This is a genomic window from Ochrobactrum sp. PL_is483 (genome assembly GCF_055816855.1).
The window spans coordinates 57,672-169,686 of the sequence record NZ_JBVPGS010000037.1; the positions used below are offsets into that span (position 1 = coordinate 57,672).

Below are 112,015 nucleotides of genomic sequence, written 5' to 3' on the forward strand. Positions count from 1 at the left end.
CTTGCCAACCAGCGTGATTTTTGGATCGCCTGCCTTGCCCCAGCCAAGATCAATCAGGCGTGGCGCGATAGCGCCAGCACGACCGACCGCGTGGATCATGGGAAAATTCTTCTCCAGAAGCGCATCGCCTTCGATGACGGCAATGTCGGCCTTGTATTTCTTCGCCAGTTCGCGGGCGGCATTTTCGAGCGCATCCGGCCCCATGTCGTTGGTTGGCGTGTTGATGAGGTCGCGCACCAGTGTGACTGCACTGGCGATGCGACGGATTTCGGCTTCGTCCAGACCGTCAGGCAAGGCCAGGCGGATCGCCTTGCCATTGGCCTTGCGATAGCGCGTGAAATTATAGCCGCCCATCAGAAAGCCAAGAACGGCGAGCGCTGCGTCATCGACAGCGCCTTCAAAGTGCCAGTCCCCTTCTGGCAGACTGCGGGCGAGCTTTCCGGCGAGAAGCTTCGACTGGCTGCCCTTTTCCGCGTCTCCGGTTCCAAACAGCGCACCCGATAACGATCCGTCTGCACCGGGAAGGACGAGCACGCGTCCGGCCTCGCCATCAAAACCGTTGGTTCTGGCCCACGCAACGGCCCCGGCGGGAAGCCCGGAAGTGTCCAGGCCGCCTTTCGGCGTAAACCAGATTGGACGGCTTTGTTCTGATTTTCGGGAGAGAAGTTCGACAGACATGATGCTCTTTCTGGCCAGTAAGCGATGTCCGGCAAAAGCGCTTGGATTTTGTCGGAAGTTCACAAAAACAAACAAATAGCGCATCCCGAAAAGTGTGAAACTGCTTTCGGACAAGATGCGCGCTAAAACAAACAGATAGCGCGATTATTGCCGCGCGGAAACCAAAACCGCAATCGCTTTATTAACCAATCATTAGGGTTAACAGATTATTGATTTAACAGGAATTGGGCTTGATGGGGTGCGGGCGTATCGTCCGGCCTTCCAGCTTGCCTCCCGAAAGCGGAAACCGGCTTCGGGAGACATGCCGGGAAATAACAAACTGAAGCGCGACACGCTTTAGCGGGAGAGGCGGGATGCTGAATATCGCTCGAAAAGACGCCATCGCAACACGTCTTGGCTTCGCCTGTATTCTTTCGGCGTTTCTGCTTTCTGGCTGCACATCGGTTGACCGGACCACGACCGGGTCGGTGCGCCGCGCCGCAACCGTTGCCACTTTCGATCATATGAACGACGCGCAGCTTGCAGCCATGGCCGGGCGGCTCGGCGCGCAATATGAACGCAATCCGAAGGATCGCCAGACGGCGCTCAATTACGCCAATGTGCTGGCGCGCCTTGGCCGCAACGATCAGGCGCTTGCCGTCATGCGGGCGCTTGCCATCGTCTATCCGAAGGATCAGGCTGTTCTTGCCGCCTATGGCAAGGCGCTTGCCGGTGCTGGGCAGTTCGACGGCGCGCTCGACGCCATTCGCCGTGCACAAAATCCGGCCTATCCCGACTGGAAACTGGTTTCCGCAGAAGGTGCCATTCTCGACCAGATGGGCCGGAAGGAAGAAGCTCGCGCGACTTATCAAAAGGCGCTGCAGCTTCAGCCGAATGAACCGTCAGTCATCTCCAATATGGGCATGTCCTATCTGCTGGCGGGTGATGCGCGGACGGCGGAAACCTATTTCAAGCAGGCCGCAGCCGCTCCCGGTGCCGACAGTCGCGTGCGTCAGAATCTGGCCCTGTCGGTCGGCCTGCAAGGCCGCTTTCAGGAAGCGGAGGCGATTGCCGCGCAGGAGATTTCTCCGCAGCAGGCCAAGGCCAATACGGATTATCTCCGCTCCATGCTGACCCAGCAGAACTCCTGGAACATGCTCAAGGACAAGCCGAAGGGGTGAAGCTTCTTTTATCAGTTGCCGCCGAACAATCCGCCTTGCGCCGAAATCTGGATGAAGGCAGGGCCGAGGATGACGATAAAGAGCACCGGCAGGAAGAAAACGATCATCGGCACGGTGAGTTTTGGCGGCAGGGCCGCAGCCTTCTTTTCGGCTTCCAGCAGACGCAGGTCGCGGCTTTCCTGAGAAAGCGTGCGCAACGCCTGCGCCACCGGCGTGCCGTAACGCTCGGCCTGGATCAGGGCCTGCGTTACGGATTTAACCGGTTCCAGACCCGTGCGATTGGCGAGATTTTCATAGGCCTGACGGCGCTCCGGCAGGAAGGAAAGCTCGGCATTGGTCAGCATAAGTTCTTCGGCAAGCTCGACGGACTGGATGCCGATTTCGTCGGCCACCCGGCGGAAGGCCGCCTCCGTGGACATGCCCGATTCAACGCAGATCAGCATCAGGTCGAGCGCATCCGGCCATGCCCGCCGGATGGATTGCTTGCGCTTGGTTGCGCGGTTCGAGACATAGAGGTTGGGCGCATAAAAACCTGCATAGCCAGCAAAAATGCAGACGAGTAGGCGAACGAAGAATGTTTGATCGGCAAGCACGCCGAGCATGAAAATATAGATGGCGGCAATGGCCATTGCCCCGAAAGGCAGCACGAAACGCAGGAACAGGAAGATGTTGAGCGGATTTTGCCCCCGGAAGCCCGCCTGCCTGAGCGAAGCGATCGTCTTTTCATCGGCCAGTGCGCGTTTGAGATCGAGTTTTTCAACGAATTCCCGGATGCCCTGCTTCTGTTGATGACGCAGGCTGCTGCGACGGTCGCTTTCGGCGGCGAGACGGGCCCGCTCGCGTGAGCGAATGGCTTCTCGTTCGATGGCGACCGACTTCATGCGTGATTTGAGCGCGCTGCCGCTGAGGACCGGCATAAGGATCGTCACCACGGTTGCAAAAACCGCGACCGTAATCAGGACACCGATTAGAAATTGCGGATCGGACAATTTCTGTGTGAGGAGAGAAATCATTTCCGGTGCCTCACATATCGAAGTTGATCATGTTCTTCATGATGAAGATGCCGGTCAGCATCAGGACAGCCGCAATGCCGAGCAGCATATGGCCGGTCGAAGACGTGAAAAGCAGCGTCATATATTGCGGGCTCGTCAGATAGACGAGAACCATGACAATGAAGGGCAAGGCGCCGATAATCGCAGCTGAAGCCTTGGCTTCCATGGAGAGCGCATTGACCTTGGCCTTCATCTTCTTGCGGTCACGCAGAACCTTTGACAGGTTATTGAGCGCCTCGGAAAGATTACCGCCCGCCTGTGCCTGTATCTGGATGACGATGGCGAAGAAGTTTGTTTCGGGGCAGGGCATTGAATCGGGCATCTTGCCGACCGCTTCGGGGATGGAAAGCCCGATCTGTTGCGCCTCGACCACCTTCTTGAACTCGCTCTTGACCGGTTCCACAGCCTCGCTCGCAATGAGCCGCAAGCCGTCATTGAGCGGAAGCCCGGCGCGGGTTGCGCGCACGATAACGTCGAGCGCATTGGGAAATTCCTCAAGGAACTTCTTCAGCCGCTGCTTGCGCCGGTGCAGCACGAACCAGCGCGGCAGGCCGAAGAAACCGGCAACGGCGATACCCGGCAGGAAAAGCAGCGGCGCGCCGAAAAGCAGCGCGATGAAGGTGACAAGAAAGGCCGCAGCGCCGGAATAGAGATAGAATTTCTGCAAGGTGAGATTGAGCCCTGCCTGCGTCAGCAGGATGCGCAGGGGCGGGTATTTCTGGTTCTTCTCACGCTGCTTTTGCCGGGCTTCCAGATCCTTGATATTGTCCTGCAGCTGTTTGCGACGCTTCTGGATGTCGGCGTTTCTGTCGCGCTCGCTGCGCGTAATCGCCCGTTCCGAGCCGCTGTTGCGTACGGTCTCAAAGCGCCGCGCCGCTTGATCCTTCTTGCCGAGCTTGTCGTAAAAGAGCGCATAGAACAAAGCGGCACAGGCAATGACGGCGAGCACCACGAACATCGCAACGCTGGTCGGCCCCGTCATGCATTGGCCCTTTCCATGCTGTCGAGCACGGAGGCAAGGCGGCTGTCCTCATTATAGTAGCGGGCGCGCTCCCAGAAGGCGGGACGCCCGATGCCGGTCGAGCTATGGCTGCCCAGAATGCGGCCGGAAGCGTCTTCGCCCTTGATATCGTAGAGAACGAGATCCTGGGTGGTGATGACGTCGCCTTCCAGTCCAACCACTTCCGTAATATGGGTGATGCGGCGTGAGCCGTCGCGCAGGCGTGCCGCCTGGATGATGATGTCGACCGAACCGACGATGATCTCGCGCACGGTCTTTTGCGGCAGAACATAGCCGCCCATGGCGATCATGGCTTCCATGCGGTTGAGGCATTCGCGCGGGCTGTTTGCGTGGATCGTGCCCATCGAACCGTCATGGCCCGTATTCATCGCTTGCAGGAGATCGAACACTTCAGGACCGCGCACTTCGCCGACAATGATGCGTTCGGGACGCATGCGCAGGCAGTTCTTGACCAGATCGCGCATGGTGACCTCGCCTTCGCCTTCCAGATTGGGCGGGCGGGTTTCCAGACGCACCACATGCGGCTGCTGCAATTGCAGTTCTGCCGAGTCCTCGCAGGTGATGATGCGTTCATGCGTGTCGATATAGCGTGTCAGGCAGTTCAAAAGCGTGGTCTTGCCCGAGCCGGTGCCGCCGGAAATGATGACATTGCAGCGCACCCGGCTGATGATCTGCAAGAGTTCGGCCCCGGCATTCGATATGGCGCCGAACCGCACCAGCTGGTCCAGCGTCAGCTTGTCCTTGCGGAACTTGCGGATGGTGAGGGTTGGACCGTCGAGCGACAGTGGTGGCGCGATGACGTTGACGCGCGAACCGTCCGGCAGGCGGGCATCGCAGATCGGGCTCGATTCGTCGACGCGGCGTCCCACCTGGCTCACGATGCGCTGACAGATGTTGAGAAGCTGCTGGTTGTCGCGGAAACGAATGCCGGTTTCCTGCAGCAGGCCATCCACTTCGATATAGGTGCGGCGCGAACCGTTCACCATGATATCGGCAATGTCGTCGCGGGAAAGAAGCGGTTCCAGCGGACCATAGCCCAGCACGTCATTGCAGATGTCGTCGAGCAGTTCTTCCTGCTCGGCAATCGACATGACGAAGTTCTTGATGGCGATAATGTCATTGACGATATCGCGGATTTCCTCGCGCGCGGCATCCGGCGCCATGCGGGACAATTGCGACAGGTCAATCGTGTCGATCAGCGCGGAGAAGACCTGCGATTTGGTGTCGTAATAGCTCTCGGTCTTTTCACGTCCTTGCGTGCCAGCCTGGACGGGGGATTTCGCTGGCGTCGAAGGAATGGCTGCCTGTATGCGGGACGATTGCGCTGTTGGCAGGGCCGATGCGGGCATTGCAGCAGGCGTGGCAGGTTTGGGCGCGGGCGGTCGCTTTCCGCTTTCCGGTCCGTTTCCCGTATCGTTACCTCTTCTGCCGAACATGATTCCCTGCCGTTACCTGGTTTTGCGTGCAAACTTGCCGAGAAGGCCCGAAATGCCGCTCTTCTTGCGCGGTTGCACATCAGCCCTGCCGGTCACCACATGCGCGATATGACTGACGGCTTCGGCAACCGGGCTTTCGGGATTGGTCTCTGCGATCATCCGGCCATTATTGGCGGCATTGCCGAAAAGTTGCGGATCGAAGTCGATGGTGGCGATGGGATCGATGCCAAGCGGTTCGGCAAAATCGGCGAGTGCGATTTCCGGTCGCTTCGGAATGCCCATCTGGTTCAGCACCAGATGCGGCTTCACATCGTTGGGGCGCAGCTGCGCCAGCGTGTCGAGGAGGTTCTTCGTATTGCGAAGATTGGCAAGATCTGGCGTTGCGACGATCACGACTTCATCGACCCGCATCAAGGTGGTCCGTGTCCATCCGCTCCAGCCATGCGCCACGTCCAGCACGACCAGCGGAGAATTGCGCTGGGCAACGTCGATCAATTCGGCAAAGGCGTCTTCGGCGAAGTCAAATGTCCGCTCCAGGCTCGACGGTGCCGCGAGGATCGACAGATGGTCGCCATATTGGACGAGCAGCCGGTCGAGATAGACCTCGTCAATGCGTTCCGGCGAAAAGACGGCATCGGCAATACCGAGCGTCGGGTCCTGATCGAAATTGATGTTCGCCGTGCCGAATGGCAGGTCCATGTCCGCCAGCACCACATCGTGCCGGAACATGTTGGAGATCGACCAGGCGACGTTATGGGCGATGGTCGATGCGCCGACGCCGCCTTTCGCGCCGATAAATGCGATGGAGCGGCCGAGCGGTTCCGCGCCGGGATCGAGAAAGATCGAGGACACGATGGCCAGAATGTCAGCGAGTGAAACAGGCGCTACGATATATTCCGAAACGCCGCGCCGCAGCAATTCGCGATAAAGCCAGACCTCGTTGGAGTGGCCGATCACCATGACCTTCGAGCCGGGATCGCAGACCTCCGACAATTGCTGCAATTCTTCAAGCAGCACATTGGGTTCGGACGCCGATTCGACGATGATCAGATTGGGCGTGGAAGCGGTCTGATAGAATTCGATTGCAGCTGCAATGCCGCCCATCATCACTTTCAGATGGGTTTTTGCCATGCGCCGGTCGCCGCCTGCGCGCTCAATCGGAATGGCGACGCTTTCGTTCACGCAGAAAGCCTGGATGGAAATGCGCGGAATAGGACGCACATTTTCAAGCATGATCGGCGCACGACCTGTTTCCGGCGCTTCTTCCTCCGGTTCGAACGCGAAGTTGCTCATGGCGCCCTCTTAATACTCGGCCTGCTGGCTGCGGGGTTCGCGCCAGTTTTGCGTCTGGGCAGGCGACATTTTCACATAGCCTTGATTGCCGTTGAGTCGTGCCGTCGCGCGATCCGAATCGATAGGCGTCATGGTGCGCGGCCCCAGAAGATCGGCCGGATTGGCGACCTGCGCGGCCAGATTGTTCTGCGAGGCGCAGCCAAAATTCGCGTAATGGCGGTTTTCGGGCGTGCTGGCGAGGTCGTCCGGCCAGCGTCCGCACGGCGTGGTGCCTGCCGTGATCGCATAATAGCTGATGCGGATTGGCGCTGCCGCATCGGGGCTTTCGACCGGATAGTTTTCGATGGCGATATTGTTCGCCTTGATGCCGCTGCGACGCAGTGTTGCCGACACTTCGGTGCTGAGCCGATAGGCCGCGGCCTGATTGGACGCGCCTGAAGGCACCAGAACATAAAGCATGCCGGAGCCGTTGCGTCGATAATTGGCGATGGCGCCCTGAACGATGCCGCGTTGCATCGGGCTCAGTTTCCGGTCGGCCTGCGCGACCGGAATATCGGTAACCTGCTCCCGCTCGGCAATCGTGATCGGGTGATTGGTGCGGTAATCGTCCGGCAGGGCACCCACGGTAACATGCTGGCGGTTCGCGCAGCCTGCGAGAAGGGCAAGCGACAGGGCGACGAGCGCTGGCCGGGCCGAAATCCTGAAAAAGCCTTTGGCTGAATAGGTCATGATCTGTCCCCGCTCACTTGTAGATATAACCGACGACGCCGTTGTAGCGACCGGGCGGCAATTTGGTTTCCATCGTGCCGTAAACGCGATTGACCTTGCCGAGTATGTATCCCGCGCCATCGCTGGCCGGGTTGAGGTTGTCGTCAGGCCGCGCAAGCTGCTGACGGGCGACAGGTCGCGCCAGATAGGGCGTTACGATCACCACCAGTTCGGATTCGTTGCGGATGAAATCCTTGCTGCGGAACAGCGCGCCCAGGACCGGAATCTTGGTAAGGCCCGGAAAGCCCGAAACCGACTGGCGCACTTCATCGCGGATCAGGCCGCCGATCATCATGGAGCCGCCGGACGGCAGCTCGACCGTCGTGTCGGCGACGCGTTTGCGCAGCGACAGGACGCTCGCGCCAACGCCTTCCATCTTGTTGGTCGTGCCCGCACCTTCCGTTGTCGGCTCCGACACGGAGGTTCTGATTTTCAGGCTGATGCGTCCCGGCCCCAGCACGGTCGGCATAAATTCCAGACCGATGCCGTAGTTGATCTTGGCCAGCTGATTGGTGCGCTTTCCGTCGTCATCATAGGTCACGCTGTTGATGACATTATATTCGCCGCCGACATTGAAAGCTGCCTTTTCGCCGGAGATCGCGGTCAGCGTCGGCTCGGCCAGGGTCTTCATCACGCCAGCCGATTCCATTGCCCGCAGATAGGCGGAAAAGTTGCTCGTCGCGAGGCCGAAGCCGGTATCGGACAGGTTGTTGCCAATGGCGCCCGCAATGCTCTCGGAAATCCCGCCATAGGAAATGCCGTTCGAAACGCCGCTGCCGCTCATATTGACGCCAAGCTGTTTCATGACCGAGCGGCTCACCTCGGCAACGGTGACTTTCAATGTCACCTGATCTTCGCCTACGATGGTGAGCATATTGACGATGGCGCTCTGGCGCCGTCCCCAGTCAGGGTTATTGATGGCGACGCCGCCGCCATCCGTTGGCGCGGATGCAGTCGTGGTGAACTGGCCGGTTGTAGCCTCGCCGCCAGAAACGAAAAGACCGGCGAGCTTGGCCGCCTGCGCCGAATCCTGCGGGGTCTGAACGGTTCCGGTCAGCACCACATTGTCGTTGATCAATTCGACGCGAATGTCGGAACCGGGAATGAGACGCTTCAGCTGGGACGAGAGCCCGCTCACGTCCCGCTCGATCTCGACATCGATGGATGCAACCTGTTCGCCGTTCGGACCGAAGACGAAGATATTGGTCTGGCCGACCTGCTTGCCGAAAAGATAGATGCGCCGCGAGGTCCGCGTCACCGCATCGGCGATTGAAGGATTGGAGACGAGAACGTCATAGGCATCCTGCGGAAGATCGAGAACGACCGACTTGTTGAGACCAAGCTTGATCGTCTGCGAACGCTGCTGGCCGCCTACCTTGACGATGCCGGCCGCCGCCATTGCGGTCATGTCGGCAAGCGGCATGGAAACGGCGGCAAGCGCGCCGGCTAACAGCGCGATCTTTGCGGAATACGGGCGCACGCGGTTTGTTTTTCTCATGAGCGCGGTCCTATTTCTGTAACGCTGCCGGATTTGATGACCTTGATCGTCCCGCTGCGAGTGGGCGAAGACACCAGATAATCGGCCTGCTTGATATCCTTGTCCTCAACATCCTGCGTCGAGCGAAGCGCCAGGGTCAGGCGGTCGGCCATCTGCTGGGCGACGGTGATGATTTCGGCCTGCTCTGGCGTGACTTCCAGCGTCGCGGTCTGGCCAACCATGACCTTGCGGCCCTGCTCGTCTTCCTGAATGGCCTGATCGATGGCCAGAACCCGCACATTCTGCAGCACGGTTTCCGTGGTGAAAGGCGCTAGCGATTTATCGCCGCTGTCCGGCTTGCGGCGAGTCATGATGACATCGACAAAATCGTTGGGGAGGATGAAGCCGCCAGCCGAGCTTTCGGCATTGATCTGCGTCGCGACGGCGCGCATGCCGGGCGGCAGGATCGACGACATGAAGCTCTGGCCGGGGCCGATAAGTTTGGCCTTGCGGATCGGTTCGCCGGTGAAGAACTGGAGCCGCACCGTGGCGCCGCTCAATTGGTTGATGGCGTCGGGTTCGCTCGCGCGGGTGATATAGCCTTCGCTGATGGCCTCTGCTGGCCAGGGCTGCCAACGCATCTGCGACGTAAGTTCTGCCCCGACACCAAGATTTTCGGTGGCGACGAGCACGTCCTCCAGTTTGATCTGCGGGGCTTCAGGCGCGGCGACGACAGGTGCAGGCGGCGGCGTGGCGAGGTTCATGGCAATATAGCCCGCTCCACCAGCCGCAAGAACGGCTACTCCTAAAATGAGCAGTCGAGCTGATTTCATGATGTGCCCCGCGCAAATCCCCACGCCTCGATGACGTGTTCCAAAATTGCACTGGCAATCGTGTAATTATGGTTAATATAATCTTATTCGCATAAAGAAAGATTGAAATTACACGTGGGCGTTGCGCATTGATGCGCTCAAAATATCCCCGCCATGGAAGCTCTCATCGTTTCTCCGACCGGCGATAGCGGGAACGTCCACAGACCGGCAGCGCCGAGCGCAATGCCATAGGGAATGCCTACGTCCTTGCGGGCCAGCGTTCCCATGAAGGCAAAGCGGTCAGCCAGAAGCGGACGCGGGGCCATCCGGTAGACAATGATCGTGAGCGTGAGCACGCCGCCGAGGATCGAAACCATCACGATATAGTCCATGAGGCCGGGATTGGGGCCGTACCACAAGGCCGTCGCCGCGATGAGCTTGGCGTCTCCGCCACCCATGGCGCGAAGGCAGAAGAGCAAAAAGGTGATGATGAGCGCAATGCCGCCCACCGCCAGATGCCAGCCAAAATCGGAAAGCGAAATGCCGCAAAGTGGCGCGAGCAATAGAAAACCGAGTGTCAGTCCGATGGAAACACGGTTGCGGATCGTCATAGACGTCAGGTCGGTGATCATGGCGGTCACCATGGCCAGAGCGAAGATTGCCGTCATGGCTGTTGCTGTCATTGCCGCCCCCGCGTCGCCTGTGACCGCACCGTTTGCACGGAATTGCTCGCTTATGCTTAGCGGTTTGTCGCCTGCTCGAACTGTCTTGCCGTGTCGTTGAATTTTTCGCCGACACTGCCGGCCATGAGCGCGACGCCGCTGATGATCGCGATGGAAACGAGCGTGCCGATCAGTGCATATTCGATCGCTGTCGAACCGGCCCTGTTCTTCATGAAACGCGTCATCAATGTCGGCATCGCATGCTCCTCGCTGTTCCGATTGCGCTGGTTTTTGGAAGTGCGCTTTAATTTCGGATGTGCTGAAGCATAGGAGAGAGGAATTGTGGCCTTCTTAACGGGTATGGTTAACGAAATGCTGCAGGGCTTGTGAGGCGACGACAATCGCGCGATTGGTTAATCTTTGGCGAATTGCGGGCGCGGTCTGCACTGATGGGGGGGGGCGACTTAATCCTTCCTTCACCAATCCCGTTCATTCTTTGCTCATTATATTGATGGGGCTTCATGAGCTTGGCCCATTATATCAGCGGGGAGAATGTCGCGTGACGCGTCGTTTGTTTTCTTTGGGTGGCTTGGGCATGCTGTCGGCCATGGGCGCTGCATTCATGGCCGTCTCTGCTGGCGCACCGGCATCTGCGGAAGACTATATTGCCCTTGAAACCAGCCAGGCGCGCATCTTGCGGCTGGCCCGTCCCGCCGACAGCGTCGTGATCGGCAATCCGTCGATTGCCGATGCGGTCGTTCAGGACGCGCAGACCATCGTCCTGACCGGCAGGGATTTCGGCGTCACCAATATTGTTGTGATGGACAAGCAGGGCGAACCGATCCTTGATCGCGAACTGGTGGTTTCCCGCAATACACGCGGGACGACGCGAATTTACCGTCAGGCCGAAGTGCAAACGCTTTCCTGCACGCCCTATTGCGAAAAAGCCTCCACGAAAAACGGTTTTGATGACAAATAGCCGTCTTCCGGTGTGAGGTCTGGTTTCCGTTAATACTCTTTCAGGTTGTCCTGTTGTAACGATACGCCCAATCGAATTCAGGCGGAGTTGGGTGGGGTTATGACTATGGGGATTTTGGCACGTCATCTCGCGCGGGCGAGTGAGGGCGTGCGCCGGTTCGCGCGCGCGCAAGACGGCGTGACTGTGGTGGAGTTCTCGCTGCTCATCGTTCCATTCCTGCTCATCGTTTTTGCGACGATCGAAGTCGGCGTGAGTTTTGCGGCGCGTCAGGTCATATCCAATGCGACGGAGAGCGTGGCGCGCAAGTTGCAGACGGCGGGAAAGATCGGCGAGATCCAGATCAAGGACGCCCCGATCAGCGAGGAAGCCCTGCGAACCGAACTCTGCCAGCAAATGCAGTTTATGGTCGCTGCGGGCTGTCCCAATCTTTCGTTCAATCTGGGAACCTATGACGGGTTCGACAAGGTTCCGACGGACGATATTCTCGATGATGAGGGCCGGCTCACACGGACAGGCATTTCCGGTACGAGCGGAACCTCGACAATCAACCAGCTCAACGTGGTTTACGCCTGGCCCTTGCTGACGAACATCCTTTATCTGGTCAAAAGTCCTCATGCGGCTGGCGGCACCATGCCGCTCTTTGCAACCGTCACCTGGCAGAACGAACCCTTTCCGAACTGAAACAACAGCGATCACCAGAGCGGCCAATTGTAATGCGTAATTATATTCGGAAATTTCTGAGTGACCGGCGCGGCTTGGGAGCGGTTGAGTTCGCGCTCATCGCGCCCCTTCTGCTTCTTATTTATCTGGGCTCCGTCGACCTTGCCGACGGGGTGGATACCAACAAGAAAGTGTCGCGCTCGGCGAGCGTGCTTGCCGATCTGGTTGCGCGCCAATTGTCGGTCACGACAAAAGATCTGAACAATATGTTCAATATCGGTCGCGCCTCGCTTCTGCCCTATGGCCGGAGCAGCCCGAAGATAAGGATCACCGCGATCAGGATCGACGGCACGTCAACTGCCAAGAACCTTACGCCGAAGGTCGACTGGTCCTATGCCAATGTCGCGGATTTCGCGGCAAAAAAGGGTGCCGTCGGCGATCTTCCGTCAAACCTCTTGAGTGAGGGATCGTATTTCATCAAGGTCGATGTCGAGCTCGACTACAAGCCGCTCAATGCATGGATTTCCACGAGCATTCCGATGCGCGAAACCTATTATCTGGCGCCACGCTACACGAACACGATCCCCTGCACCAATTGCTGAGCCCTTGGCATTGCGAATAAAACTGAACATATAAAGGCAAAGCCGATGCATGGCTCTTGTTCAGGATCAGTTTTCAATGCCCGAATTACCAGAGGTCGAGACGGTTCGCCGTGGCCTGCAGCCCGTTATGGAGGGCGCGACCGTCGCTAAGGTCGAACAGCGCCGACCGGACCTGCGTTTTCCCCTTCCCGATCGCTTTGTCGAACGTCTTTCCGGGCGGCGTGTCACAGCGCTCGGCCGCCGTGCGAAATATCTGACCATCCATCTCGATGACGGCCTTTCGGTCATCAGCCATCTGGGCATGTCGGGGTCGTTTCGCATCGAGACCGATGATGGCAGCGGCACGCCCGGCGAATTCCATCATGAGCGTTCCAAGCTGAGTGCGCATGATCATGTGGTGTTTCACCTCCGGTGCGCCGATGGCGCTTCTGCCCGCATCGTCTACAACGATCCGCGCCGGTTCGGCTTCATGCTCTTTGCCGAAGAAGGCACGCTCGACAGTCATCCGCTGCTCGCAGGCCTTGGCATAGAGCCGACAGGCAATCTGCTTTCCGGCGCTGTCCTGGCGGAACTCTTCGCGGGCCGCAAGGCACCTCTCAAGGCCGCGCTGCTCGATCAGCGCCTCATTGCCGGCCTCGGTAATATCTATGTCTGCGAGGCGCTCTGGCGCAGCCACCTGTCGCCGATGCGCGCCGCCGGGTCCGTGGCGCAGGACCCCGAAACCATGGACCGGCTTGCTTCCGACATCCGCACGGTGATTGCGGAAGCCATTGCCGCAGGCGGCTCCACGCTCAAGGATTACATTCAGGTGGATGGCGCGCTCGGCTATTTCCAGCATGCCTTCTCCGTCTATGGGCGCGAGGGTGAGCCGTGCCGAAATCCCGCCTGCAACGGCTTTGTGGAACGGGCGGTTCAATCTGGACGTTCGACTTTTTTCTGTGCCTCCTGCCAGCAATGAGTGCTTGAAAAAGTGGTTCTGCCGGTCCACCTTGCCCGCCAACGAGGGCGGTTCCTATTTTAACGGAATCGCCGAACCGCTCTAACTATTTGTCTTGTCGCATTTTCCAACGCAAAACCGTTTCACACTTTTGCTGGAAGTGCTCTAGCTAGCCGTTGAAGGAGGAGTTCAAATCCATGGCCTATGAAACGATCATCGTTGAGACACGCGGCGGCGTTGGCCTTATCCGCCTCAATCGCCCGCAGGCGCTCAATGCGCTGAACCGCAAGGTGCTCGACGAACTGACGGAGGCGCTTGGTGCTTTCGATGCGGACGGCAAGATCGGCGCAATCGTGCTGACCGGCTCCGAAAAGGCCTTTGCGGCGGGTGCCGACATCAAGGAAATGCAGCCGATCGATTTCGTGGATGCCTATCTTCAGGACATGTTCGCCGACTGGCAGAAGGTGGACCGCGTCCGCAAGCCGATCATCGCGGCGGTTTCGGGCTATGCGCTCGGTGGCGGCTGCGAGCTGGCCATGATGTGCGATTTCATCATCGCGGGCAGCAATGCGAAATTCGGACAGCCGGAAATCACGCTCGGCGTCATGCCCGGCATGGGCGGCTCGCAGCGTCTCACGCGCTATGTCGGCAAGTCCAAGGCCATGGATATGTGCCTGACCGGGCGCATGATGGACGCGGCCGAAGCTGAACGCAGCGGCCTCGTTTCCCGGGTCGTCGCACCGGAAGAACTACTGGAAGAGGCGCTGAAGGCAGCCGAACGCATCGCCTCCTTCTCGCGTCCGTCGGTGCTGATGACCAAGGAAGCGGTCAACCGTACCTATGAAATGACATTGAGCGAGGGGCTTCGCTTCGAACGGCGCCAGTTCCATTCGCTGTTCGCGACCGAAGACCAGAAGGAAGGCATGGCGGCCTTCATCGACAAGCGGACGCCGTCGTTCAAGAATCGCTGATTGACCGGCTGGCGGTTCAATGGCCGCCCCTGACAGGACTTTCCGGAAGCCTCCCAGCCGCGCTGGAGGGACTTCCGGGCCGGGTTTGCGGCTTTTTGATCGCGCTTCGGGGCAGAATCCACGTTGACGCCGCGCCAAAGCTGATCTATAAGCCCGCCCACGGATCGGCGGCCCAAAGGATTTTTCTCGGCTGCCCTAGAGGTTTTGTGCCCGGCGGTTTTTGCCCCTGGCTAGCTGACAGAAAAAAGAGAGGCATTTATGGCCAATACTCCTTCGGCCAAGAAGGCAGTGCGCAAGATCGCTGCCCGCACCGAAATCAACAAGTCCCGCCGTTCGCGCGTTCGCACTTTCGTGCGCAAGCTGGAAGACGCTCTGCTGAGCGGCGACAAGCAGGCTGCTGAAGTCGCATTCAAGGCTGCTGAGCCTGAACTGATGCGCGCTGCTACCAAGGGCGTGATGCACAAGAACACCGCTTCGCGCAAGGTTTCCCGCCTTGCTCAGCGCGTTAAGGCTCTGAGCGCCTAAGTACGCCTAAATATTCATCCATTCTAATGGATTGGTTTCGAAACCCGGCTCATTGTTAGCCGGGTTTTCTTTTTTGAGCATTTTTCGGGCAAACGGCATTCTTTCTCTCCACCTGGAATTGAAGAGATATTTCAATGGCTAGCTGGATTTTTTTTAAAGGATGTCAATCGTCTGCGGCGATATTTAATTAGTATTTTCAAATAGTTGCAGATTCTTATCCACTGTTATCCACAGGCTGGTTTAGGGACTCGGAAGGGTGTTTGAGTCAAGAAATATTTTTAAATTTATTTTTCGGACGGAACATATCAGGACCACCTAAAAATTGTCCTATGAAAACGCATTGAATCCAAAGGTGTTATTTCGCTGGCGTCCGATTCCCCCCTGTTATGGGGAGGGCCTGCAAGAGCTTTTGGCAAAAAAATGTGGTTTTCTGAGGCTTGCCCTTTGCAGTCGGGCTTCGCTAAAGTCAGGGCATAAGAGGGGTGGGCCATCGGCCCGGAGTTAGCATCAAATAACGAGTTTGTCGGCGTGGGCGTCACAGCCCGCGGGTGTTATATTCTGGTCTCAAGGTCCCGATCCTCATGGTTGATTGCTTACCATTCATTAACCGGAATGCCGTTTTAGGCATGTCCCCGACAATTGAATGGTTGTGGCGGATTTCTTTCCGGGCAATCAGCCTCCGGTAAAAGTGTTGTGAGTCGTAAAAAGGTCGCCGGGAAGGAGTATCCGGGTGTTGGTCCTGATGGGACCGTTTGAGTTTGTGTTGGGCCCAGAGCTTCAGAGCCGGGCTTGGTGAGTGAGTACCTGCTGGCCAGACGGATGATAAATCTGCGGTTCGGACAGGAAAAAATGACAAGCGTCAGAAAACGGCGCGTACGGATGTGAAGGCAGGCGAGACGATGGCAATGATGACCGGCAAATCGACGGCAACGATGGGTGATGATGCACATGCGAACCGTATCCACGGATCTTCTGCTAGCGGAAATGACAAGAGCCTGGTCGAGTTGAGCGGCAATGCAGGTGACGAGGTTTTCGAGCGCCTTTCGGCAAAGCTGAAAGCCCGCGTCGGTACCGAGATTTATTCCAGCTGGTTCGGTCGTCTGAAGCTTGATGACATTTCCAAGAGCATTGTCCGCCTGTCGGTTCCGACGGCATTTCTGCGCTCCTGGATCAACAATCATTATTCCGAACTGCTGACCGAGCTGTGGCAGGAAGAAAACCCGCAGATTCTGAAAGTCGAAGTGGTGGTTCGCGGCGTCAGCCGCGTGGTACGCAGCGCCGCTCCCGTGGAAGCCTGTGACGCAGCGGACGCCAAGCCTGTCGTCGCTCCGCGCGAAAAGGTGGTCTTCCCGATCGGCCAGTCTTTTGGCGGCCAAGCGGCTGGTGAAAAACGAGGCTCCGCGGTGGTCGCGGAATCGGCAACGGCCTCCGGCGCGGTTCTGGGTTCGCCGCTCGACCCGCGCTATACGTTCGACAGCTTTGTCGACGGCGCGTCGAACCGCGTGGCGCTTGCCGCCGCCCGTACCATCGCCGAAGCCGGTTCCAGCGCCGTGCGCTTCAATCCGCTCTTCATCCATGCTTCTGTCGGCCTCGGCAAGACTCACCTTCTGCAGGCCATCGCCGCCGCCGCACTCCAGCGCCAGGAAAAGGCCCGCGTTGTCTATCTGACGGCTGAATATTTCATGTGGCGCTTTGCAACCGCCATTCGCGACAACAACGCGCTTTCCTTCAAGGAGCAGCTTCGCGATATCGATCTTCTCGTGATCGACGACATGCAGTTCCTGCAGGGCAAGTCGATCCAGCACGAATTCTGCCATCTCCTGAACACGCTGCTCGACAGCGCCAAGCAGGTCGTGGTTGCCGCAGACCGCGCGCCGTCCGAACTGGAATCGCTTGACGTGCGCGTCCGTTCGCGCCTTCAGGGTGGCGTTGCGCTCGAAGTGGCGGCGCCCGACTATGAAATGCGGGTCGAAATGCTGCGCCGCCGTCTGGCCGCTGCACAGGCGGAAGATCCGAGCCTCACCATCGGCGAAGAGATTCTCTCGCACGTTGCCCGCACCGTCACCGGATCGGGCCGCGAACTGGAAGGCGCTTTCAACCAGCTCCTGTTCCGCCAGTCTTTCGAGCCGAATATTTCCATCGACCGCGTCGATGAGTTGCTCGGCCATCTGACCCGCGTTGGCGAGCCGAAGCGCATCCGCATCGAGGAAATCCAGCGCATCGTGGCGCGCCATTACAATGTCTCGAAGCAGGACCTGCTGTCGAACCGCCGCACGCGCACCATCGTCAAGCCGCGTCAGGTGGCGATGTATCTCGCCAAGATGATGACGCCCCGCTCGCTGCCGGAAATCGGTCGCCGCTTCGGCGGTCGCGATCACACCACGGTTCTTCATGCTGTGCGCAAGATCGAGGATCTGGTCGGTGCCGATACCAAGCTGGCGCAGGAACTCGAACTTCTGAAGCGTCTTATCAACGATCAGGCAGCCTAATCGGTAACCTTCCCCGCTATCAACGGCGGTTATCAACAAAAAGCCCGGGCCCTGTCGCTTTCCGACACGGCGCGGGCTTGCTTTTCTCCTTAAAAATCTGCCACTTTAACGGACCTTCTGGCGCCCCGGGCGCCTTATCGACAGGGGCCGCCTGCCTGCCCGTCAGATGCAGTTGGCCTGTCCCAGCGAGCGAGTGCGTTTGAACATGCGTGTTACCCTAGAGCGATCGAACCTTCTCAAATCTCTCAACCACGTCCACCGCGTCGTGGAACGCCGCAACACGATACCGATTCTGTCGAACGTGCTTTTGCAGGCCGAGGGCGCAAGCCTCGCGCTGAAAGCCACCGATCTTGATCTTGAGGTCAATGAAGCGACTGCCGCCATGGTGGAGCAGGCTGGTGCCACCACGGTTCCCGCGCATCTCCTCTATGACATCGTCCGCAAGCTGCCGGACGGTGCCGAAGTCATGCTCTCGACCAACCCGGATGGCGGTTCCATGTCGGTCATCTCCGGCAAATCATCCTTCCGCCTGCAGTGCCTGCCGCAGTCTGACTTCCCGGAACTGACCGCAGGCGCGTTCACTCACTCGTTCCGCATCGAGGCACAGGCGCTGAAGCGTCTTATCGATCGCACGCAGTTCGCGATCTCGACGGAAGAAACCCGCTATTATCTGAACGGTATTTTCTTCCACGCCATCGAAAGCGATGGGGCGCTGAAGCTGCGCGCTGTCGCGACCGACGGTCACCGTCTGGCGCGCGCCGAACTGGAAGCGCCGTCCGGCACGGAAGGCATGCCGGGCATCATCATCCCGCGCAAGACGGTCGCCGAACTGCAGAAGCTGGTCGACGTGCCGGATGTGGTCGTTACGGTTGAGCTGTCGGATGCCAAGATTCGCTTCACGGTTGGATCGGTCGTCCTCACCTCGAAGCTGATCGACGGCACTTTCCCGGATTACCAGCGTGTGATTCCGTCCGGCAACGACAAGAAGCTTACCATCGGCCGCCAGGAATTTGCGGCCTCCGTGGATCGCGTCTCGACCATTTCGAGCGAACGTGGCCGCGCGGTCAAGCTTTCGATTGCCGATGGCCAGCTGACGCTCACCGTCAACAACCCGGATTCCGGCAGCGCAACCGACGAGTTGGCTGCGGACTATGATGCCGATCCGCTCGATATCGGGTTCAACTCGAAATACTTGCTCGACATTACCAGCCAGCTTTCGGGTTCGGATGCGGTCTTCATGCTGGCCGATGCCGGTTCGCCGACACTGGTGCGCGACACGGGTGATGACGATGTGCTGTACGTGCTCATGCCTATGCGTGTTTAAAGACCAGAAAAGTGAATAGGCCCGAGCCTGATCAAAGCCGCCCGGATCGCGTTTCGATCCGGCGGCTTAAACTTTCCAATTTTCGCAATTATGCGGAATTGTCGTTGCCGCTTGGCCCCGGTCACGTGGTGCTGACCGGCGAAAACGGTTCCGGCAAGACCAATCTGATCGAAGCGGTTTCCTTTCTGTCGCCGGGGCGCGGTCTGCGGCGCGCCGCTTATGACGATGTGGCGCGCACCAATTCGCTGGACGGTTTTGCAATCCACGCCGCGCTCGACTGCATGATCTATGGCGAGGCGGAAATCGGGACCGGAACCGCGGGCGGCGGCGAGGGTGGCCGCAGGGTCCGTATCAATGGTATTGCCGCTTCCGGCGACGATCTGCTTGATTATGCGCGCATTCTCTGGGTGGTGCCGTCCATGGACGGGCTTTTCACCGGCGGCGCTTCTGATCGGCGGCGTTTTCTCGACCGCATGGTGCTCGCCATCGACACTGCCCATGGCAAGCGTGTGCTTGATTATGAGAAGGCGATGCGTAGCCGCAATCGTCTGCTGAGCGACGGCAACAATGACGACCAATGGCTGGATGCGATTGAAAGCCAGATGGCGGAACTTGGCATAGCCATCGCAGCCGCCCGCGCCGAGGCCATGCGTCTGATCGCGGCGATGATCGAACGACTTCCCGCTGAAGGACCGTTTCCGAAGGCCGATTGCTTTCTGGAAGGCGCGCTGGAGCAGAGAATCAATGTCGAGGCGGCGCTTGACCTCGAAGAAGATTTCCGCCGCATTCTGCGTGATGGCCGTGCGCGCGACCGGGCCGCGGGCCGCACGCTTGATGGTCCGCATCGCACCGACCTGATCGTCCAGCATAGGCCTAAATCCATGCCCGCCGCGCTCTGTTCCACCGGCGAGCAAAAGGCATTGCTGATCGGTCTGGTGCTTGCCCATGCGCGGCTGACGGCAGAACTTTCCGGTATGGCGCCGATCCTCCTGCTCGATGAAATCGCCGCGCATCTCGATACGGGACGCCGTGCTGCCCTGTTCGGCATTCTCGATGAACTTGGCGGACAGGCTTTCATGACCGGCACTGATCGCGCGCTTTTCGAAGCGCTTGAAGGCGAGGCGCAGTTTTTCAATGTCGCGGCCGGTCAACTGACACGGATATGAGGCAAAATTTCCGCTGACAGCGCGTCGGTAGAGGCATATGTTCGGCCATCATGAACGCACCATCGAAGCCCTTTTCATCCGAAGAACTTGAACGCTATGCGCGCCATATCGTGCTGCCGGAAATCGGCGGTCCGGGCCAGCAGAAGCTGAAGGCCGCCCGCGTGCTGATTGTCGGTGCTGGCGGGCTTGGCGCGCCGGTGCTGCAATATCTGGCGGCTGCCGGTGTCGGCACGCTCGGCATCATCGATGACGACACGGTGTCGCTGTCGAACCTGCAACGTCAGGTCATTCACGACACACAAAGCGTCGGCCAGCCCAAGGTGGAAAGCGCGCTTGCCACCATTGCCCGCATCAACCCGCATGTGAAGGTTGAAGGCCACCAGCTTCGCCTCGATGCGGACAATGTCGAAGCCTTGATCGGCAATTATGACGTTGTGGTGGACGGTTCCGACAATTTCACCACGCGCTATATTCTGGCCGATGCCGCCGCGAAAGTCGGGCGCCCACTGGTCACCGGCGCGATGGGCCGTTTCGATGGCACTGTCACGGTGCTGATGCCCTATGCAACCGGCGCAGACGGCAGGCCCAACCCGTCCTACCGCGATCTCTTCCCGGAAGCGCCGCCGCCGGGAACGGTGCCGACCTGTGCGGAAGCGGGCGTCCTCGGTGTGCTGCCCGGTGTCATCGGCAGTCTGCAGGCGATGGAGGTGATCAAGCTCATTACCGGCATCGGCGAGCCGCTGGTCGGTCGCTTGCTGCTCTATAATGCGCTCAATGTCCGTTTTGAGACCATTCGTTACAAGGCGCGCAAGAAGGGCTGAGCATGGCGCTGACATTAACCGATGAAGAGCGTTCCATCGCTGCCGGAGAACAGGGCGAAGGCGCTGCGATGGCCATGCGCATCGTGGCCGACACGGCACGGTTAATGGGCGCTCCGCATCTCATTCCGGTCGCATCCGCCCATATCGATGGCGCGCTTTATCATGGCGACAGCGGAACGCTTTTTGCAGAGAAGCTGGTAGAGGGCGGCGCGAAGGTGAAGGTGCGCTCCACGCTCAATGTCGGTTCCATCGATTTGACCGGCTGTTCGCGAAATAATTTGCCGGCTCACGAGGCGGATATGGCCAGGCGCATGATGCGCGCCTATATCAAGCTCGGCTGTGAACCGACATGGACCTGCGCTCCCTATCAGGCGGGACATCGCCCGGAGAAGGGCACGGATGTGGCTTGGGGCGAATCCAATGCAGTCGTCTTCTGCAATTCGGTTCTGGGCGCGCGCACCAATCGCTATGGCGATTTTCTCGATATCGCCTGCGCCATTGCAGGCCGCGCGCCGGATTATGGCCTGCACCGCCCGGAAAACCGCCGCGCTACGGTGGTGCTCGATATTTCCGCCATTGATCCCGCCTTCCTACGCTCTGAAGTGGCCTGGCCCATTCTCGGCAATCTGTTCGGGCGCAGCGTGGGCACGAATATCGGTGTCGTCGCTGGCAGTCCTGTCCATCCCGATGAGGACGATCTCAAGGCTTTCGGTGCGGCGTCGGCGTCGGTTGGTGCCGTCGGCCTGTTCCATATCGCGGGCGTGACGCCGGAAGCGCCCGATCTTGAAACGGCCTTGCAGCATCAGAAGCCGGAAGGTGTCATTCGGGTCACGCGAGACATGATCGAGATGACGCGCAAGCGGCTTTCGACGGTCGAACGGGTGGATCATATCGATGCGGTCGCCATCGGCAGCCCGCATCTTTCGATAGCGGAATTTGACCGCCTGGAGCGCGCCATCGCGGAACGCAAGCTCGCCGTGCCGCTTTATGCCTGCACTGGGCGCCATGCGCTGGCTGAACTGGAAAAGGGCGGGCGCAGGCAGGCGCTGGAGAAGGCGGGCGTCGTCATCGTCGCCGATACATGCGTGGTGGTAACGCCTATTTTGCCAGCTAAGAATGATGCCGTCCTGATGACCAATTCCGGCAAGTTCGCCCATTATGCACCCGGCAATACCGGCTATGGGGTGCTTTATGGCTCGCTGGAGGAATGCGTGGAAAGTGCGGTCACAGGGCGTCCCATTTTTGAAGGGCAAGCGGCATGAGCAGGCTCGAAACCACGATCCTTGTTGCCGGAAAAGGCGCGGAGGCTGAGGCGCTGGTCTTGTCCGCACCGATCAGTTTCTGGGGCGGTGTCGATCCCAAGAGTGGTCGCATTGCCGATGTGCGCCATCCCGAGCATGGACAGAGCATCGCCGGGCGCGTGCTGTGCCTGCCGGGAACCATCGGGTCGTCATCGGCGGCGGCGGTGCTTCTGGAGCTTGTCCATAGCGGCCATGCGCCTGCGGCCATTGTCCTGCATGAGCCGGATGCGATCCTGCTGCTTGGCCTGATCGTCGCCCGTGAAATGGGGCATTGTGTGCCGATTGCCATTGAACTTGATCGTGAGGCGCAAAAGCAACTCGCCGGCCATCGGGTGACGGTCGGCGAGGATGGAATTATCTGGATCGCTCCTTAAACCCGTGTATTTTCGCTGTCGCCGCGCTTCCCCTCGCCCTTCGAGACGCCTCCTTTCGACAAACTCAGAAGGCTCCTCAGGATGAGGGAAAAGAGACCGCATAGGCGGCTCTAATATTGCGTGTTGCGATCCACAACGTGTTCCAGCGTCCCGTCGCGCTCAAAAGCTTCGATCTGGCGGATGATCTGCGGCACAAGAGCGGTCGCCGATGAGCTTGCCGCCGCATGCGGGGTGATCGTCACGCGCGGATGGTCCCAAAGCGGGCTGCTGGTTGGCAGCGGTTCCTGCGTGAACACATCGAGCGACGCTGCCGACAGAAGACCGCGATCGAGCGCGGCCAGAATATCCGCCTCATTCTGCAATCCGCCGCGCCCGGCATTGATCAGCACCGGCGCGCCGAGCGGCCCGTCACTCTTCAATTGCGCGAACATCGACATGGAGAGGATGCCCTTCGTGTCCGGCGTCAGCGGCAGCAGGCAGACGAAGATATCCGGCGTCTTGAGGAATTTCCCAAAGCCGTCCTTGCCGTGATAGGTCTGTACGCCATCGATCTCCTGCGGACGGCGGCTCCAGCCGGTCACGTTGAAGCCAAGCGTTTTCAGCTTTTCCGCCGCATCGCGACCCAATACGCCGAGGCCCATGATGCCGACTGTCACTTCATGCGCGGCGGGCTGGCGGCGATCTTCGTGCCAGACATGGTTCTGCTGCTGCTTGCGATAGCGCTGTCCGAGACGGTGGTGGTCCAGCACCTGCCAGACGACATATTCCGTCATGCGCATGGTGAGATCGTCAGAGATGATGCGCACCAATGGCACATCGGGAATCTGGTCATCGCGGAAGACGTGATCGACGCCCGCACCCAGCGAAAAGATGACTTTCAGATTGGGCAGCTTCTCAAGCGAGCCCGGCTTCTGCTTCCACACCAACGCATATTTGATGGAGGGGTCGTTTTCTGTGCGATCCGTCACTACCGGACGGTCAGGCGCGTGATCCCGAAACGTCTTCAGCCAGATTTCCGGGTCCCAGTCGGTGATCGCGAGAAGAATATTGCCCTTGGTTTCGCTCATTGTTTTACCCCTCCCTGTGTTGCTTCCATGTGGAAAGCGGCAGCCATCAACGCCTTGGTATAATCGGTCTGCGGATTGGCAAAAACATCCTTTGCCGCGCCATATTCGACTGCCTTGCCGTTGCGCATCACCAGCACATCATTGGCCAGTGCCCGCACCACTTTCAGATCGTGGCTAATGAAAAGATAGGCAAGATCGTGCTTCTTCTGCAATGCGCGCAACAGATCGACAACCTGCGCCTGCACACTCATGTCAAGCGCCGAGGTCGGCTCGTCCAGCATGACGAATTTCGGGTTCAGCGCAAGAGCGCGTGCAATGGCGATGCGCTGGCGCTGGCCGCCGGAAAACTCATGCGGATAGCGGAAGCGGGTTTCAGGATCGAGGTTCACTTCCTTCAAAGCCGCAACGACACGCGCATCGCGGTCGTCTGCGGAAAGTTTCGGCTCGTGCACCAGAAGCCCTTCGGCAATGATGTCGGCGATGGTCATGCGCGGCGACAGCGAGCCGAACGGGTCCTGAAACACGATCTGCATTTCCCGGCGCAGCGGGCGCATGTCCTTGAAGCTGTATTTGGCGATGTCGCGACCGTCGAAATTGATCTCGCCCTTGGATGAGATCATGCGCGAAAGCGCCAGACCAAGCGTCGTCTTGCCGGAACCCGATTCGCCCACCACGCCGAGCGTCTGTCCGGCGCGCAAGGTCACGTCGATGCCGTCTACCGCCTTCACATGGTCGACGGTCTTGCGCAGGAAACCTTTCTTGATCGGGAACCAGACGCGGATGTCCTTGCCTTCCATCACCGTTTTCGCGGCGGGATCGGCAGCAGGCGGTTCGCCTTTCGGTTCGGCGGCAAGCAGGTGCTTGGTGTAGGCGTGCTGCGGGTTCTCAAAAATGTCCTGCGTCGAACCGGCCTCGACGATCTTGCCCTTGCTCATCACGCAGACCTTGTCGGCGATCTTGCGCACGATGCCGAGATCGTGGGTGATGAACAGCATCGACATGCCCTGCACGGCTTTCAGTTCGGCAAGCAGCTTCAATATCTGCGCCTGCACGGTAACGTCGAGCGCGGTGGTCGGCTCGTCGGCAATCAGCAGTTTCGGCTTGTTGGCCAAGGCCATCGCGATCATGACGCGCTGGCGCTGTCCGCCGGAAAGCTGGTGCGGGAAAGCGGACAGGCGCTTTTCCGGTTCGCGAATGCCGACTTCGTGCAGAAGTTCAAGTGTGCGTGCCCGTGCCTGGGCGTCGCCCATGCCTTGGTGCATTTTCAGGATTTCGCCGATCTGCCGCTCCACGCTGTGCAGTGGATTGAGCGAGGTCATCGGCTCCTGAAAGATCATCGTGATGTCGTTGCCGCGCACGCGGCGCAGTTCCGGCTCCGAAGCCTTCATCAGATCCTTGCCGTTGAAAAGAATTTCCCCGGAAGGATGGCTGGCGGAAGGGTAGGGCAGCAGTTTCAGGATCGACAGGGCCGAGACGGATTTGCCCGAACCCGATTCGCCGACGAGTGCTACCGTTTCGCCTTCGGCGATATCGAAGGATATGCGGTCTACGGAAATGCGTTCCTCGCCATTCTGGCGGAAGGCAACCGACAGATCGCGGACGGACAGGAGAGGATTGTTCATTGATCCGCCACTCATTGGCCCACTCATTGAAATGCCTTTCGCGGATCGAAGGCGTCGCGTGTTGCCTCCCCGATGAAGATCAGAAGCGACAGCATCAGCGAGATGACGACGAAGCCGGTAATGCCGAGCCACGGCGCCTGAAGGTTGTTCTTGCCCTGCGCAAGAAGTTCGCCCAGCGAAGCCGAACCGGGCGGCAGGCCGAAGCCGAGGAAGTCGAGCGAGGTGAGCGTGGTGATCGAGCCGTTGAGGATGAAAGGCAGGAAGGTCAGTGTGGCGACCATGGCGTTGGGCAACAGATGCCGCCACATGATGGTGCCGTTCTTCACGCCGAGCGCGCGCGCCGCATTCACATATTCAAAATTTCGCGCCCGCAAAAACTCAGCGCGCACGACGCCGACGAAGGCCACCCATGAGAACAGGAGCATGATGCCGAGCAGCACCCAGAAGCCGGGCGGCAATATCGCCGCGATAATCAGCAACAGGTAGAGAACCGGGATCGAGGACCAGATTTCGATAAAACGCTGGAACAGAAGATCAACCCAGCCGCCGAAATAGCCCTGAACCGCGCCCGCCGTCACGCCGATTATTGCCGAGAAGAAGGTGAGGATCAGGCCGAAAAGCACAGAAATGCGGAAACCGTAGAGCGCGCGCGCAAAGACGTCGCGCGCCTGATCGTCAGTGCCGAGCAGGTTGAAATTGCCGAAACGGCAGTTGGGATCGCTCACGCCTTGGCTGTAGCGCTGACAGCGTTCTTCCGGCGAATAAAGCCAGAATGGCTTCGACGGGGCCGCTTCTGGTATCTCGCTGTTCACGGTGTTGTAGGAATAGCGGATCGGCGGCCAGATAGCCCAGCCATTATTGTTGATCTCGTCCTGTATCACCGGATCGCGATAGTCGGTGACGGCATAAAAGCCGCCGAATTTTTCTTCCGGGTAATCGACAAAGACTGGGGCCAGCAACTCCCCCTTGTAGGAAACGAGGATAGGCCGGTCATTGGCGATGAATTCGGAACAAAGGGCTGCGACAAGCAGGAACAGGAAAATCCACAGCGACCAGTAACCGCGCTTGTTTGCCTTGAAATTCTGCCAGCGGCGCTTGTTGAGCGGCGACAGAAACGGACGTTTTACCGGCTTTGCGGTGGCGAGGGTGGTGTCGGTCATCACACGTCCCTCCGGTCAAAATCGATGCGCGGATCGATCCACGTATAGGTGAGGTCGGACAGGAGGCCGACCAGCAGGCCGATCAGCGAGAAGATGAAGAGATTGGCGAAGACCACCGGATAATCGCGGTTGATGACCGACTGGTAGCCAAGGAGGCCAAGCCCGTCGAGCGAGAAGATGGTTTCGATCAGAAGCGAGCCGGTGAAGAAAGCCGAAATGAAGGCACCCGGAAAACCGGCGATCACGATCAGCATCGCGTTGCGGAAGACGTGACCATAGAGAACCTGATTCTCGGTCAGCCCCTTGGCGCGGGCTGTCGTCACATATTGTTTGCGGATTTCCTCCAGAAACGAATTCTTGGTCAGAAGCGTGGTCGTCGCGAAGGCGGAAAGCACGAGTGCTGTCACCGGCAGAACCATGTGCCACAGATAGTCGCCGATCTTGCCCCAGAACGACATCTGCGCGAAATCGGGCGAAGTGAGGCCGCGCAGCGGGAACCAGTCGAAGAACGAGCCGCCCGCGAAAAGCACAATCAGCAGGATGGCGAACAGAAAGCTTGGGATAGCATAGCCGACGATGATGACGGCGCTGGTCCAGGTGTCGAAGCGCGAGCCGTCCTTGATCGCCTTGCGAATGCCGAGCGGTATGGAGATCATGTAGGACAGAAAAGTCAGCCACAGGCCGAGCGAGATCGAAACCGGCATTTTTTCCTTGATGAGATCGATCACGCTGATATCGCGGAAATAGCTGCGCCCGAAATCGAAACGCAGATAGTTCCACAGCATCTGGCCGAAACGTTCCAGCGGGGGCTTGTCGAAACCGAACTGTTTTTCCAGATCGGCGATGAATTGCGGGTCCAGCCCCTGCGCGCCGCGATATTTGGAATTGACCGAGCCGCTATCGACGGCACTTTGTCCAAAATCGCCGCCACCGCCGGACAGGCGGTCGAGAGCATCGCCGCCCTGACCGGACAATTGCGCGATTACCCGCTCGACCGGACCGCCGGGGGCGAACTGAACGACGGCGAAGGAAATGGCCATGATGCCGAAAATAGTCGGAATCATCAGAAGCAGACGGCGGAGAATATAAGCGCCCATCAGCCGGTTTTTCTCCGCAGGTTCAGATCAGTCTTATGGCTTGCCAACAGCTTCTGCCTTTTCTTTATCAATCCACCACAGGGTCTCGACAGGGAAGCCGTAGTCGGGCTTCGGCTCCTTGAAACCGAACCGGTCCCAATAGGCCACGAGATGATTCGCTCCTAGCCAATTTGGAATCCAGTCGCGCCGGATACGCAAGTACCGATCGAGCACACGCATCGTGGCGACGAGTTCTTCACGCGTCGAAGCTGCGCCGATATCCGCAATCAGCGCGTCGATCAACGGATCTTCCGTGCCGGGAAGGTTGTAGCTGCCCGGCATTCTGGCCGATTCGGAACCAAATGTGCCGGCAAGCGATTCCTGGGTCGGTGTCGGGCTGAACTGCAACGCCATGCCCACCATGTCGAACTGGAAATCCTGCACCAGTGCCTGGTACTGGCTTGCATCGACAAGCCGGTGGCTCGCATCAATGCCTATGGCGCGAAGTTTCTGCACATAGGGGTTGTATATGCGGGAGAACCCCTCCGAATTGCTCAGGATTTCGAGCGCGAATTTCGATCCATTCTTGTCGTGGAACTGGCCGTTCTTGCGCTCGAAACCGGCTTCCTCCAACAGCTTGATGGCCTCTGCGAACTGTTTCCGGTCGCGTCCCGATCCATCCGATACCGGCATCAGCAGGGCTTCGCCGAAAATGGCGTCGGGCAGCTTGCCGCGATAGCGTTCCAGCACTTTCATCTCATCGGGCGTCGGCAGGCCGCTTGCCTGAAAATCCGATCCCTGAAAGCAGGACTGCGCACGGCTATAGATATTGTAGAACAGATGCTCGTTGGTCCATTCGAAGTCGAAGCAGAGCGTAATTGCCTCACGCACGCGCGGATCGCGGAACCGTTCGCGGCGCTGGTTCAGCGCCCAGGCCTGCATCAGCGGGCGCTTTTCCGGCGGAAAGGTGCGCTTGATGACCTTTCCCTGCTGGATGGCCGGGAAATCATAGGCCGTCGCCCAGTTCTTGGAAGCAAGCTCCTCGCGATAATCGATGCTGCCTTTCTTGAAGGCTTCGAACTGCGGCTGGCGATCGCGGAAAAATTCGATGCGAATGCGGTCGAAATGGCTGGAGCCCTTCTGCACCGGCAGGTCCTTCGCCCAATAATCTTCGACGCGATCATATTCGATGAACTGACCGGCGGCGAAATTTCCGACCTTATAGGCGCCGGAACCGAGCACCGGCTCCATGGTCGTGGCTTCAAAGTCGCGATCCTTGAACCAGCTTTCCGGCAGGATCGGCACCAGCACGGCATCGAGAAGGGCGTTCGCGCCGCGCCCCTCGCCGATACGCATGCGCACTTCGCGTTTGCCGGTAGCCTCAACCTTTTCCACGCCTGCCAGATATTGGCGCAGGTTCGGATGGCCTTTCTGTTTGATGGTCGTATAGGTGAACGCCACGTCCTTCGCCTCGATCGGCGAGCCATCGTGAAAGCGTGCTTCCTTGCGAAGCTTGAAGGTGCAACTGCGCCGGTCTTTGGAAAGTGTCGCACTTTCCGCGATCAGGCCATAGACTGAATCGGGTTCGTCCAGCGCTGGAGCCATCAGCGTATCGAAGGTCAGCTCCATGCGCGGCGGCGCGTCGCCCTGGAAGGTGAAAGTGTTGAGCGTGTTGAACGTGTCGGTATTCTGGTTCCAGACCCAGTATGACGGTGCGAAGTTGAATGTGCCGCCTTTCGGCGCTTCGGGGCTGGCATAGTCGAAATGCTGAAAATCGGGACCGTATTTCAGGTCACCGAAAGCCGAAAGTCCGTGCAGCGCCTTGCCCGTCGGTATGTCGGCAAAGGCCCTCGGTGGCAGGAAGGCCGCAAAAGCAGCACTTCCAGAAAGCCCCAGAAAATGGCGGCGGTTCATGCGAAGGATTGTCATTCTCGTCGGCCCTCATTCACTGCCGGTTTTGAGTTTGGCTTCCTTCGCAGGGTCTATCCACCAGGAGAACGGGTCAATCCCAACATAGTCGGGCTGCTTTTCAGGCATTCCGAATTTATTCCAGTAAGCCACATTGATCTTGTCGGAATACCATTGCGGAATGACGTAATAGTTCCACAGAAGCGCGCGGTCGAGCGCATGGGAGGAGGCGACCAGCTCATCGCGGTCCTTGGCATAGATGACGCGGTCGATCAGCTTGTCGATGGCGGGGTTCTGGATACCCGCATAGTTGCGGCTGCCCTTGAAGTCGGCGGCCTTGGAGCCCCACATGTCGCGCTGCTCATTGCCCGGTGAAGCCGTCTGCGGGATGACGGAAGTAATCACGTCATAGTCGAAATCATTGACGCGTGCCTGAAATTGCGCCGTATCGACGATACGCACGGTGGCGTTGATGCCGATCTTGCGCAGGCTTGCCGCGAATGGATTGTAGATGCGCTCGTCTGTCGGGTCTTTGCCGAGAAACTCGATGGTGAATGGATTGCCCTTGGCGTCGACGAGCTTGTTGCCCTGCAATGTCCAGCCCGCTTCCGAAAAGAGTTTCAGCGCGGTGCGCAGGTTTTCCCGCGTCGCCTGCGGCGTGTCATAGACTGGCAGCTTGAATTCCTTGGTCAGCGCATCGGCAGGAAGCGAATCCTTCACCGTTTCCAGAATGGCCTGTTCTGCGGGCGTCGGCGGGCCGCTCAGTTCCAGTTCATTGCCTGCAAAATAGCTGTTGATGCGCTTGTACTGGTTGAAGAACAGCAGGCGGTTCATCGATTCGAAGTCGAAGGCGTAGGTCAGCGCCTGACGCACCTTCGGGTCCTTGAACTTGTCGCGGCGCATATTGAGGAAATAACCCTGCATGCGCCCGACCGCATGGTAGGGGAACGACGTCTTTATGACATCGCCGCGTTGCACGGCGGGGAAATTATACTGCTCGGCCCAGCGTTGCGCGCGGTTTTCCAGACGATAATCATATTGTCCGCCCTTCTTGAAGGCTTCCCAGGTCGCATCCTCGTTGAAATAATATTCATAACGCAGGCGGTCGAAATTGTTGCGCCCGACATTGACGGCCAAATCCTTGCCCCAGTAATCATCGACGCGCGCCCAGGTGATGGAGCGTCCGGGCGTCACGCTCTCGATCTTATAGGCGGAAGAGCCGAGCGGGATTTCGAGCGTCGGGCGGGTGATGTCGCGCTGCCTGCCCTGCGCATCCTTGCCCTCCCACCAGTGCTTGGGCAGAACGGCAAGCTGCCCCATGATCTGCGGCAATTCGCGGTTGCCCTTTTGGCTGAAGGTGAATTTCACCTCATGTTTGCCGGTCTTTTCCGCCTTCTCCACGTCGCCATAATATTTGTTGTATAGCGGCGACTGCTTCTTCAGCACATCAAACGACCAGATCACGTCATCGACGGTGATTGGCTGTCCGTCATGCCATTTGGCGTTCGGATTGAGCTTGAACTTCACCCAGGAAAAATCGTCGGGATATTGCAGGGCCTCGGCGATCACAGGATATTGGGTCGAGGCCTGATCGACCGAATCCGTCATCAGCGTATCGTAAAGCATCCCGCCGCCGAAGTCCGACAGTCCTGCGGCAGGAACCCCTTGCACCACGAATGGATTGAGGCTGTCGAAGGTGCCGACGGCAACCATGTTCAGCGTGCCGCCCTTCGGGGCATCGGGGTTCACATAGTCGTAATGCTTGAAATCGGCTGGATATTTGGGCTCGCCAAGCAGGCTGGAAGAATATCGCCATTGGGGTTCCGCGTCATTTGCGCGAACCATTGAAACCGTGCTCGCAAGCATGGCCACCGCGAACGCACCCGCCCAAAAAGCTCTCATCCAGCCTCTCCGTTCCTGTTTCGGATATATTAGGAGAAGTCTTATGGGATTTTGCGGAGGAAGAAAGGCATGCGGGCAATAAATTTGATGGGAGCAAGAAAAAAGCCCGGCGAGCCGGGCTTTGATCGTCATTGTGTGTCGTCGGCTTAATTCGCCGGTGCCGGTTCCGCAGGCTTCTGTTCGCCGCCTGCCGGTGCGCCTTCGGCCGGCTTTGCATCGCCACCTTCAGCAGGCGCCGCATCAGCGGCCGGCAGCGGAGCCGGATTGTCGGACAGCGTGCGCAGATAAGCGATCAGATCGGCGCGCTCATTGTCTTTCTTGTCGCCGGCAAAGCCCATGGCCGTGCCCTTGATGAAGCCCTTCGGCGAGGTCAGGAACTTGTTGAGATGCTCAAAGTCCCACTTGTTGCCAGCAGCGCCGAATTCCTTCATCGCAGCCGAATAGCCAAAACCTTCAACGGAGGCAGCCGGGCGGTTCACGACATCCCACAGATGCGGACCGACCTTGTTGGCGCCACCCTTTTCACTGGTATGGCATGCAGCGCAACGCTTGAACACGGTTTCACCGCGCGCCGGATCGGCAGACTGCAGCAGCGTCGCAATGGAAACTTCTTCCTTGGCCGGTGCAGCGCCCCCTTCGCCAGTCGAAGCTTCCGCCGCTTCGATGGCAAAGCCCGGCTTTTCAGGCACAGGCGAATGAAACAGCGAATCGGACAGGATGCCCGTCGTCATGACAACGAACACCGTTGCCAGAAAAGCCATGATAAACTTGTTAGTCCGGGTTGAATTCATCGCCGGTCAGCGCTCCCTCTACCAAAACGCTCTCCCCGAGAACGCTCTCCTAGCCGGCATGCAAGCCTTTAATAAAGGTCGCAATTCTCTCCCCGGCATCGGGCGGAAACTAGGTCTTTTGCCAGGGCGATGCAACACCTATAAGGGTGACCGGACCCGTGACTTTTTGACACTTTTGATGCATTTCCAGCTCCGGCAAAGCGCGTTACAAGGCGTTCGCGACCTTATTCTTCTCAAGAGGCCATCATGTTGCAGACCTTAAAGACCCTCACGCTGATTCCCGCACGGATGGCTTCCACGCGCCTGCCGAACAAGCCGCTTGCCGATATTTGCGGCAAGCCGATGATCGTCCATGTGGCTGATCGTGCCGCGGCTGCAAAACTGGGCCGGACGGTGGTTGCAACCGACAGCGAGGAGATTTTTTCGGTCGTGACCGCGCATGGCCATGAAGCCATCATGACGCGCGAGGATCACGAATCCGGTTCCGATCGCATCTACGAAGCGCTTTTGAAAGTCGATCCGGCGGGTGAGGTCGATGCGGTCGTGAACGTTCAGGGCGATCTGCCGACCATCGATCCCGACATCATCCGGCGCGCGCTTCTGCCGCTGGAAGACGGACCTGCCGACATTGCGACGCTCGGCGTCGAAATCGAGGAAGAATCGGAAAAGACCAATCCGAGCGTGGTGAAGATCGTCGGCTCGCCGCTGGCAGGCAACAGCCGCCTGCGCGCGCTCTATTTCACTCGCGCAACCGCCCCCTATGGTGAAGGTCCGCTCTATCACCATATCGGCCTTTACGCCTATCGCCGCTCGGCGCTGGAGCGCTTTGTGAAGCTCGGGCCATCGCCGCTGGAAAAGCGCGAGAAACTGGAGCAATTGCGGGCGCTCGAAGCTGGAATGCGCATCGATGTGGAACTGGTGAAGACGGTGCCGCTCGGCGTCGACACGCAGGCCGATCTTGACCGCGCGCGCCTTCTTGTCGCAAAGGGTATCTGACGACCGTCGTTTGGCGGCAATTGAGAAAGCATGGACACGATGAAAACCAACAGGATTTCCTTCCAGGGTGAAGCGGGCGCAAATTCCGATACGGCGTGCCGCAACATGTTTCCCGACATGGAGCCTTTGCCGTGCCCAACTTTCGAGGATGCCTTCAACGCGGTTGAAACCGGCGCCGCCGACCTCGCCATGATCCCGATCGAAAACACGCTGGCCGGTCGCGTCGCCGATATTCATTATCTGTTGCCGCTGGCCGATATGCATATCGTCGGCGAATATTTCCTGCCGATCCACTTCCAGTTGATGGTGCTTCCGGGCGTCAAACGGGAGGAAATCAAGACCGTTCACAGCCATGTCCACGCGCTTGGCCAATGCCGCAACGTCATCCGCCAGAATGGCTGGAAGGGTGTTATCGCGGGCGATACGGCAGGGGCCGCGCGCCTCGTCGCCGATATGAAGGACCGCTCCATGGCGGCGCTCGCGCCGCGCCTTGCCGCCGATCTCTACGGTCTCGAAATTCTGGAAGAAAATGTCGAGGATTCGGAAGACAATGTGACCCGCTTCGTGGTCCTGTCCAAGAACAGCCAATGGGCGCCGCGTCCCGAAAACGGCGAGCGCATCGTGACGACTTTTGTCTTTCGCGTGCGCAACGTCCCGGCAGCGCTCTACAAGGCGCTGGGCGGTTTCGCCACCAATGGCATCAACATGACCAAGCTCGAAAGCTATCAGATCGGCGGGCGTTTCATCGCTACGCAGTTCTATGCCGATGTCGAAGGGCATCCGGAAGATGCCAATCTGAAGCTTGCGCTGGAAGAACTGCGCTTCTTCACCAAGGAAGTCCGCATCCTCGGCGTTTATAAGGGCAGCGACATTCGCGGCACTCAGCTGCTTGCCGCCGAATAATCAGCTTGGGTCGTAGACCCAGGCCTTGATCAAATGGGTTGCGATGGCGCCGGATGGCGGCACCCGCAGCCCGTTTTCATGCGTGCCTTCCAGCATGGTGCGCACTTCCGCCTTCGAGAACCAGCGGCCGTCTTCCAGCTCCGAGCGGTCGATGGTGAAATCGTCGCTCAAAACCTCGGCATGGCAGCCGATCATCAGCGAATAGGGGAAGGGCCAGGGCTGGCTCGCGTGATAGGCGACGCGGCCGATTGCCAGTCCCATTTCCTCCACACTTTCGCGGCGCACGGCAGCCTCGATCGTTTCGCCATGCTCGATAAAGCCCGCAAGACAGGAATAGGAGCCGGGCGCGAAATGCGGCCCGCGGGCCAGAATGCATTTTTCACCGCGCACCGGCAGCATGATCGCCACCGGATCGGTACGCGGAAAATGCTCCGCGCCGCAATTCGGGCATTGCCGCTTGGCGCCACCGGCGCGCATTTCCGTTTTCGCGCCGCAGCGTCCGCAGTAGCGGTGATTGGCGTGCCATGCGGTGAGTGCTGCGGCTTGCGCCAGCGCGCCGAGCAGGTCGGCTGACACCAGCCCCTCGGTATAGACGCTGCGATAATCCTGCAGCCGGAAAGGCGCTTCCACCGCTTCCGGGTCGAGCGGCGTCGTCAGCGCGACAAGCGGCACGCCGTCCTGAAGGCCGAGCAGGATCGGCTCTTGCAGATCGGGCGCAAATTCCTTTGCTTCGCCGAGACGGAACAAGGCGCGGGGCGCTTTCTCATCGGCATAGTCGAGCAGCAGCCTGTTGCCGCCCAGCAGCATGATTCGCGTCTCTGGAAGTTCAAGCGCTGTGAAGGCAGAATTATCCTGCCGCTTTTCGGACAGGCGGTCGATACGGTTACCGGCAAAGCCGACATATCGGCTTGGCTCGATTTCCGGCAGGTCATAAAGACGGAAAGCCATGATTGTCTCGGACTCGTGGGGGAGTTAAAGCGCATCCCGAAAAGTGTGAAACGGTTTTCTGGATGCGCGTGAAAACAAACTAAAGCGCCGCGCGAATGTCGGCGATGAATTTTTCGGCGTCTTTTTCGTCATAGGTTTCGCGTGTGCCAAAACCCCAGACGGGGCCGGGCCAGCCTGCGTCGCCTTCATTGCGGGCGATGACGTGCAGGTGCAACTGCCGCACAATATTGCCGAGCGCGCCGGTATTGATCTTCTGGCAACCCGTCACGGTCTTGAGCGCCTGCGCCACGATGCCCGTCTCGAAGGTCAGCATGGTCTGGTCGAGTGGCGTCATGTCATGAATTTCGGCGAGATCAGCACGGCGCGGCACCAGGATCAGCCATGGCCAGCGCCGGTCATTCATCAGCCGAAGCTCGCACAGGCCGAGCTTGGCGACAGAGAAAGTGTCGGCATTGAGCCGTTTGTCGAGTTCAAATTGTCCCATAGGCCGATTCCTATCAGTTTTTTTCGTTCAGTGCTTGCTTTTTGCGCAACGATTGACGATATGCAGACCGGGAGGTTGGTGGTGGACGAGCCACTCGCCAACCGGGTCAGGTCCGGAAGGAAGCAGCCCTAACGAGCAAGGCACGGGTCGCCGTGCCAGCCTCCCACCCTTTTCTCAATTGTTGACGGTTCTTGTCCCGTGTTGACGGGGCTCATACGCCCGGTTCAAACTGGCGTGAGAAAAGTAGGACAGGAAGAACGGAAGGGCAGCTCATGGACACGAAATCCGCCGATGGCGCCTATCGCGTTCTCGCCCGCAAATACCGTCCGCAGAATTTCAATGATCTGATCGGCCAGGAGCCGATGGTCCGCACGCTGAAAAACGCGTTCGAGACGGGCCGCATTGCTCAAGGATGGATGCTCACCGGCGTTCGCGGGGTTGGCAAGACCACCACGGCGCGCATTCTGGCGCGCGCGCTCAATTACAAGACCGATACGATCGACCAGCCAACCATCGAGCTTACCGTGCCGGGCGAACATTGCCAGGCGATCATGGAAGGCCGACACGTCGACGTGATCGAGATGGACGCCGCCTCGCATACCGGCATCGACGATATTCGCGAGATCATCGAGCAGGTCCGTTACCGCCCGGTTTCGGCGCGCTATAAGGTCTACATCATCGACGAAGTGCACATGCTCTCCAATCAGGCCTTCAACGGTCTGCTGAAGACGCTGGAAGAGCCGCCGCCGCACGTCAAGTTCATCTTCGCCACCACCGAAATCCGAAAAGTGCCGATCACGGTCCTGTCGCGCTGCCAGCGTTTTGACCTGCGCCGCATCGAATCGGGCACGCTTGCCGCACATCTGCGCCGCATTGCGGAAGCGGAGCAGATCGAGGTGGATGACGCATCGCTCGCCATGATCGCACGCGCTGGCGAAGGCTCGGCACGCGATTCGCTGTCGATCTTCGATCAGGCCATCGCGCATGGCGCGGGCAGCGTCACGGCGGAAGCCGTGCGCTCCATGCTAGGCCTTGCCGACCGCGCCCGCATCATTGATCTCTTCGAAATGCTGATGCGCGGCGATGTGGCTGGCGCGCTGACGGAATTTCGCGCCCAATATGATGTCGGCGCCGATCCCTCGGTCGTGCTGACCGATCTTGCCGATTTCAACCATCTGGTCACGCGCCTGCGTTTCACGCCTGATGTGGCGGAAGACGTGTCGCTATCGGAAGACGAGCGCGTGCGCGGTCGCGACTTCGCGCAGAAACTTTCGGTGCGGGTTCTGTCGCGGACATGGCAGATGCTGCTCAAGGGCATTGCGGAAGTCGATACGGCGACGAGGCCGGTTCAGGCAGCGGAAATGCTGCTGATTCGCCTTGCCCATGCCGCCGATCTGCCAACGCTGGATGAAGCAATCCGCGGTCTCGACAATGGTTCGGTTTCGGCGCCGCGCCCGCAGCCGGGCAATCCGCGCCCAAATGGCGGCGGTCAGCCCGAAGCGCGTTTTGCTACTGACGCGGTTGGCGCATCTTCGATGGCTCCCGCTTCCGGCGGGCCAGCCACGGCCATGCGCATCGTGGAAACCACGGCACAACTGGCGCAGCCGGTGCAAGCCGCGCAGCCGGTTGTCGAGTCCACGCCGCAGCCCTCGGTGCCGATCAACAGCCTGCATGATGTTGTCGCCCTTGCCGACAAGCACCGCGACATGCAGTTCAAGATTCTGGTCAAGAGCTGTGTGCGTCTGGCTTCCATTGCGCCGGGGCGTCTTGAAATCGGCTTGACCGACGATGCGCCGAAATCGCTGCCGAGCGATATTTCGCAGCGCCTCCTCAACTGGACCGGCATTCGCTGGATCGTCACCGTCGCGCGCGACGTGGCGGGGCAGACCATTTCCGAGGCTGAAACCGAGCGTCGCGACAATCTGGTGACCGACGCCCGCGCCGATCCTGATGTGGCTGCGATTCTCGCGGCCTTTCCGGGCGCGAAAATCACCGACGTGCGCATTGCCGTGCCGGAACAGAATGACGACGAGGATATCGACCTCGATGCAATACCGGAAACGCCGGACGCACCGTCTGAAGACGACTGAACTACGGAATGATGGAGTGAACCCATGCGTGACATGATGGGCATGATGAAGCAGGCGAAGGAATTGCAGGCCAAGATGAAGGCCATGCAGGATGAGATCGCCAATATGGAAGCCTCCGCCTCTTCGGGCGGCGGGCTGGTGACGATCACGCTTTCCGGCAAGGGCACCCTGTCGGCGCTGAAGATCGACCCGTCGCTGATGAAGGAAGACGAGGTGGAAATCCTCGAAGACCTGATTATCGCGGCACATAACGACGCCAAGGCCAAGCTCGAAGCGGCCATGGCCGAGAAGACCCAGTCGCTGACTGCGGGCCTGCCGATCCCTCCGGGGTTTAAGCTGCCGTTTTAGGGGAATAGGGCAGTAAGGCATTAGGGCAGTATGTTTTATCTGCCTGAAACGCCGCTGCTGTTGTTTTCCCTATTGCCTTACTGCCCTACTGCCTTATTGCCTTAAAATATGTCCAAACGAATAGCCGGTCCTGAAATCGAACGTCTGATCCAGCTTCTGGCCCGCGTGCCGGGGCTTGGACCGCGTTCGGCCCGTCGCGCGGCGCTGCATCTGATCAAGAAGAAGGAAGCGCTTCTGGTGCCGCTTGGCGGCGCCATGCAGGAGGCTGCCGAAAAGGTGCGCATCTGTTCGTGCTGCGGCAATGTCGATACGTCCGATCCATGCACGATCTGCACCGATGAGCGCCGCGATCCGGCGACATTGATCGTCGTGGAGGACGTGTCCGATCTCTGGGCGCTGGAGCGCGCCGGCACGATGAATGTGCGCTATCACGTTCTCGGTGGTCGCCTGTCGCCGCTGGATGGCATCGGTCCGGACGATCTCAACATCAAGGGATTGGTGGAGCGTGTCGCCGCCGGTGAAATCAGGGAAGTGATTCTGGCGGTCAACGCCACTGTCGAAGGCCAGACGACCGCGCATTACATCACCGACCAGCTGTCGAGCTTCGATGTGCGCGTGACACGGCTTGCCCACGGCGTTCCGGTCGGCGGCGAACTCGATTATCTGGATGAAGGCACGCTTGCCGCCGCCTTGCGGGCAAGAACGACACTCTAGAGCATTTCCAGCAAAAGTGTGAACCGGTTTTGCGTGGGATATTGCGACAAAACAAATCTAGGTTTGGAGACATGCATGGCAGCGGGAAATTGGAAGCGTAGCCTGAAGATTGCTCTCGGACTGGTTGCCAGTCTTGCCATTTCTCCCGCCATCGCCGCGCCCTCGAAGGCACAGATCGAAAGCCAGTATCGCAACTGGCTCGAAAAGGATCTCTGGCCGGAAGCGAAGGCGGCAGGTGTGTCCCGCGCCGTGTTCGATCAGGCTTTCGCCGGGGTCTCGCTCAACTGGAAACTGCCCGATCTCGTCATTCCCGGCGAAAAGCCCTCGACGCCGAAAGAGCAGAAACAGGCGGAATTCGGTGCACCCGGCAAGTATTTCAATGCAAAGACCATGGCGTCGGTCACGAACGGCGGGCAGGCGCGCTACGGCCAATATGCCAGCCTCCTGAAGCGCATCGAACAGAAATATGGCGTTCCGGGGCCGATCCTGCTTGCCGTATGGGGCCGGGAGTCCGGCTTCGGCACGGTGAAGATTCCCTACAATGCCTATGAAGTTCTCGGCACCAAGGCCTTTATGGCAACCCGCAAGGACATGTTTCGCAAGGAACTGATCGCCGCGCTCGAAATCGCCTCCAAGGGCTATATCGACGAAAGCGCCATGAAAAGCTCGTGGGCGGGCGCGCTCGGCCAGCCGCAGTTCATGCCGACCTCCTATCTGAAACACGCCGTCGATTTCGATGGCGACGGCAAGCGCGACATCTGGAATTCGGTGCCCGACACGCTCGCCTCCATCGCAAATTATTTGAAATTGCATGGCTGGCAGAAAGGGCGCGACTGGGGCTTTGAGGTCAACGTTCCGCAAAACCTGTCTTGCTCGCTGGAAGGGCCGGATCAGGGCAAGACGATTGGCGAATGGGCGAAGCTCGGCGTCACCAGGGTGAATGGCAAGCCATTTCCGGCCAATGAAATGAAGGGCGAGGGGTTTCTGCTCATGCCTGCCGGTCGCTACGGCCCGGCCTTCGTGGTGAGCCCGAATTTCTATGTGCTCAAGGACTATAATATGAGCGATCTCTATGCGCTCTTTATCGGCCATGTCGGTGATCGCATCGCCTATGGCGCGGACGATTTCAGCCGTGCATGGGGCGATGTCGGCTCCATGTATCGCTCCGATATTGGCGCAATGCAGAAGCGCATGCAGGCGTTGGGCTATGATGTCGGCAAGCCGGACGGGTTGCCCGGCTTCAAGACGCGCCGCTCCATCGGCCTGTGGCAGGCCAGGAACGGCATGGCTTCCACCTGCTTTCCGCAACCGGAATTGCTGCGTCAGATTCGCTGAATGAGATCGGCAAAAGCCTGCAAGGCTTTTGTCCTGTAGCGGTCATTGTGCTGAAGCATGAGAAACTGGCGTTGCGGGAGAGCAAAGTCGGCCTTTACCAGTGTTCCCGCCGTCAGATGCGGCGCGGCGACAAGCTCCGATATGGCGGTCACATAATCGCCGGAGCGCACCGCCGAACAGATGGCTTCGTTGGAGGGTAGTTCCAGCGCCACATGCAGCCGCGCCGGATTGTAGCCGGAAGCGCGCATGGCGTCCTCGAAAACGCTGCGCGTTCCAGAACCCTGCTCGCGCAAAATCCATCTTCCTTCAAAAAGCCGGTCCCAGTTCAGCTTCCCACCGCCTGCCCAGTCATGGTCGGGACGCACCACCAGAATAAGCTGATCGCTCGCAACCTTGGTGATCGATAGCGACGGTGCCTGCACCGCTCCTTCCACGAGGCCGATATCGGCAACGCCTTCCTCTGTCGCCTGGGTCACGCTTTCCGTGTTTCCGAGCGTCAGCCGCACATCGATCAGCGGATAGGCAGCGTGAAATCGCGCCAGAAAGGGCGGCAGCCAGTAGCTCGCAATGGTCTGGCTGGCATGGATGGCGAGAATGCCGCGCTTGCCGCCGCCAAGTTCCGACAGCATACGCTCGGCGGAACGCGCGCGGGCAAGCGTGGCGCGCGCCTCATCCAGAAACATGCGTCCATCGCCGGTAAGCTCGATCCGCCGGCCGATGCGGTTGAAGAGCGTCGCGCCGTAGCGGTCTTCCATCGTGCGGATGGCCGAACTGACCGCCGAAGGGGTCAGATGCAGGGCTTCCGAGGCTCGTGTCAGGTGCTCCCGCTCGGCAACTTCTATGAAAATTCGCAGTTGTTCCAGTGTCATAGCTGCAATCATTCGATTTTATCGAATGAAATATGCCATATAATGAAATGGAATGAACAGCAAAAATCCGGCATCTGATCGGAAAATATTTCTCATAGGAGCATTTCCAGCAAAAGTGCGAAGCGGTTTTGCGTAGGACAATGCGAATGAAAACCATCAGAATTGAAATGCCAAAATGACATACTCCAAAATCCAGAACATCCTCCCCGGACTCGGCTTGAGCATTGCCGTCACCGCCGCGGCGCTGGCGCTGGAAAAAATCGAGGAGCATTATGCGGGGCGGGCGTGGCTGGAAGCTCTTGTGATCGCCATTCTTTTGGGAACGGCGGTGCGAAGCCTGGCGCGCCCCGGCCCACGCTTCAGCAAGGGCATCAATTTCTCGGCCAAGCTGCTTCTGGAAATCGCCGTCGTGCTGCTCGGAGCCTCGATCAGCGCCAGCGCGGTCATCGAGGCTGGCTCGGGCCTCATTTTCGGCATTGCGGCGGTGGTCGCCGTGGCAATCACCTTGAGCTACGGCATCGGGCGTCTGCTGAAGCTGCCCCATCGCATGGCGGCGCTGGTTGCGTGCGGCAATTCCATCTGCGGTAACTCGGCTATCGCCGCCACAGCTCCGGTCATTGGCGCGGGCAGCGAGGATGTGGCGGCTTCCATCGCCTTCACCGCGATTCTTGGTGTTGTCGTTGTGCTGCTCCTGCCGCTGCTGGTGCCGCTTTTGGGCCTGTCACACACGCAATATGGCGTTCTGGCGGGGCTGACCGTCTATGCCGTCCCGCAGGTTCTGGCGGCTACCGCGCCGGTCGCAACGGTCAGCGTGCAATTGGGTACGCTGGTGAAGCTCGTGCGCGTGCTCATGCTGGGGCCTGTCATTCTTGTTCTCGCGCTTCTTGCCGGAAACAAGGATGCGAACGCCAAGCCCGGCTTCTTCCAGCTTGTGCCATGGTTCATCATCGGCTTTCTGGGCATGATGGCGCTGCATTCGCTGCATCTGATACCCGAAGCGCTGTTGCCCGGCATTCAATATGCCTCGACCATCCTCACCATCATTTCGATGGCGGCTCTCGGCCTTGGCGTCGATGTGCGCTCGGTGGCCGCAGCCGGTGGCCGCGTGACATTGACCGCCATTCTCTCCCTGCTTGCGCTTGGCTTCATCAGCCTCGGGCTTATCCATATGCTGGGCATCGCCTGATGGCATAAATCGACACCGCAATAATTGCGATTGTTGCGGGCGTGAGAACATGGTGCGATGCGGCAACCAACAAGTGAGAGGTTGCCATGGCCCTGTTGCCGCTTACCATGATCCCCGATCCGCTTCTGCGAAAGACGTCCCTGCCTGTCGAAGCCATTGATGACGGCATCCGTCAGCTTGCACGGGACATGCTCGAAACGATGTATGAGGTATCCGGCGCGGGCCTCGCCGCCGTGCAGGTTGGAAGGCTCCTGCGCCTGACTACGGTCGATGTGGAATATCGCAATGGCGAGCGTAACCCCATCATAGCCATCAACCCTGAAATCATCGCCGCGTCCGAAGAGAAAAGCAGCTACGATGAGGGCTGCCTGTCTGTCGGAGCTTCCTACCGCGGCTCGGTTTCACGTCCCGCGCGGATCACTGTTTCCTATACGGACTTGGAGGGCGAAAGGCGCATACTTGATGCCGAGGGGCTTCTGGCCACCTGTTTTCAGCATGAAATCGACCATATGGATGGCGTGCTCTTTCTCGATCATCTGACGGCGGAAAAGCGCGAGGAAATACTGGAGAAAGTGGGGACGCAGGCCATGCCAGATGCCTGAATACTCACGGAGGATGAAACCCCGTTTCGGGCATCCGTGACCAATGGCAAAAGAAAAAGCCCGCCGAAAAGCGGGCTTTTCCATGTTCGGTCGAAACCGGAAAAGATTAGTTCTTTTCCTGCTTCTTCAGAGCGGCGCCGAGGATGTCGCCGAGCGAAGCGCCGGAGTCGGACGAACCGTACTGAGCGACAGCTTCCTTTTCTTCAGCGATTTCAAGCGCCTTGATCGAGACCTGCAGCTTGCGGGTCTTCTTGTCGAAGGCGATGACGCGGGCGTCGACCTTCTGACCGACCGTGAAGCGTTCCGGACGCTGTTCGTCGCGGTCGCGCGACAGATCCGAACGCTTGATGAAGCTTTCCAGATCGTGGTCGACGAGACGGACTTCGAGGCCACCGTCGGTAACGGCAGTCACTTCGCAGGTCACAACGGCGTTCTTGCGCAGTTCGCCGGAAGCTGCTGCTTCGCCGACCTTGTCGCCGGAAAGCTGCTTGATGCCGAGCGAGATGCGTTCCTTCTCGACGTCCACGTCGAGAACGACAGCCTTGACGACTTCACCCTTGTTGTACTCTTCGATGACCTGTTCGCCCGGACGGTTCCAGTCGAGGTCGGAGAGGTGAACCATGCCGTCAACGTCGCCGTCGAGGCCGATGAACAGGCCGAATTCGGTCTTGTTCTTGACTTCGCCTTCAACAACGGTGCCGACAGGGTACTTCTGGGCAAAGGTCGTCCACGGATTGTCGAGGGTCTGCTTGAGGCCGAGCGAGATACGGCGCTTGACCGGATCAACTTCGAGCACAACGACTTCGACTTCCTGCGTGGTGGAAAGAATCTTGCCCGGATGGACATTCTTCTTGGTCCACGACATTTCGGAAACGTGGATGAGGCCTTCGATGCCCGGCTCGATTTCGACGAACGCACCGTAGTCGGTGATGTTCGTGACTGTGCCGGTGATCTTTTTGCCGATCGGGTACTTCGCGCCGATGCCATCCCAAGGATCGTTCTCGAGCTGCTTCATGCCGAGCGAGATACGATGGGTTTCCTGGTTGATGCGGATGATCTGCACCTTGACCGTCTGGCCGATGGTGAGGATTTCCGACGGATGGTTGACGCGGCGCCATGCCATGTCGGTCACGTGCAGCAGACCGTCGATGCCGCCGAGGTCGACGAACGCGCCGTAATCGGTGATGTTCTTGACGACGCCTTCAACGACCTGACCTTCTTCAAGGTTCTGGACGATTTCCGAACGCTGTTCCGCACGGCTTTCTTCAAGAACGGTACGGCGCGAGACAACGATGTTGCCGCGGCGCTTGTCCATCTTGAGGATTTCGAACGGCTGCGGGACGTGCATGAGCGGGGTGACGTCGCGGATCGGACGGATGTCGACCTGCGAACGCGGCAGGAAGGCAACAGCGCCGTCGAGGTCGACGGTGAAACCACCCTTGACCTGATTGAAGATGACGCCGTCAACGCGCTCGCCATTGGCGAACTTCTGCTCGAGCTTGACCCAGCTTTCTTCACGGCGTGCTTTTTCGCGCGACAGGACAGCTTCGCCCAGAGCGTTTTCGATGCGCTCGACGTAAACTTCCACTTCGTCGCCCGGCTTCAGCGTGCCGTCCTTGCCCTTGGCGCCGAATTCCTTCAGCGGCACGCGGCCCTCGACCTTCAGACCGGCGTCGATGATCGCCATGTCCTTTTCAATGGCTACGATGCGGCCCTTGACGACATAACCTTCAGCAAGGTCGTTCGTGGCAAAGGATTCCGCCAGCAGCGATTCGAAATCTGCGAGGGATGGATTGAAATCTGACATGAATACTCCTGGTGCATCCGGAAAATTCATCGGATGCAGCGCCGGGGGTTAGTGTTGCGTTATGCCAGACCTCGGCCCCGTCTTTGCAGACAACCGGCGCGTGGAACGCGAAGTCAGGCTTTTCAGTATGAGTGCAGCCTATATAGGTCCGAACTCAGGATAATCCAGCTTTTCAGGGCACAAAGATATCCGAAAGGCTTGAAAACCTGCCGGATTTATCCCCTATGCTGCGCCAAAGCATGATCGATCAGCTTTTTTGCGGCCAGAAATGCCGCTTCTATACTCATTTCGCTCGTATCAAGCAAGTGCGCGTCTTCTGCGGGCTTCAAGGGAGAATCGATGCGGTTCGTGTCGCGCTCGTCGCGCTTCCTGAGGTCAGCGAGGATTTCCGCAAGATCGGCCTTGTCGCCACGCGCCACGATTTCCTCATAGCGACGTTCGGCGCGCACTTCCGGCGATGCCGTGACGAAGAGCTTTATGGCTGCATCGGGACAGACGACGGTGCCGATATCGCGCCCGTCAAGCACGCTTGAGGGGAGCGCATTGGCGAAATTGCGCTGCGCTTCGACAAGCGCCCGCCGGACCTTCGGCATGACGGCCACTTTCGAGGCAGCTTCGCCGATTGCATGCGCGGAAAGGACGGCCTTGTCCATCTCGAGCAGATCGAGATTGAGCGCGGCTTCTGCCGCTACCGCTTCGTCATCGAGCGGCAGACCCTTGTCGAGAAGCGCCTTGGCGACGGCGCGATAGGTCAGCCCCGTATCCAGATGCGGCATGCCGTAGTGAATGGCGATACGCCGGGCAAGGGTTCCCTTGCCCGAGGCGGCCGGTCCGTCGATCGCGACGATAAACGGCATCATTGCGCGCCGCTCAGTTCGATCTTCGCGCCCAGTCCCGGCATCATGTCCATGAATTCGGGGAAGGACGTGGCGATCATGGTGCTGTCATCGACCGTCACCGGCTTTTCCGATGCAAGGCCCATGACGAGGAAGCTCATTGCGATGCGATGATCAAGATGGGTTGCGACGGTGCCGCCGCCCAGTCCCTTGCCGTCGGGACGGCCACGGACTGTCAGCGACATTTCGCCTTCGGTGCAATCGACGCCATTGGCTTCAAGGCCGCGCGCAACGGCTGCGAGACGATCCGATTCCTTGACGCGCAGTTCGTCGAGACCGTCCATGACCGTTTCGCCTTCCGCGAAGGAGGCGGCAATGGCCAGAACCGGATATTCGTCGATCATCGACGGTGCGCGTTCCGGAGGAACGACGACGCCCTTGAGCTTCGAGGCCTTTACGCGCAGATCGGCGACGTCCTCGCCGCCAGCGAGACGGGCATTGAGCACTTCGATATCGGCGCCCATTTCCTGTAGTGTCAGGATCAGGCCGGTGCGGGTCGGGTTCATCAGCACGTTGCGGATGGTGACGTCCGAACCTTCCACCAAAAGGGCGGCCACGAGCGGGAAGGCGGTCGAGGAAGGGTCGCCCGGCACGTCGATGGTCTGGCCGGTCAGCTTGCCCTGTCCAACGATGCGGATATGGCGCACGCCATCCTTGTCGGTTTCGACCGTCAGGTCCGCGCCGAAGCCCTGCAGCATCTTTTCGGTATGATCGCGCGTCATGACCGGCTCGATGACGGTGGTGACGCCGGGCGTGTTGAGGCCGGCGAGCAGCACAGCGGATTTCACCTGTGCGGATGCCATCGGCACGCGATAGGTGATCGGATTGGCCGTCTTCGGGCCGATCAGCGTCAGCGGCATGCGGTCGCCTTGGGCTGCTTCCACCTGAACGCCCATTTCGCGCAGCGGATTGAGCACGCGGCCCATGGGGCGAGAGGTCAGCGAGGCGTCGCCGATAAAGGAGGTCTTCATGTCATAGGTGCCGACAAGGCCCATGGTGAGGCGCGCGCCGGTTCCGGCATTGCCGAAATCGAGCGCGGCTTCAGGCTGCAGCAGGCAGCCATTGCCGACGCCATTGATGATCCAGACATCGCCCTCTTTACGGATTTTCGCGCCCATGGCCTGCATGGCGCGGCCGGTATTGATGACGTCTTCGCCTTCCAGGAGGCCGGTGATGCGGGTCTCACCCGAAGCCAGACCGCCGAACATGAAGGAGCGGTGCGAGATGGACTTGTCGCCCGGAATGCGGATTTCGCCCGTAAGTGCCTCCGAGCGGCGGGCGGTTGCTGGTTTCGGGGATGCAGAATGGGACATGGATTTTTCACAGTCACATTTTTGGCGCGGACACGCGCCGGGATTGAGAGATAAGCGGGGCTTCCCTAGCATAGTAATATTGTGCGGTCATCCGCGAATACGCGGCGCGGGCGACACGGAGGCGGAAGAGTCTGCGTATGCGCGTGCGTTTGGCTTTGACAAACGCGCCAAATTGCGTTTATGCACCGGACAACACTATAAACGCGCTTAAGACTTGCCCCTTGCCATATGGTTCAGTGAGCAGCATGGTGATGGGCTGTATGCTTCGAGGCAGGCATCCCGGCGCGATATTATGAATTTGTGTCCCCGTGCAAATTAACGAGGCTAGACGTGGCAAAAGCTGAACTTGGTACCAAGCGTATCGACCCGGAAACGGGCAAGAAATTTTACGATCTCAATCGTGATCCGATCGTTTCGCCTTACACCGGCATTTCCTATCCGCGTTCCTATTTCGATTCCACGCTTGAAAGCCGTGTCGTTGAAGAGGAAACCGAAGAGGAAGAACTGGATACGGCACTGGAAAAGCCGGATTTCGTCTCGCTCGAGGATGCTGACGACGAAACCAAGGGCGGCGGCGACGATCTGCCGGATATCGACGACGACGATGTCGATCTGGGCGATGACGATGACGACACCTTCCTCGAAGAAGAGGAAGACGAGGACGACGATATGTCGGGCATCCTCGGCGGTGGCGTCGGCGGCGACGACGAAGAAGGCTGATCCATTCAGCCGCTCCGGATATGATGCTTTTGCGAGGCGGCCTTCGGGTCGCCTCGTTTCGTTTGGGCGCGTCTCGCGTGGAAGACTGACGCGATCTGTGAATTATTTTTGGCAGATGTGAAAAGAGTTGCGATTTAGCTCTTGATCTTCTCGCGAACGCCATTTAATAAGCCGCCACACCGGGCAGCAAGTCCTGCCTGGCCCACCTCGAAAGAGGTCTGATGGGGCCATAGCTCAGCTGGGAGAGCGCCTGCATGGCATGCAGGAGGTCAGCGGTTCGATCCCGCTTGGCTCCACCAAATCCTTCCTGAAATTCCAGAAGACATACCCCTATCCATCGACGCGATATCTGTCCTCGGACAGACGTGTTCGTGCGTCAAAATGATCTCGGTGACATTTAACCGGGTTTTTCGGGCATATGCGCTCGACAAATCCCAAAAAGTTGGTAAGTGAATTTCCAAAGTATTTCAGCATGGCTATTTCGAATGAGCAGGCTTCCTGATTTCGATGGGCTGCGGTTTTTATTGTGTATCGGAATCGCCGTCTTTCATTTTTCTTTCCGCGTTCCGGTGAAGAATGAAGTGTTGACTGAATTTATATTAGCTTTTTCTTATTTTACCGATATCTTCTTTATCGTTTCCGGGCTTTTTCTGGCAAGACGGCGAAATTATCTCTGGAGCTGGCCCCGATATGTTGCCTTTGTCGGAAAGCGGCTGGCGCGGATTTATCCGCTGCATGTGGCTGCTTTCTCGTGTTTCGCGCTGCTGTCCGCCCTCACGGCAGCGGGAATCCTGCGTCCCCAGATTGAGCCCAGCATGAGCTGGCGCGATGGGCTGACCCAGCTCCTGCTGGTCCATAATTGGGGGTTGGGACATACCTTGTCCTATAATTATGTCAGCTGGTCGCTGAGTGCTCTTTTCGCCATGTATCTGGCCTTTCCGCTGTTCGACCTGCTTTGCAGGCGGTTCGGAAGCTGGGTCCTTGTCGGCGTCATCGTTGCTGCTGTCGGTGGTGAATATCTGGCGCAAAGGCTTGGCGTGTTGTCGCTGACCCGCATTCAATTGTCCGATTTGGGCGTCTTCCGGGCCTTGCCTTCCTTTCTCTTCGGAATGTGGCTCGCCCGGCGGGAACACCCCGTAATGCCCGGCGCGGTCATCAAGACCTTGCTTGCCGTCTGCCTGATCGCCTTCCTGTTCTGTCATCCCGAAAATGGGCCGGGTGAACCCAATACGCTTGAAGGTCCATGGCGGCTCGCCTTCCTTTATGCGTGTATCTATGTACTTTATGCCGCGTCCAGTCAGGGCATCTACACCCCGCTGCAATGGCGAGGATTCACGAAGCTTTCCCGTTACAGCTTTGGCATATTCATTCTGCATCCGTTAGTGGGCATGATTTTCTTCAAGTTGACTGCGGATCGGTGGGGTGGCACGACGGCGGGCGCGGTTCTGGTCATTTGTGGGGCTGCTGTTGCCAGCGTATTGATTGCGGCCGCCGCCTATCACCTGTTCGAGAATCCGCTTCACCGCTGGCTGGTGAAAAGAATCGACACCTGGCTCGGCAGATACGAGCGCGGCTCTGCCGAAACCACGCAAGGCTGCCTGCCTGTCGTTCGATAGACAGCCTTGCCGGGTCGGTCAGGCGGTGCGCGTCGTGCCGCTATCCTGCCGCATCAGATAGAGCGATGCACCGACGATGAGGGCCGCTCCCGGCCAGAAGTTGATGCCGGGCGTGGCGGCAAACACGATCCAGCCGAAAATAACATTGATCGGCAGTCGCAGATCGTCGAACGGCTGCAGATAAACCGCATCCGCGATCGAATAGGCGGCAATCTGGAAATATTGCGCCAGGGCAGTGAAAGCGCCGATGACGATCAATATGGACCAGATCTCGACGCCGGGTGCGGTGATTGCCGACATGCTGAGGCCCGATGCCAGCCAGAGCGCCGCATTGATGGGGGTGAGCAGCACCAGCATATAGGCCGAAATGCTGGCGGGCTTTTCAAAGCGGGTCAGATATTTGGTCATCACCGAATAGCCTGCCCAGAGCGCTGCGGCGAGGATCGGCAGCAGTGAGTAGACCGTATAGGAATCCGACCACGGCGCGATGATGATTAGCGCGCCGACAAATCCGGCGAAGGTGGTGAGCAGGCGCGCCGGTGTCACCTTTTCCCGCAAAAACAGCCGCGCGCACAGAATGACGAAGAAGGGCGATGTCATGGATAGCGCAACCACCTGCCAGATCGGCACGTGGGCCAGCGCGTAAATCCACACCTGCACGCCAGCGGCGGCCAGTGCGACACGCACGACGTGGAGGCCGAGGCGGCTGGTGCGCAAGGCCCTTGCGCCATCGCGAATGAGCAGGGGCAATGTCAGCACCAGGGCGATCACATATTGCCAGAAGGCAATGATGACCGATGGAATGCCGGTGCGCGTTCCAGCCCATTGGGTGGCGACATTGACTGCGGCATAGGCCGAACAGGCCGCGACCATCAGCGCTGCGCCGCGCACGGTGGGTTTCAAAGTTGGGACAGAGGCAAGTTGGCTCAACGGTTTCTTCCCTTTTTCAAGCCTGCTACCTCAGGGTACGGGAAGAAAAACTGCAGGACGAAGACGGCAAGCCGTCCAGCCAGGCATGATTCCAACCTCGTTCTCTCTCATCCGGACTATGACCGTCGGCTTCGGATTTGCACCGAATCTGCTGACCCTGATACGTTTTCGTGTCAGGCGCTCGCGGGCTTCGGGTGTTTCACCCGTTACCGCCGGTGGGGAATTTCACCCCGCCCTGAGAACTGGATATTTCTTTTGCACCGGATGGCATGAAGTTGCATCCGATGCTGGCAATAAATAGGCCCCGTTTTTTCACAAGGCAAGATACTCACTGCTCGTGCGGCAATGATGCGCCCTGATGCCTTTTGCTGCGCCCTTGAGTGCCGTGCCATGGAAAAGCATGGACGGATCGGAAACTCTCTTTTAGAAATCCGTGACGGAGTTGATCGGGTGAGGGTCAGGCTCCGCCTGGTTCTGGGAGGAATGATGAGCACCAACGCAGTCCCCACGCAGTTTTCGCATGACCGCCCCCTGTGGCAGCCGGATGCGGGGCGCATCGTCGCCAGCAATCTGGAGCAGTTCCGCATTCGCGCCGAACAGCGCTCAGGCCTGAGCCTGCCGGATTATGCCGCGCTGCATCGCTGGTCGGTGGAGGATCGTGCCGGATTCTGGACGCTCATCTGGGATTTTTGCGACGTCATCGGCGACCGCGGCGGCAAGGCGCTGATCGATGAAGGTCATATGCGCGAGGCGCGGTTCTTTCCGCAGGCGAAGCTCAATTTCGCCGAGAATCTTTTGCGTTACAAAGGCGACGGAGAGGCGATTGTCTTTCGCGGCGAGGACAAGGTCGAACGCCGCCTGACGTGGAACGATCTTCACGCGCTGGTCTCCAAACTCCAGCAATTCATGCTGACCGAAGGCGTTCAGCCCGGTGACCGTGTAGCGGGCATGATGCCCAATATGCCGGAAGCGGTGGCGCTGATGCTGGCGGCAAGCTCGATTGGCGCGGTCTGGTCATCCTGTTCGCCGGATTTTGGTGTGCAAGGCGTGCTGGATCGTTTCGGCCAGATAGAGCCGAAACTCTTCTTCGCCTGCGACGGCTACTGGTATAACGGCAAGCGCATCGACGTGGCCGACAAGGTTGCCGAAGTGACGGCAAAACTGCCGGGGCTGAAGCGGGCTGTCATCGTCACCTATCTGGGTGAAGCGGACGCTGTCGCCGACAAGGCGGAAAAGGCTATTGCGCTCGATGCGGCCCTTGAGCCGTTCCGGGCGAAAGACGTCGAGTTCACCCGACTGCCTTTCGATCACCCGCTTTATATCCTGTTTTCCTCCGGCACGACGGGCATTCCGAAATGCATCGTGCATCGGGCGGGCGGCGTGCTGTTGCAGCATTTGAAGGAACACAGCCTTCACGCGGACTTACGTGAGGGCGACCGCTTTTTCTATTTCACCACTTGCGGCTGGATGATGTGGAACTGGCTGGCTTCCGGCATTGCCTCCGGCGCAACGCTTTTGCTTTATGACGGTTCGCCCTTCTATCCCGATGGCAATGCGCTGTTCGACTATGCGGCAGCTGAGCGCATGACCTATTTCGGCACCTCGGCGAAATTCATCGATGCAGTGCTGAAAGCCGGGCTGAAACCGGGGCAGACGCATGATCTGTCGGCGCTGCGCACGATTTCGTCCACCGGCTCGCCCCTGTCGCCGGAAGGTTTTGCTTTCGTTTACGAAGCGATCAAGCCGGATGTGCATCTGGCCTCGATTTCCGGCGGAACTGATATTGTCTCCTGCTTCGTTCTGGGCGTGCCGACCGAGCCGGTCTGGCAGGGCGAGATTCAAGGGGCTGGTCTCGGCATGGCTGTCGATGTCTGGGATGATGACGGCAAGCCGGTGCGCGGGCAAAAGGGCGAACTCGTCTGCACGAAGGCTTTCCCCTGCATGCCGCTGCAATTCTGGAACGATCCGGGCGACGCAAAATATCAGGCCGCCTATTTTGAGCGTTTCGACAATATCTGGTGCCACGGCGATTTCGCCGAATGGACCGGGCATGACGGCATCGTCATTCATGGCCGCTCCGATGCCACGCTCAATCCGGGCGGCGTGCGCATCGGCACGGCGGAGATCTACAATCAGGTCGAGCAGATGCCGGAAGTGGCCGAGGCGCTGTGCATCGGGCAGGATTGGGACAATGATGTGCGTGTGGTGCTGTTCGTGCGGCTTGCCGAAGGCGTGGCGCTCGATGACGACCTGAAAGCGCGCATCAAGGCCAAAATCCGCACCGGCGCGACGCCGCGTCATGTGCCTGCAAAGATCGTTGCCGTATCGGATATTCCGCGCACCAAGTCGGGAAAGATCGTGGAACTGGCCGTGCGCGACATTGTGCATGGACGCGAGGTGAAGAACCGCGAGGCGCTGGCCAACCCGCAAGCACTGGAGCTTTATCGCGATCTGGCAGAACTTCAGGAAAACTGATGCTCAAAACACTGCGAAATAAAATTTCGTCAAGCGGCAATAAATAGCCACAGAACGCCGCGCAACCCCATTGCCTATTTGACCGCCACGGGACACTCTGCCTTCAACATAAGCCATCTTGGTAAAAGATGGTCGCCGGGCAGAACTTGTGGAGGACGAGTATGTTTGCTTTGGGCCAAAATGGGGGCATAAACTTCGGTCTTGGCGAGGAGATCGAAGCCCTTCGCGATACGGTGCGCCGTTTCGCGGACGAGCGCATTGCGCCGCTTGCCGCTGAAACCGACCGCAATAACGCATTTCCCATGCATCTTTGGCGTGAACTGGGTGAGCTTGGCGTGCTTGGCGTCACCGCGCCAGAAGACTATGGCGGTGCTGGCATGGGCTATCTGGCGCATTGCGTGGCGATGGAGGAGATCAGCCGCGCTTCCGCCTCCATTGGGCTTAGCTATGGCGCGCATTCCAATCTCTGCGTCAACCAGATCACCCGCAATGGTTCGCCCGCACAGCGCGCAAAATATCTGCCGAAGCTTATTTCCGGCGAGCATGTCGGCGCGCTGGCCATGTCCGAGCCGGGGGCCGGTTCCGACGTCGTGTCGATGAAGCTTGAGGCGCAAAAGCGGGGCGACCGCTATGTTCTCAACGGCAACAAGATGTGGATCACCAATGGCCCCGATGCCGACGTACTGGTGGTCTATGCCAAGACCGATCCGGCGGCAGGCCCACGCGGCATCAGCGCCTTCATCGTCGAAAAAGGCTTCAAAGGGTTTTCGACAGCGCAAAAACTCGACAAGCTCGGCATGCGCGGCTCCAATACGTGCGAACTGGTGTTTCGCGATTGCGAAGTGCCCGCCGAAAACCTGCTCGGAACCGAGGGCAAGGGCGTCAATGTGCTGATGTCCGGCCTTGACTACGAGCGCGTGGTGCTGGCGGGCGGTCCGCTCGGCATCATGGCGGCGTGTCTCGATGTCGTGGTGCCCTATGTGCATGAGCGCAAGCAGTTCGATCAGCCGATTGGCGAGTTCCAGTTGATGCAGGGCAAGCTTGCCGACATGTATGTGATCTTCAACGCTTCGCGCGCCTATACCTATGCCGTGGCAGCAGCCTGCGACCGGGGCGAGACGACGCGCAAGGATGCGGCGGGCTGCATTCTCTATACGGCGGAAAACGCCACCCAGATGGCCTTGCAGGCGATACAGGCGCTGGGCGGCAATGGTTACATCAACGACTACCCGACCGGACGCCTGTTGCGTGACGCCAAGCTTTATGAAATCGGCGCAGGCACATCGGAAATCCGGCGCATGCTGATCGGACGGGAACTCTTTCAGGAGACCCGTTGATGGCGGTCCTGAAATCGGAAATTTCCACCCGAAGCGCCAGCTTTGAGGCCAACCGCAAGGCAATGCTGGCGGCAATCGATGTGGTGGCGGAAGCCGCTCGCCTTGCCATTGACGGCGGCGGGGAAAAGGCGCGCGAGCGTCATGTCGCACGCGGAAAACTGCTGCCGCGTGAGCGTGTCGCGCAATTGCTTGATCCGGGTTCGCCCTTTCTGGAAGTGGGGCTAACGGCAGGCCATGGCATGTATGGCGGGGCAGCACCTTCCGGCGGCATTATCACCGGCATCGGGCGCGTGTCGGGTCGCGACTGCATGATCGTCTGCAACGATGCGACGGTGAAGGGTGGCACCTATTATCCAGTCACGGTGAAAAAGCACCTGCGTGCGCAGGAGATCGCGGGCGAAAATCGTCTGCCCTGCATCTATCTGGTCGATTCAGGTGGTGCGAACCTGCCCAATCAGGATGAGGTGTTCCCGGACCGCGACCATTTCGGGCGCATCTTTTACAATCAGGCACAGATGTCGGCGGCGGGCATTCCGCAGGTCGCCGTGGTCATGGGATCGTGCACGGCAGGCGGCGCTTATGTGCCGGCCATGAGCGACGAGACGGTGATCGTGCGCAATCAGGGCACCATCTTTCTGGCGGGTCCTCCTTTGGTGAAAGCCGCGACCGGCGAAGTGGTGAGCGCGGAGGATCTAGGCGGCGGCGATGTCCACACGCGGCTTTCGGGCGTCGCCGATCATCTGGCCAATGACGATGCTCATGCCTTGCAAATCGCGCGCGCGATTGCCTCCAATCTCAACAGCGAGAAGCGTAGCTTTATCCCAAGAGGCGATGGCGCCGCGCCGCTTTACGACCCGGAAGAAATTCTGGGCGTTGTCTCGGCCGATACGCGCATCCCCTATGACGTGCGCGAGGTGATTGCGCGCCTTGTCGATGGTTCGGATTTCGATGAGTTCAAGGCGCGGTTCGGCACCACCTTGGTCTGCGGTTTTGCCAGTGTCTATGGCATGCCGGTCGGCATCATCGCCAATAATGGCGTCTTGTTTTCGGAAGCGGCGCTGAAGGGCGCGCATTTCATCGAGCTTTGCTGCCAGCGCAACATTCCGCTGGTGTTTTTGCAGAACATCACCGGCTTCATGGTGGGGCGCAAATATGAGGCCGAAGGCATTGCCAAGCATGGCGCCAAGCTGGTGACGGCGGTCGCCACGGCCAATGTGCCGAAGATCACCATGCTGATCGGCGCATCCTATGGCGCGGGCAATTACGGCATGGCCGGGCGGGCTTACTCGCCGCGCTTCCTGTGGACATGGCCGAACAGCCGCATCGCCGTGATGGGCGGCGAGCAGGCGGCAGGCGTGCTGGCGACCGTCAAGCGCGATGGGATCGAGCGCACCGGCGGCACATGGTCGGCGGAAGAAGAGGCAGAGTTCAAGCGCCCGACGCTCGAAATGTTCGAGCGCCAGAGCCACCCGCTCTATGCATCTGCAAGGCTGTGGGATGATGGCATCGTCGATCCGCGCAAGAGCCGCGAGGTGCTGGGCCTGTCGCTTTCCGCCACGCTGAACGCGCCGGTCGAGCCGACGCGTTTCGGCCTGTTTAGAATGTGAGGGGGCGCGGGATGAGGAAAAGTGTGAAGCGGTTTTCCGCCCGCATCCCGCGAGGGCAGGAATGATGTTCAAAAAGATACTGATTGCCAATCGCGGAGAAATCGCCTGCCGGGTCATTCGGACGGCGCGCAAGCTCGGCATTGCCACGGTCGCGATCTATTCCGATGCGGATGCAAATGCGCTGCATGTGGAGATGGCCGACGAGGCGGTGCGTGTCGGCCCCGCCATTTCGGCGCAAAGCTATCTGAATGTCGATGCGATCATCAAGGCCGCGAAGGAAACTGGCGCAGAGGCCATCCATCCGGGCTATGGGTTTCTCTCCGAAAATGCAGGCTTTGTGGATGCGGTTGAAGAGGCGCGCCTCACCTTCATCGGCCCGTCGGCCAAGGCCATTCGCGCCATGGGGCTGAAAGATGCCGCCAAGGCGCTGATGGAAAAAGCAGGCGTGCCTGTCGTGCCGGGCTATCACGGCGACAATCAGGATGGCGCCTTTCTCAAAAGCGAGGCCGACCGGATCACCTATCCGGTGCTCATCAAGGCGCGGGCGGGTGGCGGCGGCAAGGGCATGCGCCGGGTCGATCAGGCTTCCGATTTCGCCGCAGCACTCGACAGCGCGCGGCGCGAGGCGGAAGCCTCGTTCGGCGACGGCGCGGTGTTGATCGAAAAATACATGGCCAAGCCGCGCCATATCGAGGTGCAGGTTTTTGGCGACAATCACGGCAATGCGGTGCACCTGTTCGAGCGCGATTGCTCGCTGCAACGCCGCCATCAGAAGGTGATCGAGGAAGCGCCTGCGCCCGGCATGACGCGGGATATGCGCGCCGCCATGGGCGAGGCGGCGGTAAAGGCGGCGCTGGCGATTGGTTACTCCGGCGCGGGTACGGTGGAGTTCATCGCCGATGTGTCGGAAGGGCTGCGGCCCGACCGCTTCTTCTTCATGGAAATGAACACGCGGTTGCAGGTGGAGCATCCGGTGACGGAAGCGATTACCGGGCTTGATCTGGTCGAATGGCAATTGCGCGTGGCGTCGGGGGAGACGCTGCCGAAGCGTCAGGACGAACTTTCCATAAACGGCTGGGCTTTCGAGGCGCGGCTTTATGCGGAAGACCCGGCGCGGGATTTCCTGCCCGCCACCGGCAAGCTTGCGCTTTTTGCCCCGCCTGAAAATGCGCGTGTCGATTCCGGCGTGCGCGCCGGTGATACGATCACGCCGTTCTACGATCCGATGATCGCCAAGATCATCAGCCATGGCGCAACCCGCGATGAGGCGCTGAACCGGCTGGATGCGGCGCTTGGCAAGACCCGTATTGCAGGGCTGCTCACCAACCGCCAGTTCCTGTCGGCGCTCTGCAATCTCGACGCTTTCCGCACAGGCGATGTCGATACCGGGTTGATCGGACGCGAGACGGCAGCGCTTTTCACCGAAAAGCAGCCTTCGGATATCGCCTTTGCGCTGGCCGCGCTTGGTGCGCTCGATCTCCTGGATGCGCCGCAAGAAGGCGACCCATGGGCAAGCCTGCGCGGTTTCCGTCTATGGGGCGAGGCATCGCGCTCGGTTCTGCTCGATCATCACGGCGAGCGCCGCACGGTCAACTTTGCGGCCAGAGGCGGCAACCGTTTCAGCTTTGCTTTCGGTACCATCGAAATTCGTGAGCACAAGAACGGCCTCGTCCGTTTCGCCCTTGATGGTCGCGTATCGGAGGCGTCGGTCTCGCGCATCGGACATGATGTGACGGTGCAATTCGAAGGTCGCGACACCATATTTCATCATGTGCAGTCGATAGGCGCGGAGGAGGATGCCTCGAGCGAAAGCCGCATCCTGTCGCCGATGCCGGGGCTGGTGCGGCTGGTTTCCGTCGTGGAAGGTGCGAGCGTCGCCAAGGGCGATCCGCTGGTGACGATGGAAGCAATGAAGATGGAACTGTCACTGACGGCGCCGCGCGACGGCAAGGTCGCATCCGTAACCGTTACGGCGGGCGATCAGGTCAGTGAAGGCGCATTGCTGGTCGAGCTGGAGGAGCAACATGGCTGAACACGTTGAAATCGTCGAAATGGCAGCGCGTGACGGCCTGCAAAACGAAAAGCGTTTTGTGCCAACCGCCGACAAGATTGCGCTGATCGACCGCCTGTCGGATTGCGGCTATTCGCGCATCGAGGCGACGAGTTTCGTCAGCCCCAAATGGGTGCCGCAACTGGCGGATAGCCGGGAAGTCATGGCCGGGATCAGGCGCGCCGACAGCGTCCGTTATTCGGCTCTGGTGCCCAATATGAAGGGCTATGAGGCTGCCGCTGCCGCCAATGTCGACGAAATAGCGGTTTTCATTTCCGCCTCGGAAGGCTTTTCCAAAGCCAATATCAATTGCACGATTGCCGAAAGCATCGAGCGCCTGTCGCCTGTCATCGGTGCCGCGATCAATGACGGCCTGGCCATTCGCGGCTATGTGAGCTGCGTGGTCGAATGCCCCTATGACGGGCCGGTTACCCCACAGGCAGTTGCCGATGTGACCGAGCAGCTGTTTTCGCTCGGCTGTCACGAGGTGAGCCTTGGCGATACCATCGGGCGCGGCACGCCGGACAAGGTTGCCGCCATGCTGGACGCGGTGCTGGCCATCGCCCCGGCGCACAGCCTTGCCGGTCATTATCATGACACTGGCGGGCGGGCGCTCGACAATGTCCGCGTTAGTCTGGAGAAGGGCCTGCGCGTGTTCGATGCTTCCGTCGGCGGGCTTGGCGGCTGCCCATTCGCGCCGGGTGCGAAGGGCAATGTCGATACGGTGCTGGTCGCCGAAATGCTGCATGATCTTGGTTTCGAAACCGGTCTCGATATTCAAAAACTGAGATCGGCTGCACTTTTTGCGCAAGCGCTGCGTCAGGATAAAGCGGCCTAGGAGCAATTATGAGCGACTTCGAAACCATCCAGATTGCGGTCGACCCACGTGGCGTGGCGACGCTCACGCTGAACCGGCCCGAACAGCACAATGCGCTGTCGGGCTTGATGATCGATGAGCTAACCACCGCAGCGCTGCATCTGGGCGATAACGAAGCCATACGCATCGTGATCCTGACCGGCGCAGGCATGAGCTTTTGCGCGGGCGGCGATCTGGGCTGGATGCAGGAGCAGGTCAAAGCCACGCGTGAACGGCGCATTGAGGAAGCGCGCAAGCTTGCCCTCATGCTGAAAGCGCTGCGCGATCTGCCAAAGCCATTGATTGGACGCATCAACGGGCAAGCCTATGGCGGCGGCGTCGGTCTCATCAGCGTGTGCGATGCGGCGATTGGCGTTTGCGATGCGCGTTTTGGCCTGACGGAGACAAGGCTCGGGCTTATTCCCGCAACCATCAGCCCGTATGTCGTGGCGCGTATCGGGCAGGCCAATGCGCTGCGCACATTCACCTCGGCGCGGCTGTTCGATGCCCGGGAGGGGCGGCGGATCGGCCTCTTGCATGATGTGGTCGAGGTGGAGCGTCTCGATGCGGCGGTGGAGGAGGAGATAAAACCTTACTTTTCCACCGCGCCCGCAGCCGTCGCCGCATCCAAGCGGCTGGTCCATGCGCTGGGCGCGCCGATAGACGAGGCGGTGATCGACATGACGCTGACCCGCCTTGCCGATACATGGGAGACACCGGAGGCCGCGGAAGGGATCGCGGCCTTTTTTGCGAAGCGATCACCGACATGGAAAAAAGAGGGAGGAACGACTTAGGAGGAGGCGGTTTTTCGTTGTAGTTGCGGGTACTTGGCGCTTGCAATCGAAAGCCGGAAATGCATTCTTATTATATCATGAAAGCGCGCTCCCGTTCTGGAGCATGATTCCGAAAGGGCGGATGCAATTTCGGATAATATTATGGCTCTGGCCTCTTCGAGGCGGCGGTGTGGTGTGCTTTTGAAGCGCATCCCGAAACGTGTGAACGGTTTTCGGGCAAGATGCGCATTGATGCATATGATTTGGAGCGTCTGGCGCTCTAAATCGACCCTTTGAGATCATGCGATGAACAAAAGGGAGGGCCCGGCAATTCGGCAGCGCAGATGCGCTGAGATTTGACCGGCATGGGTTGTCTCGGGGCCGTCGGAGGACGCCGCCCCACCAAAGGAGAAAAAGAATGAACCTGAAACTTCTTTCCAGCGTGGCTTTCGCAGCCACTCTCGGCTTTGCCAGCGCCGCTTATGCAGACATCACCATCGGCGTGGTTGCACCGCTGACGGGTCCTGTCGCCGCTTTCGGCGATCAGGTGAAGAAGGGCGCGGAAACCGCCGTGGAAGTCATCAACAAGGCGGGCGGCATCAAGGGCGAGAAAGTCGTCCTGAAGTTTGCCGACGATGCCGGTGAGCCGAAGCAGGGCGTTTCCGCCGCCAACCAGATCGTTGGCGACGGCGTCAAGTTCGTCGTCGGCCCGGTCACGACCGGCGTCGCCATTCCGGTTTCCGACGTGTTTTCGGAAAACGGCGTGCTGATGGTCACCCCGACCGCCACCGGTCCTGATCTGACTGCCCGCAAGCTGGAAAACGTGTTCCGCACCTGCGGCCGCGACGACCAGCAGGCTGAAGTCATGGCCGATTACGTCCTGAAGAACTTCAAGGACAAGAAGGTTGCCGTGATCCACGACAAGGGTGCTTACGGCAAGGGTCTGGCCGACGCTTTCAAGGCGGCGCTCAACAAGGGCGGCGTCACGGAAGTCCATTATGATTCCGTCACGCCGGGCGACAAGGATTTTTCCGCGCTCGTCACCAAGCTGAAGTCTGCCGGTGCTGACATCGTCTATTTCGGCGGCTACCATGCCGAAGGCGGCCTGCTGTCGCGTCAGCTGCATGATGCCGGTCTCCAGGCCCTGGTGCTTGGCGGCGAAGGCCTGTCCAATACCGAATATTGGGCAATCGGCGGCACCAACGCGCAGGGCACGCTCTTCACCAACGCCAAGGACGCCACCAAGAACCCGGCCTCCAAGGATGCTATCGAAGCCCTGAAGGCCAAGAACATCCCGGCTGAAGCCTTCACCATGAACGCCTATGCCGCCGTTGAAGTCATCAAGGCTGGCATTGAACGCGCCGGTTCCGCCGACGACTCGGCAGCCGTCGCCAAGGCGCTGCATGACGGCAAGCCGATCGAAACCGCCATCGGCACGCTGACCTACGGCGAAAACGGCGATCTCAGCTCGCCGAGCTTCGACATCTTCAAGTGGGATGGCGGCAAGATCGTCGGCCTCGAATAAGGTGGTTGCCTGAAAGGGAGCGCATCCCGAAACGTGGAAAACGGTTTTCGGATAAGATGCGCGGTTCAAATAAACAGAAAAACGCCGGGGTTTGGCCCCGGCGTTTTTCGTTTGTGGTCAGGAGCCGGTAAAGCCGAGTTCGGCTTCGATAGCCTCAAATGTCTTGTCCATCGCGTAGGTGGGGCTCAGCGGAAAACCGAAATGCCCGTAGGCGATGGACAGCTGCCGTTCCGCTTTTCTTTCGCTGTCCTTGGCGATTGCCGCGACATAGAGCGCTGCGGCGAGGCCGGTGCGGTCGGCGCCGGATTTGCAATGGATGAGCACCGGCTTTTCCGCATTCTGCATGAGGGCGATCAGCTCTCTGGTTTGTGCAAGGTCCAGCGCCCGTCGCGATGACATGCCGAAATTGACGTGATTGATACCAAGTGTCTCTGCGGCTGCAATTTCTTCATCATACCATTTCGAACCGGGTTCGGCGCCGCGCAGATTGATGATGGTCTTGATGCCGTAAAGCTTCTGCAACGCAGCGATGCGCGCCGGGTCGGGCTGGTTGGAGCGATAGGCCTGCCCGGCAACGACGGCGTGGACATTGCCCTTATATTGCAGCGTATAAAGATAACCGCCCATGACGCTTGCGCCGATGAGCAGTCCAAGCGCGACAAGCCGGACACGAGTAAAGGACCAATCCATATATCTGCGAAAGAACGACATAGAGCCTCATTCGAATGAAATAATATAATAAAATAAACCGTCTGGAAATTTTCTACTTGGTTTTTGCGGGAAATATACTAAGAATTTGTCTTAATCTTGTCCGTACAGACAAGAATTTGATGTTTCTGTTTAAGTTATTTTTTAATTAGGGTCCCGCAGATGTGCGCGGGAAATTGTTGGAACAAGCGTCTGTCCGGGTGTGGGCGTCGGTGGAGCGGGCGGTTTTTCGTGGGCTTAAGCTTCGGTTAACCATGTCTGTTTAATCTGTGACCATGGATGGGGCAGTTAGCGGAGCAGGTTTATGCAGCGCTACAGATTTGACGATAAAAGAATTCTGATCGAGGCAATTGTCGAGTTGCTCAACCGGGGTGTTGAGCCTGACGAACTTGATCTCGTGCTGAGCCGGATCGGGCCGGTCGATCTCGATTTGATGCGGCAATGCCTGATCGAGGTATGGGACTACAATCATCCGGAACTGGCCGAAGCGCCGATGGCGGCCTGACGGCAAGTTCTGTGGGGGAGGCTTGAGGCATCGGCCCGCGGAGCGGGATGGATGCCGAAGGAATTGGGCGCGACGCGGCGCTCACATGAGAATACGGCGGTTGCAGGCAACGGTTTGTGGGCCGAAACTGTCGGGGCAGGGCCGGGTTGAGCCGGTTTTGGAGCGATCTGGCCGCTGCCCGCAATGTCATATTCCTGAAACGTAGACGGATTATATCCATATGCGTATCGGGAATTCACTTGGGATCGTGACCACGGATGTACTGGCGCAACTCAGGTGAAAGCGGAAGGTCGGGTTCAGCCCGGCCTTTTTCGCGTCAGTGCCTGCCGCCATTTCCGGCGACTGCGCGATCTTCTTCAATCACGGAAGACATTCATGATACGCCACATCGTTCTCATCAAATTCAGGCCCGAACTCGAAGCCGCGCAGATCGACGAGAGATTGCAGTCCGTCGTCGCGCTCAAGGACAAGATCGGCGGCATCCTGTCCATCACGGCTGGCGAAAACAACAGTCCTGAAAATCTCGAAAGGGGATTTCGCCACGGCTTCGTCGTGGATTTCACGGACGGCGCGGCGCGCGACGCCTATCTTCCGCATCCCGAACACGCGAAAGTCGGCAAAAGCCTCGTCGAAGCGGCCGATGGCGGCATAGAAGGCATACTGGTTTTCGACTACGCGATCTGAGAGCTTGTTCCAAAAGTCGCCATGCCGGTCTGCAAATGGTGCTTTTCAGCGTTCCGGTGCCCGCGTACCTTTAAGTACGCTCCTCCGGTACTCGAAGATCGCCATTTTCAACGCGGCCTGCCGCTTTTTGGTTCAGGCTCCGGGATTGCTGCAGCGATGCAGCCTACAATACCAGCCCGCCCACGCCCATGCGGGAAAGATCATCGGCGGAAAGCGCAATTCCCGCCATCAGGCGATCCAGCACGTGGTCGAGGCTGTTTTCGCGGGCGCTGCGGGCCGATCCGGGCGCGGCGACGATATATTTTCCGCCGTGCCGTCCCAGGACCAGCAGATTGCCGGGATCGACCGGCATGCCGATGCGCAGGATTTCGCCCCCTGAAATACGGATCGATTGCGGCACGATATCCGCTTCGTCGGCAACCGCCGAAGCGCTGAAAATCACGATGATGTCGCAGGCCCTGCCCACATCCGCGATTGCCGCAGCCAGCGCCGCCTGATCGTGCGCGACGCGCTTTTCGCAAACAAGCGTCCCGCCGTTCCGGGCCGCGCGCTTTTCCATCAGTTCGCGGGTCTTCTCCAGAACCGTCTCGCGGATCGAGGGGAGACGCGACTGGATCAGGCCGACCTGCGCGCCATTGAAGGGATAGACATGCAGCGCGGGCCGCACATCAAGGCCGATTTCATGCAGCAGGGTCTGCGGCACGGCAAAAGGAATGATCTTGACGGTGGCGATCATCTGCCCGGCTTCCACCCGCACATGGTTGCGCAGCGTCGCGATGGAAATGCGCGCATCATGCGCGTTGATGGCATCGATACTGCCTGCATCGGCTGAAAACACGCCATTCTTCCGGGCATGCAGGTTGACGCGCCCGGTGGTGGCATTGCCGATTTCCACATCAGCGGACGCGACTATGCGCGCGATGGCAAGTGCCGCCTCGTCCTCGCCGATATCGCCCTGTTCCAGACGCGCGGCCAGAACCGAACTGACACCCGCCTCCCGCAGCAGGGCGAGGCTGAGCGCATCGAGAACCGTACCTTTACGCAAGGTGAGCGCACCCGCGGTCGTCGCATAACCAAGGATTGCACCTTCGGCTTCATCGAGCGGCATTTCGGCAAATATCATCTCTACCCCCAATTCCCTCGTGAATATCCAATAAAACATAAACCGGGTAGAGCGAACCCCGGACGATCAGGATTATGCGTTGGAGGGCGCCTGTTAAACCCGCGTGGCGATTGAGCATTTTCATGAATTGGGTGAGAAATACGTAGGGGCCCGTCTGCGGCGGATTCGGTAAAATCCCATCACAATCCCGTTTATTCAACGGAAAAACAGTGGTTTTCACCTTGCAAACCCCGTGCGTTGGGCCTATTGGCACCGCGCATCCGATGGCCAGCGCCCCAGCCGGCCGATCCGTCGGAACATCGATCCCTGATCGGGAGATCGATCATTGCACCAGACATTGCCTGACAAGTGGCCCGCATCAGCGTCAGCCTCGATTATTCATACAAAATGCCCGTTTTTGGGCGCGACATTACGATCCAGCACAATTTTCGTCAGACACGTGACAAACGCGGTTATTCGTTATAACGGTACTTTTGGAAATTTCAGAATTTACCGAAAACTAGGAAATGACGCATGCGCCGGAGATGACACTCTGCGCGCAGGATGGAAAGACAAATGAAACACGGCACCCCCCGGACGATCGTTTCGTTCGCCGTCATGGCCCTCACGGCGTTTCTCGCAGGCTGCGAGAACCAGGTCCTGCTTTCTCCGAAAGGGGAAATAGGCATGGCAGAACGCGATCTCATCTTCTTTGCGACCGGCATCATGCTGCTTGTCGTGCTTCCCGTCATCTTCATGACGCTTTACTTCGCATGGAAGTACCGCGCCTCGAATGAAAAGGCGGATTACCAGCCCGACTGGCATCACTCGACCAAGATCGAGCTTGCCGTCTGGCTCATCCCGATGGCGATCATTGTCGTTCTGGGCACGGTCACCTGGATCAGCACGCACAAGCTCGACCCGTATCGTCCGCTGGAATCGAACGCGAAGCCGATCAATGTCGAGGTCGTCGCGCTCGACTGGAAATGGCTTTTCATCTATCCCGATCAGGGCATCGCCACCGTCAACGAGATGGCAATGCCGGTCGATGTGCCGGTCAACTTCAAGCTGACCTCCAGCAACATCATGAATTCCTTCTTCATTCCGCAGCTCGGCAGCCAGGTCTATACCATGCCGAGCATGCAGACGAAGCTGCATCTGGTTGCCAATCACGAAGGCGAATTCGATGGCATCTCGGCCAATTACAGCGGCCAGGGCTTTGCCCAGATGCGCTTCAAGGCGCATGCCTACAATCAGGCCGACTTCGACAAGTGGGTTGCCGACGTGAAGGCCAAGGCAAATGGCGAGGAACTGAACGGCACGCGCTACGGTTCGCTGGTGCAGCCGAGCGAAAAGCATCCGGTGCAGTTCTTCACCTATAATGACAAGGCGCTGTTCCACAACATCGTCAACCGCTGCTGGGACGGCAAGTCCGTCTGCCTCGACGATGAAATGCATCGCCAGCAGATGATCCGCGAAGCGCGCGCCAATCTGCGCAAGTCTTCGCCTGTCGATTTCAGCCAATGGGCGAACGACATCATCTGCGCCGTGCAGCCGCAGCGCCTGTCGCAGCTAGCAAACTGATTTGCCGATGGCGCCGTGACCCCGCAGGGGTCGCGGCCATCCGCATTCAATCCCTTGTTTCACGCGGTTCCGGAAAGATGGCGCTCTTGCGCCGCCCCGGAATTGCTCCAATCGAAGCGTGATAAAAATGTTCGGAAAACTTACGCTCGAAGCGATACCCTATCACGAGCCAATCATCATGGTCACTTTGGCCGCGGTGGCTGGCGGGGGGCTCGCTCTTCTTGCAGCCATAACCTACTACCGCAAATGGGCGCCGCTCTGGAACGACTGGCTCACCTCCGTCGACCACAAGCGCATTGGCGTGATGTATATCATTCTGGCGCTGGTGATGCTGTTCCGCGGCTTCTCGGATGCGGTGATGATGCGCGCCCAGCAGGCGCTTGCCTCCGGCGCCAATGAAGGCTTCCTGCCGCCGCACCACTACGACCAGATCTTCACCGCCCATGGCGTGATCATGATCTTCTTCGTGGCGATGCCCTTCATCGTCGGCCTGATGAACTTTGCCGTGCCGCTTCAGATCGGCGCGCGCGACGTGGCTTTCCCCTACCTCAACTCGCTCAGCTTCTGGCTGACGGTTGCCGGTGCGATCCTCATCAACATCTCGCTCGGCGTCGGCGAATTCGCCAAGACCGGCTGGCTGGCCTATCCGCCGCTTTCCGGCAAGGAGTTCAGCCCGGATGTCGGGGTGGATTACTATATCTGGGCCTTGCAGATTTCCGGTATGGGAACGCTGCTTTCCGGCGTCAATCTCATCACCACCATCATCAAGATGCGCGCGCCCGGCATGGGCATGATGCAGGTTCCGGTCTTCACCTGGACCGCGCTTTGCTCCAACGTGCTGATCGTTGCGGCCTTCCCGATCCTCACCGTCACGCTGGCGCTTCTGTCGCTCGACCGCTATCTGGATTTCCACTTCTTCACCAATGATGCCGGTGGCAATCCGATGATGTATGTGAACCTCATCTGGATCTGGGGCCACCCGGAAGTCTATATTCTGGTTCTGCCGTGCTTCGGCATCTTCTCGGAAATCGTGGCAACCTTCTCCGGCAAGCGCCTGTTCGGCTACAAGTCGATGGTTTACGCCACCGTTGCCATCACCATCCTGTCGTTCCTGGTCTGGGTCCACCACTTCTTCACCATGGGTGGCGGCGCCAATGTCAACGCCTTCTTCGGCGTGGCGACCATGATCATTTCCATCCCGACAGGGGCGAAGGTCTTCAACTGGCTCTTCACCATGTATAAGGGTCGCGTGCGCATGGAAACGCCGATCATGTGGACCATCGGCTTCATGTGCACCTTCGTCGTCGGCGGCATGACGGGCGTTCTGCTCGCTGTTCCACCGGCAGACTTCGTGCTGCACAACTCGGTGTTCCTGATTGCCCACTTCCACAATGTGATCATTTCGGGCGTCCTGTTCGGTTGCTTTGCCGGTGTCGTCTACTGGTGGCCGAAGGCTTTCGGCTTCAAGCTGAACGAACGTCTGGGCAAGAACGCCTTCTGGTGCTGGCTCGTCGGCTTCATTCTTGCCTTCATGCCGCTCTACGTGCTCGGCCTGATGGGCATGACCCGTCGTCTGAACCACACCGAAAACCCGGCATGGCACATCTACCTCATCGTTGCCGCCATCGGCGTTGCGATCATCCTTTGCGGCATCGTGTTCCAGGTTCTGCAGATCGCCCTCTCGATCCGCGACCGCGAAAAGCTGCGCGATACCAATGGCGACAGCTGGGGCACGGGCCGCACGCTGGAATGGTCGCTGGCTTCGCCGCCTGCCTTCTACAACTTCGCCGAAGTTCCGCATGTGCGCGATCACGACAGCTGGTGGGATATGAAGCAGAACGGCTATGTGCGCCGCACCGAAAAGTTCGCGCGCATTCATATGCCGAAGAACACCGGCACCGGCTTCATCATCGGCATGCTGAACATTCCGCTCGGCTTTGCCCTGGTCTGGCACATCTGGTGGCTGGCAATCGCCTCCGCCCTCGCTGTGCTGGCCGTTGCCATCGCTCACTCCTTCAATAATGACAGGGACTTTTACGTCTCGGCCGAAGAGGTGCAGGAAGTCGAAGACCTCCGTACCCGGCAACTGACTGCTCAGGAGGCCTGATTCCGATGAGCGCAAGCATTTCAACCGCCGCTCCCTCCGTTGCTCCGTTCAGGGGCGGAAACGAGCACCCCGCTCACGAGGACCATCACGATGCAGGGTCGACCACGCTGGTCGGCTTCTGGATCTACCTGATGAGCGACTGCGTCCTGTTCTCGGGGCTGTTTGCAACCTATGCCGTGCTGGCGCATCAGTTCGCGGGCGGCCCGACCGGCCGTGAACTGTTCGATCTGAACTTCGTTCTGATCGAAACCATGCTGCTCCTGGTGTCGTCGCTGACCTATGGTCTGGCCACGCTGTCGATGTTCAAGAAGAACCGCGCTGGCCTTCTGTTCTGGCTGGGCGTGACCTTCCTGCTCGGCGCTGCCTTCCTCGCGATGGAAGTCTATGAGTTCAATCACCTGATCCACGAAGGTGCCGGACCGGGCCGCAGCGCGTTCCTCTCCGCCTTCTTCGCGCTGGTGGGAACCCATGGTCTTCACATCACGTCGGGCCTCATCTGGATCCTGGTTCTTTCCGGCCAGCTTCTGCGTGATGGCCTGACCGAAAAGAACCAGACGCGCGTGATGTGCCTCAGCCTCTTCTGGCACTTCCTGGACATCATCTGGATCGGCGTCTTTACTCTTGTCTATCTGCTGGGTGTACTGTGATGAGCTCTGCACACGAAACACACGACCACGGCGCAAGCCACGGCAGCCTGAAGTCCTATCTGATCGGCTTCGTGCTGGCGGTCGCCCTTACCGTCGTTCCATTCATGATGGCCATGAATGGCTACTTCACGCCGGGAACCACCGCTGCCATCGTGCTCGGTCTCGCCGTCGTCCAGATCCTGGTGCATCTGGTCTACTTCCTGCACCTCGATCCGAGGTCGGAAGGCGGCTGGAACATTCTGGCGCTCATCTTCACGGTCATCATCCTGGCCATCGTGCTTGCCGGCTCCATCTGGGTCATGCATCACCTCGATACCAATATGATGCCGATGTACATGTCGCCGGAAGACGTGCGCAACCTGCCATAAGCTTCGTCAAGGGTATTCCCTGCATCGCAACGCCTGCGGGGAATGCTTCTGTGAGCTTCGTGAAACAACTGGCCTGACGGCCCGTTATCGCGGCTTTATCCTCCCTCTCTCCCCCAAAGCCGCGTGGCGCCCCGGTTCATTCCGGGGCGCTTTTCTTTGTGCGGTGGGGTGCCGGAATGCATTCGATGAAATTGTAGTAAAATTTATGTAAAATAGATTGGTATCCCGGTAGCGCTAAGTCTACACGGTACTAATTAAAGTGTAGGAAATGATAATATAAGGCCTAAATTTACCATCGCATGTATAGTAATTTGCATTTTGTGCTAGATAATATATATTCGCTATTGTGTTTGATACTTTAATGCGCCTCTGGTTGTTCGCAAATCTGGAGTATATGCGATGTCGTTATTTAAGAGAGTGCTTACTAAAAATCGTTTTCTCGGCGTCGCTGTTGCGGCGGCGTTTCTGGTCGCGCCCGCTGTTGCTTCCGCGGCCACGGCCTATGTTTCGGCTGCGGTGAATGTCCGTTCGGGGCCGGGCGCCAATTATGCCCGTGTTGCCGCACTTCCCGCCGGGGCAAGCGTGAATGCCGGTTCCTGCCGCAATGGCTGGTGCCAGATTTATAATGGCGGCAGCGTTGGCTTTGTGTCGGCACGCTATGTCCGTTTCGGTTCCTATGCTGCGCCGTCCACCGCTGTCATCGTCGATAATGGCTACTATGATGGCTGGGCGCCGGGCTTTGGCGCCGGTCTGGGCCTCGGCTGGGCAACCGGCGGCTATTGGGGGCCCGGCTATCGGGGATATGGCTATCGGGGATATGGCTGGCGCGGCGGTCCGAACTACTACAATGGCTGCATCGGCCGCAACTGCCAGTCCTGGCGCGGTGGTCGCAATCACTGGAACCCGCACTGGGGCGTCGGCCCCGCATGGCGGACCCGGCAGGCTGGCCACTATTGGGGGCCGGGGCCGGTGAGGCCGCGCTTCAACGGCGGCGGCTTCAATCGGCCCGCATATAACCGGCCTGCATTCAATCACGGCTTTGGCGGCGGCCATTTCGGCGATATGCGCCCGATCCACTCCGGCCGCTGACAGCGGGAACACTTCGTCAGGTCATCCTCCTCCCTCCTCCCGTGACCTGATGGGCGGCCCGCCGACACCCCGCCGGCGGGCCGCGCTTTTGGGGAATTTTCGATAATCATCAGAAAATGCATGGGCGCGTTCCGCTCAACCTGCGCGAGCGACCGCGAGAGTGTGGTAACGTTAATACTCCGTTGACTGAAATGGTCCATATCTAGCGTTGTCGCTTGGAGTTCCGCTCTCCCCATGGTAATCCCTGAATCGTCCTGGGCTGGGGATGATGATCGGGACGCTGCCAGGCGACCGCATAGACAGAAACCGGACAGTAACGCGTATGACTTGGAGTAACAGGACGATACAGGGAAGAAGCATCGCCGTGCTTTTGCTGGCGGCGCATTTTTCCTCGTTCACGGTGTCGCCTGCGCTGGCATTCGAGTTGTTCGGAATCCATCTGTGGGGCGAAGCCAAAAAGGAAGACCCGGATATCATCGACCCGAAGACCTATACGGTCGAGGTCACGACCACGGGCGACCGCAAGAATGCGGACGGCACGGAAGCCGACCTGAAATCCACCATTGAAGGCGCGTCGGGCCTCGTCACCGATCAGGAGAAGCCTGCCTCGGGCTCCGCTGGCCTGCTGGCCAAGGCGCGCGGCGATTATCGCCGCATTCTGGCGGCACTTTATGGCGAGGGCCGTTATGGCGGCACCATATCCATCCTTGTCGATGGCCGCGAGGCGAACGACATTCCACCGGACGCGGACATTCCCGACAATGCGAAGGTCGCGATCACCGTCGATCCCGGCCCGCAATTCCTGTTTTCCCGCACCGCGATTTCCAATATCGCGCCGCCGCCGGTCGACAAGCGCGATCACGTGCAGTCGCCGGAAGATGTCGGTTTCGCGCCGGGACAGGTGGCGCGTTCGGGCACGGTCATCAAGGCCGAGCGTCTTGCCGTCGAGGCATGGCGCCAGCAGGGTTATGCCAAGGCGCGTGTGACCGGCGAGGACATCGTCGCCGATCATGACGGCAACCGCGTTTCCGCCGACGTGTCGCTCGATCCCGGCCAGAAGGCGCATTACGGCCCGGTCAGCGTGCTTGGTACGGCGCGCATGGACCCGCAATTCGTTGCCTGGATGACTGGCCTGAAAGAAGGCCAGGAATACGACCCCGACGATATCGAAAAGGCCAAGAAGCGTCTTGGCCGCATGGAAGTGTTCCGGGCGATGAGCTTCGAGGAAGCCGAAAAGATCGAGCCGGACGGCAGCTTGCCGATGACGTTCAACGTGCAGGAGCGCAAGCCGCGCCGATTCGGCTTCGGTGCCGAATATTCGACCATCGACGGCTTCGGCCTCACCGGCTACTGGATGCACCGCAACCTGTTCGGGCGCGGCGAGCGCCTGCGTTTCGACGCCAAGGTCAGCGGTATTGGCGGCACGCAGGACAATTCCTTCGATCCGCAGAACTTCACCTATCTTCTGGGCACCAGCTTCACCAAGCCCGGCGTCTATACGCCGGATACGGATTTTGTAGCTTCCCTTGATGCCAAGCGCGAGGTGCTGGACGCCTATACCGAAACCTCGGTCAATGCGAAGACCGGCTTCACGCAGATATTCAGCGACGAACTGTCGGGCGCGCTTTACGCGAAGGCCAGCCATGGCCGCTTCAATGACGACGTGTTCGGCGACCGCACTTTCACCACGGCGGGTCTTGAGGGCAACCTTCTCTATGACAGCCGCAACAACAAGCCGGACCCGAGTTCGGGCTTCTATCTGGAAGGCAATATCCAGCCCTTCTATGAATTCCAGTACGGCAATTTCGCCACCCGCTTCACCGCCGAAGGCCGCACCTATTACGGCTTGGGCGAAAAGGACCGAGTAATTCTCGCGGGCCGCCTGAAGGTCGGTTCGATTGTCGGCGCGTCCATCGAGGACCTGCCGCCGAGCCAGCTCTTCCTCGCGGGCGGCGGCGGCTCGGTTCGTGGTTACGGCTATCGCAATATCGGCGTCAGCGCCGGCAATGGCGAGATCGTCGGCGGGCGTTCGCTCGTCGAGGCCAATGGCGAAGTGCGCGCCCGCATCACCGATTCCATCGGCGCGGTGGCGTTCGTCGACGCCGGTTATGTCGGCGAAAAATCATTTCCCGATTTCTCGGAACAGATGCGTGTCGGTGTCGGTGGCGGTCTGCGCTACCTGACCGGCCTCGGGCCGATCCGCCTTGATGTCGCCGTTCCGCTCAACCGCCGCTCGGGCGATCCGAGCTATGGCTTGTACGTAGGTATAGGACAGGCGTTTTGACCAGATTTCTCGCAATCATCGCCTTCATCGCTTTCGCCGCCACGGCAGTCATCTTCGGCTGGCCGGAGCGGGAGGCGCCGGTGCTGGCTCCAGCGCAGGCCAATGCCCAGGCGAATGCGCAGGCGCAGCAGCCTGACAGCGCGCAGGCAGAGCCGGAAGAAGAGAAGTCCTATTTCCTGTCCTTCGTGGAAAGCCAGCTTTCCGCGCCCAACCGCCGCATCTCCATTTCAGGCATCAGCGGCGTTCTGTCTTCGGAAGCAACCGTCGGCTCGATCACCATCGCCGACCGCGAAGGCGTGTGGCTGCGCATCGAAAATGCCAAGCTGAACTGGAGCCGCACCGCCCTTCTGGTCGGGCGTCTCAGCATCCAGTCGCTGGCCGCCGAGCGCATCGACGTCATTCGCAAGCCATTGCCGGACAACAGCCTGCCATCGCCGGAATCGTCCAGCTTCAGCCTGCCGGAACTGCCGATTTCGATCAATCTCGACCAGCTTGCCATAGCGCGCCTGCATTTCGGACCTGACATTTTCGGCCTCGAATCGGAAGTGTCGGCCAATGGTCGCCTGTCGCTTGCCGATGGCTCGCTGGATTCCAGTTTCGACATCAAGCGCCTCGACGGTCCGGGCGGCACTTTTGCGCTTCGCGCGGCCTATGCCAATGCCGACCAGAAGGTCGATCTCGACCTGAAAGTCTCCGAACCGGCCAATGGCATCGTCGCCAACCTGTTGAACATTGACGGTCATCCGCCGGTCGATCTCACCTTGACCGGCGCCGGTCCGCTCGACGGATTGAAGGTTGATCTGGCGCTCGACACCAATGGCAGCCGCACGCTGACGGGCGAGTTTACCCTGAACCGGCAAGGTCAGGCGCCCGATGGCGGCCGCGTTTTCTCCGCCCGTTTCAACGGTCCGATTGCGGTTCTGGTGCCGCCGGTATTCCGCGATTTCTTCGGTGCCGAAACGGTGCTCTCTGCCGATGGCTTCCTCAAGGATGCAGGCGGTTTCCGCCTCGACGATCTGGCGCTGAACAGCGCCGCCTTGAAGCTCAAGGCTTCCGCCGAAACCGGCAATGACCGCTTCCTGAACAGGCTGCGCGTTGACGCTTCCATTGCCGATGAAAGCAAGGGCCGCGTTCTCCTGCCGGTCAAGGGCGCTGAAACCTATATCGACAACGCAAAATTCCAGATCGCCTACGGTGATCGCCCGACCAATGACTGGACGGGTACGCTCGCCGTCGCCGGTCTCAAGAACGCAACGATTTCTGCCCGCAACATCGCGCTCGACATGGGCGGCATTGCCGAGAACCTGAACGATGCCGCCAATCGCCATATCACCTTCAAGGTCAATGGCGGGATGGATGGCATTTCGGCGGAGCGCGCCGAAATCGCCGAGGCACTCGGAAACAGGATCGCGCTCGCTGTCGACGGCGCATGGCGCGCCGGTTCGCCGGTCGAGCTTGCGCAGGCCAATATTTCCGGCAATGGCCTCAGCCTCGATCTCAAGGGCAATATTGACGACTTCGCCTTCAATGGCGACATCGCCGCCAGGGTGGCAAGCCTTGCGCCTTTCGGCGCTCTGGCTGGCCGCGACCTCGCGGGCAGCATCGATGTCAACGCGAAGGGCATCGTGCGCCCGATCAGCGGCGCTTTCCAGCTTGACCTCAATGGCACGGCGCAGAACATGCGCACCGGCACGCAAGCCGTCGACCGCATTCTCGACGGTGCGGTTACGCTGGGCGGCGCGCTTGGCCGCAGCAGCGAAGGGTTTTCGGCGCGTGATTTCCGCATCGGCAACGAGTTGAGCGAAATCACCGCAAACGGTTCCTTTGCGTCCGACAAGGCCAATTTCGATTTCGGCGTCATGCTGTCCGATCTCAAGCTTCTTTCCGATCAGGCATCGGGCCGGATTACGGTCAAGGGCAGCGCGCGCGGCGACGACAAGCTGATCGCGCTGGCACTCCGCGCCGACGCGCCGCAGGGCACATTGGCCGGGCGCAAGCTTTCCGAAGGCGGCCTCGACTTCAACGCCATGCTCGACGGCAATGCAACGACAGGGGCTGCCCTTTCCGGCAAGCTTGCCGGCAGCGCATTCCTCAATGGGCAGCGCATCGATCTGGGGACCGTGATCGATATCGTCAATGACGAGAAGCGCCTGACCGATCTCGTCTTCAATGCGGGCGGCGCGCATCTTTCCGGAAATGTCACCCAGAGCGCGAAGGGCCTTTTCACCGGCGCGCTGAAACTGGATGCGCCGGATATTTCCACGGCCGCAGCCCTGGCGCTTGCGCAAGCAACCGGCGCGGCCAATGCCGATATCACGCTCGACGCCAGCGACGGTCGCCAGAATGCATCGGTCACCGCCAATGCCAAGGGCATCAAGGTCAATGGCAACCACATCACCTCGGCGGATATTGCCCTGACGGCAAGGGATCTGTTCGGTGTGCCGGTGGTCGACGGCAATGCCGCGGCGCGTGACATTCTGGTCGGCACGTTGGGCATCGACAGTTTTGACGCCAAGGCCAACGCGACCGGGTCGAAGACCGATTTCACGGCCAATACCAAATTGAAGATCGGCACGGTTGCCAGCGCTGCCGGTTCGCTTGAGCCGAAGGATGGCGGTTTTGAACTGGGTCTCGCCTCGGCCAATGTGAAGCAGGGCACGCTCAGCGCCAATCTGGCCGCGCCAGCCACCATTTCCATGAAGGGCGAGGAAATCTCCTTCGGCGATATCATCATCAATACGGGCGCGGATGCCAGCGCGGGTCAGGTCAAGGTCAACGGCGTCGTTGATGGCCGTCTTGATCTTTCAGTCGCGCTTTCCAATCTGCCGCTGGCGCTCGCCAATACGTTCAAGCCGGAACTGGGGCTTGGCGGCACGGTCAACGGCACGGCCCGCATCACCGGCACGAAGGATGCGCCCAATGTCGCCTTCGACATGGCGGCGCGCGGCGTGACGGCAGCCGAGCTCAAGAAGCAGGGCATCGCCGCCCTTAACGCCGATGCCAAGGGCACCTCCGCCAATAACCGGCTCAATGTCGATGCGCATGTCACCGGCGGCGGCGGCATTGATGTCCGCGCCAATGGCGGCGTGCCGCTTGGCAAAGGTGATCTGGCGGTCGATGTCAATCTCGCCAATCTTCCGCTGACGGCGCTGAACGGTGCGGTCAAGGGCCAGGATCTCGCTGGCAATGTCACCGGCACGGCGCGTGTCACCGGGCCGCTCACCAATCCGGCCGCGACCTTCAACCTGCGTGGCACCGGCCTTGCGGCCAAGCCGCTGCGCGACAACGGGCTCGCGCCGCTCACCTTGCAGGCTGCGGGCAGCTATGCAGCCATGGCCATCGACTTTTCGTCGGTGACCGTCGATGGTCCGCGCGGCCTCAATGTCACCGCCAATGGTAAGGTGCCGTTTTCGGGGCAGGGGCTTGGCGTCAATGTCAACGGCAGCGTTCCGCTGGCGCTCGCCAACCGCTTCCTGGCTGATCGCGGCGCACAGGCAAACGGCACGCTGACGCTGACGGCCAGCGTTTCGGGTGGCTTCAACCGTCCGCAATTGCGCGGCATGTTCTCCACCAATGGGGCAACCTTTGTCGATCCCGATACGAATGTCCGCCTGAACAATATCAATGTCATGGGCAGCATGGATGGTGAAACCATCACGCTGCGTCAGGTCAATGCCGCGCTTGGCAGCGGTGGAGCGGTTTCCGCCAGCGGCACGATTTCGACCAATGCCGAGGCGAATTTCCCGGCCAATATCGAAATCAAGCTGGATCGCGCCCGCTATGCCGACGCCAAGCTGGTGGTGGCGACGGTTAATGGCGGAATCACGATCAATGGGCCGCTGATGCGCGACCCGCTGATTTCAGGCCGGATCGACGTCGACCGGGCCGAAATCTCGGTGCCGGAAAATCTTGGCGGCGGCGCGGCCTATGTGCCGGTGCAGCACAAGAATACGCCGAAAAACGTTCAGGCCACGCTGGATCGCGCCAAGGTCGAAACGCGCAAGAGCAAGGTGCCGACACCAACGTCGCGCCCGACCGTGCCGCGCCTCGATGTTCTTATCAGCGCACCCAACCAGATTTTCGTGCGCGGTCGCGGCCTTGACACGGAACTGGGCGGACGCCTTCGCCTGACCGGGCCGGTGACCGACATCAAGCCGGTCGGCTCCTTCGACATGATCCGTGGCCGCATCGGCATTCTCGGCCAGCGCATCACCTTCGACGAGGGCCATGTCACGCTGGTGGGCGATCTCAACCCGCAGCTCAATTTCGTTGCCCGTTCCGAAGGCAATGAAATCACCGCAATCGTGACGGTGACGGGCACGGTCGATAATCTCGACATCAAGTTCTCCTCGACGCCGGAACTGCCGCAGGATGAAGTGCTGGCGCAGCTCATCTTCAAGCGCTCCATCGGTGAATTGTCGGCGTTCCAGATCGCGCAGCTTGCCGCCGCCGCAGCCGAACTTGCGGGCGGTTCCAACAACTCGCTGATGAACAAGCTGCGCGCCGGGACAGGTCTCGACGATCTCGATGTGGTGACGGATGAAAAGGGCCAGACGGCAGTTCGCGCCGGACGCTATATCCGCGACAATATTTATCTCGGCGTGGAAGCAGGGTCGGGCGGGTCGACCAAGGGCACCATCAATCTCGACATTACCCGCAACCTGAAAGCCAAGGGCGCACTGGGTGCGGAAGGCGATTCCAGCGGCGGCATCTTCTACGAAAAAGATTATTGACCGCCGCAAACAATGAGCGACAAAGGCCGGGTTTTGCGACCCGGCCTTTGCCATCGAAATGCAACCAAAAATAGCAAAAATCATAATTTTGCCATGAAAAGGCCATTCACGACACATCTTCGCCGCATCTGCCTTGATTTTTAAATCGATTTAATGTGGATCATTGCTGCAATTTTAGCTTTAAACTGCAATTTTCAGACACGTTCGCGCGAGTTGTTTAACCGTTCTTCAACCATAAGAACGCAAATTGCTGTCATGTATTGGCGGTCGCTTGACGGCTGTGTTTCAACCCTTGAGTCCGGGTAATCTGCATGACGAAGTTCACTGACGATCTGAGCCGCCGCCATTTCCTTTTCGGCACCGGAGCCATCCTCCTCACCGGTGCCGCAGGGTGCAGTCAGACGATGGACATGTCGGCCTTCCAGATGAATGTCGACCCGATGTCGACGGGCGGGATCACGCCGATGCGTCCGCAGATCAGCGTCGACCGCGATATCACCACGCCGGATGTGATGTATGCCGCCGTGCAGGAAGGGCCGTATTCGCTGCCGGCAATTCCCTATCAGAAAGTGCCGAAGGAGTTCCGCCGCCAGATCGTGCCGGACCCGACAGGACAGGCGCCGGGAACGATTGTCGTCAGCCTCAAGGACCATTTGCTCTATTACGTCCTGCCGGGCGGCGAAGCGCTGCGTTACGGCATCGGCATCGGCAAGGCGGGCTTTGAATGGTCGGGGCGTGCCAATGTCCAGTACAAGAAGCAATGGCCGGTCTGGACGCCGCCGCCGGAAATGATCCAGCGCAAGCCGGAACTGGCAAAATACCGCAACGGTCAGGAACCCGGTCCGCAAAACCCGCTGGGCGCGCGCGCGCTCTATATTTTCCAGAACGGGCGCGACACCGGCTATCGCATCCACGGCTCGCCGGAATGGTGGTCGATCGGCCAGTCCATGTCATCGGGCTGTATCCGCCTGATGAATCAGGACATTATCGATCTTTACAACCGTGTGCAGGGTAAGGCGCCGATCATCGTAGCGTAAGTATTTGGTTTGCTGAACGAAAAAGGCCGCGCCAGATCAGGCGCGGCCTTTTCTGTTTCAGTGTCAGCACGATTATTCGAAGCGCACCGACTTCGGCATGGCCTCGCCAAGCTCGACGAAATGGCGCAGCTCGGCGCGCAGGATTTCAGCCGAAGCCATATGAATCTGGTGCTGCGGCGCGCTGTCGTTCTGCGCGATCTGGGTGGATACGCCCGGCATGACGAACGCTCCTGCGGTCAGGACGAGGGCGGCGGCAATGCCGAGACGTCGTTCGGTTCTGGCCTGCATTTCTATCTCCTTGCGCCGATGGGCGGCGACTAAAATCTCGAATCACGTTCATTCGCAAGACGCTGGCACTTTTCCGGCCCGTGTCGGGTCAGTGAAAAGTCGCGCGCTGCGTAAAATTCAAAGCGCTGTCGATGGCATGAATCGGTATTGGCAACAAAGTCTGGCCGAAATCAGCCAGCGTATCGGCAAAATTGCGGGCAGCCCCTGCCACATCGTCGCAGCGGCGCTGGCAGGCAATCGCCTCAAGACAGGTTTCGAGCAGCAGCGCATCCTGATTCTGGATGCCGGAAATCAGCCCCAGCGTCAGGCATTCCTCGCGGCAGACATGGTGCGAATCGAAAGGAAACGCCCGCAACGGGCAGCTGGCGCAATGGCACAGAACGCGGATGAAATGCGACAGCTCGCCCACGGCGCGCTTTGCTTCCGAAGGCCCAAGCACTTCCGAATAGAGGCCCCAGGTCATTTCCCACGGAATGATCGAGCCCGTCTCGAAACCCGCGGTCCAGCGGCGATAACCTTCCAGCACCAGCTTTTCCGGCAGGCGGTCGAAATAGCCTGCGCTGTTGGCGCCGTTCAGTTGCGATATGCGCATGTTCATGTGCGCCTCCCGAAGAAGCGGGGGCATGACGCGATGCGCGGGCCGGATCTGTCCGAGAAACGTTCCGTTTCTGTCCGCACATTGCAATATCCGGTCGGCAAGAGACGAAGCTGCCAGGGCAGGCCGTCAACATTTGCGGACCGGCATTCGCCGAGACCAATCATAGGGTCCTCCAATCGAAAGGGTTCAAGGCCCAGACATCAAAGGGTGAAAATCTGCATGTTCATAAAAGCCTGAAAATCCAACTGGAGTCAATTACTCATCTTTAAAATCATATTAGATTTCAATTGTTTGGAATCATTCTAGACTTTAATGGTCATGTTTATATCATTGCGGGAGGAACGCAACCGCTGCGGGGGTTCAGCGGTTGCGGCAAACGGGCGCATGATGCGCGGAGGGAGAGGGGGATCGCATATCACACGCCCGCTGCTGGGGGATCGTGTTCCTTCAACGTTGGGTTCGCAAAGGGTGATATGCCGGTCAGTGCCCGGAATGTTCGTCCTTTTTCCCGTTCTGCGCGGTTACCGGGAAATCGATCGTGACCTTGCCGGCCTTTTCGAATTCGAGGGTCACCGGCACGGTCTCGCCTTCCTTGTATGGCTTCTCCGGCTGGATGAACATGAGGTGATATCCGCCTGACTTCAGCTCGACCTTTTCGCCTGCCGGAATGTCCAGTCCGCCTTCCAGCGGGCGCATCTTCATCACATCGTTCTGCATCGACATTTCATGGATTTCGACGCGCTTCACGCCATCGGTGGTGACGGCAACCAGCTTGTCGGCGTCCTTGCCGTCATTGGCGATGGTGAGAAACCCGCCCGCGACCTTGGCGCCGGGAACCATGGCGCGCACCGATGGGCCGGTGATGGACAGGTCGCCGAGTTTCGTCGGCATGTCCATCGCCGCATGGTCCATCTTGCCCATCTTGTCATGTTGGCCATGCTCGCCATGGCCGTCAGCATCAGCGGCCTTCACCAGCACTTGCGGCGCGGGATGCTCAAGATCATGCGGGTTCTGGCCTTCCTTGGCCACTTCCGTCCAGGCGACCGAAGCTGCACTTCCGCAAAGCTGCGTCACCGGGAAGGAGAGGGTGGTGTCCTTGTCGAATTTGGCGAGCTGGCCGACGACGGTGAACTCGTCATAGAAATCGTTCGGCAGATCGCCGCCGGTAAAGCGGACTTCCTTCACGCCCGAGGTCACGTCTTTGCCGTGCACCTTGTAGCTCTGCGCATAATCGCCCTTGACGGTTTCGATCTTCCAGCCGGGCTTCACCTGCGGCTGGGCCGAGAGGAAGCCTTCCGGCAGTTCCACCCGAACCTCGGTCGTGGCCATGCCGTCGCAGCCATGCGGCACGCGGAAGGTCGCCTTGTAGAAGCTGCCTGCCCTGGCTTCGCTTTGGTCGAGCGAGGAATGGGCCTGGGCCAGACCTGCGGAAGCGCACAGCGCGGCAAGCGAAATTGCGGAGGCGAAAAGACGATGGTTTTTCATTGTTTCAAACCTGAATAATCATTGGTAGGCACGCCGAAACAGGGTTCGGGCGCATTCATTCCAGAATGCTGGGATGCATTCTCTCAAACGATCATATTCAGGCGAGAGGCGGCGCTTGCGGCGGGGCCGATGGCGGGTAGGTGCTGTGCCGCAGGATCGGCTGTGGCGGCACGATGCCGTTGGCCATGGCGATATGCGGGGCGGCGCCGGTGGAACCGGCTGGCGCGGGGCACAGGAAGGCGGACGAAATCCGGCAGGCTTCGCAACTATTGTTGCTAAAATGCTTGTCATGATCCTGCTGGCTCGGATCGGAGCCATGGTCGCCGATGCACAGCACCGGATAGCTGCCATCCGGCAACTGGTACTGGGCCAGCAGGTAGCTGTCGGGCGCATTGAGGTCGACGGGCTTGTGCGCAAAGGCGACGAACATCAGGGCGATTACGCTGAGGATGCGTATCGCCAGAGACATCCGATATTGGCCGATGCTCGTTTTCACTCAAAGCTTCTCCATGCAAGCCGAGTTTACCTAGCCCATGCGGGCCGTCTTTGCCAAGCATCAAACAGAACCGGCGCGAATTGGTCGCGCCGGCGGCTTTCCCGGTCGGGCAGAAACGGGGCGGATCAGATCGCCCGCTTCTTCATCTGTTCGGCGATATAGTCTGCCTGACGGATGGCGAGCGCCACGATGGTGAGCGTCGGGTTTTCCGCCCCGCCGGTGGTGAACTGGCTGCCGTCGGAAACGAACAGGTTCTTGATATCGTGCGTCTGCCCGTGCTTGTTCACCACGCCATCCTGCGGCTTTGCGCTCATCCGGTTGGTGCCCAGATTATGCGTTGAGGGATAGGGCGGCGTCGGGAAGGTGCGGATCGCGCCGACAGCCTCATAAAGCGCCTTGCCCTGCGCATAGGCGTGGTTGCGCATGGCGATATCGTTCGCATGGTCGTCATAATAGACATCGGGAACCGGCAGGCCGTGTTCGTCCTTCACGTCCTTGCTGAGCGTGATGCGGTTTTTCTCCTGCGGCATGTCTTCGCCGACGATCCACAGGCCCGCCATGTTGACATAATCGTCAAGCGCCGAGGTGAAGCCGCGCCCCCAGCCGCCCGGATTGAGGAAGGCAGCCATGAAGGGCAGGCCGAGCGAGATGGTTTCCATCTCATAGCCGCCGACGAAACCGCGTTTCGGATTATGGGCGGCCTCGTCGCGGATGATGCCTGCCATCGTCGTGCCGCGATACATGTGCACCGGCTTTTCAAACGAGGCATAGACCGAGCCGGTGGTGTGGCGCATATAGTTGCGCCCCACCTGTCCCGATGAATTGGCAAGGCCGTCCGGGAATTTCGACGAGGCCGAGTTGAGCAGCAGGCGCGGGCTTTCAATCGAATTGCCCGCCACGCAGACCACGCGCGCCTTCTGGAAATGCTGCTTGCCGTCCTTGTCGGCATAGAGCACGCCCGTCACCTTGCCCGCCGCATTGTGCTCGATCTTCAGCGCCGTGCATTCGGGGCGAACTTCCAGCCTGCCGGTTTCCTCGCCCTTCGGGATTTCCGTATAGAGCGTCGACCATTTCGCGCCCCATTTGCAGCCCTGGAAGCAGAAGCCGGTCTGCTGGCAGCCCATGCGGTCGTCGCGCGGCGCGGAGTTGATCGCCATGCGGCCCGTATGGCATTCCTTGTAGCCGAGCTTGTCGGCACCGGCCTTCAGGACCTTGAAATTATTGTTGCCGGGCAGGCCCTCGATCCCGTTGGTGCGGGTAACGCCCATCTTGTCCTCGGCCCTGGCGTAATAGGGCTCCAGATCGGCGAGCGTGATCGGCCAGTCGAGCAGGTTCGCCCCCTCGATCTTGCCGTAATGAGTGAGCGTCTGGAACTCGTAGTCCTGAAAACGCAGCGATGCGCCCGCCCAGTGCGTGGTGGTGCCGCCAACCGCCTTCACGATCCAGGCGGGCAGGCTGGGAAAATCGTGCGACACGCGCCAGCTTCCCGACGTGGTGCGCTTGTCGAGCCAGGCGAGCTGCGCGAAACTGTCCCATTCGTCATTGATGAAATCTTCGAATTCGTGGCGTTTTCCCGCTTCCAGAATAACGACATCGATGCCTTTCTGGGCCAGTTCGTTGCCGAGCGTGCCGCCGCCAGCGCCCGAGCCGATGATGACGACGACCTTGTCGTCCTTGAGATCATATGGAGCAGCCATTGTTTCCTCCCAATGCTTTCCCGTTTCCGCAAGCAAGGCGCTTGCAGGACGGGGATGCCGCTTTGTAACTGGTGCATTTTTAGCGCCGGGGCGCTTACAGCCATTCGATATCGTCGAAGCCGCGCTGGATGTAGCCGCCCTTGGTATAGGCCTCGCCCTCGTAGCCGAAGAGCGGCCAGATTTCCTTCTGGTTATAAAGGCCGGTCACAAGCCCGCTTCGCACCTTCTGGAAGAAGGGGCTTTTCTCGATATCGCGCAGGATGGCGACGCGCTCTTCCTCCCAGCCAAGCCCCAGATAGCCTCCGGCTCCGGCCCGCTTGTCCAGATCGGCAACACCGTCCTCGATCAGCTTCTTCAGCGTCTCGTCCTTGGCGGAATCCGCGTCATAGGGTTTGACGGCGATGGCGTAGAAACGGTCGGGCAGCTTGTCGTGCGGGTAGATGTCGCGTGCGAGCTGGATCAGGGTCGCCATGGTTTCGGGCTTGAGCGTGGTGGTCTCAAGCGCCCATGCGAATTGCGGGCAGATAACGGCATTGCCGCTGACGACCAGCATGGCGCCGAGGCTGAGCCCCGCGCCGCGCTTGAGAATGTCGCGGCGCGACAGCGTCTTTTTCTCCCGGCTGGAAAGACCGTCGAAAACGGTTGTCATTCGGTTCTCCTCCATTGCTTACCCGTCCGGAATGGGCGGGCTGGCTGTGCGTTCCCGGAGATTTTCACCACCGGGAGCGCTGGCATTTGCGTCCATCACAGCCTCTCCTCCAGGCCGTGAAAGACGATCGGGCGGGCCTACTGGTAGCGGCCGCCGCGCTGCAGAACTTCGATCTTGTAGCCGTCCGGATCTTCCGCGAAGAAGAAGCGGGCAAGCTGCACGCCGTTGTTCTTGAAATCGACGAGCTTGCCGACCTTGAAGCCGAGTTCCGTGAAGCGGGCATGTTCGGCATCGACGTCATCGACCACGACGGCGAGATGGCCGTAGCCGTCGCCCAGATTGTAAGGCTCGGTGCGGCCCTTGTTGACTGTCAGCTCGACTTCGAAGTCGACTTCGGCATTGCGCAGATAGATCAGCGTGAAGGTTTCGAAATCGATGCGCTCGGCGATATCGAGGCCAAAAGCCTGTTTGTAGAAGGAAACGGATTTTTCCTCGTCGAGAACACGGATCATCGAATGAATGGCTTTGGCCACAGGCTACTCCTGTTTCTTTGCCGCTTCGTCAAAAGCGGCTTGCGATTGTCTTGCTGGTTGTCGATTATGGTAGAAAAAACTGCGGCGTGGTGGCAATCGGCTACCACAGCCAAGTTCGTGCTCTTAAAGAACGGAGGAGCCCATGTGCAAGGTTTTCGCCGAGCAGGACCCGGAAGGCTACCGGCAGATCAATCGCTCCGTGCGCATAGGCGGCCATTCCACCAGCATTCAGCTGGAGGCCACCTTCTGGCGCCTGCTGGACGAGATCGCGGCCAGCCAGAACCTGACGACGCCCCGCTTCATATCCACGCTCTACGATGAAGCGCTGGAGGCCAATGGCGCGATCCCCAACTTCGCCTCCATGCTGCGCACGACCTGCGCGCTTTACCTCATGGGCCATCGCCCCGAGGCTGCCGTCTGCGAGAAGGCCGCTTGAAACAAGCCCGGGTGGGCATTGGCCTTTTGATGAAAAGGGCATAAGGAATAAGGGAATAGGGCAATAAGGCAGTAGGGCAATATGTTCCATACATACTCCCTTACTCCCCTATTCCCTTACTGCCTTCATTAAAGGAATCGAAATGGCAAGCGTAACACGCGAACAGGTTCAGGAGCGGCTGAGGGCCGTGACGGGACCGGATTTCGAAAGCGATGTTGTGTCGCTCGGTCTGGTGTCGGATATCTTCATTGCCGACGGCAAGGTCTTCTTCTCCATCACGGTTCCTGCCGAGCGCGCCGACGCGCTGGAACCGATGCGGCTTGCCGCTGAAAAGGCCGTGAAGGAAATTCCGGGCGTCACCGGCGCGCTGGTCACGCTCACGGCGGAAAAGAAGGGCGGGCGCACCAGCGACGATGCGCCGCCGCCGCCAAAGCCGCAATCGGCACCCCGCCCCGTCGCGGTTTCGGGACAGGGCAAGCATGGACATGCACCCCAGCCGCGCCCGGCGGCAAAACCCGGTATTCCGGGCGTCGGCGCGATCATCGCCGTCGCATCGGGCAAGGGCGGCGTCGGCAAATCCACCACGGCGGTCAATCTGGCGCTCGGCCTTGCCGCCAACGGGCTGAAGGTCGGCATTCTCGACGCCGATATTTACGGGCCGTCCATGCCGCGCCTGCTTGGCCTTTCCGGCCGTCCGGAAACGATCGAGGGCCGCACGCTGAAGCCGATGGAAAACTACGGCGTCAAGGTCATGTCCATGGGCTTCATGGTCGATGAGGAAACGCCGATGATCTGGCGCGGGCCGATGGTCATGTCGGCGCTGACGCAGATGCTGCGCGAAGTGGCCTGGGGCGAGCTTGACGTTCTGGTGGTCGACATGCCGCCCGGCACCGGCGACGCGCAGCTTACCATGGCGCAGCAGGTGCCGCTGGCGGGTGCAGTCGTGGTTTCGACACCGCAGGACCTGGCGCTGATCGATGCACGCAAGGGCTTGAACATGTTCCGCAAGGTGGATGTGCCGCTTCTCGGCATCGTCGAGAATATGAGCTATTTCATCGCGCCCGACACCGGCGCTCGCTACGATATTTTCGGCAATGGCGGCGCCCGCCGGGAGGCGGAACGTCTCGACGTGCCGTTCCTCGGCGAAGTGCCGCTGCATATGGATGTGCGCGCCTATTCGGATGCCGGAACGCCGATCACCGTCAAGGACCCGGAGAGCGAACACGCGAAAATCTATCGCGAGATTGCCCGCAAAGTCTGGGACAACATGAAGGGCGGCAAGGGCGCTCGTGCAGCGCCGGCGATTGTCTTTGAATAGGGGGTTAAGGCAGTAGGGCAGTAGGGGAGTAAGTGAAGAAAGGGATTGATAGGCGTGTCCGCGTCAATCAGCCTATTCCCCTATTCCCCTATTCCCCTATTCCCCTATTCCCCTATTCCCCTAGGTAATGACCGACGGCGCGTCACGTCCGCTGCGCTTCTTCACTTCCGCGATCTGTTCTGCCGCTTCGATATAGGGAGCCAGCGTTTCCTGCGTGTCGAGATTGTGCTTCGCGGTATCCGCCTCATAGCGTTCGATATAGATGCGGATGGTAGCGCCCGACGTACCCGTGCCGGACAGGCGCAGCACCACGCGGCCACCTTCGGGGAAATAAATGCGGATGCCCTGATGTTCGCTCACCGAGCCGTCGACCGGGTCGCGATAGGCGAAGTCGTCGGCCTTCTCGATCGTGAGGCCGTTGACGGTCGTGCCGGGCAGGGCTGCAAGCTTGCCGCGCAGATCGGCAACCAGTTGCTTTGCGATATCCGAATCGACCGCTTCATAGTCGTGGCGGGTGTAATAGTTGCGCCCGAAGCGCGCCCAATGTTCCTCGACGATATCCTTCACGCTCTGCTTGCGCACCGCCAGGATATTGAGCCACAGCAGCACGGCCCACAGGCCGTCCTTCTCGCGCACATGGTCGGAGCCGGTGCCGGAGCTTTCCTCGCCGCAAATCGTCACCTTGCCATTGTCGAGCAGATTGCCGAAGAACTTCCAGCCGGTCGGCGTTTCAAACATGCCGATGCCAAGCTTTTCCGCCACGCGGTCGGCGGCTGCACTTGTCGGCATGGAGCGTGCAATGCCCTTGATGCCGTCCTTGTAGCCCGGCGCCAGATGCGCATTGGCGGCAAGCATGGCAAGCGAATCGGATGGCGTGACGAAGATCCCGCGCCCGATGATGAGATTGCGGTCGCCGTCGCCATCGGAAGCCGCGCCGAAATCCGGCGCATTATCGGACATCAGCAGATCGTAGAGGTCCTTGGCGTAAACGAGGTTCGGGTCCGGGTGATGGCCGCCGAAATCCGGCAGCGGCACGAAATTGACCACGCTGCCCTCCGGCGCGCCAAGCCGCTTCTCGAAGATTTCCTTGGCATAAGGCCCGGTCACGGCATGCATCGCGTCGAACTTCATGCGGAACCCGCCCTTGATCATGGCGCGGATGGCATCGAAGTCGAACAGGCTTTCCATCAGTTCGGCATAGTCGGTGACGGGATCGAAAATGACGACCTCGGTATCGCCGATCCGGGTGGTGCCGATCCTGTCGATATCGACGTCCGCCACATCGGCAATTTTATATTGGTCGATCACTTTTGAGCGGGCGAAGATCGCCTCGGTGATCTTTTCCGGCGCAGGCCCGCCATTGCCGATATTGTACTTGATGCCGAAATCTTCATTCGGACCGCCGGGATTGTGGCTGGCCGAAAGCACCATGCCGCCAAAAGCCTTGTATTTGCGGATCATGTTGGAGGCGGCAGGCGTGGAAAGAATGCCGCCCTGACCCACCATGATGCGGCCAAAGCCGTTGGCGGCGGCGATCTTGATGAGCTTCTGGATCACTTCGCGATTGTAATAGCGTCCGTCGCCGCCGACCACGAGCGTCTTGCCGGCAAAGCCTTCCAGCACATCGAAAACCGACTGGATGAAGTTTTCAGCATAGTTCTGCTGCTGGAACACCGGAACCTTCTTGCGCAGGCCCGAAGTGCCCGGCTGCTGGTCCTGGTATGGCGTGGTCGCGATTGTCGTTACGGTCATGTTTTTCCCGGTTGATTCAATCAGTTGGTACAATACACCTTGTCGGCATTTGCGGTCATTGCAAGACAACATAGGCAGTTTCAGGAAAAGTGCGAAGCGGTTTTCCGTGCGAAACTGCGTGGAAACAAACAGATAGAACGGTTTTAAGACCGTTCTATATCAAACTTATTGATTGAAAATAACAAAGCGTGTGTTTGTCGCTGGCCATGCTACAAATTCCGTCATGACCGACAATGCTCGCCCCATCAATGGCCCGCGCGATCAGATGCGGCTGAAACGCGACGACGCTACCGGCCTCGAAGCCGTGGCGGCGCGCTTTCACAGCCACGCCTATGACATGCATTTTCATGACGAATGGCTCGTCGGCGTGACCCATGCGGGCGTGCAGGATTTTTTCTGCCGGGGCAGGCGGCGGCAAAGCACGCCGGGGCGAGTGATTCTCATCGAGCCCGGCGAACGCCATGACGGGCAGGCGGTCGCGGCGGACGGTTTTGCCTATAACATGCTCTATTTGCCGCAATCGCTGATCCGCGATGCGATGGGCGGCAGTGATGCCCATATCGGTTTTCGCGACACGCTGGCCGATGACGAAGAACTGTTCCGTGCGGTCGCCCGCGCCTGCGAGGCGATCTTCCTCGAAGCGCCGCGCCTGATGATCGAGGACAGCCGCGATAAGGTGACGAACCATCTGGCCCGGCATCTGGGGCAGGACGCGGCAGAAAAAGGGGCGGCTCCGCATCCGGTCGCAGCACGCACGATGGAGTATCTGCGGGCGCGTTTCGACGAGGAATTCGGCCTCGATGAACTGGCGGAAGCCGTGGGAGCCGCCGACCGTTTCCAGCTTTCACGCGGGTTCCGGCGCGCCTACGGCACCTCGCCGCATGCCTGTCTGGTGCAGTTGCGCCTTGCCGAAGCCCGTCGCCTGCTGCGCGAAAAAGTGCCGCCGGCGGAGGCCGCGGCACTCAGCGGCTTTGCCGACCAGAGCCATATGGGGCGCTGGTTCCGCCGCGCCTATGGCATGACGCCTGCTGCCTATCGCCGGGGGCGCACAAACGTTCCAGAAATTGCAGCCGCAAAGGGCTAGTTCTGTCCTCGAACAGAGGAAGAACCGATGATTTTCGATACCAAAGTAGCCATTCTTGTCCTGCACGATCTGCCTGTGTGGCAGAAGCTGAACGTGACCGCCTTCATCGCGACCGGCATATCCGGCGCGGTTCCGCACGCCATGGGCGACCCTTATGAGGATGCGGCAGGCCGCAAGCATGCGCGTCTGCTCGGCCAGCCGATGCTGATCTTCTCGGCCACGCCGGAGGTGCTGCAACGGGCTTGGCAGCAGTCGATCCAGCGCGATCTCATCCGTGCGCCCTATGTGCGCGCCATGTTCGAGACCGGGCACGACGTCGCCAACCGTGCCGTGTTCAAGGCCGAAAATGCCGACGCGCCCGATCTGGTCGGCCTTGCGCTTCATGGTCCAAAGAAGGACATCGACAAGGCGATCAAGGGAGTGAGGCTACAATGACGAATTAGCTTGAGGTTCGGCGTGAGGGTATTTTCCTGCTGAACAGGAGAAGCGACCGCATGGAGTTGTTCCTCCATAAGGGAGTTTCGACGCATTCAGCGGGAAAATACACCACGTCGCTTCGCGATATGACGAAAATGCTCCATCTCTGCGTCGCGATACCTCGATGGGGGAATAACCCCATCTTCGGTTCCGCTCCTAAAGCTGAACCATTTTCGTCCATACCGAACCATAAGTTAATTCGTCATTGTAGCCTAACCTGCATCCTTGAACAGCACGCTCTGGTCGAACAGGTAGCGGTTGGAAAGCGGCAGGCTTGCCGCACCCATCGCCTTGGCATGGACACCAACCTTGCCCTCGATGATCTCCGGCGCCCGCAGCCCCTGCAAGTCGAGGCATGAAAGCTCGACGCGGGTTGCTTCCACGATGCGGTGGCGCACATTACCCGGCAGCCAGCCGTCGATGACGGCGGCGGGAAAGTCGATGACGGAAGCAGCCGCTACCGCAGCATGGGCCAGCCCGCGTGCGGCAAGCGCCACCCATTCGTCGAGCGGCGTGCCGAAATTGCGCCAGTTTTCCGGCGAAAGCCACAGATCGTCGGACGGCAGGTTGCGCTCCTGCAACATGCGTTCGAGGACGAACAGCGAGGCCGTGTCGATAAGCTGCAAGGTCTCGCCGTGCTCCCACGTGCCGCGCATGCGCATCGGCATGGAGCCGAGCGCGCCCGCATTGCCGGTGCGTCCGGGATAGAGCGTGTTGTTCAGCACCACGCCGCCGCCGATGAACGAGCCGATAAAGAAATAGACGAAATCGGTAAATTCAGGTCCGCGGCCAAAGGTCAGTTCCGCGCCGCAAGCCGCCGTTCCGTCATTCTGGATGAAGACCGGAAACGAGAATGCATGGGCGAAATCGCTGACCAGATCGGCGCCGAGCCAGGCATCCAGGTCTTCGGCTGGCGCGCCCACTTCCTCGACCCAGTTCCACAATTCGAAGGGCAGGGCGACGCCAAGCCCGGCGATGCGGTCGCGCTTGGCCGGTTCGAGCGCGGCAATGAAGGCGTTGACGCTATCGAGGGTAAAGCTTCGGATTTCATCGGGCACTGGCCAGCGATAGGTGATGTGCCGCCGCTCGCGGATCGCCCCCAGAAAATCCATCAGGATGATTTCCGCGCTGCGCCGCCCGATCTTGAGGCCGAAGGAGAAAACCCCGTCGGCGGCAAGGCGCATCGGCATGGAAGGCTGGCCGACACGGCCGCGCACCCGTTCACCCTGCGTGATGAGGCCGTCTTTTTCCAGCGCGCGGATGATGACGGAAACTGTCTGCGCCGAAAGCCCGGTCAGGCGCGCAATGTCGGCGCGGGCAAGCGCGCCGTGCCTGCGCACCAGCGCCAGAACCAGCCGCTCATTATAGGCGCGCACGCCGATCTGGTTGGAACCGCGATTGACGCTCGCGCCCGGCCCGGCGAATTGCAGCATGGCGGGACCCGGAGTACCGGAAAGAGTGCCGGAAAGCGTGCCGGAAACTGTACCGGGAACTGTACCGGAAAGCGTGACGGAAACTGTACCGGGAACGGTATCGGCTGATCCGCTGTCCGGCTCGCGTTCAACTTTATGCCTGACCATAGCCTCTCCCAGATTCCTGCCCATGGAGTGCAATCGGAATGCGGCCATGGCGTGCGCGGGAATTCCTAAACCAAACCTCGAAGGAGAAAAACCCCTATTGTGCCGTACATCAAATAAAAACAATCGCTTAAGATAGGTCCGGGATGAAGTGACAGCCTGTCGCCTGCCTCCTCGATCCTCTCTCCTCTGCCTGCCAGAGTGACACAGCATATTAATAAATCAAGTGGATTTATTAATTGACTCTGTTTTAAAGCCGTGTTTTGCTTCACCCATGCCGGGGGAACAGGAACCGGTTTCAATCTGGGAGGAGTCCATGAAGAAGACAGTTCTGTCGGCAGCCTTTGCTGCCTTCGCGCTTGGCGCTGCCGCCATTCCATTGAGCGCGGCCAATGCCGCCGATGTCGGCGCGTGCCTCATCACCAAGACCGACACCAACCCGTTCTTCGTCAAGATGAAGGAAGGCGCCATCGCCAAGGCCAAGGAGCTGGGCGTCAATCTCAAGACCTATGCGGGCAAGATCGACGGCGATTCCGAAAGCCAGGTCGCGGCCATTGAAACCTGCATCGCCGATGGCGCCAAGGGCATTCTCATCACCGCTTCCGACACCAAGGGCATCGTGCCGTCGCTGCAAAAGGCGCGTGAGGCGGGCATGCTCATCATCGCGCTCGACACGCCGCTTGAGCCTGCCGATGCGGCGGACGCAACCTTTGCCACCGACAATTTCCTGGCTGGTGAGCTGGTCGGCAAATGGGCGGCGGCGACGCTTGGCGACAAGGCCAAGGACGCGCATGTGGCCTTCCTCAACCTCACCGCATCGCAGCCGAGCGTCGACGTTCTGCGCGACCAGGGCTTTGCCACCGGCTTCGGCATCGATCCGAAGGACAAGACCAAGCTGGGCGACGAGGATGATCCGCGCATTGCCGGTCGCGATCTGACCGACGGCAATGAGGAAGGCGGACGCCGCGCGATGGAAAACCTTCTCCAGAAGGACCCGAACATCAATGTCGTCCACACCATCAACGAACCGGCTGCCGCCGGTGCCTATGAGGCGCTGAAGGCCGTGGGCCGCGAAAAGGATGTGCTGATCGTTTCCATCGATGGCGGCTGCCCCGGCGTGAAGAATGTCGAGGCTGGCGTGATCGGCGCGACCTCGCAGCAATATCCGTTGCAGATGGCCGCACTCGGCATCGAGGCGATCAAGAAGTTCGCCGATACCGGCGAAAAGCCGAAGCCGACCGAAGGCAAGGATTTTGTCGATACGGGCGTGTCGCTTGTCACCGACAAGCCGGTCGAAGGCGTTCCGTCCATCGACACCAAGACCGCGCTCGACAAGTGCTGGGGCTGATAGGCTCTTTGGGTTCAGGTCCGGCAGATCGCAAGATTTGCCGGTCCTTTCTGCGGGCAGGAGACAGAGATGAGTGAGCCACAGGCGGCTTCCGCTGCACAAAAACCGTCCATGCAGGACTATGAAAAGACGCTGTCGCAGAGCGCGGCGGAAGTTGCCTCCTTCGATGCGGGCGACCGGTCGCTGCTTTACCGGATACGCAGTTTCCTGCATCACAATCCCGCTGCCGTGCCGCTGATCGTGCTCGTCCTGTCGCTGCTGATCTTCGGCGTCACGCTGGGCGGCAAGTTCTTCTCCGCCTTCGCGCTGACGCTTATCTTGCAGCAGGTCGCCATCACCGGCATCGTCGCAGCCGCACAGACGCTGGTGATCCTCACCGCCGGTATCGACCTTTCGGTCGGCGCCATCATGGTGCTGTCCTCGGTGGTGATGGGCCAGTTCACCTTCCGCTACGGACTTCCCGCCGAGCTTGCCGTTCTCTGCGGCTTTGCCACCGGCGCGCTCTGCGGCTTCATCAACGGCTTTCTGGTGGCCTATGTGCGCCTGCCGCCCTTCATCGTGACGCTCGGCATGTGGCAGGTGATCCTCGCCACCAACTTCCTTTATTCGGCCAATGAGACCATCCGCGCGCAGGAAATCACGGCCGAAGCGCCGATCCTGCAATTTTTCGGCGAGAGCATCCGCATCGGCGGAGCGGTCTTCACCTATGGCGTCATCGCCATGGTGCTTCTGGTCCTGCTGCTCTGGTACGTGCTGAACCACACCGCCTGGGGACGGCATGTCTATGCCATCGGCGACGATCCGGAAGCGGCGCAGCTTTCCGGCGTGTCGGTCAAGCCTATCCTCATGTCGGTCTATGTGCTGGCCGGTATCATCTGCGCGCTTGCAGGCTGGGCGATGATCGGCCGTCTCGGCTCCGTTTCACCCACGGCGGGCCAGTTCGCCAATATCGAATCCATCACCGCCGTGGTGATCGGCGGGATATCGCTCTTCGGCGGGCGCGGCTCCATCCTCGGCACCATGTTCGGCGCGCTGATCGTCGGCGTGTTTTCGCTGGGCCTGCGCCTGTGGGGCACCGATCCGCAATGGACCTATCTCCTCATCGGCGTTCTCATCATTGCCGCCGTCGCCATCGACCAGTGGATCAGAAAGGCTGCCGCATGAAAACGAACACCACGCCTGTTCTGTCGGCCAAGGGGCTGGTCAAGCGCTATGGTCGCGTCACGGCTCTCGACCATGCCGATTTCGACCTCTATCCCGGCGAAATCCTCGCGGTCATCGGCGACAATGGCGCGGGCAAGTCCTCGCTCATCAAGGCGCTGTCCGGCGCGATCAGGCCGGACGAGGGAGAAATCCTGCTCGACGGCAAGCCCGTCAGCTTCCATTCGCCGATGGAAGCGCGGCAGGCTGGCATCGAGACGGTCTACCAGAACCTTGCTCTGTCGCCTGCGCTTTCCATCGCCGACAACCTGTTTCTGGGCCGCGAAATCCGCCGCAAGGGGCCGCTCGGCTCGCTGTTTCGCATGCTGGATCGCGGCGCGATGGAAAAGATCGCGCGGGAAAAACTGTCCGAACTGGGGCTGATGACCATCCAGAACATCGGCCAGGCGGTGGAAACCCTTTCGGGCGGCCAGCGTCAGGGCGTCGCGGTGGCGCGCGCTGCCGCCTTCGGCTCCAAGGTGGTCATCATGGACGAGCCGACGGCGGCGCTCGGCGTCAAGGAATCGCGCCGCGTGCTGGAGCTCATTCTGGACGTAAAGCGGCGCGGCATGCCCATCGTGCTCATTTCGCACAACATGCCGCATGTGTTCGAGGTCGCCGACCGCATCCATATTCACCGGCTCGGACGCCGCCTGACGGTCATCGACCCGAAGGAATATTCCATGTCGGACGCGGTCGCCCTGATGACCGGCGCGATGAGGCCGAAGGAAGCGGCTTGAGTTTCTGATAGGCTGACAGGACGAATCACGGAAACCGGACATGACGCCCATCGAGCGCGAGGCCCTGCCTTCGGAAATTCTTGCGCGGCTGGCGCAAACCGGCGACCGCCTGATCGTGGCCATTGCAGGCCCGCCGGGAGCCGGAAAATCCACCCTGTCCGACTATCTGCTCCATGCCATCAACAAGGGCGGTGAAACGCCGTCCATCGTCGTGCCCATGGACGGGTTTCACCTCGATGACGCCATTCTCGACAAGCGCGGATTGCTGAGCCGCAAGGGCTCGCCGCCGACCTTCGACTGCGCCGGGTTCGCGGCGTTGCTGCAACGGCTGAAACAGGCGAATGGCGAAGTCTTCATCCCGGTTTTCGACCGCTCGCTGGAGCTTTCCCGCGCCGCCGCATCCGCGGTCGGCCCGGAGCATCGCGTGCTTCTGGTCGAAGGCAATTACCTGCTGCTCGACCGGGAGCCGTGGGCGCAGCTTGCGCCCTTTTTCGACATGACGGTCTATCTGGACGTGCCTTTCGACGAGCTGGAGCGCCGCCTGACCGATCGCTGGCTCAGCTTCGGCTTCGATGCGGAAACGGCCCGGAACCGCGCCCTTTCCAACGATATTCCCAATGCCGAACTGGTGGTGGCGCAGTCGCGCACGGCGGATTTTGTCGTTAGATAGGGAATTGCGCCTTTCAAGGGTTGCGGCGATGCGCCTGCGTCTGCATGATGGCAGAAATCGCTTCATCAGTTTCCGACCGGAATAGTTCCCCATGACGACTTATGTTTTCGCGCCGCCCCCGCAGCCTTTTCTGCCTGTGAAGGGAACGGATGCGCGCTTTCCCGTGCACCGCATCTATTGCGTGGGCCAGAACTACGCCGATCACGCCATCGAAATGGGCGGAGACCCGACCCGCAATCCGCCTTTCTTCTTCCAGAAGAACCCCGACAATCTGGTGATCGAAGGCGGCGATTTCCCCTATCCGCCGAAGACCGAGGACGTGCATCACGAGATCGAGCTGGTGGTGGCGCTGAAGACCGACGGCACCGACATTGCGCTCGAAAAGGCGCTGGACCATGTTTATGGCTATGCCGTCGGCATCGACATGACGCGCCGCGATTTGCAGGCGGTGGCCAAGAAGGCTGGTCGCCCGTGGGAAGTGGCGAAGGCGTTCGAGCACTCCGCGCCCTGTTCGGCCATCGTGCCGGTATCGGAAATCGGCCACCCGCAAAAGGCCGCGATTTCGCTTTCCATCAATGGCGAGACGCGCCAGTCGGGCGACCTCAACCAGATGATCTGGAAAGTGGCGGAAACCATTGCCTACCTGTCGTCGCTCTTTGAGCTGCGCCCCGGCGATCTTATCTTTACGGGTACGCCTGCGGGCGTCGGCCCGGTGAAGCGCGGCGACCGTCTAGAAGGCAAGGTGGATGGCGTGGGGGAACTGTCCGTAACAGTCGTTTGAACAGCCGGAGGAGTATGAATGAGCATCTATCTTCCCGAGGACGTGCACGACGCTTTGGAGCGTTTCGTCGCTGAAAAACATCCCGGCCTGAACCAGACCGAGGCGGTGACGCTTATCCTGCGCAAATGGCTGGTGCGCGAGGGCTACCTCGCGGCGGAGCCGGAACACGGCACCCCGCCCGATGAACTGAACGCCACCAATGACGATTGAACAAGGCAGTAAGTGACTATGGCCAAACAGCCGCCGGAAGGAGCGGGCCGCAAGGCCGCGCTCGGGCGACGCCTTTTGATTCTGATGATTCTGGCAATTTTGCTCGTGATCGCGCTCGTCTGGACGAGCATTTATCTCTTCGATCCCAATGGCGGGTTGGACTTCGATGATCTTGCTATTTTTGCCTTGAATTTCAATGCGGTAGATATGGTGCTGCACCGCATCCTGTGAGTGCGTTAATATTTTTGTTACCATTTGAAATATTCATTTTGACCGCGCCCTGACGTTTAGCGCTTCCGTTTGCCGTCTTTTGCATGGTACATGATCCTCATCGACCGAAAGAATATTGACTGAAACGGGCGCTTTTCGACGCCTGTAAAGCCAAGAGGATCTGGATGGCATTCGAGGACATCAAGGCGGAAATTGCGCTGCTTTTCGAGCAAATGGTGAATCAGCCGCAAGACGCTCATGAAATCCGCGAAACGGTTCGCGAGAAGCTCAATGCGCTGCGCGCAAGCGGCTTGCCTCTGCCCGCCGATCTGGTCGAGCTTGAAAAACGCATCGAACAAGATTTCGATTCCTGAGAACGGGTCCGGTCAATGCGTCTCCAGCTTTCTTCTTCCGCTGCTATGGTCCGCAAGGGCATTCTGCTTCTGGGTTGCGCCGTGGCGCTCAGCGCCTGCAACACCACCGATAATGGCAAGCCGGTGAAAACCGCGCTGATCACGCAGACCGATACATCCGGCAAGACCGTCGCCGCCGCAGGCAGCGCCGCTGGCGCCACGGCAGATGCGGCCGCAGGCACGGCGACAGCCGATGCGGGCGCTGCTGCCGCCGCCGCCGGAACGCAGACGGTCGCGGCTGTGACCGATCCTTCCGATCCGGTGCTGCCCGCCGTCGTTCCCATTCCGGGCATTCGCGGCCAGTCCGAACCGATGATGGCCTATGCAGGCGCGCAGGCCGCAGCTTCGCCTGCTTCCGTTGCCGCTAATATGGCTTTCGAGACGCCGGACAGCGCGCCCAAGAATCTGGACTCGCTCATCACCAAATATTCCGTCGCCTATGATGTGCCCGAGCGTCTGGTGCGCCGGGTCGTGCACCGCGAAAGCCGGTTCAATCCGGGCGCGCGCAACGGACCCTATTGGGGTCTGATGCAGATCAGCCATCCCACCGCGCGCGGCATGGGCTATACGGGCGCGCCCAAGGGCCTGCTCGATGCGGAAACCAACCTGAAATATGCGGTTCGTTATCTGTCCGGCGCCTACAAGGTGGCGGGCGGCGACGAGAGCCAGGCGGTCCGCTATTATGCGCGCGGCTATTATTACGATGCCAAGCGCAAGGGATTGCTGCAGGAAACCGGCCTTGACGGCAGCTGGAAGCGCAGCGGCCCGACCCGTGAGGCAGCCGCTTCCATCGAGCCCGCTTCCTTGCCGGAAGGTGCCGCCGCACCGCTTCCAGGCGTGGCACCCATCCAGGCTTCCTACACGCCAGCGCAGTAAACTTGCTTGAACGAACTGTCATCTTGACGCTGCAATGTAATGGCAGTTTCCTGTTGAGAGCGCATCCCGAAAAGTGTGAAACGGTTTTCGGAAAAGATGCGCGTTAAAACAAAGGACCAGAGCGCCGATCTGATTCAATCAGTTCGAAACGCGCTCTGGAACCGACGACAGGGAAATTTCATGAATGTAAGACTGCCGCACCCCATCAAGTGGAAATATGACCGGGCCGAATTGTGGGCCGACGGCATCATCCATGTTCTGGGTGTGGGGCTGGCGCTTGGCGGTGCCATTGCCATGCTGGTCTATTTCCTGCCGAACATGCCGGCAGCGACCTCGATTTCATCCGGCGTCTACCTCGCGAGCCTTCTGGCGGCGCTCGGAATTTCGGCTGTCTACAATATCTGGCCGGTTTCCCCGACCAAATGGTTCCTGCGCCGGTTCGACCATTCGGCGATCTACCTCCTGATTGCCGGAACCTACACGCCTTTTGCCATGCATATGGGCGACCGCGCGCTGCCGCTGCTGCTGTTCGTGTGGGGCGTGGCTTTCGTCGGCATCATGTTGAAACTGTTCATGCCGGGGCGTTTCGACCGGCTGTCGATCCTGCTTTATCTGGCGCTCGGCTGGAGCGGGGTGATGGTCTATGACACCATGGTGCAGTCGCTGCCGCCTGCGGTCTTCTGGCTGATTGCGGCCGGTGGCATGGTCTATTCGCTGGGCGTGATCTTCCATGTCTGGGAGCGGCTGCGGTTCCAGAACGCCATCTGGCATGGCTTTGTCGTGGTTGGCGCGGCGCTGCATTATTGTGCCGTGTTTTTTGTCGGCGCATGGAACTGAAGCCCGCTCTATTTCGGCTCTGACGGCCTGCAAATGGCGCACTTCTGCGCTTCCGGTGCTCATGTACCTAATGCATGTCTCCCAAAAGTGGGAACCGGTTTTGGGATAAAGACATGCAGGAAAACAAAAACTTAAAGCGTGTCGTATGACTACGATAAAATGCGACACGCTTTAAAGTACACTCCGCTCCGGTTCTCGAATTGCACCATTTTCGTCACGTCATAGCCGAAATAGCGAACGGGCTTCGGAGCGCGTGATTGCTCAATGAAAGTCTCGCGAGTTCGGCATGATTCTCACATTTCGCGGATGATGCGCCATCTGCGACGGCGCCACGAGGCGCTGGGCTTCGCGTCCGCTCATCTCGATCAAGGCCGCCGAACGGTCCTGCAATTTTGCCGCCACCAGATGCACCACCCCTTCCGGGCTGCGCTGGATGCGCCCTTCGATATGGATCAGCCGCGCGCCCATCACTTCGCGGCGAAACGCCTTCATGATCTTCGGCCAGACAACAATATTGGCGATGCCGGTTTCATCCTCGATGGTGAGGAACACCACGCCCTTGGCGCTGCCGGGGCGCTGGCGCACGGTGACGACGCCAGCCACCTTCATGCGGCGTCCGTCCGCACCTTCCTGCACGGCACGGCAGGTGGAAACGCCTTCCGCTGCCAGCCCCTCGCGCAGATATTGCAGCGGATGCCCTTTCAGCGAAAGCCGCGTCGTTTCGTAATCGGCAATCACATGCTCGGATGCCGCCATTTCGGGCAGTTTCGCGCGCGGCTCCTCCGCCAGTTCGCTGGTCGCGGCGGCGCGGAACAGCGGCAGCGTCTCGTCATTGGGCAGGCGGCGCACGGCCCAGAGTGCTGCGCGGCGGTCGATATCGAGCGAGCCGAAAGCATCGGCATCGGCCAGAAGCGTGAAGGCGCGCCGGTCGAGCCGCAGTCGCCGATGCATGTCTTCGATGGTGCGGTAAGGCTCTTGCCGGTCGGCAATCAGAAGTTCGGCGTCCCGCTTGGCAAAGCCGTCGATCTGGCGAAAGCCGAGCCGCAGCGCCGGTCGGATATCGAGCGTATCCTCCAGAATATTATCCCAGTGACTGAAATTCACATCGACGGGCAGCACCGTCACGCCATGGTCGCGGGCATCGCGCACGATCTGTGCGGGCGCGTAAAAACCCATGGGCTGGGAGTTGAGGAGGGCAGCGGCGAACACTTCCGGGTGATGGCACTTGATCCAGGCGGAAATATAGACCAGATGCGCGAAGCTCGCCGCATGGCTTTCAGGAAAGCCATATTCGCCGAACCCCTTGATCTGGTTGAAGCAATTTTCGGCAAAGGTCCGCTCATAGCCGCGCCTGACCATGCCTTCGATCATCTTTGTCTCCATCGTATGGATGGTGCCCATCTTGCGGAAGGTGGCCATGGCGCGGCGCAGCTGGTTGGCTTCCTCGGGCGTGAATTTTGCAGCCTCCATGGCAATGCGCATCGCCTGTTCCTGAAACAGCGGCACGCCTTTGGTTTTGCCGAGTATCTGCTGCAATTCGTCCGCTGGTCCATGCTCCGGCGAAGGCGAGGGCAGGGTGGATGGTTCCTGTCCGCTTCGCCGCCTGAGATAAGGATGCACCATGTCGCCCTGAATAGGACCGGGGCGCACGATGGCGACCTCGATGACGAGATCGTAGAACTCCTGTGGGCGCAGGCGCGGCAGCATGTTCATCTGGGCGCGGCTTTCCACCTGAAACACGCCGAGCGAATCGCCCGCGCACAGCATGTCGTAGACGGCTTTGTCTTCGCGCTCGACGGTTGCCAACGCCAGCTTTTCGCCCCCATAAAGCTGCGGCTTGTGCTGGTGAATGAGGTCGAAAGCCTTGCGGATGCAGGTGAGCATGCCGAGCGACAGCACATCGACCTTCATCAGTCCCACCTCGTCGATATCGTCCTTGTCCCATTCGATGAAGGAGCGGTCCTTCATCGCCGCCGGGCCGATGGGTACGGTTTCGTCCAGCCGGTCGCGGGTCAGCACGAAGCCGCCGACATGCTGCGACAGGTGGCGCGGAAAGCCGATCAGCGTGATGGCGAGTTCCACCGCGCGCCGGATGATCGGGTTGTCGGGATCGAGGCCCGCCTGCCTTATATGCTGCTTGTCGATGCCGCCGCCCGATATGCCCCACACCGTATTGGCGAGCGCCGCCGTCACATTTTCGGTCAGGCCCAGCGCCTTGCCGATGTCGCGAATGGCGCTGCGCGAGCGATAGCTGATGACGGTCGCGACAATGGCCGCGCGGTCCCTGCTGTAGCGTTTATAGACATATTGCATCACCTGTTCGCGGCGCTCATGCTCGAAATCGACGTCGATATCCGGCGGTTCCTGGCGCTCGGCGGAGATGAAACGCTCGAACAGGAGATCCACTTCCGTCGGGTTCACGCCGGTAATGCCGAGGCAGAAGCAGACCACGGAATTGGCCGCCGAACCGCGCCCCTGGCACAGAATGTTCTCTTTGCGGGCATAGTTCACAATGTCATAGACGGTGAGGAAATAGGGCTCGTATTGAAGCTGGGCGATCAGCGCCAGTTCCTTGTTGATCAGCGCCTGCACCTTCTCCGGAATCGTGTCCGCGCCGTAATGGCGCGCCGCCCCTTCCCAGGTGAGATCATGGAGGTGCTGGCGTGCTGTCTTGCCGGGCGGGATGGGTTCATCGGGATAGGCATATTTCAGCTCATCGAGCCGGAAGGTGATGGGCGCGGCGAAATCAGCGGTCGCCGCGATGGCTTCAGGATAATCGCGAAACAACCGCAGCATTTCCTTCGGCGGCTTCAGGTGGCGCTCGGCATTCTTTTCCAGAAGCCGCCCGGCATCGAAAACGGTCGTGTGGTGACGGGTTGCGGTCAGCACATCCTGAAGCGGGCGGCGGTCCGGGTGATGATAGAGCACGTCATTGGTGGCGATGAGCGGCACATTGGCTGCGGCTGCGAAACGGGCGGTGCGCTCCGCGCGGCGTCCGTCCTGCCCCTGATGCGGCAGGGCGAGCGCCAGCCAGACCGAGCCGGGGGCGGCCTTGGCGATATCCGCCAGCCGCGTGGCAAAATCCGGCTGGTCTTCCTCGGGAGGAAAAACCGCGATCTGGAATTGCCGCGCGCGAAACAGGAGGTCGCCCCATTCGAGGTGGCATTCGCCCTTGATGGCGGCGCGGGTCTTGCCCTCACTCAGCAGGCGGCACAATTGCCCATAGGCGGCGCGATCACGCGGATAGACGACCATCTCCGGCGTGCCGTCGATGAAGGACAGGCGGCAGCCGATGAACAGCCGGAAATCGCTCTTGTCGCGAAATTCCTTCCATTCCGCATGGGCGCGCACCACGCCGGCCAGCGTGTTGCGGTCGGCAATGCCGATGCCGGACAGGCCAAGCTCATGCGCACGCTCCACCAGTTCCTGCGGGTGCGAAGCACCGCAAAGGAAGGAGAAATTGCTGGCGGCAGCCATTTCAAAATAAGGAACCATCACGCAAACAACCCATGCAGAAACCAGCGCGGATGATTGGCGCCGTCAAAAAGCCCCTCGCGGAAAATCCAGAAGCGCTGGCCGTTTTCGTCCTCGACCCGGTAATAATCGCGCAGTTCCGGCACGTCCTGCCCGATTGCCCGCCACCATTCCGGCTCGATCCGTTCCGGCCCTTCGGCAAGGCGCACCTGATGGCGCACCCGCCGCCACAGAAAGAACGAGGGCGGGCTGTCGGGCACTTCCGCCACACTGTCGATCGGCTGCGGCGGGCGAAACAGTTTTATGGGACGCGCGGGCGGATCGCCCGGCAGTTCCGCCTGGCTGCGATATCCGGCTTCGGTTTTCCGCGATCGATGCAGGGCAGGGACAAGGCCGAAAGCGCGCTCCGGCATATGGGTGTCGCGTGCAAAGGAAACGAGAACCCGGTCCTGTCCGAGCCGCGCCGAGAGCCGGTCGACAAGCTGGCTGAAACCGGCTTCATCCTCCTCATGCTGGTCAAGTCCGGTCTGGCGATGGGCTATCGCGCCGCTGCGCAGTGCGGCCAGCCGGATCATATCGAAGCCAAACCCGGCGTCGAGCGGGTCGGTCAAGGCGTTGAGCCTTTCGCGCGCAAGGCGCAGGAAAACCCTGTCGTCGCGCAGCGGCTGGCCGGTTTCGACATGGACATGGCGCACTTCGCCATCGACCCGGAAGAAGGAGGCTTCGACCAGAAGCGCGCCCTTGCCTTCTATTTCCAGCCTTGTGAACAGTTCCTGCGCCAGTTCCAGCAAGATATGCTCCACCAGCTCCATCCCCGTCACCGGCTCCGACAGGCGGCGCTCGGCGATACTGAGCGGCATGATGCGCAAGGGGGAAATCGGCGCGCGCTCCTGCCGCGCCAGCCGGTTGAGCTTTGTGGCAAGATCGGTGCCGAAACGGGCAGTGAGCGCGGCGCGCGGAAGCCCCATCACATCGCCGATCCGTTTCAACCCGGCGCGCTTGAGGCCGGTTTCCGCCGCTTGCGTCAGTTCAAGCGCGGAAAGCGGCAGACGGGGAAGGTGGCGGTCGGCCTCCGCCTTGCTGAACACGCCGCCCTTCGTTCCCCGCGCCAGAAGCCGCGCGGCAAAACTGTTATCGGCAATCGCCGCCTGCACTTTCAGCCCGGCGCGTTCAATGCGGCGGATGGCGTCGGCGCGCATGGTGGCAAGCCCGCCGAACAGATGCGCGCAGCCGGTTATATCGAGCATCAGGCCATGCGGCTCATCCAGGGCGACAAGCGGCGTATAGCGCTCGCACCAATGGGCAAGGCGCTTGAGCAATGCCCCGTCGTGTTGCGGCGCGGCGGTCGCCACGTCCAGCCTTTCCACGCGGGCGCGCGCATCGGTCAGCGCCATGCCGGGGAAAAGGCCGAGCCTTGCCGCCGCCGCATCCACCGCCGTCAGGCGCAATGCATTGGCCGTGCGCTCGGTCACCACCAGGGGCAGGCGCTCCCTGCCGTCATGCGGAACGGCGCGGCGAAGCCGGTCGGTCGGCAGAAACGGAAACCACAGGGCGAGAAACAAGCGTTCTGCCATCCCGTTCTCTTGTGCCAAATTCAAGGGTTTCATTGTTCCATTCCATGATCCATTGCCCGCATGTGCCGTGGCGGTTGCGCTCCAGCACGGCGGAAAAGGCCGGTTTTCCCGGCGCGTTCGCTCCGCTGGAGCGCGATGGCGCGGGCGCCACCCGCCAGCGGCTGACGGCAGCACTTTGCACCGCCGTCCGGTGGCTCCTGAGCAGGATGACCGGCAATTGCGCGGTCTCGCTCGCCAGAAGCAGGCGGCGCGATGCGGTGAGGTCGAGACATTTCGGCTGGCCGGTCACCGAGGCGACGACGCCGGAAACCAGATGCGAGGCCTTGCCGCCGCTGCCTGCCTCCAGCGCATCGTTCGCCGCCTTCAGCACATCCTGCGCGCTGGGGCAGCGCACGATCAGAAGCCGCGACGGATCGATCCCGAAGGCGTGAAGCCCCGGCGGATAAAGCCCGCCATATTCGCTCGCCGCACTTTCCTCCTCGATCCAGATGATCGGCCTTCCATCCTGCGTCGCCCGCAGCACCAGCGCCAGAGCAAAGCCGGTCGCAGCCATATGCGCGCCCGGATTTTCGGCAAAAACCTCATGCAGCGCATCGCCCGCCAGACCATGCGGAAAGGCGGCATCGGCCCCGGCAAGGCCGAGCGTGAAACTGCGTGCGCGACCGAAGCCTGCGTCCGTCCCGCTTCCTGTCCTGCGGGCAAAACTGCCTTGCGGATCATTGCCTGCAATGGCCGTAACCATGCGCCGCAACGCCGCGATGTCGATGCCGCTCACGTTCGTTTCCTGTCAAATTGTTCTCTATTTGTTCTAGTATTGAATCGAGCGAGGCAAGAGTCAAGCGGGATCAGCCGGGTGTATGTGTGGACAGAAAAATTCCCCTGAAGAAGCGCCTCCCGAAAGTGTGAAACGATTTTCGGGAGGCGCGTAAAAACGAATTGCCGGAGCATTTCCGAGCCAAAAGTGTGAAACGCCCGCGCGAGGAAATCAATCCGCCGGACTGATTTCCAATTCCGCTTCGATGCGTTCGGAAATGCGTAAAACGAATGGATAGAGCCGTTCCAACGATTCCGTTAAGACAGGAACCATTCTGGAACGGGGGAATACGCTCCGGCGGCTTCAGGCGGCTTCCCGGAAAGGCACGCCTGCCAATTGCGCCAGATGGCCGGGAAGGTCGGTGCCAGCGCCAGCCGCATTGATCGTGTCGAAATAATCGTGCCAGCCGGTGGCGGTGATTCCGGTAATCAGCATGTCGAGAGCCGCTTCGTCCGGGAAGCGCCAGATGGCGAAGAAACTCTGATCGGGCGCAAAAGGCTTTGTCGCGTCGACGGGTCCCAATGCCAAAGCCTCGATACCAAGCGCTGCAAGTCCGCCCATGCCCGCGCCGACTTTCTCAAAGAAGGCCTGCCTGCCTTCAGCATCGAGTGCGTGCCAGCCAGCTTTCGGGGAATAAAGCTCGGCGAGGTAATAGGTCATGTCATATCCCTTAGAGTTTCATTGATCTTGAAGGAGCGACCGGCATCGGTGCGGCTCCAGATGCGGCGCAGCAAGGTGCTGAGAAGCTGCTGTTCGCCTGACGAGAGATCGCTCATCAGGCTTGCAATCCATGCGGTATGTTGTTCGAAAAGCTGTTGCGCCAGCAGCGAACCTTCGGGTGTCAGCCGGACAGCCAGCTTGCGGCGGTCCTCGCTATCCGCGTGGCGCTTGAGGAAACCGTCGCGCTCCAGCCCGTCCAGCAGGCCGGTGATGGTGGCGCGCGTCACGCCTGCGCGTTCCGAAAGCTCGTGCGGCGAGAGGCCGTCGGGCGCATTGTGCAACAGAAACAGCAGCACGAACTTGCCCTCCGAAAGCTTGTGCGGCGCCAGCCGGTTGGCGCAATCCCGGTCAATGGCCGCAGCAAGCGAAAGGACTTCAAAGCAGGCTTTCAGCGCGTCGGTGGACGGACTGTGCCGGCGTTCCATTTCACCCAGAAGGGCATGATGCTTTTGTTCGATAATTTCCATACGGTGCCGTATAGTATGGTGCCATATTAAATGCAAGGGGTTTTGATTGCCTGAGAAGGAAGAGCAGAAAGCTTGATGAATGGATTTATACGATTTATATATGGTTCGTATATAAAACGCTTATACTGGATATTGCCATGGGTATCGTAAAGATTGGCGACGAGCTGCACGAGGAATTGCGCAAGGCGAGCGACGTCATGTGCCGTTCGATCAATGCGCAGGCAGAATATTGGATGAAGATCGGCATGCTGGCGCAGGCGCATCCCGACCTGTCGTTCAACGAGATCGTGCAGATGCAGTTGCGCTCGGCACGGGTCGAGCTGCCGGTTCTGCCGGTTCTGGCAGTGCAGCCATCATGACCAAGACCCCGGCCGAAGTGGAAAAGATGGCGGCATCCGGCGCGCTGCTGGCCTCGGTTTTTGCCCTTCTCGACCGCACGCCGCTGGCGGGCATGACCACGATGCAGGTCAACGATCTGGTTGAGGATTACATCACCCGCGAATTGCAGGCGCGGCCTGCCAGCAAGGGGCAGTATGACTATCCTTATGTGCTGAACAGCTCGAAGAACGAGGTCGTCTGCCACGGCATGCCGTCGCATGACGAGATCATTCAAAACGGCGAGATCATCAATTTCGACATCACGCTGGAAAAGGACGGCTATATCGCCGATTCCAGCAAGACCTACATGGTCGGAGAAGTCGCGCCCTTTGCCTCGCGCCTCGTCCGGGTGACCTACGAGGCGCTGTGGAAGGGGATTGCCGCCGTGCGCCCCGGCGCGACCTTGGGCGATATCGGCCATGCCATCGAGCGCCACGCCAAGCGGCATGATTACAGCATCGTGCGGGAATATTGCGGCCATGGTATCGGTCGCGAGATGCATGAGGAACCGCAGGTCCTGCATTTCGGCAAGCCCGGCACCGGGGTTCGGCTGCGCGAAGGCATGGTGTTCACCATCGAGCCGATGCTCAATCAGGGAACGGCCAAGGTGAAGCAGGAAAAGGACGGCTGGACGGTGGTGACGCGCGACGGAAAACTGTCGGCGCAGTTCGAGCATACGGTGGCGGTCACCTCGAACGGCGTGCGGGTGCTGACCTTGCGTCCGGGCGAGGAAAAGATGCTGGCCAGCATCAAACATGCGGCCTGAATAAAGAAAAACGCCCTCCGACGCGGAGGGCGTTTTGCATGTTGGTTTCCCTGACCCTTCACCTTCGTGGTTCGAGGCTCATTTCCCCTTCGACAAGCTCAGGGTTCATTCCCACCTCACCATGAGGTGAAGGGCGGTAGCGCCCGCAGTAACCCTCATCCTGAGGTGCGAGCGAAGCGAGCCTCGAAGGACGAGGGTACTTGGATCAGCCAATCGGGCTTATCTCCTGTCGCGCGCGGCGAGCGTCCGCAACCGCAACGCATTGAGCTTGATGAAGCCTGCCGCGTCCTTCTGGTCGTAAGCGCCCTGATCGTCTTCGAAGGTGACGAGCTTGTCGGAATAGAGCGACTTTTCCGATTCACGGCCGATCACCATCACATTGCCCTTGTAGAGCTTGAGCGTGACTTCGCCTTCGACATGGCGCTGGCTGTGATCGATTGCGGCCTGCAGCATTTCGCGTTCCGGCGAGAACCAGAAACCGTAATAGATCAGCTCCGCATAGCGCGGCATCAGCTCGTCCTTCAGGTGCGCCGCACCGCGGTCGAGCGTGATCGATTCGATGGCGCGGTGCGCGGCAAGCAGGATCGTGCCGCCCGGCGTTTCGTAGACGCCGCGCGACTTCATGCCGACGAAGCGGTTTTCCACGAGGTCGAGACGGCCAATGCCATTGTCGCGGCCATAGTCGTTGAGCTTGGCAAGAAGGGTGGCAGGCGACAGGCGCTCGCCATTGATCGAAACGGCATCGCCCTTTTCAAAGCCGATCTTGATGATCGTTGCCTTGTCGGGCGCGGTTTCCGGCGAAATGGTGCGCATATGCACATATTCCGGCGCCTCGACAGCCGGATCTTCCAGAACCTTGCCTTCGGACGAGGAGTGCAGCAGGTTGGCGTCGACGGAGAACGGCGCTTCGCCCTTCTTGTCCTTGGCGACGGGGATCTGGTGCTGTTCGGCGAATTCGAGCAGATGCGTGCGGCTCTTGAACGACCAGTCGCGCCATGGGGCGATGATCTTGATGTCCGGGTTCAGCGCATAGGCCGAAAGCTCGAAACGGACCTGGTCGTTGCCCTTGCCGGTCGCGCCATGCGCGATGGCGTCGGCGCCGGTCTTTTTGGCAATGTCGATCAGGTGCTTGGAGATCAGCGGGCGGGCAATCGAGGTGCCGAGCAGGTAGACGCCTTCATAGACGGCATTGGCGCGGAACATCGGGAAGACGAAATCGCGCACGAATTCCTCGCGCACGTCCTCGATGAAGATTTCCTTGATGCCCAGCATTTCCGCTTTCTTGCGGGCCGGTTCAAGTTCCTCGCCCTGGCCGAGATCGGCGGTAAAGGTCACGACTTCCGCGCCCAGTTCCGTCTGAAGCCACTTCAGGATGATCGAGGTGTCGAGGCCGCCCGAATAGGCGAGAACGACTTTCTTAACGTCTTTCAGCTTGCTCATAGTTACTTCCGTCCAATGCGGTGCGGTTGAGGCTCTGGTGGAACCCAACTGATATATCCGCAAGTCTTTTATCAGTTGCCAAGCGCCACGCAAGCCGAAGGGCTGCGACTTATCGCGAAAACTGATGCGGTATCATGTAGCCTGCGGTTCGCCGACCTCATAAACAACCAGATTGCGGTCGCCGATGCCAAGCTCGGGCCAGGCGGCGCGCCATTCGGCAATATGGGCGGAGGCAAAATGCCGGTCCAGCGAGGCGCGGTCACGCCAGAACTCCTTGACGTGGATCAGGCCCGGTTCCAGCACGTCCTCGGCATAGCCATAGTCCACGCAGCCATCCTCCGCACGGCTGGCCGCAATCATGGCCTGCATGGCCTTGCGCGCCCGGTCGAGGTTTTCCGGCGGCAGGCGGACGGTCCCCACGATCAGCAGCATTCCGGTCTCCATTCCGCTGTTCCCTTTGCCGGGAAATTATTCTAGCGTGCGCCATCTCTTGGAGCACATCTCGATGTCTTTTCTGACAAACCTGACCTTCATCCCTGAATGGACGATCTTTGTCCAGTTCGCGATTGCAACGGCGATCCTTTCCATCACCCCCGGCCCGGACATGACGCTGTTCGTCGGGCGCGCCCTTTCTGAAGGCAAGGCCGCGGGCTTTGCCTGCATGGCTGGCGCCAGCACCGGCATCGTCATTCACACCACCATGGTGGCGCTCGGCCTTTCGGCGCTGATCATCGCCTCTCCGGCTGCGTTTACGGCACTCAAGATCGTGGGTGCGGGCTATCTGGTGTGGCTCGCGGTGCAGGCGATCCGCAAGGGATCGGCCTTCTCGCCGGAAAAGAATGGCGGCAAGAAGCATACGCTGTTCCAGAACTGGCTGACCGGGCTTGGCATCAACCTGCTCAACCCGAAGATCATCCTGTTCAACATGACCTTCCTGCCGCAGTTCGTCTCCGCGCACGACCCGCATGCCATGGGCAAGCTGTTCTTCCTCGGCCTGTCGTTCATTCCGATGGCGCTGCCCTTCACCATACCGATGGTGGTGGCGGCGGACCGCTTTGCCGGGCTTTTGAAAAAGAACCCGACCGTGACGCGCATTGTGGACTGGATGTTTGCGGGTGTATTTTCCGCCTTCGCGCTGAAGATCATCACAGCGCAGGCGAAGTAAAACGCTTACTCTGCCGGATGGGATAAAAGCCGTCCGGCCTTGCGGCCTGCGAGCAGCCAGTAGACGAAGCTGCCGACGACGCCGGCGCCTGCTATGGCGGCAATCCACAGCGAGCTTTCCGACACGCTGCGAGTGTCGCTGAAGGGAAGCGATGCGCTTGCGGCGGCAAGCCCGATCAGCGTTCCCGCGACGCAATAATAGAGCGACGACCTGTAACCGCGCGCTTCAGCCAGAACGATAAGGACGAGGGCGGGCACGAAGCTGAACCCGCCAGCCAGCATGGCAAGCGCGAAGCCGCCGACGAAGACGGAGCTCCAGAAGCTGGTTGTGGCCCAATAGGTTCCGCCGTCTGAATCGACGGCTACCGTGGCGAACGAGATAAAATCATTCATGAGCGAATCGACGCCCAGGGTGCGGAAAAGGATGGCGGCCAGAAACCAGCCTGCCGCCAGCACAGCGCAGCAATAGCCGAATACCACGATGACGAAGCGCGTTATGTAGTCAAAAGTATCGTTCAAGCGCGCTCCCCCTCGGTTTATTCGCCGTGCCCTGCGATCATCATTGCTTCCAGCGCAAGGCGTTCGCTCTTGCGCAGGCGTTCGGATTCCGATTTCAGCTGGCCGCAGGCGGCGAGAATATCGCGGCCGCGCGGCGTGCGGATCGGCGAAGCGTAGCCAGCCGCATTCACATAATCGGCAAATTTCTCGATCTGCTCCCAGTCCGAGCACTGATAATTCGTGCCGGGCCATGGGTTGAACGGGATCAGGTTGATCTTGGCCGGAATGCCCTGCAACAGCTTCACCAGAAGCTTGGCATCCTCCAGGCTGTCATTGATGTCCTTCAGCATCACATATTCAAAGGTGATGCGCTTGGCATTGGACAGGCCCGGATATTCACGGCACGCCTTGATCAGCTGTTCCAGCGGATACTTCTTGTTGATCGGCACCAGAATGTCGCGCAATTCGTCGCGCACGGCATGCAGCGAAATGGCAAGCATGACGCCGATTTCGTCGCCGGTGCGATAGATTTCCGGCACGACGCCGGAGGTTGAAAGCGTGATGCGGCGCTTTGAAAGGGAGAGGCCATCGCCATCCGACGCGATCAGCAGGGCCTTCTTCACTTCCTCGAAATTATAGAGCGGCTCGCCCATGCCCATCATCACGATATTGGTGATCTTGCGGCCCTCGGCAGGCACCATGGCGCCATCCGGCGTGTCCTTGTCCGGGAAGTCGCCAAGCCGGTCGCGGGCGGTCAAAAGCTGCGCCAGAATTTCTTCCGCGGTCAGGTTGCGCACCAGCTTCTGCGTGCCGGTGTGGCAGAAGGAGCAGGTGAGCGTGCAGCCGACCTGTGAGGAAATGCACAGCGTCCCGCGGCCTTCTTCGGGAATATAGACGCTTTCGATTTCGACGGGGCGACCGGCACCGCGCGGCGGAAAGCGGAACAGCCACTTACGGGTTCCATCCTGCGAAATCTGTTCCTCGACCACTTCGGGGCGCTGAATGGTGAAATGCTGCGCCAGAAGGGCGCGCAGATCCTTGGAAATATTGCGCATGTCGGCGAAATCGGAAACGCCGCGCACATAGAGCCAGTGCCAGAGCTGGCTGATGCGCATTTTCGTCTGCCGTTCCGGCACGCCGACCTTGATCAGCGCTTCGGCCATTTCCTCGCGCGACATGCCGATCAGCGACGGCTTTGCCTCCAGGCTGGCGCGCGCATGGCGGGCAAGCTGGTCACGCGTATCATCAATGGTAAGGTCGAACGAAATGGACATCTGTTTTCAACTGTTGGAGACGAGCGCCTTGAGCGCCTCGATAAGCTTCGCCAGATAATCTGGCCCGAATTCATGGATAAATAGGGTCGGACAGCCGACATTGCGACCCTGATGCGCGCGCTAATAGCACACAATATCGCATTCGTCATCCCACACGAAATCCGGCCACACGAAATCCAGGCTGCCATGCATGAATGCAGCGCAAAAGAAAAAGCCGGACTTGAAGGCCCGGCTTTGAAAGTCATCCAGTCGCGTGGATTATTTGCATTTCTGGATGGCTTTCAGCGCATCCGAAATACCTTTGAGCGAATAGGTGTAGTTGGTCTTGGTGCCGCGCTTCGACTGTGCCTGCACCTTCATTTCCGAACCGCCGCGCATGGCTGCGATGAGCTGCGGCTCTTCGGCAGCATTTTCCATCCATCCGGACTTGCCGTTGACGAACATGTTAAAGCTGCGGTTGCCGATGGAAACGACGACCTTGGCATTGGCGTTGAGGTCGTAACCGGCCATGAATTGCGGTTCGAACGAGATGTTCTGGCCGGGCTTCTGGCTCACGAGGAAGAAGTTGTCGCCGTGATCGACAGAGGCCGGGGCCTTCTGGGTCGGCACGGAGAGGACATAGCAGACCTTGCCGTTGCCCGACTGATAGCTGTAGGCGCCCCAGGCATTGAACTGGCTGATCTGGCTCGGGGTCTGGGCGAGTGCCGAGCCCGCCATCCCAATCATGAACACAGAAGCCGCGACGATCGATTTTCCAAGCATTGGTTTTTACCGGTTCTCTTTCGTTTGCTTCAAACTTGAATATCGGGATGCCGCCGTTCATCACGCCGTCCCGCTCAGTTGCCGATTAAAATGCCTTAATCTGGGTTACCAAACGGTGAAGTTTCGAAAGAAAACTTGAATGAGCAGCCAAGTCGCCCCGCCATCCCTTGGGGGAAGTTGAATTAAAAGAAAGCGGCGTCAGTAAGGCGATAAGGCAATAAGGCAGTAGGGCAGTAGGGCAGTATGTTAAGGGAATAGGGGAGTAAGGGAGTAGGGGAGTATGTTTTGGTTGCGGATGACCACGCCAACCATATCCTTCTCTGCCCTACTGCCCTACTGCCCTACTGCCCTACTGCCCTACTGCCCTACTGCCCTACTTGATCCTCCAACGCCTGCTTCGCCGCCAGCCGGTGCGCGGGCGTGATGTGGGCGCGCACAGCGGTCAGCGCCGCCATCAGCACGGCAACGTCATCCGTGAAGCCGATACCCGCCAGAAGATCGGGAATGGCGTCGAAGGGCAGGACGAAATAGGCAAGTGCGGCCATCAGCGTCATGCGCACGCGGGTCGGCGTCTTCTGGTCGAGCGCGCAATAATAGGCAGCAACAACCTCGTCCATGAACGGCACCATGCGACCGGCGCGGCGCGCGGCCTTCCAGAATCCGTTCTTCACCCGCTCGCTGCGCTTCTTGAATTCGCTCTCGCTGCCGGGTTCGAGGATTTCACCGATTCTGACGTCATCCATTCTCGTTCAACTCCTGTCGTCCTGATTCCGATCATCGAATGCAGGTTATGACCGGCTGAAAATGGGGAGTTTGCGTCGCTCTTGCAAGTCCGGGGCAAGTCCGGTGCAAGTCCGGGCCATTTCTCCACCCGCCCGATCCTGCCAGAACCATCAGCTACAAGGCCCCCGCCAAATCCCCAAAATACAGATTCGACCGGATCGCTTTCACGCTGGAGCGATGCCGCATGAATGGAGGTTTTGATGCATTTGACCGGCTATGGCGAAAACTTCATCCGCAGCGACCGCTCAACACGGCTGTTTCGCGGCAACCAGCTGCTGGCCGCCGGAAGCGAGGACGATTACATCATCATCGATCTGTTCGAGGCCGGGTGCTACGATGCCGCCGTCTATCTGCGGTTCCTCTTCGGCGCTGGAATCTCGCTCAACACCCTGCGCGGCACCTCCAGCCAGAACTGGATACCCATCCTGAATTTCCGGGCGGGCGAACAATGGAACGGCTATTCGGCGCTGCCCTATGGCAAGGCCATCGGCTTCTACGACGTGCAGGCAGGACATGTTTTCCACGCCGCCATTTCGCTCGGCGATGTTTTTATCCGTGGCGTCCATGGCGGCAAGCTCGGCCAGAACTGGCAGGACCGCATCAATCTGACCCGCGTTCTTCCCTATTCCAGCCGCAACCCCGATGGCAGCTTCAATTATGATCGCCGGAAGATTTATGTATACATCTCAAAGCTTTAACTTCAGGCCAGGGCGTTCATCCTGCGGGCAAGCTTGACGTCGAGTTCGGTAATGCCATTCTCGCTGTGGGTGGCAAGCGTGACATCGACGCGGTTATAGACATTGAACCATTCGGGGTGATGGTCGAGCTTTTCCGCGTGAAGCGCTGCGCGCACCATGAAGCCGAAGGCGGCGTTGAAATCCTTGAACCTGAAGCTTTTGGAAATCGCCTCGCGTCCGTCAACCTTCTGCCAGCCGTCAAGATCCTTGAGCGCTTCGTTCAGTTC

At 59.7% G+C, this 112,015-nt stretch carries 105 protein-coding genes, 1 tRNA gene, 1 other RNA gene, 1 pseudogene and 1 riboswitch (2 of these 109 only partly in view); of the genes and pseudogenes, 60 read left to right on the forward strand and 48 right to left on the reverse strand.

Features of this window, described 5'->3' with window-relative positions; genetic code table 11:
• Positions 1 to 678: the 5' portion of a leucyl aminopeptidase family protein gene (locus AC0TNJ_RS14005; protein ID WP_473771435.1), read on the reverse strand. It extends 705 nt beyond the left edge of the window; the window shows 678 of its 1,383 coding nt (coding positions 1-678); its start codon is at positions 676 to 678; its stop codon lies off the left edge, out of view.
• Between the two features lie 353 nt (positions 679 to 1,031).
• Here AC0TNJ_RS14005 and AC0TNJ_RS14010 point away from each other — a divergent pair, with 353 nt between their 5' ends.
• Entirely contained in the window at positions 1,032 to 1,838 is an 807-nt protein-coding gene (locus AC0TNJ_RS14010) for a tetratricopeptide repeat protein (protein ID WP_473771436.1), read from the forward strand.
• An 11-nt stretch (positions 1,839 to 1,849) separates the two neighbouring features.
• Here AC0TNJ_RS14010 and AC0TNJ_RS14015 read toward each other — a convergent pair whose 3' ends face one another.
• From AC0TNJ_RS14015 to AC0TNJ_RS14055, 9 genes are all read right to left on the reverse strand, one after another.
• The gene (locus AC0TNJ_RS14015) at positions 1,850 to 2,851 is read right to left on the reverse strand and encodes a type II secretion system F family protein (RefSeq protein WP_473767473.1); all 1,002 of its coding nucleotides are present in this window, start codon (positions 2,849 to 2,851) and stop codon (positions 1,850 to 1,852) included.
• A 10-nt stretch (positions 2,852 to 2,861) separates the two neighbouring features.
• Positions 2,862 to 3,872 carry a type II secretion system F family protein gene (locus AC0TNJ_RS14020; RefSeq protein ID WP_473767472.1) on the reverse strand — a complete coding sequence of 337 codons (1,011 nt, stop codon included), beginning with the start codon at positions 3,870 to 3,872 and terminating at the stop codon, positions 2,862 to 2,864.
• Complete coding sequence (locus AC0TNJ_RS14025; protein ID WP_473771437.1) at positions 3,869 to 5,347, reverse strand: CpaF family protein; 1,479 nt, start codon at positions 5,345 to 5,347, stop codon at positions 3,869 to 3,871. The genes AC0TNJ_RS14020 and AC0TNJ_RS14025 overlap by 4 nt, the downstream gene beginning before the upstream one ends.
• Before the next feature lie 12 nt (positions 5,348 to 5,359).
• Positions 5,360 to 6,640, reverse strand: coding sequence for a CpaE/TadZ family protein (locus tag AC0TNJ_RS14030; protein ID WP_473767470.1), 1,281 nt, complete (start codon positions 6,638 to 6,640; stop codon positions 5,360 to 5,362).
• Positions 6,641 to 6,649: 9 nt separating this feature from the next.
• Positions 6,650 to 7,369 carry a CpaD family pilus assembly protein gene (locus tag AC0TNJ_RS14035; RefSeq protein WP_473771438.1) on the reverse strand — a complete coding sequence of 240 codons (720 nt, stop codon included), beginning with the start codon at positions 7,367 to 7,369 and terminating at the stop codon, positions 6,650 to 6,652.
• Between the two features lie 13 nt (positions 7,370 to 7,382).
• Positions 7,383 to 8,906: a type II and III secretion system protein family protein gene (locus AC0TNJ_RS14040; protein ID WP_473771439.1), complete on the reverse strand. Its 1,524-nt coding sequence runs from the start codon at positions 8,904 to 8,906 to the stop codon at positions 7,383 to 7,385.
• On the reverse strand, positions 8,903 to 9,718 hold the full coding sequence (gene cpaB / locus AC0TNJ_RS14045; RefSeq protein ID WP_122002920.1) for a Flp pilus assembly protein CpaB: 816 nt from the start codon (positions 9,716 to 9,718) through the stop codon (positions 8,903 to 8,905). The genes AC0TNJ_RS14040 and cpaB overlap by 4 nt, the downstream gene beginning before the upstream one ends.
• A gap of 137 nt (positions 9,719 to 9,855) precedes the next feature.
• Complete coding sequence (locus AC0TNJ_RS14050) at positions 9,856 to 10,380, reverse strand: A24 family peptidase (RefSeq protein WP_473771440.1); 525 nt, start codon at positions 10,378 to 10,380, stop codon at positions 9,856 to 9,858.
• Positions 10,381 to 10,436: 56 nt separating this feature from the next.
• Positions 10,437 to 10,616: a Flp family type IVb pilin gene (locus AC0TNJ_RS14055; RefSeq protein ID WP_473771441.1), complete on the reverse strand. Its 180-nt coding sequence runs from the start codon at positions 10,614 to 10,616 to the stop codon at positions 10,437 to 10,439.
• Between the two features lie 302 nt (positions 10,617 to 10,918).
• On the opposite strand from AC0TNJ_RS14055, the gene AC0TNJ_RS14060 reads away from it, so the two are divergent.
• From AC0TNJ_RS14060 to AC0TNJ_RS14115, 12 genes are all read left to right on the forward strand, one after another.
• Positions 10,919 to 11,338, forward strand: a complete 420-nt coding sequence (locus AC0TNJ_RS14060; protein WP_473767465.1) for a pilus assembly protein N-terminal domain-containing protein — start codon at positions 10,919 to 10,921, stop codon at positions 11,336 to 11,338.
• A 105-nt stretch (positions 11,339 to 11,443) separates the two neighbouring features.
• The gene (locus tag AC0TNJ_RS14065; protein ID WP_473771442.1) at positions 11,444 to 12,019 is read left to right on the forward strand and encodes a TadE/TadG family type IV pilus assembly protein; all 576 of its coding nucleotides are present in this window, start codon (positions 11,444 to 11,446) and stop codon (positions 12,017 to 12,019) included.
• A gap of 32 nt (positions 12,020 to 12,051) precedes the next feature.
• Positions 12,052 to 12,600, forward strand: coding sequence for a TadE/TadG family type IV pilus assembly protein (locus AC0TNJ_RS14070; protein WP_122002925.1), 549 nt, complete (start codon positions 12,052 to 12,054; stop codon positions 12,598 to 12,600).
• A 76-nt stretch (positions 12,601 to 12,676) separates the two neighbouring features.
• Positions 12,677 to 13,558 carry a bifunctional DNA-formamidopyrimidine glycosylase/DNA-(apurinic or apyrimidinic site) lyase gene (gene mutM / locus AC0TNJ_RS14075; protein WP_473771443.1) on the forward strand — a complete coding sequence of 294 codons (882 nt, stop codon included), beginning with the start codon at positions 12,677 to 12,679 and terminating at the stop codon, positions 13,556 to 13,558.
• A 176-nt stretch (positions 13,559 to 13,734) separates the two neighbouring features.
• The gene (locus AC0TNJ_RS14080) at positions 13,735 to 14,508 is read left to right on the forward strand and encodes an enoyl-CoA hydratase (protein WP_473767462.1); all 774 of its coding nucleotides are present in this window, start codon (positions 13,735 to 13,737) and stop codon (positions 14,506 to 14,508) included.
• Between the two features lie 258 nt (positions 14,509 to 14,766).
• A complete protein-coding gene (gene rpsT, locus AC0TNJ_RS14085) occupies positions 14,767 to 15,033 on the forward strand; it encodes a 30S ribosomal protein S20 (protein ID WP_122002926.1) in 267 nt (88 codons plus the stop codon).
• 905 nt (positions 15,034 to 15,938) lie between these two features.
• Positions 15,939 to 17,522, forward strand: a complete 1,584-nt coding sequence (gene dnaA, locus AC0TNJ_RS14090) for a chromosomal replication initiator protein DnaA (protein ID WP_122003115.1) — start codon at positions 15,939 to 15,941, stop codon at positions 17,520 to 17,522.
• Between the two features lie 205 nt (positions 17,523 to 17,727).
• Positions 17,728 to 18,846, forward strand: a complete 1,119-nt coding sequence (gene dnaN / locus AC0TNJ_RS14095) for a DNA polymerase III subunit beta (protein ID WP_112588530.1) — start codon at positions 17,728 to 17,730, stop codon at positions 18,844 to 18,846.
• Positions 18,847 to 18,857: 11 nt separating this feature from the next.
• A complete protein-coding gene (gene recF / locus AC0TNJ_RS14100) occupies positions 18,858 to 20,012 on the forward strand; it encodes a DNA replication/repair protein RecF (RefSeq protein WP_122002927.1) in 1,155 nt (384 codons plus the stop codon).
• A gap of 50 nt (positions 20,013 to 20,062) precedes the next feature.
• Positions 20,063 to 20,833 carry a molybdopterin-synthase adenylyltransferase MoeB gene (locus tag AC0TNJ_RS14105; RefSeq protein WP_473771444.1) on the forward strand — a complete coding sequence of 257 codons (771 nt, stop codon included), beginning with the start codon at positions 20,063 to 20,065 and terminating at the stop codon, positions 20,831 to 20,833.
• Between the two features lie 2 nt (positions 20,834 to 20,835).
• Positions 20,836 to 22,095 (forward strand): aconitase X, encoded by a 1,260-nt coding sequence (locus AC0TNJ_RS14110; protein WP_473771445.1) that lies wholly within the window; start codon positions 20,836 to 20,838, stop codon positions 22,093 to 22,095.
• A complete protein-coding gene (locus AC0TNJ_RS14115) occupies positions 22,092 to 22,508 on the forward strand; it encodes an aconitase X swivel domain-containing protein (RefSeq protein WP_473771446.1) in 417 nt (138 codons plus the stop codon). The genes AC0TNJ_RS14110 and AC0TNJ_RS14115 overlap by 4 nt, the downstream gene beginning before the upstream one ends.
• Positions 22,509 to 22,618: 110 nt before the next feature.
• Here the strand turns inward: AC0TNJ_RS14115 and AC0TNJ_RS14120 are convergent, their stop codons facing one another.
• The 7 genes from AC0TNJ_RS14120 to AC0TNJ_RS14150 all read right to left on the reverse strand — a co-directional run bounded on the left by AC0TNJ_RS14120 (position 22,619) and on the right by AC0TNJ_RS14150 (position 32,034).
• Positions 22,619 to 23,575, reverse strand: coding sequence for a 2-hydroxyacid dehydrogenase (locus tag AC0TNJ_RS14120; RefSeq protein WP_473771447.1), 957 nt, complete (start codon positions 23,573 to 23,575; stop codon positions 22,619 to 22,621).
• Entirely contained in the window at positions 23,572 to 25,197 is a 1,626-nt protein-coding gene (locus AC0TNJ_RS14125) for an ABC transporter ATP-binding protein (protein ID WP_473771448.1), read from the reverse strand. Before AC0TNJ_RS14125 ends, AC0TNJ_RS14120 begins: the two co-directional genes overlap by 4 nt.
• A gap of 23 nt (positions 25,198 to 25,220) precedes the next feature.
• A complete protein-coding gene (locus AC0TNJ_RS14130) occupies positions 25,221 to 26,357 on the reverse strand; it encodes an ABC transporter permease (RefSeq protein ID WP_122002933.1) in 1,137 nt (378 codons plus the stop codon).
• Complete coding sequence (locus AC0TNJ_RS14135; protein ID WP_122002934.1) at positions 26,357 to 27,454, reverse strand: microcin C ABC transporter permease YejB; 1,098 nt, start codon at positions 27,452 to 27,454, stop codon at positions 26,357 to 26,359. The genes AC0TNJ_RS14130 and AC0TNJ_RS14135 overlap by 1 nt, the downstream gene beginning before the upstream one ends.
• A 33-nt stretch (positions 27,455 to 27,487) precedes the next feature.
• On the reverse strand, positions 27,488 to 29,362 hold the full coding sequence (locus AC0TNJ_RS14140; protein ID WP_473771449.1) for an extracellular solute-binding protein: 1,875 nt from the start codon (positions 29,360 to 29,362) through the stop codon (positions 27,488 to 27,490).
• 12 nt (positions 29,363 to 29,374) lie between these two features.
• Positions 29,375 to 31,243: an extracellular solute-binding protein gene (locus tag AC0TNJ_RS14145; RefSeq protein WP_473771450.1), complete on the reverse strand. Its 1,869-nt coding sequence runs from the start codon at positions 31,241 to 31,243 to the stop codon at positions 29,375 to 29,377.
• A 146-nt stretch (positions 31,244 to 31,389) separates the two neighbouring features.
• Complete coding sequence (locus AC0TNJ_RS14150; protein ID WP_473771451.1) at positions 31,390 to 32,034, reverse strand: c-type cytochrome; 645 nt, start codon at positions 32,032 to 32,034, stop codon at positions 31,390 to 31,392.
• A gap of 246 nt (positions 32,035 to 32,280) precedes the next feature.
• On the opposite strand from AC0TNJ_RS14150, the gene AC0TNJ_RS14155 reads away from it, so the two are divergent.
• Positions 32,281 to 33,030, forward strand: a complete 750-nt coding sequence (locus AC0TNJ_RS14155) for a 3-deoxy-manno-octulosonate cytidylyltransferase (RefSeq protein WP_121987042.1) — start codon at positions 32,281 to 32,283, stop codon at positions 33,028 to 33,030.
• A gap of 39 nt (positions 33,031 to 33,069) precedes the next feature.
• On the forward strand, positions 33,070 to 33,933 hold the full coding sequence (locus tag AC0TNJ_RS14160) for a prephenate dehydratase (protein WP_473767512.1): 864 nt from the start codon (positions 33,070 to 33,072) through the stop codon (positions 33,931 to 33,933).
• Here the strand turns inward: AC0TNJ_RS14160 and nudC are convergent, their stop codons facing one another.
• Together nudC and AC0TNJ_RS14170 are read right to left on the reverse strand one after the other, a co-directional pair.
• Entirely contained in the window at positions 33,934 to 34,881 is a 948-nt protein-coding gene (gene nudC, locus AC0TNJ_RS14165; RefSeq protein ID WP_473771452.1) for an NAD(+) diphosphatase, read from the reverse strand. It lies immediately after the preceding gene.
• A 79-nt stretch (positions 34,882 to 34,960) separates the two neighbouring features.
• On the reverse strand, positions 34,961 to 35,365 hold the full coding sequence (locus AC0TNJ_RS14170; RefSeq protein WP_473767452.1) for an HIT domain-containing protein: 405 nt from the start codon (positions 35,363 to 35,365) through the stop codon (positions 34,961 to 34,963).
• A 70-nt stretch (positions 35,366 to 35,435) separates the two neighbouring features.
• Between AC0TNJ_RS14170 and ffs the strand changes: the two genes are divergently transcribed.
• The 5 genes from ffs (at position 35,436) to AC0TNJ_RS14195 (ending at position 39,852) form a co-directional block, all read left to right on the forward strand.
• Positions 35,436 to 35,532, forward strand: an RNA gene (gene ffs / locus AC0TNJ_RS14175) — signal recognition particle sRNA small type.
• Positions 35,533 to 35,637: 105 nt separating this feature from the next.
• Positions 35,638 to 37,455 carry a DNA polymerase III subunit gamma/tau gene (locus tag AC0TNJ_RS14180; protein ID WP_473771453.1) on the forward strand — a complete coding sequence of 606 codons (1,818 nt, stop codon included), beginning with the start codon at positions 35,638 to 35,640 and terminating at the stop codon, positions 37,453 to 37,455.
• Positions 37,456 to 37,479: 24 nt separating this feature from the next.
• Positions 37,480 to 37,803, forward strand: a complete 324-nt coding sequence (locus AC0TNJ_RS14185; RefSeq protein WP_473767450.1) for a YbaB/EbfC family nucleoid-associated protein — start codon at positions 37,480 to 37,482, stop codon at positions 37,801 to 37,803.
• A 108-nt stretch (positions 37,804 to 37,911) separates the two neighbouring features.
• Positions 37,912 to 38,517: a recombination mediator RecR gene (recR, locus tag AC0TNJ_RS14190; protein ID WP_021587673.1), complete on the forward strand. Its 606-nt coding sequence runs from the start codon at positions 37,912 to 37,914 to the stop codon at positions 38,515 to 38,517.
• Between the two features lie 75 nt (positions 38,518 to 38,592).
• Positions 38,593 to 39,852, forward strand: coding sequence for a lytic murein transglycosylase (locus tag AC0TNJ_RS14195; RefSeq protein ID WP_473771454.1), 1,260 nt, complete (start codon positions 38,593 to 38,595; stop codon positions 39,850 to 39,852).
• On the opposite strand, the gene AC0TNJ_RS14200 is transcribed toward AC0TNJ_RS14195, so the two are convergent.
• The gene (locus AC0TNJ_RS14200; RefSeq protein ID WP_473771455.1) at positions 39,840 to 40,721 is read right to left on the reverse strand and encodes a LysR substrate-binding domain-containing protein; all 882 of its coding nucleotides are present in this window, start codon (positions 40,719 to 40,721) and stop codon (positions 39,840 to 39,842) included. The genes AC0TNJ_RS14195 and AC0TNJ_RS14200 overlap by 13 nt on opposite strands.
• Before the next feature lie 175 nt (positions 40,722 to 40,896).
• Here AC0TNJ_RS14200 and AC0TNJ_RS14205 point away from each other — a divergent pair, with 175 nt between their 5' ends.
• Both AC0TNJ_RS14205 and def read left to right on the forward strand, forming a co-directional pair.
• Positions 40,897 to 41,907 carry a YeiH family protein gene (locus AC0TNJ_RS14205; RefSeq protein WP_122003117.1) on the forward strand — a complete coding sequence of 337 codons (1,011 nt, stop codon included), beginning with the start codon at positions 40,897 to 40,899 and terminating at the stop codon, positions 41,905 to 41,907.
• A gap of 86 nt (positions 41,908 to 41,993) precedes the next feature.
• Complete coding sequence (def, locus tag AC0TNJ_RS14210; protein WP_473771456.1) at positions 41,994 to 42,509, forward strand: peptide deformylase; 516 nt, start codon at positions 41,994 to 41,996, stop codon at positions 42,507 to 42,509.
• Positions 42,510 to 42,615: 106 nt separating this feature from the next.
• On the opposite strand, the gene rpsA is transcribed toward def, so the two are convergent.
• The 3 genes from rpsA to aroA all read right to left on the reverse strand — a co-directional run bounded on the left by rpsA (position 42,616) and on the right by aroA (position 46,525).
• Entirely contained in the window at positions 42,616 to 44,316 is a 1,701-nt protein-coding gene (gene rpsA, locus AC0TNJ_RS14215) for a 30S ribosomal protein S1 (RefSeq protein ID WP_121981345.1), read from the reverse strand.
• Between the two features lie 215 nt (positions 44,317 to 44,531).
• Entirely contained in the window at positions 44,532 to 45,173 is a 642-nt protein-coding gene (gene cmk / locus AC0TNJ_RS14220; protein ID WP_473771620.1) for a (d)CMP kinase, read from the reverse strand.
• Positions 45,173 to 46,525: a 3-phosphoshikimate 1-carboxyvinyltransferase gene (gene aroA, locus AC0TNJ_RS14225; protein WP_473771457.1), complete on the reverse strand. Its 1,353-nt coding sequence runs from the start codon at positions 46,523 to 46,525 to the stop codon at positions 45,173 to 45,175. Before aroA ends, cmk begins: the two co-directional genes overlap by 1 nt.
• Positions 46,526 to 46,855: 330 nt before the next feature.
• On the opposite strand from aroA, the gene AC0TNJ_RS14230 reads away from it, so the two are divergent.
• The 3 genes from AC0TNJ_RS14230 to AC0TNJ_RS14240 all read left to right on the forward strand — a co-directional run bounded on the left by AC0TNJ_RS14230 (position 46,856) and on the right by AC0TNJ_RS14240 (position 48,861).
• The gene (locus tag AC0TNJ_RS14230; protein WP_006471224.1) at positions 46,856 to 47,245 is read left to right on the forward strand and encodes a TIGR02300 family protein; all 390 of its coding nucleotides are present in this window, start codon (positions 46,856 to 46,858) and stop codon (positions 47,243 to 47,245) included.
• A gap of 223 nt (positions 47,246 to 47,468) precedes the next feature.
• Positions 47,469 to 47,544 (forward strand) — tRNA-Ala (locus AC0TNJ_RS14235).
• Between the two features lie 186 nt (positions 47,545 to 47,730).
• Positions 47,731 to 48,861 carry an acyltransferase family protein gene (locus AC0TNJ_RS14240; protein ID WP_473767442.1) on the forward strand — a complete coding sequence of 377 codons (1,131 nt, stop codon included), beginning with the start codon at positions 47,731 to 47,733 and terminating at the stop codon, positions 48,859 to 48,861.
• 18 nt (positions 48,862 to 48,879) lie between these two features.
• Here the strand turns inward: AC0TNJ_RS14240 and AC0TNJ_RS14245 are convergent, their stop codons facing one another.
• The gene (locus tag AC0TNJ_RS14245) at positions 48,880 to 49,791 is read right to left on the reverse strand and encodes a DMT family transporter (RefSeq protein ID WP_473771458.1); all 912 of its coding nucleotides are present in this window, start codon (positions 49,789 to 49,791) and stop codon (positions 48,880 to 48,882) included.
• A gap of 95 nt (positions 49,792 to 49,886) precedes the next feature.
• Positions 49,887 to 50,038: riboswitch (FMN riboswitch) on the reverse strand.
• A 239-nt stretch (positions 50,039 to 50,277) separates the two neighbouring features.
• Here AC0TNJ_RS14245 and AC0TNJ_RS14250 point away from each other — a divergent pair.
• The 7 genes from AC0TNJ_RS14250 to AC0TNJ_RS14280 all read left to right on the forward strand — a co-directional run bounded on the left by AC0TNJ_RS14250 (position 50,278) and on the right by AC0TNJ_RS14280 (position 60,414).
• Complete coding sequence (locus AC0TNJ_RS14250; RefSeq protein WP_473771459.1) at positions 50,278 to 52,266, forward strand: acetoacetate--CoA ligase; 1,989 nt, start codon at positions 50,278 to 50,280, stop codon at positions 52,264 to 52,266.
• A 188-nt stretch (positions 52,267 to 52,454) separates the two neighbouring features.
• On the forward strand, positions 52,455 to 53,603 hold the full coding sequence (locus tag AC0TNJ_RS14255; RefSeq protein ID WP_473771621.1) for an isovaleryl-CoA dehydrogenase: 1,149 nt from the start codon (positions 52,455 to 52,457) through the stop codon (positions 53,601 to 53,603).
• Positions 53,603 to 55,210, forward strand: a complete 1,608-nt coding sequence (locus tag AC0TNJ_RS14260; protein WP_473771460.1) for a carboxyl transferase domain-containing protein — start codon at positions 53,603 to 53,605, stop codon at positions 55,208 to 55,210. Before AC0TNJ_RS14255 ends, AC0TNJ_RS14260 begins: the two co-directional genes overlap by 1 nt.
• 64 nt (positions 55,211 to 55,274) lie before the next feature.
• Positions 55,275 to 57,242, forward strand: a complete 1,968-nt coding sequence (locus AC0TNJ_RS14265) for an acetyl/propionyl/methylcrotonyl-CoA carboxylase subunit alpha (protein WP_473771622.1) — start codon at positions 55,275 to 55,277, stop codon at positions 57,240 to 57,242.
• The gene (locus AC0TNJ_RS14270; protein WP_473771461.1) at positions 57,235 to 58,098 is read left to right on the forward strand and encodes a hydroxymethylglutaryl-CoA lyase; all 864 of its coding nucleotides are present in this window, start codon (positions 57,235 to 57,237) and stop codon (positions 58,096 to 58,098) included. Before AC0TNJ_RS14265 ends, AC0TNJ_RS14270 begins: the two co-directional genes overlap by 8 nt.
• Before the next feature lie 8 nt (positions 58,099 to 58,106).
• Entirely contained in the window at positions 58,107 to 58,910 is an 804-nt protein-coding gene (locus tag AC0TNJ_RS14275) for a crotonase/enoyl-CoA hydratase family protein (protein ID WP_473767437.1), read from the forward strand.
• Positions 58,911 to 59,307: 397 nt separating this feature from the next.
• A complete protein-coding gene (locus AC0TNJ_RS14280) occupies positions 59,308 to 60,414 on the forward strand; it encodes a branched-chain amino acid ABC transporter substrate-binding protein (protein WP_122002955.1) in 1,107 nt (368 codons plus the stop codon).
• A 117-nt stretch (positions 60,415 to 60,531) separates the two neighbouring features.
• Here AC0TNJ_RS14280 and AC0TNJ_RS14285 read toward each other — a convergent pair whose 3' ends face one another.
• Positions 60,532 to 61,125, reverse strand: coding sequence for a tyrosine-protein phosphatase (locus AC0TNJ_RS14285; protein ID WP_473771462.1), 594 nt, complete (start codon positions 61,123 to 61,125; stop codon positions 60,532 to 60,534).
• A gap of 301 nt (positions 61,126 to 61,426) precedes the next feature.
• Between AC0TNJ_RS14285 and AC0TNJ_RS14290 the strand changes: the two genes are divergently transcribed.
• Both AC0TNJ_RS14290 and AC0TNJ_RS14295 read left to right on the forward strand, forming a co-directional pair.
• Entirely contained in the window at positions 61,427 to 61,627 is a 201-nt protein-coding gene (locus AC0TNJ_RS14290) for a hypothetical protein (RefSeq protein WP_151660294.1), read from the forward strand.
• Between the two features lie 375 nt (positions 61,628 to 62,002).
• Positions 62,003 to 62,311: a Dabb family protein gene (locus AC0TNJ_RS14295; protein WP_122002958.1), complete on the forward strand. Its 309-nt coding sequence runs from the start codon at positions 62,003 to 62,005 to the stop codon at positions 62,309 to 62,311.
• A 163-nt stretch (positions 62,312 to 62,474) separates the two neighbouring features.
• Here the strand turns inward: AC0TNJ_RS14295 and AC0TNJ_RS14300 are convergent, their stop codons facing one another.
• Positions 62,475 to 63,434, reverse strand: a complete 960-nt coding sequence (locus AC0TNJ_RS14300; RefSeq protein ID WP_473771463.1) for a molybdopterin-binding protein — start codon at positions 63,432 to 63,434, stop codon at positions 62,475 to 62,477.
• 555 nt (positions 63,435 to 63,989) lie between these two features.
• Here AC0TNJ_RS14300 and cyoA point away from each other — a divergent pair.
• The 8 genes from cyoA to AC0TNJ_RS14340 all read left to right on the forward strand — a co-directional run bounded on the left by cyoA (position 63,990) and on the right by AC0TNJ_RS14340 (position 77,262).
• A complete protein-coding gene (gene cyoA, locus AC0TNJ_RS14305; protein WP_473767434.1) occupies positions 63,990 to 64,997 on the forward strand; it encodes a ubiquinol oxidase subunit II in 1,008 nt (335 codons plus the stop codon).
• Between the two features lie 127 nt (positions 64,998 to 65,124).
• The gene (gene cyoB / locus AC0TNJ_RS14310) at positions 65,125 to 67,104 is read left to right on the forward strand and encodes a cytochrome o ubiquinol oxidase subunit I (protein WP_473771464.1); all 1,980 of its coding nucleotides are present in this window, start codon (positions 65,125 to 65,127) and stop codon (positions 67,102 to 67,104) included.
• 5 nt (positions 67,105 to 67,109) lie between these two features.
• The gene (gene cyoC / locus AC0TNJ_RS14315; protein WP_122002962.1) at positions 67,110 to 67,751 is read left to right on the forward strand and encodes a cytochrome o ubiquinol oxidase subunit III; all 642 of its coding nucleotides are present in this window, start codon (positions 67,110 to 67,112) and stop codon (positions 67,749 to 67,751) included.
• Entirely contained in the window at positions 67,751 to 68,119 is a 369-nt protein-coding gene (locus tag AC0TNJ_RS14320; RefSeq protein WP_122002963.1) for a cytochrome o ubiquinol oxidase subunit IV, read from the forward strand. The genes cyoC and AC0TNJ_RS14320 overlap by 1 nt, the downstream gene beginning before the upstream one ends.
• 399 nt (positions 68,120 to 68,518) lie before the next feature.
• Positions 68,519 to 69,208, forward strand: coding sequence for an SH3 domain-containing protein (locus AC0TNJ_RS14325; RefSeq protein WP_473771465.1), 690 nt, complete (start codon positions 68,519 to 68,521; stop codon positions 69,206 to 69,208).
• Positions 69,209 to 69,530: 322 nt separating this feature from the next.
• Positions 69,531 to 71,492, forward strand: coding sequence for an autotransporter assembly complex protein TamA (locus tag AC0TNJ_RS14330; RefSeq protein WP_473771466.1), 1,962 nt, complete (start codon positions 69,531 to 69,533; stop codon positions 71,490 to 71,492).
• Positions 71,489 to 76,225, forward strand: coding sequence for a translocation/assembly module TamB domain-containing protein (locus AC0TNJ_RS14335; RefSeq protein WP_473771467.1), 4,737 nt, complete (start codon positions 71,489 to 71,491; stop codon positions 76,223 to 76,225). The genes AC0TNJ_RS14330 and AC0TNJ_RS14335 overlap by 4 nt, the downstream gene beginning before the upstream one ends.
• A 311-nt stretch (positions 76,226 to 76,536) precedes the next feature.
• Entirely contained in the window at positions 76,537 to 77,262 is a 726-nt protein-coding gene (locus AC0TNJ_RS14340) for a L,D-transpeptidase (RefSeq protein ID WP_473767430.1), read from the forward strand.
• 72 nt (positions 77,263 to 77,334) lie between these two features.
• On the opposite strand, the gene AC0TNJ_RS14345 is transcribed toward AC0TNJ_RS14340, so the two are convergent.
• The 7 genes from AC0TNJ_RS14345 to AC0TNJ_RS14375 form a co-directional block, all read right to left on the reverse strand.
• Complete coding sequence (locus AC0TNJ_RS14345; protein WP_122002968.1) at positions 77,335 to 77,550, reverse strand: hypothetical protein; 216 nt, start codon at positions 77,548 to 77,550, stop codon at positions 77,335 to 77,337.
• Between the two features lie 88 nt (positions 77,551 to 77,638).
• The gene (locus tag AC0TNJ_RS14350; RefSeq protein ID WP_473771468.1) at positions 77,639 to 78,148 is read right to left on the reverse strand and encodes a hypothetical protein; all 510 of its coding nucleotides are present in this window, start codon (positions 78,146 to 78,148) and stop codon (positions 77,639 to 77,641) included.
• A 480-nt stretch (positions 78,149 to 78,628) separates the two neighbouring features.
• A complete protein-coding gene (locus AC0TNJ_RS14355) occupies positions 78,629 to 79,633 on the reverse strand; it encodes a DUF1775 domain-containing protein (protein ID WP_473771469.1) in 1,005 nt (334 codons plus the stop codon).
• Positions 79,634 to 79,730: 97 nt separating this feature from the next.
• A complete protein-coding gene (locus tag AC0TNJ_RS14360; protein ID WP_473771470.1) occupies positions 79,731 to 80,129 on the reverse strand; it encodes a hypothetical protein in 399 nt (132 codons plus the stop codon).
• A gap of 125 nt (positions 80,130 to 80,254) precedes the next feature.
• Positions 80,255 to 81,826 carry a GMC family oxidoreductase gene (locus AC0TNJ_RS14365; RefSeq protein ID WP_122002971.1) on the reverse strand — a complete coding sequence of 524 codons (1,572 nt, stop codon included), beginning with the start codon at positions 81,824 to 81,826 and terminating at the stop codon, positions 80,255 to 80,257.
• Between the two features lie 94 nt (positions 81,827 to 81,920).
• Entirely contained in the window at positions 81,921 to 82,475 is a 555-nt protein-coding gene (locus tag AC0TNJ_RS14370; protein WP_473771471.1) for a gluconate 2-dehydrogenase subunit 3 family protein, read from the reverse strand.
• Between the two features lie 137 nt (positions 82,476 to 82,612).
• Positions 82,613 to 83,008: a VOC family protein gene (locus AC0TNJ_RS14375; RefSeq protein WP_122002972.1), complete on the reverse strand. Its 396-nt coding sequence runs from the start codon at positions 83,006 to 83,008 to the stop codon at positions 82,613 to 82,615.
• A gap of 142 nt (positions 83,009 to 83,150) precedes the next feature.
• On the opposite strand from AC0TNJ_RS14375, the gene AC0TNJ_RS14380 reads away from it, so the two are divergent.
• Positions 83,151 to 83,444, forward strand: coding sequence for a ribbon-helix-helix domain-containing protein (locus AC0TNJ_RS14380; protein ID WP_122002973.1), 294 nt, complete (start codon positions 83,151 to 83,153; stop codon positions 83,442 to 83,444).
• 142 nt (positions 83,445 to 83,586) lie between these two features.
• Positions 83,587 to 84,762, forward strand: a complete 1,176-nt coding sequence (gene apbC, locus AC0TNJ_RS14385) for an iron-sulfur cluster carrier protein ApbC (RefSeq protein ID WP_473771472.1) — start codon at positions 83,587 to 83,589, stop codon at positions 84,760 to 84,762.
• Positions 84,763 to 84,882: 120 nt separating this feature from the next.
• Here apbC and AC0TNJ_RS14390 read toward each other — a convergent pair whose 3' ends face one another.
• Positions 84,883 to 86,514, reverse strand: coding sequence for an alpha-D-glucose phosphate-specific phosphoglucomutase (locus tag AC0TNJ_RS14390; RefSeq protein ID WP_473771473.1), 1,632 nt, complete (start codon positions 86,512 to 86,514; stop codon positions 84,883 to 84,885).
• A gap of 223 nt (positions 86,515 to 86,737) precedes the next feature.
• Here AC0TNJ_RS14390 and AC0TNJ_RS14395 point away from each other — a divergent pair, with 223 nt between their 5' ends.
• Positions 86,738 to 87,598 carry an AraC family transcriptional regulator gene (locus AC0TNJ_RS14395; RefSeq protein ID WP_473771474.1) on the forward strand — a complete coding sequence of 287 codons (861 nt, stop codon included), beginning with the start codon at positions 86,738 to 86,740 and terminating at the stop codon, positions 87,596 to 87,598.
• Between the two features lie 27 nt (positions 87,599 to 87,625).
• Positions 87,626 to 88,033 (forward strand): DUF2000 family protein, encoded by a 408-nt coding sequence (locus tag AC0TNJ_RS14400; RefSeq protein WP_473771475.1) that lies wholly within the window; start codon positions 87,626 to 87,628, stop codon positions 88,031 to 88,033.
• Here AC0TNJ_RS14400 and AC0TNJ_RS14405 read toward each other — a convergent pair.
• Positions 88,021 to 88,128 (reverse strand): annotated as a pseudogene (locus AC0TNJ_RS14405) (PaaI family thioesterase); the annotation flags it as partial. The gene AC0TNJ_RS14400 and the pseudogene AC0TNJ_RS14405 sit on opposite strands and share 13 nt — an antisense overlap.
• A 159-nt stretch (positions 88,129 to 88,287) precedes the next feature.
• Positions 88,288 to 89,655, reverse strand: a complete 1,368-nt coding sequence (locus tag AC0TNJ_RS14410; protein ID WP_473771476.1) for an ROK family transcriptional regulator — start codon at positions 89,653 to 89,655, stop codon at positions 88,288 to 88,290.
• A gap of 313 nt (positions 89,656 to 89,968) precedes the next feature.
• Between AC0TNJ_RS14410 and AC0TNJ_RS14415 the strand changes: the two genes are divergently transcribed.
• The 10 genes from AC0TNJ_RS14415 to trhA all read left to right on the forward strand — a co-directional run bounded on the left by AC0TNJ_RS14415 (position 89,969) and on the right by trhA (position 96,937).
• Positions 89,969 to 91,000 (forward strand): substrate-binding domain-containing protein, encoded by a 1,032-nt coding sequence (locus tag AC0TNJ_RS14415; protein WP_473767419.1) that lies wholly within the window; start codon positions 89,969 to 89,971, stop codon positions 90,998 to 91,000.
• 69 nt (positions 91,001 to 91,069) lie between these two features.
• On the forward strand, positions 91,070 to 92,164 hold the full coding sequence (locus AC0TNJ_RS14420) for an ABC transporter permease (RefSeq protein ID WP_122002979.1): 1,095 nt from the start codon (positions 91,070 to 91,072) through the stop codon (positions 92,162 to 92,164).
• Positions 92,161 to 92,940, forward strand: a complete 780-nt coding sequence (locus AC0TNJ_RS14425; RefSeq protein ID WP_122002980.1) for an ATP-binding cassette domain-containing protein — start codon at positions 92,161 to 92,163, stop codon at positions 92,938 to 92,940. Before AC0TNJ_RS14420 ends, AC0TNJ_RS14425 begins: the two co-directional genes overlap by 4 nt.
• 40 nt (positions 92,941 to 92,980) lie before the next feature.
• Positions 92,981 to 93,610 (forward strand): nucleoside/nucleotide kinase family protein, encoded by a 630-nt coding sequence (locus tag AC0TNJ_RS14430; protein WP_473771477.1) that lies wholly within the window; start codon positions 92,981 to 92,983, stop codon positions 93,608 to 93,610.
• A gap of 91 nt (positions 93,611 to 93,701) precedes the next feature.
• Positions 93,702 to 94,391: a fumarylacetoacetate hydrolase family protein gene (locus AC0TNJ_RS14435; protein ID WP_473771478.1), complete on the forward strand. Its 690-nt coding sequence runs from the start codon at positions 93,702 to 93,704 to the stop codon at positions 94,389 to 94,391.
• An 18-nt stretch (positions 94,392 to 94,409) separates the two neighbouring features.
• A complete protein-coding gene (locus AC0TNJ_RS14440) occupies positions 94,410 to 94,601 on the forward strand; it encodes a ribbon-helix-helix domain-containing protein (protein ID WP_121981378.1) in 192 nt (63 codons plus the stop codon).
• A gap of 18 nt (positions 94,602 to 94,619) precedes the next feature.
• Positions 94,620 to 94,832 carry a hypothetical protein gene (locus tag AC0TNJ_RS14445; RefSeq protein ID WP_122002983.1) on the forward strand — a complete coding sequence of 71 codons (213 nt, stop codon included), beginning with the start codon at positions 94,620 to 94,622 and terminating at the stop codon, positions 94,830 to 94,832.
• A gap of 164 nt (positions 94,833 to 94,996) precedes the next feature.
• Positions 94,997 to 95,185 (forward strand): hypothetical protein, encoded by a 189-nt coding sequence (locus tag AC0TNJ_RS14450; protein ID WP_006472952.1) that lies wholly within the window; start codon positions 94,997 to 94,999, stop codon positions 95,183 to 95,185.
• A gap of 15 nt (positions 95,186 to 95,200) precedes the next feature.
• Entirely contained in the window at positions 95,201 to 96,100 is a 900-nt protein-coding gene (locus tag AC0TNJ_RS14455) for a transglycosylase SLT domain-containing protein (protein WP_473771479.1), read from the forward strand.
• Positions 96,101 to 96,280: 180 nt separating this feature from the next.
• Positions 96,281 to 96,937, forward strand: a complete 657-nt coding sequence (gene trhA / locus AC0TNJ_RS14460) for a PAQR family membrane homeostasis protein TrhA (protein WP_122002985.1) — start codon at positions 96,281 to 96,283, stop codon at positions 96,935 to 96,937.
• 261 nt (positions 96,938 to 97,198) lie between these two features.
• Here the strand turns inward: trhA and AC0TNJ_RS14465 are convergent, their stop codons facing one another.
• The 5 genes from AC0TNJ_RS14465 to AC0TNJ_RS14485 all read right to left on the reverse strand — a co-directional run bounded on the left by AC0TNJ_RS14465 (position 97,199) and on the right by AC0TNJ_RS14485 (position 103,986).
• Positions 97,199 to 100,432 carry an error-prone DNA polymerase gene (locus tag AC0TNJ_RS14465; RefSeq protein WP_473771623.1) on the reverse strand — a complete coding sequence of 1,078 codons (3,234 nt, stop codon included), beginning with the start codon at positions 100,430 to 100,432 and terminating at the stop codon, positions 97,199 to 97,201.
• On the reverse strand, positions 100,432 to 101,883 hold the full coding sequence (locus AC0TNJ_RS14470) for a Y-family DNA polymerase (RefSeq protein WP_473771624.1): 1,452 nt from the start codon (positions 101,881 to 101,883) through the stop codon (positions 100,432 to 100,434). The genes AC0TNJ_RS14465 and AC0TNJ_RS14470 overlap by 1 nt, the downstream gene beginning before the upstream one ends.
• Before the next feature lie 25 nt (positions 101,884 to 101,908).
• On the reverse strand, positions 101,909 to 102,760 hold the full coding sequence (locus AC0TNJ_RS14475; protein WP_473771480.1) for an ImuA family protein: 852 nt from the start codon (positions 102,758 to 102,760) through the stop codon (positions 101,909 to 101,911).
• A 342-nt stretch (positions 102,761 to 103,102) separates the two neighbouring features.
• Positions 103,103 to 103,459 (reverse strand): DUF6616 family protein, encoded by a 357-nt coding sequence (locus tag AC0TNJ_RS14480; RefSeq protein ID WP_473771481.1) that lies wholly within the window; start codon positions 103,457 to 103,459, stop codon positions 103,103 to 103,105.
• Positions 103,456 to 103,986 (reverse strand): MarR family transcriptional regulator, encoded by a 531-nt coding sequence (locus AC0TNJ_RS14485; protein WP_122002989.1) that lies wholly within the window; start codon positions 103,984 to 103,986, stop codon positions 103,456 to 103,458. The genes AC0TNJ_RS14480 and AC0TNJ_RS14485 overlap by 4 nt, the downstream gene beginning before the upstream one ends.
• Positions 103,987 to 104,123: 137 nt before the next feature.
• On the opposite strand from AC0TNJ_RS14485, the gene AC0TNJ_RS14490 reads away from it, so the two are divergent.
• Both AC0TNJ_RS14490 and map read left to right on the forward strand, forming a co-directional pair.
• Positions 104,124 to 104,345 carry a ParD-like family protein gene (locus AC0TNJ_RS14490; protein WP_473771482.1) on the forward strand — a complete coding sequence of 74 codons (222 nt, stop codon included), beginning with the start codon at positions 104,124 to 104,126 and terminating at the stop codon, positions 104,343 to 104,345.
• Positions 104,342 to 105,130, forward strand: a complete 789-nt coding sequence (gene map, locus AC0TNJ_RS14495) for a type I methionyl aminopeptidase (RefSeq protein WP_122002991.1) — start codon at positions 104,342 to 104,344, stop codon at positions 105,128 to 105,130. The genes AC0TNJ_RS14490 and map overlap by 4 nt, the downstream gene beginning before the upstream one ends.
• 219 nt (positions 105,131 to 105,349) lie before the next feature.
• Here the strand turns inward: map and AC0TNJ_RS14500 are convergent, their stop codons facing one another.
• Together AC0TNJ_RS14500 and AC0TNJ_RS14505 are read right to left on the reverse strand one after the other, a co-directional pair.
• Positions 105,350 to 106,570, reverse strand: a complete 1,221-nt coding sequence (locus tag AC0TNJ_RS14500; protein WP_473771483.1) for an argininosuccinate synthase — start codon at positions 106,568 to 106,570, stop codon at positions 105,350 to 105,352.
• 132 nt (positions 106,571 to 106,702) lie between these two features.
• Complete coding sequence (locus AC0TNJ_RS14505; RefSeq protein ID WP_176024901.1) at positions 106,703 to 107,002, reverse strand: putative quinol monooxygenase; 300 nt, start codon at positions 107,000 to 107,002, stop codon at positions 106,703 to 106,705.
• Between the two features lie 73 nt (positions 107,003 to 107,075).
• Here AC0TNJ_RS14505 and AC0TNJ_RS14510 point away from each other — a divergent pair, with 73 nt between their 5' ends.
• A complete protein-coding gene (locus AC0TNJ_RS14510) occupies positions 107,076 to 107,735 on the forward strand; it encodes a LysE family translocator (protein ID WP_121981389.1) in 660 nt (219 codons plus the stop codon).
• Between the two features lie 5 nt (positions 107,736 to 107,740).
• Here the strand turns inward: AC0TNJ_RS14510 and AC0TNJ_RS14515 are convergent, their stop codons facing one another.
• From AC0TNJ_RS14515 to AC0TNJ_RS14530, 4 genes are all read right to left on the reverse strand, one after another.
• Positions 107,741 to 108,253, reverse strand: a complete 513-nt coding sequence (locus AC0TNJ_RS14515; protein ID WP_473768957.1) for a hypothetical protein — start codon at positions 108,251 to 108,253, stop codon at positions 107,741 to 107,743.
• A gap of 17 nt (positions 108,254 to 108,270) precedes the next feature.
• Entirely contained in the window at positions 108,271 to 109,506 is a 1,236-nt protein-coding gene (gene rlmN / locus AC0TNJ_RS14520; protein WP_121987059.1) for a dual-specificity RNA methyltransferase RlmN, read from the reverse strand.
• Positions 109,507 to 109,764: 258 nt separating this feature from the next.
• Positions 109,765 to 110,268, reverse strand: coding sequence for an invasion associated locus B family protein (locus AC0TNJ_RS14525; RefSeq protein ID WP_122002994.1), 504 nt, complete (start codon positions 110,266 to 110,268; stop codon positions 109,765 to 109,767).
• Positions 110,269 to 110,633: 365 nt separating this feature from the next.
• Positions 110,634 to 111,011: a YkvA family protein gene (locus AC0TNJ_RS14530; protein WP_122002995.1), complete on the reverse strand. Its 378-nt coding sequence runs from the start codon at positions 111,009 to 111,011 to the stop codon at positions 110,634 to 110,636.
• 240 nt (positions 111,012 to 111,251) lie between these two features.
• Between AC0TNJ_RS14530 and AC0TNJ_RS14535 the strand changes: the two genes are divergently transcribed.
• A complete protein-coding gene (locus AC0TNJ_RS14535; protein WP_473771484.1) occupies positions 111,252 to 111,749 on the forward strand; it encodes a hypothetical protein in 498 nt (165 codons plus the stop codon).
• Positions 111,750 to 111,751: 2 nt separating this feature from the next.
• Here the strand turns inward: AC0TNJ_RS14535 and AC0TNJ_RS14540 are convergent, their stop codons facing one another.
• Positions 111,752 to 112,015, reverse strand: the 3' portion of a protein-coding gene (locus AC0TNJ_RS14540) for a 4a-hydroxytetrahydrobiopterin dehydratase (RefSeq protein WP_473771485.1). 27 nt of this gene lie beyond the right edge of the window; the window shows 264 of its 291 coding nt (coding positions 28-291); the start codon falls outside the window, past its right edge; its stop codon occupies positions 111,752 to 111,754.

Excerpts from the sequence above, each read along its gene's own strand:
- AC0TNJ_RS14010 (WP_473771436.1), top strand. The coding sequence starts at position 1,032 with ATGCTGAATATCGCTCGAAAAGACGCCATCGCAACACGTCTTGGCTTC.
- AC0TNJ_RS14015 (WP_473767473.1), bottom strand. The coding sequence starts at position 2,851 with ATGATTTCTCTCCTCACACAGAAATTGTCCGATCCGCAATTTCTAATC.
- AC0TNJ_RS14020 (WP_473767472.1), bottom strand. The coding sequence starts at position 3,872 with ATGACGGGGCCGACCAGCGTTGCGATGTTCGTGGTGCTCGCCGTCATT.
- AC0TNJ_RS14025 (WP_473771437.1), bottom strand. The coding sequence starts at position 5,347 with ATGTTCGGCAGAAGAGGTAACGATACGGGAAACGGACCGGAAAGCGGA.
- AC0TNJ_RS14030 (WP_473767470.1), bottom strand. The coding sequence starts at position 6,640 with ATGAGCAACTTCGCGTTCGAACCGGAGGAAGAAGCGCCGGAAACAGGT.
- AC0TNJ_RS14035 (WP_473771438.1), bottom strand. The coding sequence starts at position 7,369 with ATGACCTATTCAGCCAAAGGCTTTTTCAGGATTTCGGCCCGGCCAGCG.
- AC0TNJ_RS14040 (WP_473771439.1), bottom strand. The coding sequence starts at position 8,906 with ATGAGAAAAACAAACCGCGTGCGCCCGTATTCCGCAAAGATCGCGCTG.
- cpaB (WP_122002920.1), bottom strand. The coding sequence starts at position 9,718 with ATGAAATCAGCTCGACTGCTCATTTTAGGAGTAGCCGTTCTTGCGGCT.
- AC0TNJ_RS14050 (WP_473771440.1), bottom strand. The coding sequence starts at position 10,380 with ATGACAGCAACAGCCATGACGGCAATCTTCGCTCTGGCCATGGTGACC.
- AC0TNJ_RS14055 (WP_473771441.1), bottom strand. The coding sequence starts at position 10,616 with ATGCCGACATTGATGACGCGTTTCATGAAGAACAGGGCCGGTTCGACA.
- AC0TNJ_RS14065 (WP_473771442.1), top strand. The coding sequence starts at position 11,444 with ATGGGGATTTTGGCACGTCATCTCGCGCGGGCGAGTGAGGGCGTGCGC.
- AC0TNJ_RS14070 (WP_122002925.1), top strand. The coding sequence starts at position 12,052 with ATGCGTAATTATATTCGGAAATTTCTGAGTGACCGGCGCGGCTTGGGA.
- mutM (WP_473771443.1), top strand. The coding sequence starts at position 12,677 with ATGCCCGAATTACCAGAGGTCGAGACGGTTCGCCGTGGCCTGCAGCCC.
- AC0TNJ_RS14080 (WP_473767462.1), top strand. The coding sequence starts at position 13,735 with ATGGCCTATGAAACGATCATCGTTGAGACACGCGGCGGCGTTGGCCTT.
- rpsT (WP_122002926.1), top strand. The coding sequence starts at position 14,767 with ATGGCCAATACTCCTTCGGCCAAGAAGGCAGTGCGCAAGATCGCTGCC.
- dnaA (WP_122003115.1), top strand. The coding sequence starts at position 15,939 with ATGATGACCGGCAAATCGACGGCAACGATGGGTGATGATGCACATGCG.
- dnaN (WP_112588530.1), top strand. The coding sequence starts at position 17,728 with ATGCGTGTTACCCTAGAGCGATCGAACCTTCTCAAATCTCTCAACCAC.
- AC0TNJ_RS14105 (WP_473771444.1), top strand. The coding sequence starts at position 20,063 with ATGAACGCACCATCGAAGCCCTTTTCATCCGAAGAACTTGAACGCTAT.
- AC0TNJ_RS14110 (WP_473771445.1), top strand. The coding sequence starts at position 20,836 with ATGGCGCTGACATTAACCGATGAAGAGCGTTCCATCGCTGCCGGAGAA.
- AC0TNJ_RS14115 (WP_473771446.1), top strand. The coding sequence starts at position 22,092 with ATGAGCAGGCTCGAAACCACGATCCTTGTTGCCGGAAAAGGCGCGGAG.
- AC0TNJ_RS14120 (WP_473771447.1), bottom strand. The coding sequence starts at position 23,575 with ATGAGCGAAACCAAGGGCAATATTCTTCTCGCGATCACCGACTGGGAC.
- AC0TNJ_RS14125 (WP_473771448.1), bottom strand. The coding sequence starts at position 25,197 with ATGAACAATCCTCTCCTGTCCGTCCGCGATCTGTCGGTTGCCTTCCGC.
- AC0TNJ_RS14130 (WP_122002933.1), bottom strand. The coding sequence starts at position 26,357 with ATGACCGACACCACCCTCGCCACCGCAAAGCCGGTAAAACGTCCGTTT.
- AC0TNJ_RS14135 (WP_122002934.1), bottom strand. The coding sequence starts at position 27,454 with ATGGGCGCTTATATTCTCCGCCGTCTGCTTCTGATGATTCCGACTATT.
- AC0TNJ_RS14140 (WP_473771449.1), bottom strand. The coding sequence starts at position 29,362 with ATGACAATCCTTCGCATGAACCGCCGCCATTTTCTGGGGCTTTCTGGA.
- AC0TNJ_RS14145 (WP_473771450.1), bottom strand. The coding sequence starts at position 31,243 with ATGAGAGCTTTTTGGGCGGGTGCGTTCGCGGTGGCCATGCTTGCGAGC.
- AC0TNJ_RS14150 (WP_473771451.1), bottom strand. The coding sequence starts at position 32,034 with ATGAATTCAACCCGGACTAACAAGTTTATCATGGCTTTTCTGGCAACG.
- AC0TNJ_RS14155 (WP_121987042.1), top strand. The coding sequence starts at position 32,281 with ATGTTGCAGACCTTAAAGACCCTCACGCTGATTCCCGCACGGATGGCT.
- AC0TNJ_RS14160 (WP_473767512.1), top strand. The coding sequence starts at position 33,070 with ATGAAAACCAACAGGATTTCCTTCCAGGGTGAAGCGGGCGCAAATTCC.
- nudC (WP_473771452.1), bottom strand. The coding sequence starts at position 34,881 with ATGGCTTTCCGTCTTTATGACCTGCCGGAAATCGAGCCAAGCCGATAT.
- AC0TNJ_RS14170 (WP_473767452.1), bottom strand. The coding sequence starts at position 35,365 with ATGGGACAATTTGAACTCGACAAACGGCTCAATGCCGACACTTTCTCT.
- AC0TNJ_RS14180 (WP_473771453.1), top strand. The coding sequence starts at position 35,638 with ATGGACACGAAATCCGCCGATGGCGCCTATCGCGTTCTCGCCCGCAAA.
- AC0TNJ_RS14185 (WP_473767450.1), top strand. The coding sequence starts at position 37,480 with ATGCGTGACATGATGGGCATGATGAAGCAGGCGAAGGAATTGCAGGCC.
- recR (WP_021587673.1), top strand. The coding sequence starts at position 37,912 with ATGTCCAAACGAATAGCCGGTCCTGAAATCGAACGTCTGATCCAGCTT.
- AC0TNJ_RS14195 (WP_473771454.1), top strand. The coding sequence starts at position 38,593 with ATGGCAGCGGGAAATTGGAAGCGTAGCCTGAAGATTGCTCTCGGACTG.
- AC0TNJ_RS14200 (WP_473771455.1), bottom strand. The coding sequence starts at position 40,721 with ATGACACTGGAACAACTGCGAATTTTCATAGAAGTTGCCGAGCGGGAG.
- AC0TNJ_RS14205 (WP_122003117.1), top strand. The coding sequence starts at position 40,897 with ATGACATACTCCAAAATCCAGAACATCCTCCCCGGACTCGGCTTGAGC.
- def (WP_473771456.1), top strand. The coding sequence starts at position 41,994 with ATGGCCCTGTTGCCGCTTACCATGATCCCCGATCCGCTTCTGCGAAAG.
- rpsA (WP_121981345.1), bottom strand. The coding sequence starts at position 44,316 with ATGTCAGATTTCAATCCATCCCTCGCAGATTTCGAATCGCTGCTGGCG.
- cmk (WP_473771620.1), bottom strand. The coding sequence starts at position 45,173 with ATGCCGTTTATCGTCGCGATCGACGGACCGGCCGCCTCGGGCAAGGGA.
- aroA (WP_473771457.1), bottom strand. The coding sequence starts at position 46,525 with ATGTCCCATTCTGCATCCCCGAAACCAGCAACCGCCCGCCGCTCGGAG.
- AC0TNJ_RS14240 (WP_473767442.1), top strand. The coding sequence starts at position 47,731 with ATGAGCAGGCTTCCTGATTTCGATGGGCTGCGGTTTTTATTGTGTATC.
- AC0TNJ_RS14250 (WP_473771459.1), top strand. The coding sequence starts at position 50,278 with ATGAGCACCAACGCAGTCCCCACGCAGTTTTCGCATGACCGCCCCCTG.
- AC0TNJ_RS14260 (WP_473771460.1), top strand. The coding sequence starts at position 53,603 with ATGGCGGTCCTGAAATCGGAAATTTCCACCCGAAGCGCCAGCTTTGAG.
- AC0TNJ_RS14265 (WP_473771622.1), top strand. The coding sequence starts at position 55,275 with ATGTTCAAAAAGATACTGATTGCCAATCGCGGAGAAATCGCCTGCCGG.
- AC0TNJ_RS14270 (WP_473771461.1), top strand. The coding sequence starts at position 57,235 with ATGGCTGAACACGTTGAAATCGTCGAAATGGCAGCGCGTGACGGCCTG.
- AC0TNJ_RS14275 (WP_473767437.1), top strand. The coding sequence starts at position 58,107 with ATGAGCGACTTCGAAACCATCCAGATTGCGGTCGACCCACGTGGCGTG.
- AC0TNJ_RS14280 (WP_122002955.1), top strand. The coding sequence starts at position 59,308 with ATGAACCTGAAACTTCTTTCCAGCGTGGCTTTCGCAGCCACTCTCGGC.
- AC0TNJ_RS14285 (WP_473771462.1), bottom strand. The coding sequence starts at position 61,125 with ATGTCGTTCTTTCGCAGATATATGGATTGGTCCTTTACTCGTGTCCGG.
- AC0TNJ_RS14290 (WP_151660294.1), top strand. The coding sequence starts at position 61,427 with ATGCAGCGCTACAGATTTGACGATAAAAGAATTCTGATCGAGGCAATT.
- AC0TNJ_RS14295 (WP_122002958.1), top strand. The coding sequence starts at position 62,003 with ATGATACGCCACATCGTTCTCATCAAATTCAGGCCCGAACTCGAAGCC.
- AC0TNJ_RS14300 (WP_473771463.1), bottom strand. The coding sequence starts at position 63,434 with ATGATATTTGCCGAAATGCCGCTCGATGAAGCCGAAGGTGCAATCCTT.
- cyoA (WP_473767434.1), top strand. The coding sequence starts at position 63,990 with ATGAAACACGGCACCCCCCGGACGATCGTTTCGTTCGCCGTCATGGCC.
- cyoB (WP_473771464.1), top strand. The coding sequence starts at position 65,125 with ATGTTCGGAAAACTTACGCTCGAAGCGATACCCTATCACGAGCCAATC.
- cyoC (WP_122002962.1), top strand. The coding sequence starts at position 67,110 with ATGAGCGCAAGCATTTCAACCGCCGCTCCCTCCGTTGCTCCGTTCAGG.
- AC0TNJ_RS14320 (WP_122002963.1), top strand. The coding sequence starts at position 67,751 with ATGAGCTCTGCACACGAAACACACGACCACGGCGCAAGCCACGGCAGC.
- AC0TNJ_RS14325 (WP_473771465.1), top strand. The coding sequence starts at position 68,519 with ATGTCGTTATTTAAGAGAGTGCTTACTAAAAATCGTTTTCTCGGCGTC.
- AC0TNJ_RS14330 (WP_473771466.1), top strand. The coding sequence starts at position 69,531 with ATGACTTGGAGTAACAGGACGATACAGGGAAGAAGCATCGCCGTGCTT.
- AC0TNJ_RS14340 (WP_473767430.1), top strand. The coding sequence starts at position 76,537 with ATGACGAAGTTCACTGACGATCTGAGCCGCCGCCATTTCCTTTTCGGC.
- AC0TNJ_RS14345 (WP_122002968.1), bottom strand. The coding sequence starts at position 77,550 with ATGCAGGCCAGAACCGAACGACGTCTCGGCATTGCCGCCGCCCTCGTC.
- AC0TNJ_RS14350 (WP_473771468.1), bottom strand. The coding sequence starts at position 78,148 with ATGAACATGCGCATATCGCAACTGAACGGCGCCAACAGCGCAGGCTAT.
- AC0TNJ_RS14355 (WP_473771469.1), bottom strand. The coding sequence starts at position 79,633 with ATGAAAAACCATCGTCTTTTCGCCTCCGCAATTTCGCTTGCCGCGCTG.
- AC0TNJ_RS14365 (WP_122002971.1), bottom strand. The coding sequence starts at position 81,826 with ATGGCTGCTCCATATGATCTCAAGGACGACAAGGTCGTCGTCATCATC.
- AC0TNJ_RS14370 (WP_473771471.1), bottom strand. The coding sequence starts at position 82,475 with ATGACAACCGTTTTCGACGGTCTTTCCAGCCGGGAGAAAAAGACGCTG.
- AC0TNJ_RS14380 (WP_122002973.1), top strand. The coding sequence starts at position 83,151 with ATGTGCAAGGTTTTCGCCGAGCAGGACCCGGAAGGCTACCGGCAGATC.
- apbC (WP_473771472.1), top strand. The coding sequence starts at position 83,587 with ATGGCAAGCGTAACACGCGAACAGGTTCAGGAGCGGCTGAGGGCCGTG.
- AC0TNJ_RS14390 (WP_473771473.1), bottom strand. The coding sequence starts at position 86,514 with ATGACCGTAACGACAATCGCGACCACGCCATACCAGGACCAGCAGCCG.
- AC0TNJ_RS14395 (WP_473771474.1), top strand. The coding sequence starts at position 86,738 with ATGACCGACAATGCTCGCCCCATCAATGGCCCGCGCGATCAGATGCGG.
- AC0TNJ_RS14400 (WP_473771475.1), top strand. The coding sequence starts at position 87,626 with ATGATTTTCGATACCAAAGTAGCCATTCTTGTCCTGCACGATCTGCCT.
- AC0TNJ_RS14410 (WP_473771476.1), bottom strand. The coding sequence starts at position 89,655 with ATGGTCAGGCATAAAGTTGAACGCGAGCCGGACAGCGGATCAGCCGAT.
- AC0TNJ_RS14415 (WP_473767419.1), top strand. The coding sequence starts at position 89,969 with ATGAAGAAGACAGTTCTGTCGGCAGCCTTTGCTGCCTTCGCGCTTGGC.
- AC0TNJ_RS14420 (WP_122002979.1), top strand. The coding sequence starts at position 91,070 with ATGAGTGAGCCACAGGCGGCTTCCGCTGCACAAAAACCGTCCATGCAG.
- AC0TNJ_RS14425 (WP_122002980.1), top strand. The coding sequence starts at position 92,161 with ATGAAAACGAACACCACGCCTGTTCTGTCGGCCAAGGGGCTGGTCAAG.
- AC0TNJ_RS14430 (WP_473771477.1), top strand. The coding sequence starts at position 92,981 with ATGACGCCCATCGAGCGCGAGGCCCTGCCTTCGGAAATTCTTGCGCGG.
- AC0TNJ_RS14435 (WP_473771478.1), top strand. The coding sequence starts at position 93,702 with ATGACGACTTATGTTTTCGCGCCGCCCCCGCAGCCTTTTCTGCCTGTG.
- AC0TNJ_RS14440 (WP_121981378.1), top strand. The coding sequence starts at position 94,410 with ATGAGCATCTATCTTCCCGAGGACGTGCACGACGCTTTGGAGCGTTTC.
- AC0TNJ_RS14445 (WP_122002983.1), top strand. The coding sequence starts at position 94,620 with ATGGCCAAACAGCCGCCGGAAGGAGCGGGCCGCAAGGCCGCGCTCGGG.
- AC0TNJ_RS14450 (WP_006472952.1), top strand. The coding sequence starts at position 94,997 with ATGGCATTCGAGGACATCAAGGCGGAAATTGCGCTGCTTTTCGAGCAA.
- AC0TNJ_RS14455 (WP_473771479.1), top strand. The coding sequence starts at position 95,201 with ATGCGTCTCCAGCTTTCTTCTTCCGCTGCTATGGTCCGCAAGGGCATT.
- trhA (WP_122002985.1), top strand. The coding sequence starts at position 96,281 with ATGAATGTAAGACTGCCGCACCCCATCAAGTGGAAATATGACCGGGCC.
- AC0TNJ_RS14465 (WP_473771623.1), bottom strand. The coding sequence starts at position 100,432 with ATGGTTCCTTATTTTGAAATGGCTGCCGCCAGCAATTTCTCCTTCCTT.
- AC0TNJ_RS14480 (WP_473771481.1), bottom strand. The coding sequence starts at position 103,459 with ATGACCTATTACCTCGCCGAGCTTTATTCCCCGAAAGCTGGCTGGCAC.
- AC0TNJ_RS14485 (WP_122002989.1), bottom strand. The coding sequence starts at position 103,986 with ATGGAAATTATCGAACAAAAGCATCATGCCCTTCTGGGTGAAATGGAA.
- AC0TNJ_RS14490 (WP_473771482.1), top strand. The coding sequence starts at position 104,124 with ATGGGTATCGTAAAGATTGGCGACGAGCTGCACGAGGAATTGCGCAAG.
- map (WP_122002991.1), top strand. The coding sequence starts at position 104,342 with ATGACCAAGACCCCGGCCGAAGTGGAAAAGATGGCGGCATCCGGCGCG.
- AC0TNJ_RS14500 (WP_473771483.1), bottom strand. The coding sequence starts at position 106,570 with ATGAGCAAGCTGAAAGACGTTAAGAAAGTCGTTCTCGCCTATTCGGGC.
- AC0TNJ_RS14505 (WP_176024901.1), bottom strand. The coding sequence starts at position 107,002 with ATGCTGCTGATCGTGGGGACCGTCCGCCTGCCGCCGGAAAACCTCGAC.
- AC0TNJ_RS14510 (WP_121981389.1), top strand. The coding sequence starts at position 107,076 with ATGTCTTTTCTGACAAACCTGACCTTCATCCCTGAATGGACGATCTTT.
- rlmN (WP_121987059.1), bottom strand. The coding sequence starts at position 109,506 with ATGTCCATTTCGTTCGACCTTACCATTGATGATACGCGTGACCAGCTT.
- AC0TNJ_RS14525 (WP_122002994.1), bottom strand. The coding sequence starts at position 110,268 with ATGCTTGGAAAATCGATCGTCGCGGCTTCTGTGTTCATGATTGGGATG.
- AC0TNJ_RS14530 (WP_122002995.1), bottom strand. The coding sequence starts at position 111,011 with ATGGATGACGTCAGAATCGGTGAAATCCTCGAACCCGGCAGCGAGAGC.
- AC0TNJ_RS14535 (WP_473771484.1), top strand. The coding sequence starts at position 111,252 with ATGCATTTGACCGGCTATGGCGAAAACTTCATCCGCAGCGACCGCTCA.